113 protein-coding genes, 2 tRNA genes and 4 pseudogenes (1 of these 119 only partly in view) are annotated in these 111326 nt (G+C 72.8%); 51 read left to right on the forward strand and 68 right to left on the reverse strand.

The genetic code is table 11. The features are described 5' to 3' along the window. Positions 1-61 precede the first annotated feature (61 nt). Complete coding sequence (locus AC0GKK_RS10925) at positions 62-1282, forward strand: acetyl-CoA C-acetyltransferase (protein ID WP_208818817.1); 1221 nt, start codon at positions 62-64, stop codon at positions 1280-1282. Between the two features lie 64 nt (positions 1283-1346). On the opposite strand, the gene AC0GKK_RS10930 is transcribed toward AC0GKK_RS10925, so the two are convergent. The 3 genes from AC0GKK_RS10930 to AC0GKK_RS10940 all read right to left on the reverse strand — a co-directional run bounded on the left by AC0GKK_RS10930 (position 1347) and on the right by AC0GKK_RS10940 (position 3205). Beyond that, positions 1347-1790: a hypothetical protein gene (locus AC0GKK_RS10930; RefSeq protein ID WP_226367218.1), complete on the reverse strand. Its 444-nt coding sequence runs from the start codon at positions 1788-1790 to the stop codon at positions 1347-1349. A gap of 146 nt (positions 1791-1936) precedes the next feature. Next, entirely contained in the window at positions 1937-2758 is an 822-nt protein-coding gene (locus tag AC0GKK_RS10935) for a Bax inhibitor-1/YccA family protein (protein ID WP_489883733.1), read from the reverse strand. Between the two features lie 156 nt (positions 2759-2914). Then, entirely contained in the window at positions 2915-3205 is a 291-nt protein-coding gene (locus AC0GKK_RS10940) for a hypothetical protein (RefSeq protein ID WP_489883734.1), read from the reverse strand. A gap of 191 nt (positions 3206-3396) precedes the next feature. Between AC0GKK_RS10940 and AC0GKK_RS10945 the strand changes: the two genes are divergently transcribed. After that, complete coding sequence (locus AC0GKK_RS10945) at positions 3397-3621, forward strand: hypothetical protein (RefSeq protein WP_062400338.1); 225 nt, start codon at positions 3397-3399, stop codon at positions 3619-3621. Positions 3622-3647: 26 nt separating this feature from the next. Here the strand turns inward: AC0GKK_RS10945 and AC0GKK_RS10950 are convergent, their stop codons facing one another. After that, a complete protein-coding gene (locus AC0GKK_RS10950; RefSeq protein WP_489883735.1) occupies positions 3648-3863 on the reverse strand; it encodes a hypothetical protein in 216 nt (71 codons plus the stop codon). Positions 3864-4192: 329 nt separating this feature from the next. Between AC0GKK_RS10950 and AC0GKK_RS10955 the strand changes: the two genes are divergently transcribed. Beyond that, the gene (locus tag AC0GKK_RS10955) at positions 4193-4351 is read left to right on the forward strand and encodes a DUF397 domain-containing protein (RefSeq protein ID WP_489883736.1); all 159 of its coding nucleotides are present in this window, start codon (positions 4193-4195) and stop codon (positions 4349-4351) included. A 7-nt stretch (positions 4352-4358) separates the two neighbouring features. Here AC0GKK_RS10955 and AC0GKK_RS10960 read toward each other — a convergent pair whose 3' ends face one another. Then, the gene (locus AC0GKK_RS10960; RefSeq protein WP_482636586.1) at positions 4359-5408 is read right to left on the reverse strand and encodes an NAD(P)H-dependent flavin oxidoreductase; all 1050 of its coding nucleotides are present in this window, start codon (positions 5406-5408) and stop codon (positions 4359-4361) included. A 102-nt stretch (positions 5409-5510) separates the two neighbouring features. On the opposite strand from AC0GKK_RS10960, the gene prcB reads away from it, so the two are divergent. Continuing rightward, on the forward strand, positions 5511-6302 hold the full coding sequence (prcB, locus tag AC0GKK_RS10965; protein ID WP_489883737.1) for a proteasome subunit beta: 792 nt from the start codon (positions 5511-5513) through the stop codon (positions 6300-6302). A 9-nt stretch (positions 6303-6311) separates the two neighbouring features. On the opposite strand, the gene AC0GKK_RS10970 is transcribed toward prcB, so the two are convergent. Then, entirely contained in the window at positions 6312-6869 is a 558-nt protein-coding gene (locus AC0GKK_RS10970) for a GrpB family protein (protein ID WP_489883738.1), read from the reverse strand. Positions 6870-6898: 29 nt separating this feature from the next. Between AC0GKK_RS10970 and AC0GKK_RS10975 the strand changes: the two genes are divergently transcribed. Further along, positions 6899-7252: a bleomycin resistance protein gene (locus tag AC0GKK_RS10975; RefSeq protein WP_224403517.1), complete on the forward strand. Its 354-nt coding sequence runs from the start codon at positions 6899-6901 to the stop codon at positions 7250-7252. 5 nt (positions 7253-7257) lie between these two features. On the opposite strand, the gene AC0GKK_RS10980 is transcribed toward AC0GKK_RS10975, so the two are convergent. Further along, complete coding sequence (locus tag AC0GKK_RS10980; RefSeq protein ID WP_208818810.1) at positions 7258-7464, reverse strand: hypothetical protein; 207 nt, start codon at positions 7462-7464, stop codon at positions 7258-7260. An 85-nt stretch (positions 7465-7549) separates the two neighbouring features. Here AC0GKK_RS10980 and AC0GKK_RS10985 point away from each other — a divergent pair, with 85 nt between their 5' ends. The 4 genes from AC0GKK_RS10985 to AC0GKK_RS11000 all read left to right on the forward strand — a co-directional run bounded on the left by AC0GKK_RS10985 (position 7550) and on the right by AC0GKK_RS11000 (position 9682). Further along, positions 7550-8149 carry a TetR/AcrR family transcriptional regulator gene (locus AC0GKK_RS10985; protein WP_405419316.1) on the forward strand — a complete coding sequence of 200 codons (600 nt, stop codon included), beginning with the start codon at positions 7550-7552 and terminating at the stop codon, positions 8147-8149. 8 nt (positions 8150-8157) lie between these two features. Continuing rightward, positions 8158-8652 carry a hypothetical protein gene (locus tag AC0GKK_RS10990; protein WP_489883739.1) on the forward strand — a complete coding sequence of 165 codons (495 nt, stop codon included), beginning with the start codon at positions 8158-8160 and terminating at the stop codon, positions 8650-8652. 183 nt (positions 8653-8835) lie between these two features. Further along, on the forward strand, positions 8836-9333 hold the full coding sequence (locus AC0GKK_RS10995) for a putative immunity protein (RefSeq protein ID WP_489883740.1): 498 nt from the start codon (positions 8836-8838) through the stop codon (positions 9331-9333). 64 nt (positions 9334-9397) lie between these two features. Next, positions 9398-9682, forward strand: coding sequence for a putative quinol monooxygenase (locus tag AC0GKK_RS11000; protein ID WP_208818807.1), 285 nt, complete (start codon positions 9398-9400; stop codon positions 9680-9682). Positions 9683-9845: 163 nt separating this feature from the next. On the opposite strand, the gene AC0GKK_RS11005 is transcribed toward AC0GKK_RS11000, so the two are convergent. Next, complete coding sequence (locus tag AC0GKK_RS11005; protein ID WP_208818806.1) at positions 9846-10400, reverse strand: dihydrofolate reductase family protein; 555 nt, start codon at positions 10398-10400, stop codon at positions 9846-9848. A gap of 5 nt (positions 10401-10405) precedes the next feature. Continuing rightward, entirely contained in the window at positions 10406-11044 is a 639-nt protein-coding gene (locus AC0GKK_RS11010) for a dihydrofolate reductase family protein (RefSeq protein WP_489883741.1), read from the reverse strand. Between the two features lie 170 nt (positions 11045-11214). On the opposite strand from AC0GKK_RS11010, the gene AC0GKK_RS11015 reads away from it, so the two are divergent. Next, positions 11215-12780, forward strand: coding sequence for a PP2C family protein-serine/threonine phosphatase (locus tag AC0GKK_RS11015; protein WP_489883742.1), 1566 nt, complete (start codon positions 11215-11217; stop codon positions 12778-12780). A 234-nt stretch (positions 12781-13014) separates the two neighbouring features. On the opposite strand, the gene AC0GKK_RS11020 is transcribed toward AC0GKK_RS11015, so the two are convergent. The 3 genes from AC0GKK_RS11020 to AC0GKK_RS11030 form a co-directional block, all read right to left on the reverse strand. Next, positions 13015-13314, reverse strand: a complete 300-nt coding sequence (locus tag AC0GKK_RS11020) for a DUF1905 domain-containing protein (protein WP_346108009.1) — start codon at positions 13312-13314, stop codon at positions 13015-13017. 215 nt (positions 13315-13529) lie between these two features. Further along, on the reverse strand, positions 13530-14054 hold the full coding sequence (locus AC0GKK_RS11025) for a hypothetical protein (RefSeq protein ID WP_482636579.1): 525 nt from the start codon (positions 14052-14054) through the stop codon (positions 13530-13532). Between the two features lie 605 nt (positions 14055-14659). Then, a tRNA-Leu gene (locus AC0GKK_RS11030) sits at positions 14660-14733 on the reverse strand. A gap of 33 nt (positions 14734-14766) precedes the next feature. On the opposite strand from AC0GKK_RS11030, the gene AC0GKK_RS11035 reads away from it, so the two are divergent. After that, the gene (locus AC0GKK_RS11035; protein ID WP_489883743.1) at positions 14767-15585 is read left to right on the forward strand and encodes a class I SAM-dependent methyltransferase; all 819 of its coding nucleotides are present in this window, start codon (positions 14767-14769) and stop codon (positions 15583-15585) included. 104 nt (positions 15586-15689) lie between these two features. Here AC0GKK_RS11035 and AC0GKK_RS11040 read toward each other — a convergent pair whose 3' ends face one another. Both AC0GKK_RS11040 and AC0GKK_RS11045 read right to left on the reverse strand, forming a co-directional pair. Further along, on the reverse strand, positions 15690-16406 hold the full coding sequence (locus tag AC0GKK_RS11040; protein ID WP_489883744.1) for a uracil-DNA glycosylase: 717 nt from the start codon (positions 16404-16406) through the stop codon (positions 15690-15692). Beyond that, on the reverse strand, positions 16403-17356 hold the full coding sequence (locus AC0GKK_RS11045; protein ID WP_100880838.1) for a Ppx/GppA phosphatase family protein: 954 nt from the start codon (positions 17354-17356) through the stop codon (positions 16403-16405). The genes AC0GKK_RS11040 and AC0GKK_RS11045 overlap by 4 nt, the downstream gene beginning before the upstream one ends. Positions 17357-17442: 86 nt before the next feature. Between AC0GKK_RS11045 and AC0GKK_RS11050 the strand changes: the two genes are divergently transcribed. Beyond that, positions 17443-19086 carry an acyl-CoA dehydrogenase family protein gene (locus AC0GKK_RS11050; protein WP_489883745.1) on the forward strand — a complete coding sequence of 548 codons (1644 nt, stop codon included), beginning with the start codon at positions 17443-17445 and terminating at the stop codon, positions 19084-19086. Here the strand turns inward: AC0GKK_RS11050 and AC0GKK_RS11055 are convergent. The 3 genes from AC0GKK_RS11055 to eno all read right to left on the reverse strand — a co-directional run bounded on the left by AC0GKK_RS11055 (position 19083) and on the right by eno (position 21677). Then, a complete protein-coding gene (locus AC0GKK_RS11055) occupies positions 19083-19607 on the reverse strand; it encodes a DUF501 domain-containing protein (protein ID WP_073577653.1) in 525 nt (174 codons plus the stop codon). The two genes, AC0GKK_RS11050 and AC0GKK_RS11055, sit on opposite strands and share 4 nt — an antisense overlap. A gap of 4 nt (positions 19608-19611) precedes the next feature. Further along, a complete protein-coding gene (locus AC0GKK_RS11060) occupies positions 19612-20211 on the reverse strand; it encodes an FtsB family cell division protein (RefSeq protein ID WP_489883746.1) in 600 nt (199 codons plus the stop codon). Between the two features lie 170 nt (positions 20212-20381). After that, a complete protein-coding gene (gene eno, locus AC0GKK_RS11065) occupies positions 20382-21677 on the reverse strand; it encodes a phosphopyruvate hydratase (protein ID WP_489883747.1) in 1296 nt (431 codons plus the stop codon). Between the two features lie 153 nt (positions 21678-21830). On the opposite strand from eno, the gene AC0GKK_RS11070 reads away from it, so the two are divergent. The 4 genes from AC0GKK_RS11070 (at position 21831) to efeB (ending at position 25618) form a co-directional block, all read left to right on the forward strand. Next, the gene (locus AC0GKK_RS11070; protein WP_043279643.1) at positions 21831-22241 is read left to right on the forward strand and encodes a tetratricopeptide repeat protein; all 411 of its coding nucleotides are present in this window, start codon (positions 21831-21833) and stop codon (positions 22239-22241) included. Between the two features lie 133 nt (positions 22242-22374). Then, the gene (gene efeU, locus AC0GKK_RS11075; RefSeq protein WP_489883748.1) at positions 22375-23199 is read left to right on the forward strand and encodes an iron uptake transporter permease EfeU; all 825 of its coding nucleotides are present in this window, start codon (positions 22375-22377) and stop codon (positions 23197-23199) included. Positions 23200-23243: 44 nt separating this feature from the next. After that, positions 23244-24392: an iron uptake system protein EfeO gene (efeO, locus tag AC0GKK_RS11080; RefSeq protein WP_405419338.1), complete on the forward strand. Its 1149-nt coding sequence runs from the start codon at positions 23244-23246 to the stop codon at positions 24390-24392. After that, positions 24389-25618, forward strand: a complete 1230-nt coding sequence (gene efeB, locus AC0GKK_RS11085; RefSeq protein ID WP_489883749.1) for an iron uptake transporter deferrochelatase/peroxidase subunit — start codon at positions 24389-24391, stop codon at positions 25616-25618. Before efeO ends, efeB begins: the two co-directional genes overlap by 4 nt. 67 nt (positions 25619-25685) lie before the next feature. Here the strand turns inward: efeB and AC0GKK_RS11090 are convergent, their stop codons facing one another. The 9 genes from AC0GKK_RS11090 to AC0GKK_RS11130 all read right to left on the reverse strand — a co-directional run bounded on the left by AC0GKK_RS11090 (position 25686) and on the right by AC0GKK_RS11130 (position 38010). Then, positions 25686-26252, reverse strand: a complete 567-nt coding sequence (locus tag AC0GKK_RS11090) for a lytic transglycosylase domain-containing protein (RefSeq protein ID WP_489883750.1) — start codon at positions 26250-26252, stop codon at positions 25686-25688. Then, positions 26147-26422: a hypothetical protein gene (locus AC0GKK_RS11095; protein ID WP_489883751.1), complete on the reverse strand. Its 276-nt coding sequence runs from the start codon at positions 26420-26422 to the stop codon at positions 26147-26149. The genes AC0GKK_RS11090 and AC0GKK_RS11095 overlap by 106 nt, the downstream gene beginning before the upstream one ends. Positions 26423-26464: 42 nt before the next feature. Beyond that, entirely contained in the window at positions 26465-27391 is a 927-nt protein-coding gene (locus tag AC0GKK_RS11100; RefSeq protein WP_062400292.1) for a nucleoside triphosphate pyrophosphohydrolase, read from the reverse strand. Continuing rightward, positions 27391-28314 carry a SurA N-terminal domain-containing protein gene (locus AC0GKK_RS11105; RefSeq protein WP_476653845.1) on the reverse strand — a complete coding sequence of 308 codons (924 nt, stop codon included), beginning with the start codon at positions 28312-28314 and terminating at the stop codon, positions 27391-27393. The genes AC0GKK_RS11100 and AC0GKK_RS11105 overlap by 1 nt, the downstream gene beginning before the upstream one ends. A gap of 13 nt (positions 28315-28327) precedes the next feature. Continuing rightward, on the reverse strand, positions 28328-29575 hold the full coding sequence (locus AC0GKK_RS11110; RefSeq protein ID WP_489884009.1) for a S41 family peptidase: 1248 nt from the start codon (positions 29573-29575) through the stop codon (positions 28328-28330). 167 nt (positions 29576-29742) lie between these two features. Beyond that, positions 29743-31896 (reverse strand): S41 family peptidase, encoded by a 2154-nt coding sequence (locus tag AC0GKK_RS11115; RefSeq protein WP_489883752.1) that lies wholly within the window; start codon positions 31894-31896, stop codon positions 29743-29745. Then, positions 31893-33080: a type III PLP-dependent enzyme gene (locus tag AC0GKK_RS11120; protein ID WP_489883753.1), complete on the reverse strand. Its 1188-nt coding sequence runs from the start codon at positions 33078-33080 to the stop codon at positions 31893-31895. Before AC0GKK_RS11120 ends, AC0GKK_RS11115 begins: the two co-directional genes overlap by 4 nt. 284 nt (positions 33081-33364) lie before the next feature. Further along, positions 33365-36988 carry a transcription-repair coupling factor gene (mfd, locus tag AC0GKK_RS11125; RefSeq protein ID WP_489884010.1) on the reverse strand — a complete coding sequence of 1208 codons (3624 nt, stop codon included), beginning with the start codon at positions 36986-36988 and terminating at the stop codon, positions 33365-33367. A 197-nt stretch (positions 36989-37185) separates the two neighbouring features. Continuing rightward, the gene (locus AC0GKK_RS11130) at positions 37186-38010 is read right to left on the reverse strand and encodes a siderophore-interacting protein (protein ID WP_405419357.1); all 825 of its coding nucleotides are present in this window, start codon (positions 38008-38010) and stop codon (positions 37186-37188) included. Between the two features lie 190 nt (positions 38011-38200). Between AC0GKK_RS11130 and AC0GKK_RS11135 the strand changes: the two genes are divergently transcribed. The 4 genes from AC0GKK_RS11135 (at position 38201) to AC0GKK_RS11150 (ending at position 40701) form a co-directional block, all read left to right on the forward strand. Further along, positions 38201-39082 (forward strand): phytanoyl-CoA dioxygenase family protein, encoded by an 882-nt coding sequence (locus AC0GKK_RS11135; RefSeq protein WP_062400283.1) that lies wholly within the window; start codon positions 38201-38203, stop codon positions 39080-39082. An 89-nt stretch (positions 39083-39171) separates the two neighbouring features. Continuing rightward, complete coding sequence (nthA, locus tag AC0GKK_RS11140) at positions 39172-39753, forward strand: nitrile hydratase subunit alpha (RefSeq protein WP_476653841.1); 582 nt, start codon at positions 39172-39174, stop codon at positions 39751-39753. Beyond that, entirely contained in the window at positions 39750-40409 is a 660-nt protein-coding gene (nthB, locus tag AC0GKK_RS11145; RefSeq protein ID WP_476653840.1) for a nitrile hydratase subunit beta, read from the forward strand. Before nthA ends, nthB begins: the two co-directional genes overlap by 4 nt. Continuing rightward, entirely contained in the window at positions 40396-40701 is a 306-nt protein-coding gene (locus AC0GKK_RS11150; protein ID WP_476653839.1) for a nitrile hydratase accessory protein, read from the forward strand. Before nthB ends, AC0GKK_RS11150 begins: the two co-directional genes overlap by 14 nt. On the opposite strand, the gene AC0GKK_RS11155 is transcribed toward AC0GKK_RS11150, so the two are convergent. Beyond that, positions 40698-41587 (reverse strand): IS5 family transposase gene (locus AC0GKK_RS11155; protein WP_489884011.1). Its coding sequence is split into 2 segments (ribosomal slippage): positions 40698-41215 and positions 41215-41587, totalling 891 coding nucleotides; the frame shifts between segments, so codons are not numbered across the junction. The two genes, AC0GKK_RS11150 and AC0GKK_RS11155, sit on opposite strands and share 4 nt — an antisense overlap. 178 nt (positions 41588-41765) lie before the next feature. Between AC0GKK_RS11155 and AC0GKK_RS11160 the strand changes: the two genes are divergently transcribed. From AC0GKK_RS11160 to AC0GKK_RS11190, 7 genes are all read left to right on the forward strand, one after another. Next, positions 41766-42677 (forward strand): LysR family transcriptional regulator, encoded by a 912-nt coding sequence (locus tag AC0GKK_RS11160; RefSeq protein ID WP_346105171.1) that lies wholly within the window; start codon positions 41766-41768, stop codon positions 42675-42677. Between the two features lie 224 nt (positions 42678-42901). After that, positions 42902-43684, forward strand: a complete 783-nt coding sequence (locus AC0GKK_RS11165; protein WP_482638675.1) for an SDR family NAD(P)-dependent oxidoreductase — start codon at positions 42902-42904, stop codon at positions 43682-43684. Between the two features lie 53 nt (positions 43685-43737). Continuing rightward, the gene (locus AC0GKK_RS11170; RefSeq protein WP_489883754.1) at positions 43738-44829 is read left to right on the forward strand and encodes a thiamine pyrophosphate-dependent enzyme; all 1092 of its coding nucleotides are present in this window, start codon (positions 43738-43740) and stop codon (positions 44827-44829) included. Continuing rightward, complete coding sequence (locus AC0GKK_RS11175) at positions 44826-45806, forward strand: alpha-ketoacid dehydrogenase subunit beta (RefSeq protein WP_482636566.1); 981 nt, start codon at positions 44826-44828, stop codon at positions 45804-45806. The genes AC0GKK_RS11170 and AC0GKK_RS11175 overlap by 4 nt, the downstream gene beginning before the upstream one ends. Continuing rightward, positions 45803-47089: a dihydrolipoamide acetyltransferase family protein gene (locus AC0GKK_RS11180; protein WP_489883755.1), complete on the forward strand. Its 1287-nt coding sequence runs from the start codon at positions 45803-45805 to the stop codon at positions 47087-47089. Before AC0GKK_RS11175 ends, AC0GKK_RS11180 begins: the two co-directional genes overlap by 4 nt. Then, on the forward strand, positions 47089-48534 hold the full coding sequence (lpdA, locus tag AC0GKK_RS11185; RefSeq protein WP_489883756.1) for a dihydrolipoyl dehydrogenase: 1446 nt from the start codon (positions 47089-47091) through the stop codon (positions 48532-48534). The genes AC0GKK_RS11180 and lpdA overlap by 1 nt, the downstream gene beginning before the upstream one ends. Before the next feature lie 2 nt (positions 48535-48536). After that, positions 48537-49883 carry a metal-dependent hydrolase family protein gene (locus tag AC0GKK_RS11190; RefSeq protein WP_489883757.1) on the forward strand — a complete coding sequence of 449 codons (1347 nt, stop codon included), beginning with the start codon at positions 48537-48539 and terminating at the stop codon, positions 49881-49883. Positions 49884-50166: 283 nt separating this feature from the next. Here the strand turns inward: AC0GKK_RS11190 and AC0GKK_RS11195 are convergent, their stop codons facing one another. Then, entirely contained in the window at positions 50167-50358 is a 192-nt protein-coding gene (locus tag AC0GKK_RS11195) for a hypothetical protein (RefSeq protein WP_346105159.1), read from the reverse strand. 43 nt (positions 50359-50401) lie between these two features. On the opposite strand from AC0GKK_RS11195, the pseudogene AC0GKK_RS11200 reads away from it, so the two are divergent. Then, a pseudogene (locus tag AC0GKK_RS11200) lies at positions 50402-50755 on the forward strand (LLM class flavin-dependent oxidoreductase); the annotation flags it as partial. Positions 50756-50819: 64 nt separating this feature from the next. Then, positions 50820-51113 carry a hypothetical protein gene (locus tag AC0GKK_RS11205; RefSeq protein ID WP_346105153.1) on the forward strand — a complete coding sequence of 98 codons (294 nt, stop codon included), beginning with the start codon at positions 50820-50822 and terminating at the stop codon, positions 51111-51113. 144 nt (positions 51114-51257) lie between these two features. Here the strand turns inward: AC0GKK_RS11205 and AC0GKK_RS11210 are convergent, their stop codons facing one another. Next, positions 51258-51467, reverse strand: coding sequence for a hypothetical protein (locus AC0GKK_RS11210; protein WP_489883758.1), 210 nt, complete (start codon positions 51465-51467; stop codon positions 51258-51260). Between the two features lie 86 nt (positions 51468-51553). Then, positions 51554-52216, reverse strand: coding sequence for a FadR/GntR family transcriptional regulator (locus tag AC0GKK_RS11215; RefSeq protein ID WP_346105150.1), 663 nt, complete (start codon positions 52214-52216; stop codon positions 51554-51556). Between the two features lie 149 nt (positions 52217-52365). On the opposite strand from AC0GKK_RS11215, the gene AC0GKK_RS11220 reads away from it, so the two are divergent. Further along, on the forward strand, positions 52366-53250 hold the full coding sequence (locus AC0GKK_RS11220) for a fumarylacetoacetate hydrolase family protein (RefSeq protein WP_482636558.1): 885 nt from the start codon (positions 52366-52368) through the stop codon (positions 53248-53250). Positions 53251-53262: 12 nt separating this feature from the next. Then, positions 53263-54024: an alpha/beta fold hydrolase gene (locus AC0GKK_RS11225; protein WP_185721773.1), complete on the forward strand. Its 762-nt coding sequence runs from the start codon at positions 53263-53265 to the stop codon at positions 54022-54024. Here AC0GKK_RS11225 and AC0GKK_RS11230 read toward each other — a convergent pair. From AC0GKK_RS11230 to AC0GKK_RS11245, 4 genes and pseudogenes are all read right to left on the reverse strand, one after another. Further along, positions 54021-54913: pseudogene (locus AC0GKK_RS11230) on the reverse strand (IS5 family transposase). The gene AC0GKK_RS11225 and the pseudogene AC0GKK_RS11230 sit on opposite strands and share 4 nt — an antisense overlap. 47 nt (positions 54914-54960) lie before the next feature. Further along, positions 54961-56472 (reverse strand): GntP family permease, encoded by a 1512-nt coding sequence (locus AC0GKK_RS11235; protein WP_405419367.1) that lies wholly within the window; start codon positions 56470-56472, stop codon positions 54961-54963. Continuing rightward, positions 56469-58100, reverse strand: a complete 1632-nt coding sequence (locus tag AC0GKK_RS11240) for an N-acyl-D-amino-acid deacylase family protein (RefSeq protein WP_489883759.1) — start codon at positions 58098-58100, stop codon at positions 56469-56471. The genes AC0GKK_RS11235 and AC0GKK_RS11240 overlap by 4 nt, the downstream gene beginning before the upstream one ends. Next, the gene (locus AC0GKK_RS11245; protein WP_489883760.1) at positions 58100-59347 is read right to left on the reverse strand and encodes an alanine racemase; all 1248 of its coding nucleotides are present in this window, start codon (positions 59345-59347) and stop codon (positions 58100-58102) included. The genes AC0GKK_RS11240 and AC0GKK_RS11245 overlap by 1 nt, the downstream gene beginning before the upstream one ends. A 120-nt stretch (positions 59348-59467) precedes the next feature. On the opposite strand from AC0GKK_RS11245, the gene AC0GKK_RS11250 reads away from it, so the two are divergent. The 4 genes from AC0GKK_RS11250 (at position 59468) to AC0GKK_RS11265 (ending at position 62350) form a co-directional block, all read left to right on the forward strand. Next, positions 59468-60442 carry a sugar kinase gene (locus AC0GKK_RS11250; RefSeq protein WP_346101660.1) on the forward strand — a complete coding sequence of 325 codons (975 nt, stop codon included), beginning with the start codon at positions 59468-59470 and terminating at the stop codon, positions 60440-60442. Then, positions 60439-61203, forward strand: coding sequence for an IclR family transcriptional regulator (locus AC0GKK_RS11255; protein WP_337826601.1), 765 nt, complete (start codon positions 60439-60441; stop codon positions 61201-61203). Before AC0GKK_RS11250 ends, AC0GKK_RS11255 begins: the two co-directional genes overlap by 4 nt. After that, on the forward strand, positions 61200-61616 hold the full coding sequence (locus AC0GKK_RS11260; RefSeq protein ID WP_489883761.1) for a RidA family protein: 417 nt from the start codon (positions 61200-61202) through the stop codon (positions 61614-61616). The genes AC0GKK_RS11255 and AC0GKK_RS11260 overlap by 4 nt, the downstream gene beginning before the upstream one ends. 212 nt (positions 61617-61828) lie before the next feature. Then, entirely contained in the window at positions 61829-62350 is a 522-nt protein-coding gene (locus AC0GKK_RS11265) for a DUF6578 domain-containing protein (RefSeq protein WP_489883762.1), read from the forward strand. Here AC0GKK_RS11265 and AC0GKK_RS11270 read toward each other — a convergent pair. The 5 genes from AC0GKK_RS11270 to AC0GKK_RS11290 form a co-directional block, all read right to left on the reverse strand. Then, positions 62338-62607: a DUF2277 domain-containing protein gene (locus tag AC0GKK_RS11270; protein ID WP_226355181.1), complete on the reverse strand. Its 270-nt coding sequence runs from the start codon at positions 62605-62607 to the stop codon at positions 62338-62340. The genes AC0GKK_RS11265 and AC0GKK_RS11270 overlap by 13 nt on opposite strands. A gap of 72 nt (positions 62608-62679) precedes the next feature. Beyond that, the gene (locus AC0GKK_RS11275; RefSeq protein WP_489883763.1) at positions 62680-63705 is read right to left on the reverse strand and encodes an NAD-dependent epimerase/dehydratase family protein; all 1026 of its coding nucleotides are present in this window, start codon (positions 63703-63705) and stop codon (positions 62680-62682) included. A 31-nt stretch (positions 63706-63736) separates the two neighbouring features. Beyond that, complete coding sequence (locus tag AC0GKK_RS11280; protein ID WP_062400266.1) at positions 63737-64411, reverse strand: PIG-L deacetylase family protein; 675 nt, start codon at positions 64409-64411, stop codon at positions 63737-63739. Between the two features lie 29 nt (positions 64412-64440). Further along, positions 64441-65280: a sugar phosphate nucleotidyltransferase gene (locus tag AC0GKK_RS11285; protein WP_251785885.1), complete on the reverse strand. Its 840-nt coding sequence runs from the start codon at positions 65278-65280 to the stop codon at positions 64441-64443. 1 nt (position 65281) lies between these two features. Beyond that, a complete protein-coding gene (locus AC0GKK_RS11290) occupies positions 65282-66556 on the reverse strand; it encodes a methyltransferase domain-containing protein (protein WP_489883764.1) in 1275 nt (424 codons plus the stop codon). A gap of 152 nt (positions 66557-66708) precedes the next feature. Here AC0GKK_RS11290 and AC0GKK_RS11295 point away from each other — a divergent pair. Further along, positions 66709-66779, forward strand: a tRNA-Gln gene (locus AC0GKK_RS11295). Positions 66780-66859: 80 nt separating this feature from the next. Here AC0GKK_RS11295 and AC0GKK_RS11300 read toward each other — a convergent pair. The 10 genes from AC0GKK_RS11300 to AC0GKK_RS11345 all read right to left on the reverse strand — a co-directional run bounded on the left by AC0GKK_RS11300 (position 66860) and on the right by AC0GKK_RS11345 (position 73529). Further along, positions 66860-68023, reverse strand: coding sequence for a tyrosine-type recombinase/integrase (locus tag AC0GKK_RS11300; protein ID WP_489883765.1), 1164 nt, complete (start codon positions 68021-68023; stop codon positions 66860-66862). Then, the gene (locus AC0GKK_RS11305; RefSeq protein WP_062404163.1) at positions 68023-68211 is read right to left on the reverse strand and encodes an excisionase family DNA-binding protein; all 189 of its coding nucleotides are present in this window, start codon (positions 68209-68211) and stop codon (positions 68023-68025) included. Before AC0GKK_RS11305 ends, AC0GKK_RS11300 begins: the two co-directional genes overlap by 1 nt. Next, on the reverse strand, positions 68211-69581 hold the full coding sequence (locus AC0GKK_RS11310) for a replication initiator (RefSeq protein ID WP_489883766.1): 1371 nt from the start codon (positions 69579-69581) through the stop codon (positions 68211-68213). The genes AC0GKK_RS11305 and AC0GKK_RS11310 overlap by 1 nt, the downstream gene beginning before the upstream one ends. 100 nt (positions 69582-69681) lie before the next feature. Beyond that, positions 69682-70338, reverse strand: coding sequence for a hypothetical protein (locus AC0GKK_RS11315; RefSeq protein WP_489883767.1), 657 nt, complete (start codon positions 70336-70338; stop codon positions 69682-69684). Next, a complete protein-coding gene (locus tag AC0GKK_RS11320; RefSeq protein WP_489883768.1) occupies positions 70335-70550 on the reverse strand; it encodes a hypothetical protein in 216 nt (71 codons plus the stop codon). Before AC0GKK_RS11320 ends, AC0GKK_RS11315 begins: the two co-directional genes overlap by 4 nt. Beyond that, positions 70550-71884 (reverse strand): FtsK/SpoIIIE domain-containing protein, encoded by a 1335-nt coding sequence (locus AC0GKK_RS11325; protein ID WP_489883769.1) that lies wholly within the window; start codon positions 71882-71884, stop codon positions 70550-70552. Before AC0GKK_RS11325 ends, AC0GKK_RS11320 begins: the two co-directional genes overlap by 1 nt. Positions 71885-72083: 199 nt before the next feature. Beyond that, positions 72084-72272 (reverse strand): hypothetical protein, encoded by a 189-nt coding sequence (locus AC0GKK_RS11330; protein ID WP_405419233.1) that lies wholly within the window; start codon positions 72270-72272, stop codon positions 72084-72086. Next, complete coding sequence (locus AC0GKK_RS11335) at positions 72272-72610, reverse strand: hypothetical protein (protein ID WP_489883770.1); 339 nt, start codon at positions 72608-72610, stop codon at positions 72272-72274. Before AC0GKK_RS11335 ends, AC0GKK_RS11330 begins: the two co-directional genes overlap by 1 nt. A gap of 3 nt (positions 72611-72613) precedes the next feature. After that, positions 72614-72802, reverse strand: a complete 189-nt coding sequence (locus AC0GKK_RS11340) for a hypothetical protein (RefSeq protein WP_251785908.1) — start codon at positions 72800-72802, stop codon at positions 72614-72616. A gap of 325 nt (positions 72803-73127) precedes the next feature. Further along, a complete protein-coding gene (locus AC0GKK_RS11345) occupies positions 73128-73529 on the reverse strand; it encodes a hypothetical protein (RefSeq protein WP_489883771.1) in 402 nt (133 codons plus the stop codon). Positions 73530-73657: 128 nt separating this feature from the next. On the opposite strand from AC0GKK_RS11345, the gene AC0GKK_RS11350 reads away from it, so the two are divergent. From AC0GKK_RS11350 to AC0GKK_RS11360, 3 genes are read left to right on the forward strand one after another with little or no spacing between them, the layout of a single operon-like run. Beyond that, positions 73658-74527 (forward strand): winged helix-turn-helix domain-containing protein, encoded by an 870-nt coding sequence (locus tag AC0GKK_RS11350; RefSeq protein ID WP_489883772.1) that lies wholly within the window; start codon positions 73658-73660, stop codon positions 74525-74527. After that, positions 74524-75216 (forward strand): HAD family hydrolase, encoded by a 693-nt coding sequence (locus AC0GKK_RS11355; protein WP_489883773.1) that lies wholly within the window; start codon positions 74524-74526, stop codon positions 75214-75216. The genes AC0GKK_RS11350 and AC0GKK_RS11355 overlap by 4 nt, the downstream gene beginning before the upstream one ends. Then, positions 75213-76034, forward strand: coding sequence for a phosphotransferase (locus AC0GKK_RS11360; protein ID WP_489883774.1), 822 nt, complete (start codon positions 75213-75215; stop codon positions 76032-76034). The genes AC0GKK_RS11355 and AC0GKK_RS11360 overlap by 4 nt, the downstream gene beginning before the upstream one ends. Positions 76035-76247: 213 nt before the next feature. On the opposite strand, the gene AC0GKK_RS11365 is transcribed toward AC0GKK_RS11360, so the two are convergent. Continuing rightward, positions 76248-78953, reverse strand: a complete 2706-nt coding sequence (locus AC0GKK_RS11365; RefSeq protein ID WP_489883775.1) for a DNA methyltransferase — start codon at positions 78951-78953, stop codon at positions 76248-76250. A 766-nt stretch (positions 78954-79719) separates the two neighbouring features. Between AC0GKK_RS11365 and AC0GKK_RS11370 the strand changes: the two are divergent. Next, positions 79720-80584 (forward strand): annotated as a pseudogene (locus tag AC0GKK_RS11370) (IS5 family transposase); the annotation flags it as partial. A gap of 86 nt (positions 80585-80670) precedes the next feature. On the opposite strand, the pseudogene AC0GKK_RS11375 reads toward AC0GKK_RS11370, so the two are convergent. The 4 genes and pseudogenes from AC0GKK_RS11375 to AC0GKK_RS11390 form a co-directional block, all read right to left on the reverse strand. Continuing rightward, positions 80671-81165: pseudogene (locus AC0GKK_RS11375) on the reverse strand (DUF3644 domain-containing protein); the annotation flags it as partial. Between the two features lie 494 nt (positions 81166-81659). After that, on the reverse strand, positions 81660-81905 hold the full coding sequence (locus tag AC0GKK_RS11380; RefSeq protein WP_489883776.1) for a DUF2188 domain-containing protein: 246 nt from the start codon (positions 81903-81905) through the stop codon (positions 81660-81662). A 737-nt stretch (positions 81906-82642) separates the two neighbouring features. Further along, positions 82643-82882, reverse strand: coding sequence for a hypothetical protein (locus tag AC0GKK_RS11385; RefSeq protein ID WP_489883777.1), 240 nt, complete (start codon positions 82880-82882; stop codon positions 82643-82645). Further along, complete coding sequence (locus AC0GKK_RS11390) at positions 82879-83280, reverse strand: alpha/beta hydrolase (RefSeq protein WP_489883778.1); 402 nt, start codon at positions 83278-83280, stop codon at positions 82879-82881. Before AC0GKK_RS11390 ends, AC0GKK_RS11385 begins: the two co-directional genes overlap by 4 nt. Before the next feature lie 274 nt (positions 83281-83554). On the opposite strand from AC0GKK_RS11390, the gene AC0GKK_RS11395 reads away from it, so the two are divergent. Next, positions 83555-84292, forward strand: coding sequence for a Dyp-type peroxidase (locus tag AC0GKK_RS11395; RefSeq protein ID WP_489883779.1), 738 nt, complete (start codon positions 83555-83557; stop codon positions 84290-84292). 62 nt (positions 84293-84354) lie between these two features. Here AC0GKK_RS11395 and AC0GKK_RS11400 read toward each other — a convergent pair whose 3' ends face one another. Beyond that, positions 84355-84798, reverse strand: a complete 444-nt coding sequence (locus AC0GKK_RS11400; protein WP_208818778.1) for an OsmC family peroxiredoxin — start codon at positions 84796-84798, stop codon at positions 84355-84357. 102 nt (positions 84799-84900) lie between these two features. After that, positions 84901-85422 carry a L,D-transpeptidase gene (locus AC0GKK_RS11405; RefSeq protein WP_178374495.1) on the reverse strand — a complete coding sequence of 174 codons (522 nt, stop codon included), beginning with the start codon at positions 85420-85422 and terminating at the stop codon, positions 84901-84903. Positions 85423-85763: 341 nt separating this feature from the next. On the opposite strand from AC0GKK_RS11405, the gene glmU reads away from it, so the two are divergent. Both glmU and AC0GKK_RS11415 read left to right on the forward strand, forming a co-directional pair. Next, positions 85764-87248, forward strand: coding sequence for a bifunctional UDP-N-acetylglucosamine diphosphorylase/glucosamine-1-phosphate N-acetyltransferase GlmU (gene glmU / locus AC0GKK_RS11410; protein ID WP_489884012.1), 1485 nt, complete (start codon positions 85764-85766; stop codon positions 87246-87248). Further along, a complete protein-coding gene (locus tag AC0GKK_RS11415; protein WP_062400231.1) occupies positions 87245-88225 on the forward strand; it encodes a ribose-phosphate diphosphokinase in 981 nt (326 codons plus the stop codon). Before glmU ends, AC0GKK_RS11415 begins: the two co-directional genes overlap by 4 nt. 62 nt (positions 88226-88287) lie before the next feature. On the opposite strand, the gene AC0GKK_RS11420 is transcribed toward AC0GKK_RS11415, so the two are convergent. Continuing rightward, a complete protein-coding gene (locus tag AC0GKK_RS11420; RefSeq protein ID WP_489883780.1) occupies positions 88288-88773 on the reverse strand; it encodes a MarR family transcriptional regulator in 486 nt (161 codons plus the stop codon). A gap of 72 nt (positions 88774-88845) precedes the next feature. Here AC0GKK_RS11420 and AC0GKK_RS11425 point away from each other — a divergent pair, with 72 nt between their 5' ends. From AC0GKK_RS11425 to pth, 5 genes are all read left to right on the forward strand, one after another. Further along, positions 88846-89943 carry a substrate-binding domain-containing protein gene (locus AC0GKK_RS11425; RefSeq protein ID WP_489883781.1) on the forward strand — a complete coding sequence of 366 codons (1098 nt, stop codon included), beginning with the start codon at positions 88846-88848 and terminating at the stop codon, positions 89941-89943. A 97-nt stretch (positions 89944-90040) separates the two neighbouring features. Further along, positions 90041-90325 (forward strand): FmdB family zinc ribbon protein, encoded by a 285-nt coding sequence (locus tag AC0GKK_RS11430; RefSeq protein WP_062400225.1) that lies wholly within the window; start codon positions 90041-90043, stop codon positions 90323-90325. A gap of 77 nt (positions 90326-90402) precedes the next feature. Continuing rightward, positions 90403-91656: a formamidase gene (gene fmdA / locus AC0GKK_RS11435; protein WP_476653831.1), complete on the forward strand. Its 1254-nt coding sequence runs from the start codon at positions 90403-90405 to the stop codon at positions 91654-91656. Between the two features lie 185 nt (positions 91657-91841). After that, a complete protein-coding gene (locus AC0GKK_RS11440) occupies positions 91842-92540 on the forward strand; it encodes a 50S ribosomal protein L25/general stress protein Ctc (RefSeq protein WP_489883782.1) in 699 nt (232 codons plus the stop codon). After that, positions 92537-93130, forward strand: a complete 594-nt coding sequence (gene pth / locus AC0GKK_RS11445; RefSeq protein WP_073577622.1) for an aminoacyl-tRNA hydrolase — start codon at positions 92537-92539, stop codon at positions 93128-93130. Before AC0GKK_RS11440 ends, pth begins: the two co-directional genes overlap by 4 nt. Positions 93131-93191: 61 nt before the next feature. Here the strand turns inward: pth and AC0GKK_RS11450 are convergent, their stop codons facing one another. Next, positions 93192-94874, reverse strand: coding sequence for a fatty acyl-AMP ligase (locus AC0GKK_RS11450; RefSeq protein ID WP_489883783.1), 1683 nt, complete (start codon positions 94872-94874; stop codon positions 93192-93194). A 90-nt stretch (positions 94875-94964) separates the two neighbouring features. Between AC0GKK_RS11450 and AC0GKK_RS11455 the strand changes: the two genes are divergently transcribed. Both AC0GKK_RS11455 and AC0GKK_RS11460 read left to right on the forward strand, forming a co-directional pair. Then, positions 94965-96332: a dipeptidase gene (locus AC0GKK_RS11455; RefSeq protein ID WP_489883784.1), complete on the forward strand. Its 1368-nt coding sequence runs from the start codon at positions 94965-94967 to the stop codon at positions 96330-96332. 29 nt (positions 96333-96361) lie between these two features. Next, positions 96362-97186 carry an LLM class F420-dependent oxidoreductase gene (locus AC0GKK_RS11460; protein ID WP_405419409.1) on the forward strand — a complete coding sequence of 275 codons (825 nt, stop codon included), beginning with the start codon at positions 96362-96364 and terminating at the stop codon, positions 97184-97186. On the opposite strand, the gene AC0GKK_RS11465 is transcribed toward AC0GKK_RS11460, so the two are convergent. The 8 genes from AC0GKK_RS11465 to metG form a co-directional block, all read right to left on the reverse strand. Continuing rightward, positions 97170-97985, reverse strand: coding sequence for an alpha/beta fold hydrolase (locus AC0GKK_RS11465; RefSeq protein WP_253066870.1), 816 nt, complete (start codon positions 97983-97985; stop codon positions 97170-97172). The genes AC0GKK_RS11460 and AC0GKK_RS11465 overlap by 17 nt on opposite strands. A 480-nt stretch (positions 97986-98465) precedes the next feature. After that, positions 98466-100268: an ABC-F family ATP-binding cassette domain-containing protein gene (locus AC0GKK_RS11470; RefSeq protein WP_208818758.1), complete on the reverse strand. Its 1803-nt coding sequence runs from the start codon at positions 100266-100268 to the stop codon at positions 98466-98468. Positions 100269-100291: 23 nt separating this feature from the next. Further along, positions 100292-101281, reverse strand: coding sequence for a 4-(cytidine 5'-diphospho)-2-C-methyl-D-erythritol kinase (locus tag AC0GKK_RS11475; RefSeq protein WP_062400202.1), 990 nt, complete (start codon positions 101279-101281; stop codon positions 100292-100294). A gap of 766 nt (positions 101282-102047) precedes the next feature. Beyond that, the gene (locus tag AC0GKK_RS11480) at positions 102048-103568 is read right to left on the reverse strand and encodes a DHA2 family efflux MFS transporter permease subunit (protein ID WP_489883785.1); all 1521 of its coding nucleotides are present in this window, start codon (positions 103566-103568) and stop codon (positions 102048-102050) included. Between the two features lie 7 nt (positions 103569-103575). Then, positions 103576-104475: a 16S rRNA (adenine(1518)-N(6)/adenine(1519)-N(6))-dimethyltransferase RsmA gene (rsmA, locus tag AC0GKK_RS11485; protein ID WP_489884013.1), complete on the reverse strand. Its 900-nt coding sequence runs from the start codon at positions 104473-104475 to the stop codon at positions 103576-103578. A 127-nt stretch (positions 104476-104602) separates the two neighbouring features. Further along, a complete protein-coding gene (locus AC0GKK_RS11490) occupies positions 104603-105514 on the reverse strand; it encodes a resuscitation-promoting factor (RefSeq protein ID WP_489883786.1) in 912 nt (303 codons plus the stop codon). A 264-nt stretch (positions 105515-105778) separates the two neighbouring features. Then, positions 105779-106612: a TatD family hydrolase gene (locus AC0GKK_RS11495; protein WP_062400196.1), complete on the reverse strand. Its 834-nt coding sequence runs from the start codon at positions 106610-106612 to the stop codon at positions 105779-105781. Next, entirely contained in the window at positions 106609-108399 is a 1791-nt protein-coding gene (gene metG / locus AC0GKK_RS11500; RefSeq protein WP_346101701.1) for a methionine--tRNA ligase, read from the reverse strand. The genes AC0GKK_RS11495 and metG overlap by 4 nt, the downstream gene beginning before the upstream one ends. A 113-nt stretch (positions 108400-108512) precedes the next feature. Here metG and AC0GKK_RS11505 point away from each other — a divergent pair, with 113 nt between their 5' ends. After that, positions 108513-109076 carry a TetR/AcrR family transcriptional regulator gene (locus tag AC0GKK_RS11505; protein WP_251787060.1) on the forward strand — a complete coding sequence of 188 codons (564 nt, stop codon included), beginning with the start codon at positions 108513-108515 and terminating at the stop codon, positions 109074-109076. Between the two features lie 6 nt (positions 109077-109082). Here the strand turns inward: AC0GKK_RS11505 and AC0GKK_RS11510 are convergent, their stop codons facing one another. Together AC0GKK_RS11510 and zwf are read right to left on the reverse strand one after the other, a co-directional pair. Further along, positions 109083-110912 carry a glycoside hydrolase family 15 protein gene (locus AC0GKK_RS11510; RefSeq protein WP_489883787.1) on the reverse strand — a complete coding sequence of 610 codons (1830 nt, stop codon included), beginning with the start codon at positions 110910-110912 and terminating at the stop codon, positions 109083-109085. Then, positions 110909-111326 carry the 3' end of a glucose-6-phosphate dehydrogenase gene (gene zwf, locus AC0GKK_RS11515; protein ID WP_489883788.1) on the reverse strand. It continues 992 nt past the right edge of the window, so the window shows 418 of its 1410 coding nt (coding positions 993-1410); the start codon falls outside the window, past its right edge; the stop codon is at positions 110909-110911. The genes AC0GKK_RS11510 and zwf overlap by 4 nt, the downstream gene beginning before the upstream one ends.

Below are 111326 nucleotides of genomic sequence, written 5' to 3' on the forward strand. Positions count from 1 at the left end.
TCATCGGTTACCGACGAGTAGGGTCTGATCGAGAGGTACCTGCGATGGAGGAGGACGTCCCATGCCCGAAGCCGTGATCGTCGCCGCGGCCCGGTCCCCGATCGGCCGCGCCAACAAGGGCTCCCTGGCCGGGATGCGCCCGGACGACCTGACCGTGCAGATGGTCCGCGCCGCCCTGGGCCAGGTCCCGCAGCTGGACCCGGCCGAGATCGACGACCTGATGCTCGGCTGCGGCCTGCCCGGTGGGGAGCAGGGCAACAACCTGGCCCGGATCGTCGCGATCCAGCTCGGCCACGACTCGCTGCCCGGCACCACTATCACCCGGTACTGCTCGTCGTCGCTGCAGACCACCCGGATGGCGCTGCACGCGATCAAGGCCGGCGAGGGCGACGTGTTCGTCTCCGCCGGTGTCGAGACCGTCTCCCGCTTCTCCCGCGGCACGTCGGACTCCTGGCCGGACACGCACAACCCGCTGTTCGCCGACGCCGAGGCCCGCACCGCCGAGACCGCGGAGAAGGGCGCCGAGAGCTGGACCGACCCGCGCGACCAGAGTCTCCTGCCGGACGCCTACATCTCCATGGGGCAGACCGCGGAGAACCTGGCGCGGTACAAGGACGTGTCCCGCGAGGACATGGACCGCTTCGCGGTGCAGTCGCAGAACCGTGCGGAGAAGGCCATCGCCGACGGCTTCTTCGCGCGTGAGATCACCCCGGTGACGCTGCCCGACGGCACGGTCGTCGACACCGACGACGGTCCCCGCCCCGGCACCACCTACGACAAGATCTCGCAGCTCAAGCCGGTCTTCCGCCCGGACGGCCGGATCACCGCCGGCAACGCGTGCCCGCTCAACGACGGCGCCGCCGCCCTGGTGATCATGTCCGACACGAAGGCCGAGCAGCTCGGCGTCACGCCGCTGGCCCGGGTCGTCTCGACCGGTGTCACCGGGCTGTCGCCGGAGATCATGGGCTACGGCCCGGTCGAGGCCTCCCAGCAGGCGCTGCGCCGCGCCGGGCTCACCATCGACGACATCGACCTGGTCGAGATCAACGAGGCCTTCGCCGCGCAGGTGCTGCCCAGCGCCCGCGACCTGGGCATCGACGAGGCCAAGCTGAACGTGCACGGCGGCGCGATCGCGCTGGGCCACCCGTTCGGCATGACCGGCGCCCGCATCACGACGACCCTGATGAACGGCCTGCGCAGCACCGGCGGCCGCTACGGGCTCGAGACGATGTGCGTCGGCGGCGGCCAGGGCATGGCGCTGGTGATCGAGAACCTCGCCTGACCCCACGGCGTCCCACGAACGGGCCGGTCCGCCTCGCGCGGGCCGGCCCGTCGGCGTCACGGGGTCAGGCGGCGTGGCCGGGCGGGTCGATGCGCACGCCGGTGGCCTCGATCTCGGCCTCGGTCCGCAGCCGGGCGAACTCCCGGTCCGCGTCGAGCGCGCCCTGGGTCCCGCCCGCCTCGACGTGGGCGCGCAGCGGCGGGTCCTCGACGCCGACGGCCCGACAGACGTCGAGCAGGACGTCGTCGTAGGCGGCCAGCAGCGCCAGGCGCCGGACGCGGGTGGCCGGCTGCGGCCCGCGGCGCAGCCGGTCGAGGCGGCGCAGGTCGGCGACGAGCCGTTCCAGCGGCGGCCCGATCGGGCGCGGCGGAGCCGGGCGGCGGTGTCGCGCGGCGACCCAGCGCACCAGGCGGGGCAGGCGCACCAGCAGCCCCACCAGCACCGCGGGCCCGAACGCGATCCCCAGGAGGATGGCGATCCCGGTGACGACCGGGTCGTTCCCGGGCACGTCACCGACGCTACGACTCCCGGCTCCGCCGGGCCACCCCCGGACACGACGACGCCGCGGACACCTGAGGTGTCCGCGGCGCGCGCGACCGGAGGGGGCGATTCCGGCCGCACCCGGCCCTCACGGGCCGGGTCGTGGGTGACCGGTCAGTCCTGGCGCAGGTAGCTCAGCAGGCGCAGGATCTCGATGTAGAGCCAGACGATGGTGGTCATGAGCCCGAACGCGAGGTACCAGGAGTACTTCGCCGGAACACCGGCCTTGACCGCGTTGTCCGCGGCGTCGAAGTCGAGCAGCAGGCTGAACGCCGCCACGCCGATCACGACGATGCTGAACAGGATGGCCAGCGGGCCGCCGTCACGGAGGCCGAAGCCACCCTCGGTGAAGAAGCTCGCGACCAGGTTCGCCAGCATCAGGACGACGACGCCGATCAGGGCGCCCATCATCCACTTGGTGAACCGCGGGGTGACCCGGACGGCACCGGTCTTGTAGACGACCAGCATCCCGAAGAACACACCGGCGGTGCCGATCACGGCCTGGACGCCGATGCCCCGGAGGTTCGGGTCCATCTGCATGAACCCGGTGATGCCGCCGAGCGCGACACCCATCGAGCCGGAGTAGAGCAGCGTCAGGACGGCGCTGGGCTTCTGCCTGAAGATGACGATCAGGGACACGACGAGCCCGACGATGAACGCGGGCAGCGCCAGGATGTAGAGACCCGACAGCACGGTCAGGGTGCCCGCGACCAGAGCCAGGGCAGCGCTGATGGCGGTCTTCTGGACGACGTCGTCGACCGTGATCGGCCGGCCCGTGTCCTGCGTGGCCTGGGTCGGGTCGACGTAGGACGACTGGGAGCCGGCCATCGCGGCGCCCCCGCCCATCATGCCGCCACCCGAGCGGTCGAACGTGGCGTAGCCGCCCTGCTGCTGTGTGGGCAGGTTGCGGAACGCCGGGTTGCTCGTGGAGCGCACCTGGATCCTCCTCGACGGACGTGTGCGGGGCCCACCTCTGGCAGGCCCTCACACGTGTGCAACGCCGAGGGAGCGCCGGGGGTTCCCGCTGGTAAAAGAAAATTTACCGCGTCCGGGGCCTCCGGCGTCAGCCCCGTCTCCCACGACGGGCGATGATCACCGCCCCGGGTGTCTCACCTGCGGGAACGTCGACGTCGGCGGCAGCGGTTCGGCACGCACCGCCGGCATCTCGGGCGTGGTGTCGAAGCGACGGTCGTCGGCGGTGTCGGCACGCGCGTCGGACAGCGGCGCGTCACCGCGCATCTCCGCGCGGATCAGCGCGGGCCAGCGTCCGACCGAGCCGAGCGCGGCCACCGCGGCACGGCGGCCCGCGGGACTGACCAGGGCGGCGACGACGACGAGCAGCGCGACGGCGACGACCACGCTGCCGGAACCCGGAACGAACACGGGCGTACCTCCTCGCAGAAGCGGGCGCCCGGCCGGGGGCAGCCGGACCCACCCTCGCGTCGTACAAAGATCCCGTGGCGGGTCGGTCACGGGCCGTCACCTCGCAGCGGGCGCACCCGGGCGGGCCGCACTACTGTCGGCGCCTCCGGCGACGACACCTCCGCCGCCCCCAGTGAAAGGACGGTCCGGACATGTGGGCCCTGCTCTCCCGGCACCTGCGCGTATGGCTGCTCCTGGCGGTCGGTGCACCGCTGCTGGCCTGGCTCCTGGGCAAGATCGGCGACGCCGTCGAGCGCCGCCGCGGCCCCAACACCCTCAGCAAGCTGACCCGCTCGGGCCGCCGCTACCTGGAGCGGCGCACCCGGGGACCGCTGCGCCGCCACGAGCAGACCGACCCGGAGCGGCTCGCCCGCTGACGGGTCCCGCTCCGGTACCGGACGACTCAGGCCGACAGTACCCGGCGCAGGCCCCAGCCGCGCCGGCGGGCGGGGCGCCGCGACGTCACCTCCGCCGGTGGCGTCGGGTCGAGCTCCACGCAGCGGCCGCACGGGGTCCCGGCGACGTCGATCAGCGGGGCCGGGGACACCAGGTGGCCACACAGGGCCGCGTACCGGCCGGTCCGCATCGAGTGCGGTGCGCAGAGTTCCGAGTCGGTCACCTTGTGTGCACGACCGTCGAGAACGGACGTCACCGTCAGGACATCGGGTCCGCCGGCCTCGTTCATCCGTCCGGCGGTCACGACGACAGCCACCCGGCGGCAGATCCGTGCGTCGACCGGCGCATTCACGGGCCCCCTCAGCGTGTCGGTGATTCCATCGTCACGGATGACACGTGCGGATGCAAGATCGCTTGCACAGTCTTTCGACACTCTCCGCAGTCAAACGGACGCAGCGGACACACCCGGAGGTCCCCATGCCCCACCCGAACGGCACGCGCGCAGCAGATCTCGGCCCCGTGACGTGGCGCCGCCCCGCCGGCGGGCGGAACGTGGAATTCGCCGTACTGGACGACGGCCAGGTCGCGGTCCGCAACGCCCGCGACCCCGACGGCCCGGTGCTCGTCTACACCCCGGCCGAGATCTCCGCATTCGTCGACGGTGCCAAGAAGGGCGAGTTCGACGACATGGTCGACCCCTTCCGCGACTGAGCCGGGCTCACGGCAGCAGCGGGTCCGCCTCGCGCCACAGCCGGGCGACGACCTCGGACGCCGGGTCGGTCGTCGCACGTCCGGCGGCCTGCCCGGCCCAGTGGTTGACCCGGTCGACCGCGCCGGGCTCGCCCGCGCGGTAGCGGGCCACCAGGCGTCGCTGATGGGGGTAGGGCGCCGGGGCCGGGGCGCCCGGCACGGTCCAGGCGCGGACGTAGTCGGTGGCGATGCCGCGGGCCAGCCGGCCGGTGTAGGCACGGGTCGTCGTCGTGCCGGTGGGGTCGAGGCCGTCGAGCCGCGCGGACCAGCCGTCGTCGATCCCGGCCTCGGGGCAGCGCAGCAGCGCCGTCCCCACCTGCACCGCGCTCGCGCCGAGGGTGAGCGCGGCGGCCAGGGCCCGGCCGTCGCCGATCGCGCCGGCGGCGACCACCGGGACACCGACGGCGTCGGCCACCCACGGGACGAGCGCGAGCAGCCCGACCGAGACGGCCTCGGCGTCGGCGGGGTCGGTGGTCCCGCGGTGCCCGCCGGCCTCCATGCCCTGCACGACGACGGCGTCCGCCCCCGCCCGCTCCGCCGCGAGGGCCTCGGCGCGGGTCGTGACCGTCGCGAACCAGGCGCAGCCCGCACCGTGCACCGCGGCGACCTGCTCGGCCGTGAACAGGCCCATGATCGTCGAGACGACCGCGGGCCGGGCGGCCAGGACGGCGGCGAGCTGGTCGGAGAACGACGGTCCGGGGCCGCCGGCCGGTGCGGGTGTGCCGCCCAGGGTGTCGAGGTAGGCGGTCTGCAGGCCCACGTCGTCGTCGGCGGGCGGGTCGGGGATCCACAGGTTGAGCTGGAACGGCGCGGTCCCGGCGAGCGCGCGGAAGCGGGCGGCCCAGTCGGCGATCGCCTCCGGGGTGTCGTTCACGACGCCCGCGGCACCCATGCCGCCCGCCGCGGCCACCGCGGCCGCCAGCTCCGGTGGGCAGGCCCCGGCCATCGGGGCCTCCAGGACGGGCACCCGCAGCCCGTGGCGTGTGCAGAAGGACTCGGCCCGGCTCCGTGCGCTCACCGCACTGAGTGTGCCATTCCACCGCGGGTGGACCGGGGCGCCGCGGCCGGGAAGGATCGGCCCCGTCCCCGCCCCGCAGTGCGAAGGAGCCCGCTCCCCCTCATGACCGGCCCCTCGTTCCTCGAGCAGCTGCGTGCCCACGCCCCGGAGCTGCTGCCCTCGCACCTCCCGCGCGACCCCGCCCAGCGGGTCCCCGCCGACCTGGACGTCCCGCACGGCACCACGATCATCGCCCTGACCTGGGCCGACGGTGTCCTGCTCGCCGGAGACCGGCGCGCCACCTCCGGCAACCTCATCGCCCAGAAGGACCTGGTGAAGGTCGTCGGCATCGACGACACCTCCGCCGCCGGGTTCGCCGGGTCGGTCGGGCACGCGCTGCAGATGCTGAAGATGTTCGCGGCCGAGGTGGAGCAGTACGAGAAGGTCGAGGGCGCGCCGATCAGCCAGGACGGCAAGGTCCGCAGGCTGTCGAGCATCGTGCGGGAGAACCTGGGCGCGGCGATGCAGGGCTTCGTCGCGCTCCCGCTGTTCGTCGGCTACGACCCGGCAGACCCCGACCCGGTCCGCATCGTCACCTACGACCCGACCGGCAGCATCAAGCGCGCCCGGTCCGGCTACGTCGGCATCGGGTCCGGCTCGCAGTTCGCCGAGGCGTCGCTGAAGAAGCGGCACGATCCGGGCGTCGACCGGGCCGGCGCGATCGCGCTCGCGGTCAACGCGCTGTGGGACGCCGCCGACGACGACACCGCCACCGCGGGCCCCGACCTCACCCGGGCGATCTTCCCGAACCTGATCACGGTGACCGCCGACGGCGTCGAGGAGATCGGCGTCGACGAGGTCCGGGCGGCGACCGAGCGGATGCTCACCGAGCGGGCGGAGCGTCCCGGCGGCTGATCCGGCGGGTCAGGGCCGGGGCGGGCCGCCGGCCCGGCCGATGATCTCCTCGACGACCGGCCCCTTGGCGTCGGCGTAGAGGTTCATGTCGGCCCACTCCCGTCCGGCGAGGCCGCGCTTGTGCGCCTCGTAGCGCGCCCGGTCCTCGTCGTGGGCGCGGAGCCGGTCGCGGAACACCAGGTAGCGGGTGATCTCCGGGCTGCCCTGTGCGTAGCAGTGCAGGTTCACCGGCAGGTCCCCGACGGCGCCGCGCAGGCAGCGGTGCCCGGGCTCGCGGACCCGCAGGTCGTAGCCGTCGGCGAGCAGGTCGGACAGGTAGGCCGCCTCGTCGTCGGGATCGTCGAGCTCCACGACGACGTCGATCACCGGCTTCGCCGCGAGCCCCGGCACCGCGGTGGATCCGATGTGCTCGATCCGGTGGGCCCGCTCCCCCAGCGCCGCACGCAGCCGGGCCGCCGCCGCGTCGAAGGCGGCGGGCCAGGCCGGGTCGGGCTCGGCGAGCTCGACGACGACCGGACGCATCCCGTGCACGAGTGCCCGGTTCAGCTCGTCGTGGCGTCTGGTCACGGCGGCGAGCATGCGGGCAGACTGCCTCGGTGTCCACGCTGCGCTCGGTCGCCCCGGTCTTCGCCACCACCGATCTCGACCGGTGGCTGGACCACTACCGGGCGCTCGGGTTCACCGTCGAGCGCTACGACGACGGTTACGGCTTCGCCGTCCTCGGCGGCGTCGAGCTGCACGTCTCGGTGCTGCCCGACCACGACCCGGCCCGCACCGCGGGTTGCGCCTACCTGCACGTCGACGACGCGGACGCGCTCCACACCCGCTGGTCCGCCGTGCCCGGCGGGCGCGAGGTGGCGCCGGTCGACACCTCCTACGGGCTGCGCGAGGGCGCGCACCACGACCCGGACAACAACCTGCTGCGCTACGGCTCGCCGCGGCAGGACTGACCGGGTCAGCCCGCCTTCTCCCGCCGGTCGGCCACCACGACCACGACCGCGGTGACCACGAGCAGGACCGCGGGGTAGGCCCACGGCAGCGGCGGCGCGTCGCCGACCACGAAGGACCACAGGCCGATCCGGCCGGTGACCAGGTACTGCAGCAGCGGGATCACGCCGAGGACCACCCCGAGGAACCCGGCGACGTTCTGTGCCGTCTTCACATGCCCTCCCCAGATTGCAATGCACTCGCATTGCAACAGAGCGCGGCGCGAGTTGTCAATGCGACCGCATTGCTACGGTGGCGTCGTGCCCCGCTCCGTCGACCACGACACCCGACGCTCCGAGATCGCCGACGCCGTGCTCGCGCTCGTCGCACGGTCGGGCACCGAGGCGGTCTCGCTGCGCTCGGTCGCAGCCGAGGCCGGCATCTCGATGGGCCGCGTCCAGCACTACTTCGCCAGCAAGGACGCACTGCTGCTGCACGCCCTGGACCGGTCGCACCGGCGAATGGAGGAGCGGATCGAGGCCAGGGCCCGGGCAGTGGGCGGCGGCGACCGGACCGTCCTCGCGACGATCCTCGACGAGCTGCTCGGCGAGCACCCGCGGACCCGCGACGCGCTGCGCATCCATGCCGCCTTCGCCACCCGCGAGGTCGACGAGCGCGCGCGGGCGATCCTCACCGACGGCGACGACGAGATCCGCGCGCTCGCCGTCCGGGTCGTCGCCGACGCCGGATCGGCCGACCCCGACACCGACGCGCACGCCCTGCTCGCCCTGACCGGGGGGCTCAGCGCGGAGGTCGCGCTGCACGGCGCCCCCGTCGACCGCGCCCGGCGGACCCTGACCGCGATGCTCGACCGGCTCGCCCCCGCCACGGCGCGCGGACCGGCCGGCGACCCGGAATGATCCGGGCGGTGCGCCCCTGGTTCCCGCTCCTCGCCGGTTCGGTGTTCTACGCGTTCGCCCTGGTGTGGGCGGCCGGTGAGCTCCCCGAGCACGGGGTGCCGCTGCACTTCGACCCCACGGGCGCGCCGACCGCGTTCGGCAGCCGCGCCTGGTTCCTGACGCTCGGCACGCTGTTCGGGCTGCTCGTCGCCGGGATCGGCGCCGGGCTCTACCGCCTCGTCGCGACCGGCTCGCTGGCGCGGGTGTCGGTGCCGCACCGCGACTACTGGATGCGGCCCCAGCGGGTCGGGCGGCTGCGCCGCATGCTCGCCGAGGACATGGGCCGGACCTTCGGCGCGACCCTGTTCCTGCTCACCGTGGTCCCGGTGACGGCGGTGTACGCCACCCGCACCGATCCGCCACGGCTGCCGGTCGGACCGCTCTGGGTGGTGCTGGCGCTGCTGGTCGCCGGGATCGTCGGGTACTGCCTCTACCTGGCGCGCTACCGGTACCGCCCGGCCTGAGCGCCCGTGATCACCGCGTCGGTGACGGGCCGGCGCAGGACGTTGCGCAGCTTCTCCGGGGCCGTCCGGCGGGGACGCCGAGGTGGATCTCGTGGTGGCGGCCGGTCATGCGCAGCCCGGTTCCACCGTCGTCGGCCCGAGCCCGTCCTGGCGGAGGTGCGCGCGGTACGGGAAGGTGCTGCGATGGCACGGATCGGACCGGGGGACGTCACCCTCACCATGGCCGACCTGCGCGTCGTGACCCGGTTCGCCGCGGAGTGCGCCGCCGAGGCCCTCCCCCTGTTCGACGCGCCCGGCGACGGCCGCCCCCGCGCGGCGCTCGCCGCGGCGTGGGCCTTCGCCGACGGCGCCGAGCGGTCGCGGCTGCAGCGGGTGACCGCCGTCGACGCGGCGCGGGCGGCGAAGGACGCCCACACCCCGGCCGGCAGGCACGCCGCGCTGGCCGCCGCCGACGCCGCCGCGTCCGCCTACCTGCACCCACTGGCGAAGGCACCCAGGTCGGGCACATCCTGCGCGCGGCCGCCCACGCCGCGCACGCCGTCGAGCTGGCCGACGGTGACGCCCCCCGCAGCGGCGACGCGCAGCTCGACCGTGCCCGGCGGCGCGCGACACCGGAGCTGGTCGACGTCCTGTGCCGCTACCCGCGCGCGGCGGCCGGGCGCAGCCGCGTCGCCGCGCTGACCACCGCGCTGGACGACGCGCTGCGCGACCGATGAGTCCGGGGCCGCGCTGCGGTCTCTCCTGCATGCTGATCGTCGCGGGCCACCTGCTCACCGACCCTGCCGACCGGGACGCCCTCGTCGCCGAGGGGACGCGGGCGGTCGCGCTCGCGCGCTCGGCGCCGGGCTGTCTGGACTTCGCCCTGACCGCGGACACCCTGGACCCGGCGCGGGTGAACGTCTTCGAGCGCTGGGCGTCGGAGGAGGAGCTGCTCGCGTTCCGCGGCTCCGGGCCGGACGGGGACACCGCGGCCCGGATCCTGGGCGCGGACGTGCGGCGCTATGCCATCTCCTCGGTCGGCGACGCCTGACGCCCAGGCGCCGCGGGCGCCCCGGCGGGTGCGTCCTTCGGCGAACGCCTCCGGCCGCCCGACGGGCACGAGGTGCCCGGCGCCGTCGACGGTCCCGATGTGCGGTCCGGGGCGACGGCGGCGGCGCGGCGGCGCAGGTCGGCGTACCACGCGATGCTCCGGGTCAGCGGACGCGCTGGTAGCGCAGGTGCACGGTCCCGCCGTCGAACACGCGCTGCTCCACCAGCCGCAGCCGCAGGTCCGCGCCGAGCGGCAGGTACCGCTTCCCGCCGCCGAGGACGACCGGCACCACCCGCGGGCGGAACTCGTCGATCAGATCCAGCAGCGACGCGGCCAGCCCGGGCCCGCCCACGGCCAGCTCTCCGTCGGTCTCCTCCTTCAGCCGGGCCACCTCCTCCAGGGCGTCGGCGCGGCGGACGAGACGGCACCCGGGCGCGACGGAGGTCAGCGAGTCGGAGAACACCACCCGCGGGATCGCGGTGTAGAGCTGCGCGAACTCCGCCTCCACCGGGTGGCCGTCGGCCCGCTCGGGGGCGGTCCAGAAGTCCTCCATGACGTCGTAGAGGTTGCGGCCGAACAGGAACACCGACGTCGCCCGGGTCTGGTCGTTGGACAGGCGGTGCACCTCCTCGTCGGGGTCGCCGAAGGCGATGCTGCCGGCGGGGTCCTCGACAAAGCCGTCGAGGGACATGCTCATGGAGTAGCTGAGGAAACCCACGGGCGTCAGACCTTCCGGTTCCAGAACTGGTGGATGCGCCCACTCGGCGAGGCGACCGACTCGACCGTGAACCGGTCCTCGACGCCGGTCAGTCCCTCCCACGGGGACACCCCACGCCCCAGCACGATCGGCAGGATCACCACGTGCATGACGTCGACGAGGTCGGCGTCGAGGAACTGCCGGATCGTCGAGGGTCCCCCACCGAGTCGCACGTCGAGGTCGCCCGCGGCCTCCTGCGCGACCGTCAGCACCTCCTGCGCCGACCCGTCGACGAAGTGGAAGCTCGTCCCGTTCGCGAACTCGATCGGCGGCCGCGGGTGGTGGGTCATGACGAACACCGGGGTGTGGAACGGGGGCTCGTCGTCCCACCAGCCCCGCCAGCCGTCGTCGGTCCAGGGTCCGGTCTGCGGGCCGAACTTGCGCCGCCCCAGGATCTCGGCGCCGACGCCCTGGGCCCACGTGCTGGTCAGGGCGCGGTCCAGGGTGACGGGGGCGTCCACCCCGCCGATCCCGTGGATGAACCGCCCGTCGAACCCGGCGAAGAGCCGTCCGGCGTCGCCGATCGGGGCGTCGAGGGCCACGTGGTCGCCGGCGGCGTAGCCGTCGAGCGAGATGAACAGGTTGTGCACCCGGGTGCGGGGCATGGGGCCTCCTCGGTGAACACGCGGACCGCGTCACGACGGTGGACCGCAGGGGGCGGCGGAACTCATCGGTCGACGCGGGGTACGGCTGCCGGCCGGCGTCGTCCGGGGCCGGTTCGTCGTCGAGGCGGGGCGCGGTCCGGCACGGGCCGACGCCCGGAAGGGAGCGCATCGTGGACACCGTCGTGGCCGGACCGGCCGAGCAGCACCGCGTCCTCGACGAGCTGCTCACCCCGTCGACGCCGGACCGGTCGTCGCGGCTGGAGCGGGAGACCGTGCGCGTGACGGACCCGGCCGTCCTACGCTGTGCCATCGGAGGGCCCCGCACCGATCTCGCGGGCGGGGGTCGGTCCGCCGGGTCGTGGACCGGCCGACCACGTGGCCAGGAGGCGGTTGTGGGCGAGGCGGTCGTCGGCGGGCTGACCCAGGCGGGCGGGTACCCGGACGCCGAGCGGGCCGTGTGCGACCGGGCGCGGCTGCTGGCACTGGCCAGGACCGGGCTCGGTCCGGCGGCCGACCCCGAGATGGACCGCATCGCGGAATGGGTGCGCCGCGCGCTCGGTGTGCCGACGGCGCTGGTGTCGCTGGTCCAGGTCGACCGACAGGTCTTCCCGGGGATGGTCGGCCTGCCGGAGCCAGCTGCCGCCGAGCGGGCGACGCCGCTGACGCATTCGTTCTGCCAGCACGTCGTCGCGTCGGCGCAGCCGTTGGTGATCCGCGACGCCCGCGCGCATCCGCTCGTGTGGGACAACCTCGCGATCCCGGATCTCGGCGTCGTCGCCTATGCGGGTGTCCCCCTGACCGACGAGCGGGGCAGGGTCCTCGGCTCGCTGTGCGCGATCGACGGGCGACCGCGCGACTGGTCCGACGACGACCTCGCCACGCTGCACGACATCGCCCGCTCCTGTTCGGCCGAGCTCCGGCTGCGGCTGGCCCGGTACGACGCCGGTATCGAGGCCGGGCGCCGCGACCTGGTCGAGCAGTGGCAGCAACAGGTCGTCCGCGAGCTGCAGGCGGCCATGCTGACCGTCCTGCCCACCATCGACGGGTTGTCGATGGCCGCCCGCTACCGGCCCGCGGACTCGCGCCTGAACGTGGGGGGCGACTGGTACGACGCGATCGCGCTTCGCGGTGCCCGCGACCGGGACGGTCAGGCGGTGGCCGTCTCGGTCGGTGATGTGATCGGGCACGACCTCCCGGCGGTCACGCTCATGGGGCAGGTCCGGTGGATGCTGCGCCAAGCGGCGTGGGACCACTCGGCGGGGCCTCCGACGGCGGTCTTCGGCACCTTCGAAGCCGCCAACCGGGGGATCGGCCCGGGCGCCGCGGGCACCGCGGTGGTGGCCCACATGCACCGCCCGCCGGGCGCCCCGTGGGTGGTGCGCTGGACCAACGCGGGGCACCCCGCTCCCCTCCTGCTGCGGCCCGACGGCCGGACCGAGCTCCTGGCCGACCACGACGCCCTGTTCGGTTTCGCGATCACCGACGGGCTCGCGCGCACCGACCACGAGCTGGTCGTGGAACCGGGATCGACGCTGTTCCTCTACAGCGACGGACTGGTGGAGCGCCCCGGTTCCGACATCGACGAGACGACCCGGGCTCTGGTCGCGCTCCTCGACGGTGTCCGCGACGACGGACCGGAGGCCGTCGTCACCGCGGCGATGGAGTCGCTGCCCGAGAACACCCACGACGACGTCGTCGCCTTCGCCGTGCACTTCCACGCGGATCCGCCCGGATGAGGGTGGAGCCCGTGACCCTGCCGGGCGCTCGGAAGCCGATCGCGACGAACACGCCGGGAACGACGGCGAGAACGAGGTCGCGGACCAGCTCCACGACCACGGTCGCGCCCGCCGAGCGGCAGGGCCCGGCGCCGGCCGGGAGGAGGCCCGCCGGCCGGGACCTGGGTACGGCGTGGGGGACGCTGCCGAGCACGAACGCCGCGACCACCGCACCGAGCGTGGCGAGGACGGAGCTCAGTGACGGCCCAGGCGCTCGTCGAGATGGACGGTGACGGTGTCCCCGGTCTGCTTGCCGATCGTCGTCCGCACCGCAGCGGTCACGGGCAGCTTGTGCGTCCCGTCGCCGAGCGCCATGAAGGAACTCCGGAACGGGTGGCCGTCGATCGTGCCCCGGACCTTGACCGGTCCGCGGGTGCCGAAGAACTCGGCCGACCAGTCGGTGCGCAGGTAGACCCACCCGCCCGGTGCGTCGCTCTTCTCGAGCGTGGCGGTGAACGTGTGGTCGAGGGCCTGGGAGGCGACGGGATCGCTCATCGGGTTCTCCTTGTCGGACGGATGTCCACGGGTCGGCCGACCTGGACAACGAGGGAGACCGGCACGGGGCCGGGGAATCATCGACGGCGAAGCCGTGGCGACACCGCAGGCACCACCCCTGCGGCCGGCGCCACGGACAGTCGGTCCGCCGGGGCCGACCGGCTCGCCGTCCCGCCTCGAGGGTCACGAGCGGGCATGCACCACCCCTCCGGGAATCACTGACACGCCACGGTGACGGACTGATTCGTCCCGGTGTTCAGATTGACGTCCGGAACGTATCCGGTCTCCGTGCGGTACCAGAGCGTGCTTCCGACGTTCTGTGAGTTCACGACGTACTCACCCTGCACGCTGCAGAAGAGGTTGATCGATACACCGGAGTTGACCTGCCCCACGGTCGGCGCGGTCGACAACGGATCCGAATAGATGAGAGCACCGTGTCCGGCCGGAACGAGAACGCTCGCGACGAACGGAGCGGGCGCGGCCGACACGCTCGGCTCCGGAGGAGGCCCGGGATAGCTCGACCGAGGTTCTGCTTGGGGAATCTTCGAACCGATGTCGGCCAGACCGAGGACGAGCGCCAGCAGGAGAAGAACCGAGCCGACGGCGAAACAGGCCACTCGCGGACCGCGCCCCACCGTCGGCATGACGGAACCCGAGAACGTGAAACCACCACCTATCAGCCCGACCAGCAGGAGAACGACACCCGCTCCCCCCATCACGACCGACAGCGTCCCGGTCATCGGTTCTCCCTGTTCAGATCCGCCACCGGATTCCCGGCGCCGCCAGGTCGGCCTGAAGCAGATTCCGCGCTCTCCGTCGTGCCGAGTTGTCGTCCAGGTCGGTGACACGTCCGACCGGGGGTCGGGAAGGCGCCGGCCTGCGTTACAGGGCGAGCGGTGGAGCGACACCTCCGACCTCCCGGACACACTCCCGCCCCGCCCCTGGTCCTGGCGGCGGTGTTCGCCGGAGTAGTGCGGACCGGGCACGCACGAGCCGCGACGAGGTGGACCCACCGCTGACTCGGCGTCCGTACGGTCCCCGGCGCACCGCCGTGCCGACACGGCTCGACGCGGTCGGCCCCGTCGACGCCGGTCGCCGAGCGGGCCGGGCACGGCGTCGTCGTCCAGCTGCAGATCCACGCCACGTGCATCTCCGGCCAGGAGGACGCGGCCCGCCAGCGGATCGCCGATGCTTCGGGGAGCCCGGCCGTGGCAGATACTTCGACACGTATTCGACACAGCCACCCGGTGGGCACCGGTTCCCGCCGGTCACAGCCAGACGGCCGCCTCACGGCCTCGACGGGCGAACACGCTGGTCAGGGGCGTAACGTCGCGGTCGGAACGGGTGCCCCCGGTGGGAGTCGAACCCACACCGGTGACCCTTTTAAGGGGCCTGCCTCTGCCGTTGGGCTACGGGGGCGCCGCGACAGCGTAGCCAGGGCGGGAAGGACTCATGCCGAGCACCGAGAAGGTCGACCTCCGGGGCGCCGCGGCGACCCTGCTGATGACCCTCTACATGCGACGCCTGGACGCCCGGTCCCGCCGCCCGATCCTGGGCGACCCGTGGGCGGAGCCCGTCTGGGACCGCATCGACCACGACGTCCACGGCCTCTGGCAGTTCACCGGAGACGTCTCGACCATCGTGTGCCGCGCCGCGATCCTCGACGGCTGGACACGGGAGTTCCTCTCCACCGAGCCCGCCGGGCAGGTCCTGCACCTGGGCTGCGGGCTGGACAGCAGGCCGTTGCGGGTCGGGGTGCCCTCGACGTGCCGCTGGGTCGACGTCGACCAGCCCGAGGTGATGGAGGTCCGACGCCGGCTCTACGACCTCCCCGACAGCATCGAGCAGGTCTCCGGCTCCGTCACCGACGACGACTGGTGGCCCGCCGTCGACCCGACGCTGCCGACGCTCGTCGTCGCCGAGGGACTGTTCATGTACGTCCCGGCCGAGGCCGTGCACGCCACCGTCGACCGGGTCGTGGCCGGACCCCCCGCGGCGACGCTGGCGTTCGACGCCGTCGCCCCGTGGACGGTGCGTGCCTCGCGGTGGACGCCGACGTTCCGCGCCGTCGGTACCGAGTTCCGGTGGTCGTGGAATCCCGCGGAGTTCGCGCACCGGCACCCGTCGCTGACCGAGCGCGACGACATCTCGATCTACGACGAGGTGTCCCTGCGTGAGCCGCGGGTGTGGCTGCGCCCGCTGTTGTCGGCGGCCGGACACCTCCCCGCCATGCAGGACGCGATGCGCCTGCACCGCTTCACCACCGGCTGAGCCCCGGGACCGGGACGCCCGCCGAGATGCAGCTCAGCGGGCGGCGCCCCGTACCGGAACCCCGCTGAGCTGCATCTCGGCGACGGCAGCGGCGGCGACGATGTTCATCGTCGGATCGGCGACAATCCCGCGGCCCGCGCGGTGTCCGCCAGGACCTGCTCGACCATGGCCGGGGTCAGCCGGCCGGTGAAGGTGTTCTGCTGGCTCACGTGGTAGCAGCCGAACAGCTCCAGCGGCTCCCGGTCGGGCCGGGCCGGGGCCAGCGTCACCGACGCCCCGTGCCCGAACTTCGGGGCCGGCCGCGGGACCGTCCACCCCGCCCCGGCGAGCACCGGCAGCAGCGCCTGCCACCCGAAGCCGCCGAGCACCATGACCCCGCGGACCGTCGGCGCGAGCAGGTCGAGCTCCTGCTCCAACCAGTTCCGGCAGGCGTCGCGCTCCGCCGGGGTCGGCTTGTTCGCCGGCGGCGCGCAGTGCACGGGCGCGGTGATCCGGACCCCGTGGAGCTCCAGGCCGTCGCCGATGTGGGAGGCGGTCGGCTGCGAGGCCAGTCCGACGGCGTACAGCGCGGCGTAGAGCACGTCGCCGCTGCGGTCGCCGGTGAACATGCGCCCGGTCCGGTTGGCGCCGTGCGCGGCGGGAGCCAGCCCGACGATCAGCATCCTCGCGTCGGGTGGACCGAAGCCGGGCACCGGGCGTCCCCAGTAGGTCTCGTCGCGGAACGCGGCCCGCTTGTCCCGGGCCACCTGCTCGCGCCACTCGACCAGCCGCGGACAGGCCCGGCACTCGGAGATCCGCTGGTCCAGGACCGCCAGGTTCATGCGATCGATCGCGCGATCCCGTCGAGGATGTCGTGCTCGGAGACGACGACCCGGTCGATCCCGGCGCGCGCATGCAGCTCGTCGGCCAGGGCCTGCACGACCAGCGCCCCGGCACCGATGACGTCGACGCGGCCCGGGTGCAGCGAACCGTGCTTCTCCCGCTCCGACCGCGACGACCGGATCAGCAGGTCCGCGACCCGGTGCAGGTCCTCGCGGGTCAGCGTCGAGCCGTGCACCTGCTCGCGGTCGTAGGCGGGCAGCTCCTGGGCGATCCCGGACAGCGAGGTGATCGTCCCGGCCACCCCGACCCAGGTCGTCGCGGTCTCGACCGGCACCGATGCGAACGCCTCGGCCAGCACCTCGGCGGCGACCGCACGCGCGGAGTCGATCTCGGCGTCCGACGGCGGGTCCGAGGGCAGGCAGCGCTCGGTCAGCCGCACCGACCCCATGTCGACCGACTTCGCCGCGGTCACCACGGCGGCCCCGTCGCGCAGCTCCCCCACGACGACCTCGGTGGACCCGCCGCCGACGTCGGTCACCACGAACGGGCCGTCGTCGGGGTCGAGGTCGCCGACGGCGCCGACGAACGACAGCCGCGCCTCTTCGTCGCCGGAGATGATCTCCGCCTCGACGCCCAGGGTGTCGCGGACCATCGCGAAGAAGTCCTCGCGGTTCGACGCGTCCCGGGTCGCCGACGTCGCGACCATCCGGATCCGCTCGGCTCCCTTACGGCGGGCGGCGACGGCGTAGTCGACCAGCGCCACCCGGGTCCGCTCCAGCGCCTCCGGGTCGAGCCGGCCGGTCGCGTCGACGCCCTTGCCCAGCCGCACGATCCGCATCTCGCGGTGCAGGTCACGCAGCTCCTTCTGCCCGTCGAACGCCTCGGTGACGTCGGCGACCAGCAGCCGGATCGAATTAGTTCCGCAGTCGATGGCGGCGACCCGCGACATCGGCACTCCCTGCTCTCGGCGACCGTCGGGCCTCACCGTAGTCGGGATCGGCCGGTGGAGCCGCCCGTCCGGGTTACCCTCCGGTAATGGCGACGACGCACACCCCGGCCCCGGTGTCCGACCTCGGCACCCACGAGGTCCTCAACCAGGTCCCGCCGCGCTCGGACGGCGACCTGCTCTCCGCGGACCCGGCCGTCGTCGAGGCGCTCGCGCGGGAGGGCGGGGACGCGGCGGCGCTGGAGTCGGTGGCCGCGGCCGTCGGGACCGCGGAGCACCGCGAGCACGCCCGCTCCGCGAACGCCTCCGAGCCGGAGCTGCGCACGCACGACCGCACAGGGCACCGCGTCGACGAGGTCACGTTCCACCCGTCCTGGCACGAGCTGATGCGCACCAGCGTCGGACACGGCCTCGCCGCCGCTCCGTGGGCGGAGGAGCCCGGAACCGGCGCGCACGTCACCCGCGCGGCGGGCTTCTACCTCACCTCGCAGGTCGAGCAGGGTCACCTGTGCCCGATCTCGATGACCTACGCGTCGGTACCCGCACTGCGGCACGCGCCCGAGCTCGCCGCCGCCTACGAGCCCGGCCTGACCGCCCGCCGCTACGTGCCCGGCCTCGCCGTCCCGGCCGGCAAGGACGGCCTCCTCGCGGGCATGTCGATGACCGAGAAGCAGGGCGGCTCCGACGTCCGCGCCGGCACCACCGTCGCCACCCCTCAGCCCGACGGCAGCTACCGCCTCACCGGCCACAAGTGGTTCACCAGCGCCCCGATGAACGACCTGTTCCTCACCCTCGCCCAGGCCCCCGGCGGGCTGACCTGCCTGGTCCTGCCCCGGGTGCTGCCCGACGGCACGCGCAACGCGATCCGGCTGCAGCGGCTCAAGGACAAGCTCGGCAACCGGTCCAACGCGTCGTCGGAGATCGAGTACGCGGGCGCGGTCGGCTGGCGGGTCGGCGACGAGGGCCGCGGCGTCCGGACGATCATCGAGATGGTCTCGATGACCCGGCTCGACTGTGTGCTGGGCTCCGCGGCGACTGCGCGGGCCGCGGTCACCGAGGCGGCGCACCACGTCGCCCATCGGTCGGCGTTCGGGGCGCGCCTGGCCGACCAGCCACTGATGCGCGAGGTCCTCGCCGAGCTCGCCGTCGAGACCGAGGCCGCGACCGTCCTGGCGCTGCGGCTGGCCGGTGCGGTCGACCGGGGTGAGACGGCGCTGCTGCGCCTGGCCCTGCCGGTGTCGAAGTACCTGGTGTGCAAGCGGACCTCGACCGTCGTCGCCGAGGCGCTGGAGTGCCTGGGCGGCAACGGCTACGTCGAGGAGTCCGACCTGCCCCGGCTCTACCGGGAGGCGCCGCTGAACTCGATCTGGGAGGGCTCGGGCAACGTCACCGCGCTCGACGCGCTGCGCGCCATCGCCCGCGAGCCGCACGCCGTCGAGGCACTTCTCGGCGAGATCGACCTCGCGGCGGGAGCCGACCCGCGGCTGGACGCGACGGTCACCGCGCTGCGCGCCGAGCTGGCCGCACCGGAGGAGCGCCGGGCCCGCCGTCTCGCGGAGCTGGCCGCGCTGGCACTGCAGGGGTCGCTGGTGGTCCGCCACGCCCCGACGGCCGTCGCGGACGTCTTCCTCGCGACCCGGCTCGACGCCGACGGGCCGCTGCGCACGGCCGGGACGCGGCCGGGCAAGGACAGCGTCGGGGTGCTGCTGGAGCGGGCGACGCCGGGGATCTAGAGGCAGGGCGGCCCGGACCGCCACCACTCCCCGATCTCGTCGAGGGCCTCGTCGCCGAACGGGTTCACCCCGGACCCGGCGGCGAGGGCGTGCGCGACGTGCACGTGCAGGCACTTGACCCGGTCCGGCATCCCCCCGGCCGTGACGTCGGGGTGCGTGGCGAGCGGCTCGATGGCGTCGCGCTCGGCGAGATAGGTCTCGTGGGCGCGGCGGTAGGCGCCGGCCAGCTCGTCGTCGACGGCCAGCCGCTCCTCCATCTCCCGCATCCGGCCCTCGGCCTCGAGGGTCCCGATCCGCGACGCCAGCCGGGCGCAGGTCAGGTAGTACAGCGTCGGGAACGGGGTGCCGTCGGGCAGCCGCGGCGCGGTCTGCACGACCGCCGGGTGCCCGGACGGGCAACGGTAGGCGACCGCGAGGACCCCGCGCGGGGCGCGACCGAGCTGGTCGGCGACGGCGTCGAGGTCGGCCTGAGCGACCGGGCCCGGCTCCAGACCGGGCGGACGGGAACGAGTGCTGCTCACACCGTCATCGTCGCGGGTCGCCCGTGACGTCGTTCCACAGGGTGTGGAACCAGGGCACGCCGGGCTCGGCCTGGCCGTGCTCGACGACCGGCGCCGGCGGGGCCGGGAACTGCACGACGTAGGGGGTCTCCCCCGGCTGGACCATCCCGAGCCGGGACCGGGCCTGCGCCTCGACCTCGGCCGGATCCGAGAGCCGGGCGCGGTCGGAGGACAGCCGCGCGACGTCGGCCTCCAGCGCCTGCTGCCGGTCGGAGACGTCGGCCAGCTCCTGGCGCTGGGCGACGAAGTTGTGCAGCGGCACCGCGACGGTCAGTGCGAGCGCGCAGACCACGATGGCCAGGATCGCGGCCCGCTTCGTCGACGACAGGCCCAGCAGCCCGGTGGTGCGGGCGACGACCTCGCCGGCGCGGGACCGGGCGCGGGTCAGACGGGGCCGGGCGCCCTGCGGTCCGGCCGGCCGCGACCGCGCACCGGAGCCGCCCGTCGACGCGGGGGCGCGCGCCGAGCGTGCGGTCGTGGTCCGCGGCTTGGCCGCGGCACGACCACGCCCGGTGCCGGTCGTGCGCGCACGAGCGTCCCGTCCACGTCCCCGACGGTCCGCCATGCACCCTCCCGTCCGTCCCGGGTTCCCTCACCCGTCAGTGCCGCCCGTACCGCTCCGTGGCGACCCGTCCAGCATGCCGCCCGATCGGGCGCCGGTGGGGGCGCCGCGCCGGACCGTCCGCAGACGATCCGGGCGGCACCGGTGTCACCGACGGGTGAACGACCGGAGCGTCAGCCCTGGCCGGGTACCTGATACCGCGGGAACGCCAGCTCGCCGTTGTAGCGGGCGGCGTCACCGAGCAGCTCCTCGATGCGCAGCAGCTGGTTGTACTTCGCCACCCGCTCGGACCGCGCCGGGGCGCCGGTCTTGATCTGGCCGCAGCCGGTCGCGACGGCGAGGTCCGCGATGGTGACGTCCTCCGTCTCCCCGGAACGGTGGCTCATCATGCAGCGGTACCCCGCGTTGTGCGCCATCGTCACCGCGTCGAGGGTCTCGGACAGGGTGCCGATCTGGTTGACCTTCACCAGCAGCGCGTTCGCGGCGCCCCGGGCGATGCCGTCCTCGAGCCGCTCCGGGTTGGTGACGAACAGGTCGTCGCCGACGAGCTGCACCTTGTCGCCGATGGCCTCGGTGAGGCCGGCCCAGCCGTCCCAGTCGTTCTCGTCCAGCGGGTCCTCGATGGACACCAGCGGGTAGGAGTCGACCAGCTCGGCCCACACCTCGGACAGCTTGTCCGCGGTGATCTTCTTGCCCTCGAAGGAGTACTTGCCTGCCTCGTGGAACTCGGTCGCCGCGACGTCGAGCGCCAGCACGACGTCGGTGCCCAGGGTGTAGCCGGCCCGCTGCACGGCGGCGGCGATCAGGTCGAGCGCCCCGCGGGTGCCGCCCTTGACGTCGGGGGCGAAACCGCCCTCGTCGCCGAGGCCGGTCGACAGGCCCTTGTCCTTCAGCTCCGACTTCAGCGCGTGGTAGACCTCCGCGCCCCAGCGCAGCGCCTCGCGGAAGGTCTCCGCACCGATCGGGGCGACCATGAACTCCTGCACGTCGACGGAGGTGTCGGCGTGCGCACCACCGTTGAGGATGTTCATCATCGGGACCGGCAGGACGTGCGCGTTGGAGCCGCCGACGTAGCGGAACAGCTCCAGGCCCGAGGACTCCGCCCCGGCCTTCGCGACGGCCAGCGACACGCCCAGCAGGGCGTTCGCGCCGAACTTCGACTTGTCCGGGGTGCCGTCCAGGTCGACGAGGCGCTGGTCGACCAGTCGCTGGTCCACCGCCTCGACGCCGACGAGCTCCGGCCCGATCTCGTCGAGGACGGCCGCGACGGCCTTCTCGACGCCCTTGCCGCCGTAGCGGTTCTTGTCGCCGTCCCGCAGCTCGACGGCCTCGTGTTCGCCGGTCGAGGCGCCCGACGGGACCGCGGCACGCGCCAGCGTGCCGTCGTCCAGCGCGACCTCGACCTCCACCGTGGGGTTGCCCCGGGAATCGAGGATCTCGCGTGCCCCGACCTGCTCGATGACCGCCACCGTGACTCCTGTTCTGATCGCGGGTGTCGTCCGGTGCGTCAGCGTAGTCACCGGTCGGCCCCCGGCGGGGGACGCTTGCGTCACCCTGCTCCGCACCGGCGGTCTGTCAAGACCTCGCATCCCGCCCGGATCGCACCTAACGTAAGGGTGACCATGAGCAGTCCCCGTGCGAACCACCAGGACCCGGTCGCGGCGTTCCGCCGTGCCGACCGGCTGCTCTCGCGGCACCGCCCGCTCGAGGCGCTCGACGCGCTCCGCCCGGTCCTCGACGCCCACGGTCCGGACGAACCCGGCGACGCCTCGGTGCACCTGCTCGCCGGCCGCGCCTACCTCGACTCGGCACAGCTGCGGAAGGCCGAGGCGGCGTTCGTCCGGGTCGTCGAGATGGACCCGGCCGACCACTACGCGCGCTTCGCACTCGGCAAGACGCTGCAGCGCCAGGGCAGGCTCGGCGAGGCCGAGACGCAGCTGAAGATCGCCTCGGCGATGGATCCGCGCCCGGAGTACCAGGAGGCACTGGGCGAGGTGCGGGCCCGCATCGCGCTCGCACCCGACCGTCCCTGACGCGCGAAAACGGATCTTCCGGGGCGAATGCCGCGCGACACTTCCCCGCTCGATCGGGTGAGGTTAGCCTTCCCGCCTGGCAGCACACCCTCACCTGGTGACTGCTCGTCGTGGTCACGCTGCAGGAGGTCGCATGCTGGGGAACGCGCTCATCGGGCTGCGCGAAGGGCTCGAGGCCGCACTGGTCGTGGCGATCCTGGTCGCGTTCCTGGTCCGCACCGGGCGTCGCTCCGAGCTGCCCAGGGTGTGGGCGGGCGTCGCGCTCGCCGTCGCCGTCAGCGTCGGCGTCACGCTCGGGCTGACCCTGACCCAGCAGGCACTGACCTTTGAGGCCCAGGAGGCGCTCGGCGGCTCGCTCTCGATCATCGCGGTCGGCTTCGTCACCTGGATGATCTTCTGGATGCGCTCGCACGGCCGGACCCTGTCCCGGGAGCTGGAGGGCGCCCTGGACCGGGCCGTGTCGATGGGGCCGTGGGCCGTCGTCGTGATGGCGGCACTCGCCGTCGGCCGCGAGGGCCTGGAGACCGCGATCTTCTTCTTCGCCGCCGCGCAGGCCGCGGGCGAGACGGCCGGGCCGCTGGTCGGGTTCCTGATCGGCATCGCGATCGCCGTCGCGCTGGCGTACGCGATCTACCGTGGCGCGCTGAAGATCGACCTGGGCCGGTTCTTCACCGTCACCGGCTTCCTGCTGATCTTCGTCGCCGCCGGGATCCTCGCCTACGGCGTGCACGACCTGCAGGAGGCCGGGATCCTGCCGGGGCTGACCACGTTGGCCTTCGACGTCAGCGACGTGATCCCCGCCGACTCCTGGTACGGCACGCTCCTCAAGGGGATCTTCAACTTCTCACCGCGGACGACCGTGCTCGAGGCCGTCGTCTGGTCGCTCTACGTCGTGGTGGTCCTGGCGCTGTTCCTGCGCCCCGCCCGCCGGCGCGCCCCCGCCACCACCGACGCCTGAACCCCGCACCGTCCACGGTGTCGACCCCTCTAGGAGAACGCACGATGTCCCCCGTCACGCGCACGGCCGCCGGCCTGGCGTCGCTCACCGTCGCCGGCGCGCTGCTGGCCGGCTGCACCTCGACCGCCCCCACGGCGCAGGGAGCGGGCGACGGCGGCCCGATCACCGTGAACGCCACCGACACCGCCTGCGAGATCTCGACCGCGCAGGCCCCGGCCGGCACCGTCACCTTCCGGATCACCAACGCCGGCAGCAAGGTCACCGAGTTCTACCTCTACGCCACCGGTGACCGGATCATGGGCGAGGTCGAGAACATCGGCCCGGGGCTGTCCCGCGACCTGATCGTCGAGGTCCCCGACGGCGGCACCTACACCACCGCCTGCAAGCCCGGCATGTCCGGCGACGGCATCCGCGCCCCGTTCACCGTGACCGGCTCGGCGCAGCGTGCCACCGACGCGAACGCCCAGCTGGCCGCGGCCACCGCCGGCTACAAGCGCTACGTCGACTCCCAGGTCGGCGCGCTCGTCCCGAAGACCCAGGAGTTCGCCGACGCGGTCAAGGCCGGCGAGGTCGAGAAGGCCAAGGCGCTGTTCCCGGTCGCGCGCACCTACTGGGAGCGCATCGAGCCCGTCGCCGAGTCCTTCGGCGACATCGACCCGAGGATCGACGGCCGGGAGGACGACGAGCGTGACCCGGGCGTCGGGTTCACCGGGTACCACCGGCTGGAGAAGGACCTGTGGGTCACCGGCCTGCAGCCCGACTCGGCCGCGATCGCCGACCGGCTCACCGCCGACATCACCGACCTGGCCGCGCGCACCCGGACCGTCGAGCTGACCCCGGTCCAGCTCGCGAACGGCGCGAAGGAGCTCCTCGACGAGGTCGCCACCGGCAAGATCACCGGCGAGGAGGACCGCTACTCCCACACCGACCTGTGGGACTTCGCCGCGAACGTCGAGGGCTCCCGCGCCGCGGTCGCCGCACTCCGCCCGACGATCGACGCCAACGACCCCGCGCTCGGCCCGGTGCTCGACCAGCGGTTCGAGGCCGTCGAGACGCTGCTGCAGGGCTACCGGGTCGGCGACGGCTATCGGCTCTACACCCAGCTGACCCCGGAGGACACCCGCGCGATGACCGCGGCCGTCGACGCGCTGTCCGAGCCGGTCAGCAAGGTCGCGGGCACCGTGACGGCATGAGCCCGTGGCACCTGTCGCGGCGACGGTTGTTCGGCCTGGCCGGCGCCGGAGCGGCGCTGGCCGGGGCGGGCGCGGCCGCGGGCTACGGGCTGTCCGGCGCACCCGCCGCCGACGGCGTCGTCGCCTTCCGCGGCGAGCACCAGGCCGGGATCGTCACCCCGGCCCAGGACCGGCTGCACTTCGTCGCGCTCGACCTCACCTCGACCGACCGCGCCGCCGTCGCCGACCTGCTGCGCCGCTGGACCGCCGCGGCCGAGCGCATGACGAGCGGCCGGGAGACCGCCGAGGGCGGCGCGATCCCGGCCAACCGCTACGCCGCCCCGGCCGACACCGGCGAGGCGCTCGGGCTCCCGGCCGCGTCGCTGACGCTGACCTTCGGCGTGGGCCCGGGGTTCTTCGACAAGCTCGGGATCCCCGACCGCCGCCCGCCCCAGCTCGCCGGGCTCCCCCGGTTCCAGGGCGACCGGCTCGACCCGGCCCGCTCCGGCGGGGACCTGTGCATCCAGGCCTGCGCCGACGATCCGCAGGTGGCCGTGCACGCGGTCCGCAACCTGGTCCGCGACGGCTTCGGCGTCACCGAGGTGCGCTGGTCGCAGCTGGGCTTCGGGCGGACGTCGTCGACCTCGACCGGGCAGGCGACCCCGCGCAACCTGTTCGGGTTCAAGGACGGCACGAACAACCTCAAGGCCGAGGAGCCCGATCTGCTCGCGCAGCACGTGTGGGTCGGCGACGAGGGACCGGACTGGCTGCGCGGCGGGTCCTACCTGGTTGCCCGCCGGATCCGGATGCACATCGAGACCTGGGACCGCTCCGGGCTCGACGAGCAGGAGCAGATCATCGGCCGGGACAAGGGTGAGGGCGCCCCGTTGACCGGCACGGCCGAGTTCGACCTCGCCGACCTGGCCGCCTCCGGTCCGTCGGGGCCGGTCATCCCGGACGACAGCCACATCCGGCTCGCCTCCGCCGAGGCGAACGGTGGCGCGCGGCTGCTGCGGCGCGGCTACAACTTCGTCGACGGCACCGACGGCCGCGGCCACCTCGACGCCGGGCTGTTCTTCGTCGCGTTCGTGCGCGACCCGCTCACGCAGTACGTGCCGATGCAGCGCAGGCTGGCCCGGTCCGATGCGCTCAGCGAGTACCTGGAGCACAACGGCTCGGCGGTGTTCGCGGTCCCGCCCGGCCTCGCCGAGGGCGACGACCACTGGGGACGCGCGCTCCTCGCCTGACCCGCACGCCGCGTCCCGGCACGGCCGCGCCCGCCGGGGTGCGGGCCGGGCCAGGGGGCGGGCCGGGTCAGGGGGCCGGCGGCGCGGGGGCGGTGGTGCGCTGCGCGTAGTCCGCGGCGGCGGCCCACACGTCGCGGGCGTAGTCGCCCGAGGCGTTGTAGGCGAGCACCCCTCGCCACCAGTCGTCGGCGTCGGCGACGTCGCGCCCGTTCGCGCACAGGTACCCGGCCGCGGCGAGCGCGGCGTCGTCGACCTGCTGCGGGTCGGCGACGCCGTCACCGTTGCCGTCCGCGCCGTAGCGCGCCCAGGTCCCGGGCAGGAACTGCATCGGCCCGACCGCGCGGTCCAGCACCGGGTCGCCGTCGAGGCGGCCGCCGTCGGTGTCGGCCACCCGGCGGGTGCCGCCGGTGCCGTCGAGCGGGATGCCGATGATCGGCGGGTCGACGCGGCCGTGCGGGCCGGGCTCGGCGCCGCGGAAGGTCGCGTGCCGGGACTCGATCCGCCCGACCCCGGCCAGCGTCGCCCAGCTCAGCCGGCAGTCCGGGGTGCGCTCGCGCTGGCGCAGCTCGGCGTTCGCGTAGGCCTGCAGGGTCCGCTCGGGATCTCGGCCTCGGCCGCGGTCGCCCGGGCCCACGCGACGACGTCGGTGCCCGCCGGCAGCGGCGCGGACGCAGGCGGGGCGGACTGCCTGTCGACCGGGGTCCGGGGCAGCGACGGCCCGAAGTCCGGGCCGGTCGCCAGCGAGACGAGCACGATCAGGGCCAGGATGCCGCCGATGGCCGCGAGCAGCGACTGGGTGCGCACGCTCACACGTTACCGGCGGGTATCACCCGATCGGGGTGGGGGTCAGGGACCGTCCCAGTAGCGGCGCCAGTCCTCGGCGGTCAGCGCGTGCGGGTCGAGCCCGTCGGCGGCGGCGGCCTTCTCCGCCGACCGCACCCGCGCCTCGAACTCCCGGGCGGCCGTGCGGAGCGCGGCCTCCGGGTCGGCACCGCCGAGCTGTGCGGCCGCGGCCAGCCGGAACAGCGCCGCACCGGCACCGTCGTCGGCGGGCAGCAGGTCCGCGGGCAGCCCCGCCTTCGCCGTGCGGGAGGTCAGCTTCGCGGCGAGCGCGACGGCCGGCTGAACCGTCGCGATGCCGTCGACACTGGACTCGCGCTGCTTCTCGGCGCGCTTGAGCTCGTCCCAGCGGCGGTCCTGGTCGGCGGCCGTGGCGACCTGCTCCCCCGCGGCGAACACGTGCGGGTGGCGGCCGACGAGCTTGTCGACCAGCCCGGTCGCGACCTCGTCGATCCCGAACGGGGCGCCGTCGTGCTCGGTGGCGACGCGGGCGTGGAACAGCACCTGCAGCAGGACGTCGCCGAGCTCCTCGCGCAGCTCGGTGCGGTCACCGTCCTCGATGGACTGGTAGAGCTCGTAGCACTCCTCGACGAGGTAGCGCAGCAGCGAGGTGTGGGTCTGCTCGGCGTCCCACGGGCAGCCGCCGGGCGAGCGCAGCCGATCCATCACCGCGACGGCGTCGAGCACCGCGTGCCCGGTGGGCGGCGGCACCGCACCGGGGTGCGCGGCGGCGGGGTGGCCCGCCGGGACCAGCAGCACCGTGCCGTCGGCGAGCCCGGCGGGGTCGGTGCCGGTCCAGTCGGCGGCACCGGCGGCGGCGCCGGCGTCGAGACCGGGCACGGCGAGCACGTCGGTCGCGGAGCGCAGCAGCGGCAGCGCCGCGGCCGGGAGCGCGGCCCCGCGCCGGGGGCAGACGACGACCGTGGCGGCCATCAGGGAGCGGGCGGGGTCGGGTTGCCCGCGGCGACCGGGAACACCACGGAGGCGTCCTCGGCGGTCGGTACGGCGAGCATCTGGATCGGGTCCCACTCGCCGTAGCGGGGGTTGAGCTGCACCCCGGTGCGCAGCGCGGTGGGGGTGAGCATGCGGATGCCGGCCTCGGACAGCGACCGCTGGTCCAGCTGGCCGACCGCGTCGCCCGGGGCGGGGGCGCCGAGGTCGCGCTCGGTCACCCGCACCACGACCCAGCCCTGGCCGCTACCCAGCGGGAACGCCGCGACCCAGCCGGCCGGGATCCCGATCAGCGGGGTGAGCGCGGCCTGCGGGGTCTCGGCCGGGCGGATCGCGAGCCCGCGCTGGGTGGTGCCGGCACCGGCCAGCGCCGTCTCGGCCCGCTGCCCGCCGGCGGCGACCTCACGGGCCAGCGTGGTGGCCTGTGCCCGGTCCTGGGCGACCGCGACGTCCGCGGTCACCGACAGCCGCGGCAGCTCGCGGCGGGCGAGCTCGGACAGGGTCAGCTCGTCCCGGGTGGCGGCCTGCGCACCGCCGACCGCCAGCGACGACTCCTGCACCGCCTGCTCGCCGCCCTGCCGGGCGATCGCCGCGGCGACCTGCTGGTCGGACACGGTGACGCCCTGCTCCGGGGCGGCCAGGCCGATCAGGTCGCGGATCACCAGCTGGGACACCACGGCCCGCCCGATGTCGGCCTCGGACCCGCCCTGGGCCTTGAGACCGTCGACCAGCCCGGGCCGGGTGAGCACCGAGGTGATCGCGGGCTGCACGGTGGCGAGCGGGATCGACGTCTCGCCGACGATCGCGGCTGAGTCGACCCGGCTCGGTCCGGTGCCGCAGCCGGCCCCGGTGACAGCGACGGCCCCGACGATCAGCAGGGCGGCGGTGATCCTGCGAGTGCGCACGGCGGTCAGCCTCTCACGCGATGTGGTGCCGATCTCCCCCGCCCGGCCGACCCGGTAGCGCGGGCCGGGCCGCCGACGGCCGCCCCGCGAGGTCCGGCGGCCGCGCGGGCGGGTGCTCGTCGAGCCGGGCCAGGGCGATCGCGATCGCCCGGTCCAGCTGCGGGTCCCGTCCCGCCGCCCGGTCCTGCGGGGTCACCACCACCTCCACGTCGGGGTCGACGCCGTGGTTCTCCATCGTCCAGCCGACGTCGTCGAACCAGGTGGCGTAGCGGGGCTGGGTCACCAGGGTGCCGTCGACGAGCCGGTAGCGGCTGTCGATGCCGATCACCCCGCCCCAGGTGCGGGTCCCGACGACCGGGCCGACCCCGAGCCGCTTGATGGCGGCGGTGACGATGTCGCCGTCGGAGCCCGAGCGCTCGTCGGCCAGGGTCACCACCGGCCCGCGCGGCGCCTGCTCGGGGTAGGTGGCGGGTGCGCCGTGCCGGGGCAGGTCCCACCCGATGACGCGGCGGGCGAGCTTCTCCACCACCAGCTGCGAGGTGTGGCCGCCGCGGTTGCCGCGCACGTCGAGCAGCAGGCCGTCCTTCGCGGTCTCGCGGGCGAGGTCGCGGTGCAGCTGGGCCCAGCCGTAGCCCATCATGTCCGGCACGTGCAGGTAGCCCAGCCGCCCGCCGGAACGCCCGGCGACCTCGGCGCGCAGCCGGGCCACCCGGTCCTGGTAGCGCAGCTCGTCCTCGGAGTGCAGCGGGCGCACCGCGACGCGGCGGACGGTGCCCGCGTCGGGCCGGTCGGGACCGGAGCGCACGGTGAGCTCCACGGTGCTCCCGGCCGTCGCGACGAGCAGTGGCGCGACCCCCCAGTGCGGGTCCAGCGGGCGCCCGTTCACCTCCAGCAGCACGTCCCCGGCCCGCACGTCGACGCCCGGCCCGGACAGCGGGCTGCGCGCGGCGGGCGCGGAGGTCTCCGGCGGCAGGACGCGCCGGACCCGCCACCCCGGTCCGCCTGCCGGGTCGGGTTCCAGGTCGGCCCCGAGCAGGCCGGGGCGCCCGGTCGGGTCGCCGCCGGCGCCGCCGCCCAGGACGTAGGCGTGCGAGGTACCCAGCTCGCCGTGCAGCTCCCACAGCACGTCGAGCAGGTCGTCGTGGCTCCCGGCCCGGTCGACCAGCGGCCGGTACCGGGCGGTCTCGGCGGCCCAGTCGACCCCGGCCATGTCCTCGACCCAGAAGTGGTCGCGCATGAGGCGGGCGGTCTCGTCGAACATCTGCCGCCACTGGGCGACCGGGTCGACGGTGACCACGAGCCGGCGGGTGTCGATCGTGAACTCGTCGCCGCCCGCGTCGTCCTCGGGTGCCGCGGAGCCGCCCCGGTCGGCGCGCAGCAGCCGCACCGTGCCCCGGTCGCGGACGACGAGCCGGGTGCCGTCGCCGCTCACCGTGAACGACGACGCCGGATCGGCGACCACGGTGACCGTGCGCCGGGCCAGGTCGAACCGCTCCAGCACGGCGCGGTCGGGCTCGGCGTCGTCGTCGGGGAGGCTGTCGCCGAGCACACCGGTGCCGCCGGGCAGCCGCAGCCACACCAGGCCGCCCCGGACCGCGGAGAGCCGGGTGTAGCGGGCGGCCTCGACCGGCACGCCGACGACCCGGTCGGCCAGCCCCTCGACGTCGACGACGACCTCCGGTGGTACCTCGTCGGCGTCGCGTCCGGACCGGCGACGGCCGCCGCGCGCCCCGCTCCGGGCCTGCGTCCCGGCCCCGGTCGCCGCGGCCACCGCGCGGCCCGCACCGTCGGCGGCTCCGTCACCGGACGGCTCGGGCTCGTCGCCGGGCTCCGGCGGGGCCGGGGCGTCGGCGGGGTCGCGGGCGGGTCGTCCGGGCCTTCGTCGGCCGGGTCCACCGGGCGGCCGTCCGGCCCCGCCCCGAACGGCGACGGCGTCCGCGCGGCCAGCGGCACCAGGAACGGCTTCCAGCCGGTGCCGAAGGTCAGGTCGAAGGAGTGCTCGTCGTAGCTGGGGTCGAACACCCGCCGGGACAGGAACGCCAGGTGCCTGCCGTCAGCGGTGAAGACCGGGTCGCTGTCGTGGAAGCGGGCCGGGGTCACCTCGGCGTGCTCGCCGTCGGCGACCCGGGTGAGCACGATCCGCGACAGCCCCTCGGGGGCCGGGTCGCACCAGGCCAGCCAGGCCGAGTCCGGTGACCAGGACACGTCGGAGGGCTCGCCCGCGGTGCCGCGGTGCAGCTCGCGCAGCTCCCCCACCGCCCGGGCCGGGACGGCCTCGTCGACCACGCCGTCGTCGTGCCGGTCGTCGGGGCCGGGCGCCGGGTCCGGTGCGGGATCGGCGCCGGTGTGCAGCACCAGCAGCCTGCCGTCGTGCGTGGTGAGCGCGACGGCGGACCCGTCGGGTGCCGGGGCCAGCTCCAGGACCCGTCCGATGCCGCCCGCGGCGTACCGCGCCCGCTCCGGGGCGTCCGGGAGGTGCGGGTCGAGCGGGGCCACGACCACGGCGTCCTCACCGGTCGCGTCGTCCACCCACACGGCGCGGTGCGTACCGAGCGGGTGCGCGAGCCGGGCCCGCACACCGGGCTCGGCGAGCAGCGCGCGGGCGGGACCGTCGCGGTGGGTGAGCCGGTGCACGGTCCCGCGCACCGACACGATGCTCGTGCGGCCGGTGCGGTCGGGCCGGACCGGGCCGAGGTCGGCGGGCAGCGACGCGCGGAACGGCTCGCGGGCGCGCCGCGGCCCGCCGGGCCGGACGTCGATCCGGCGCGGCTGCGAGGCGGCGGACAGGTCGTCCAGCAGGAAGATCTCCCCGGCCGACTCGTAGACCACCCGGCGCCCGTCGGTGCTGGCGTGCCGGGCGTAGAAGTCGGTGCCGCCGCCGGAGCCGTGGTCGGTGTGCCGGCGCAGGTCGGTGCCGGGGTCGGCGAGCGGGACGGAGTAGACATTCCCCCAGCCCTCGTGGTCGGAGACGAACGCCAGCCGCGGGCCCGACCCGTCGTCGACGATCATGGGGCACTCCAGCTGCCCGGCCAGAGCGGCGAGGACCCGGGTGAACTCGCCCGTCCCGGCGGTGTCGAGCCACAGCCGGCCGGCGCGCCCACCGCGGTAGCGCTTCCAGTGGGCCGCGTCGCGCCCGCCCTCGACCTGGGTGAGCACGGCGGGTCCGCCGGGCTGGTGGGCGAGCGCGGTGAGCGTGCCGTACGGCAGCAGCCGCGGTGCCCCGCCGGTCGCCGGGACCGCGTACGCCCACAGCCGGGAGGTCGCGTCGCCGTGCGCGGACAGCGCGACCACCGCGCCGTCGGGGGTCCAGCCCGCGGCGCGGGTCGGCGCCTCGCCCCACCAGGTCAGCCGGGTGGGCGTGCCCCCCTCGGCGTCGACCCGGTACACCTCGGGTGCGCCGTCGCGCCGGGACGCGAACGCGACGGACCCGCCGTCGGGCGAGAAGCGCGGTGCGGTGACGGGCACCCCGTCCGCGGTCAGGCGGTGGGCCCGCCCGCCCTCGACCGGAGCCGTCCACAGGTCGTCCTCCGCGACCAGGACGACCGTGTCACCCGACAGATGGGGATGGCGCAGGAAGCTCACACGGCGACGTTAGCCGCACGCACCGACGATCCGGGCCCGCCCGCGGCGGGGTCGCCGGTGCAGACGCAGCGCAGCGGGGCGAAGCCGTTGAAGCCCACCGAGGAGTAGCTGGCGGTGTAGGCGCCGGTGTGCAGCAGCCGGACCACGTCACCGGCGCACAGGTCGTCGGGGAGCAGGTAGGGGTGCCTGCGGTAGAGCAAGTCGGCGCTGTCGCAGGTCGGCCCGGCCAGGACGACCGGGGAGCGGGGGCCGTCGTCGTGCGCGGTGCGGATCGGGTAGCGGACCAGCTCGCTCTCGGTCTCGGCGAGCCCGCCGAAGCGGCCGACGTCGAGGTAGACCCAGCGCGGACCGGCGTCACCGTCCCGGTCGGACACGAGCACGACCTCGCTGTGGAGCGTCCCCGCGTCGGCGACGAGGCCCCGGCCCGGTTCGATCATCAACTCCGGCCGGTCGTCGCCGAACTCCGCGGCGACCGCCTCGTGGATCGCGTCGCCGTAGTCCGACAGCGGGCGGACCTGCGTGTCGTAGTGCGCGGGGAAGCCGCCGCCGAGGTCGAGCAGGTCGGGTCGCAGCCCGCGGGCGCGGACCCGGCGGAACACCTCCGCGGCGTCGGCGATCCCGGCCCGCCACGTCCCCGGGTCGAGCTGCTGGGAGCCGACGTGGAACGACACGCCCGCGGCGCGCAGACCGGCCGCGTCGGCGTCGAGGAGCAACGACGCGGCCGCGGCCGTCGAGCACCCGAACTTGCGGTCCAGCGGGAAACAGGAGCCCGCGCCGGTGCAGGTGACCCGGACGAACACCTCCGCCCCCGGCGCGCAGCGCGCGATCTTGGCCAGCTCGGCGGCCGAGTCGACGGCGAACCGGCGGACCCCGCTGCGGTGCGCGAACGCGATGTCGCGTTCCTTCTTCACGGTGCTGCCGTAGGAGATGTCCGCGGGCCGCGCGCCGGCCGCGAGGCACAGTTCCAGCTCCGGCCGGCTGGCGACGTCGAATCGCGCGCCGAGACCGACCAGGAATGCGACGAGCCGCGGGGCCGGATTCGCCTTGACCGCATAGAACAGTTCCGCTCCGGGAAGTGCACGTCCGAATTCGGCATACCGTTCCCGGACGGCGTCCAGGTCCAGCACCAGGTACGGAGTGCAGAGTTCGACGGATTCGGTGGAGACGGGCCGGCGATCGGACATCGGACACACCTCTTTCCCGGAAACGGGGGTTCACGACGGAAACGGCGTTCTGATCCACCGTTGATCCGATCGTAAAACAGTGTGGATCACGCGCGTGGGGTGCCGTGGATCACCGGAGGAAACGGGAACCCACGTCGCGCGATTGATCCCGACAACTCCGGCGAGCAGTTCGCCGGCGTCCGTCCCGTTCCGTCCCGGAAACGGCACGGACGCCGACACCCGATGTTCTCCGGTGCAGCACCCGGTGTTCATCAACGCGGCGTCAACGCCGCATCGGGGCCGCGTCAGGACGAGGCTGAGCTGTGCACCGGGGTGGAGGTCGGCACGATCTGCAGCAGCAGCTCCGCGCACCAGCCGAGCAGCTCGACGTCGCGCATGGCGGCGCCGCCGATCCGGTTGCCCTGCACCGGCTTGGGCACCGTGACGACCTGCGCGGCCGCCTTGTACTGCGCCTTGGGGTAGAGCCGGCGCAGCCGCAGCTGGGCGGAGTCGGGCAGCTGCATCGGACCGATCCGCAGCTGGGTGCCCGCCGAGGCGACCTCGCGGATGCCGAGGCGGCGGCAGAGCTGGCGGAACCGGGCGACCTCCAGCAGGTTGCGCACCGGGGTCGGCGGCTCGCCGTAGCGGTCGGTCAGCTCCTCGACGATCGCGGTGAGCGCGGCGTCGTCCGGCGCCTCGGCGATCTTGCGGTAGACCTCCAGGCGCAGCCGCTCGCCGTCGACGTACTCGTGCGGGACGTGCGCGTCGACCGGGAGGTCGACCCGGACCTCCTGCAGCTCCTCCGGCTCGGCCCCGATCTCCCCGCCCGCCTGCCTGCGGAACGCCGCGACGGCCTCCCCGACCAGGCGGATGTAGAGGTCGAACCCGACGCCGGCGATGTGGCCGGACTGCTCGGCACCGAGGATGTTGCCCGCGCCGCGGATCTCCAGGTCCTTCATCGCGACGGCCGCGCCGGAGCCGAGCTCGGAGTGCTGGGCGATGGTGGCGAGCCGGTCGTGCGCGGTCTCGGTGAGCGGGTGCTCCGCCGGGAACAGGAAGTAGGCGTAGCCGCGGTCGCGGCCACGCCCGACCCGGCCGCGCAGCTGGTGGAGCTGGGACAGGCCCAGCGTGTCGGAGCGCTCGACGATCAGGGTGTTGGCGTTGGAGATGTCCAGGCCGTTCTCGACGATCGTGGTGCAGATCAGGACGTCGAACTCGCGGTGCCAGAACGCGCTGACGGTCCGCTCCAGCAGATCCTCGTTCATCTGCCCGTGCGCGACGGCGACCCGCGCCTCGGGGACGAGGTCCTGGATCTTCTTGGCCGCCCGGTCGATCGAGCTGACCCGGTTGTGCACGTAGAACACCTGGCCGTCGCGCAGCAGCTCGCGGCGCAGGGCGGCGGCGACCTGCTTGTCGTCGTAGGCGCCGACGTAGGTCAGGGTCGGGTGCCGCTCCTCGGGCGGGGTCGTGATCGCCGACATCTCGCGGATGCCGGCGAGGCTCATCTCCAGCGTCCGCGGGATCGGCGTCGCCGACAGGGTGAGGACGTCGACGTGTGCCCGGAGCGCGGTGATGTGCTCCTTGTGCTCGACGCCGAAGCGCTGCTCCTCGTCGACGATCACCAGGCCGAGGTCCTTGTAGCGGATGCCGGTCTGGAGCAGCCGGTGCGTCCCGACGACGACGTCGACCTGCCCGTCGGCGAGCTTCTCGATCGTCTCGCGCGCCTCGGCCGGGTCGGTGAACCGCGACAGCCCGCGCACGGTCACCGGGAACTGGCGCATCCGCTCGGAGAACGTCGACAGGTGCTGGGTGGCGAGCAGCGTCGTCGGGACGAGGACCGCGACCTGCTTGCCGTCCTGCACCGCCTTGAACGCCGCCCGCACCGCGATCTCGGTCTTGCCGAACCCGACGTCGCCGGAGATGACACGGTCCATCGGGACCGGACGCTCCATGTCCCGCTTGACCTCGTCGATCGCGGAGAGCTGGTCGGGGGTCTCGGTGTAGGGGAAGGCGTCCTCGAGCTCGCGCTGCCACGGGGTGTCCGCGCCGAACGCGTGCCCCGGCGAGGCCTGGCGCGCCGCGTAGAGCTGCACCAGACCGGCCGCGATGTCCTTGACCGCCTTGCGGGCGCGGCTCTTGGTCTTGGCCCAGTCCCCGCCGCCGAGCTTGTTGACGGCGGGCTGCTCGCCGCCCACGTAGCGGCTGATCTCGTCGAGGGCGTCGGTCGGCACGAACAGCCGGTCGGCGGGCTGGCCGCGCTTGGAGCTGGCGTACTCCAGCACCAGGTACTCGCGGGTGGCGCCCTGGACGGTGCGCTCCTTCATCTCGATGAAGCGTCCGATGCCGTGCTGGTTGTGGACGACGAAGTCGCCGGGCTGCAGCACGGCCAGGTCGACGGCGTTGCGCTTGCGGGGGGTGGTCTTGCGCGGCGCGGTGTCGAGCCCGGCGCGGCTGCCGGTCAGGTCGGCCTCGGAGACGACGACCAGCCCGACCTCCGGCGCGGTGAACCCGTTCAGCACGCGCCCGCAGGTGACGGTGACGATCCCCTTCTCCGGGGCGTCGGCGAGCACCGGGACGGCGGAGGCGGGGACCTCGGCCTCGCGCAGCTGCTCCAGCGAGCGGTCGGCGGTGCCCTGCCCGGCCAGCACGAGCACCGCGGCGCCGCCGGTGGCGACGTGCGCGCGCAGGTCGGTCAGCGCGCGGTCGGTGTCGCCCCGGTAGGGCTCGATCTCGTGCACGCCCGCCACGACGACGTCGTCGGAGCCCGACAGCAGCGGCGACAGCGAGACCACGGGGCGGCCGGTCGCCGTCGCGTGGTCCAGCGTGACGCGCAGGTCGCGGTAGGCCGACCCGGAGACGTCGATCGGGGCCTCGCCGCCGGAGCCGGACGCCAGCCAGGACGCCTCCAGGAACTCCTGCCCGGTGCGCACGAGGTCCGCGCAGCGGGTGCGGATGCGCTCGGGGTCGGCGAGCAGCACCCGCGTCCCGTCCGGGAGCAGGTCGGTGAGCGTCTGCATCTCCCCGCCGACCAGCGCCGGGATCAGCGACTCCATGCCCTCACCGGGAATGCCCTCGGACAGCTTCTCCAGCAGCTCGCGCAGCGGGTTGCGGTTGAGGCCCGCGGTCTCGGGCTGCTCCAGGGCCAGCTCGCCGGCCCGCTCGCGCACCGGCGTGGTGAGCAGCAGCTCGCGGCACGGCGGCACGTCGATCCGCGTGACCTCGCCGACCGAGCGCTGGTCCGCGACGGAGAACGACCGCACCTCGGAGACCTCGTCGCCCCAGAACTCGACACGCACCGGGTGCTCGGCGGTCGGCGGGAAGATGTCGAGGATGCCGCCGCGCACGGCGAACTCGCCGCGGGTGGTGACCATCTCGGCGCGGCTGTAGGCCAGCTCGACCAGCCGCACCAGCAGCTGCTCGAAGTCGTACTCCTCGCCGACGGCCAGCGTCACCGGGGCGAGCGTGCCCAGCCCGGGCGCGACCGGCTGGATCAGGCTGCGCGCCGCGGTCACGACCACCCGAGGGGCGGTCTCCGCCGAGGAGAGCCGGTGGAAGATCGTCAGCCGGCGGGCGACGGTGTCCGGGCGCGGGGACAGCTTCTCGTGCGGCAGCGTCTCCCAGCTCGGCAGTACGACGACCGGCGCGCCCGCGCAGTCGTGCACCGTGTCGGCGGCGGCGCCCGGCGCCTCGCCGTGGCCGAGCAGGTCCGACACCGCGGCCGCGAGGTCCTCGGCCTCCCGGTCGGTGGCGGTCACGGCGAGCACCGTGGAGGTCTCGGCGAGCCCGGCGGCGAGCAGCGGGCGCACCGCGGAGGGGCCCTCGACCTGCACGGCAGGGGTCTCACCGGCGCGGGTGTCCGCGGCACGGGCGGCGTCGACGGCGGCGCGCAGACCGGCGTCGGACAGGGCGGAGGTGAGCAGACCGGACAGGATGGCCACGACGGCGCTGGCTCCTCGGTGGAGGTGGGCTGGCGGTGCGCGCGGCGACGGGGACCGGCCGCGGGCAGGACAGACCCCTGCCCGGGTCGCGGTAGGGCTCCCGACCCGGTCGGGGTGCCGACCTCCGAGTTTACGCCTGGCCCACGCGGGCGCCGACCGAGGCGTCCGTGTCCCGCGGCACGCCTCGCTCAGAGCAGCCCGTCGCGCTCCAGGGTCGCCTCGTAGATGTCGAGCATCCGCTCGTCGTCGCCCCCGGCGGCGACGGCCGCGTCGGCGTAGGCCTTCTCGAAGCGCTCCTGATTGGCCTGCCAGGTGCGACGGAAGGTGTCGGCGTCACGACGCCAGTAGCCGAGCACGCCGTAGGCGCCGGGCGGCAGGCCGCGCTCGTGGCGCAGGTGCTTGCGGGCGGCACGGGTCGCGGACGCCTCACCGCCGACGTAGACGTAGCCGGGCCCGTCCGGCAGCGCCAGCCCGGCGACGATCTCCGCCAGCCGGCTGCCGGTCTCGCTCGCGGGCTCGCGCCGGACCCGCGCCCGCGTGGGGAAGTCGGCCGGGACCTCGTCGATCTCCAGGACGACCTCGGTGTCGATGCCCTCGGGGGTCTCGGTGACGATCCGGGCGAGCGCCGGGAGCGCGGCCGCGTCGCCGACGAGGATCTGCCAGCCGACGCCGGCCGGGCGCTTGAACCAGCTGTTCGAGTGCGAGACCTCGATCTCGTCACCGACGCAGGCCCGCCGGGCCCAGCCCGCGCCGACCCCGCCGGGGTGGCAGACCAGGTCGATGGACGCCCGGGTGCGGCAGGGGCTGACCTCGCGCAGGGTGTACCAGCGACCGTGGTCGTCGCGGCCCCCGTCGGGCAGCGGGAAGTGGAAGACGCAGGCCTCGTCGGGGACGCCCGGCAGGCCGAGACCGGCGAGCCCCTCCCCCTCGATCTCGGCCCGGACGAAGACGTCCGAGAGCCGCTGCAGACCCACCACGCGGACCGCCGCCCGGTCCTCGGTCACGACCGACATCGCCGCCTCCTCCATAGGTGAGGCTCAGCTAACCACGACGGAGCGGGCCACACCAAACGGATCTTCCGGACACGGTGTCGCACAGCACGACTACTACGACGCATCGTAGATGCTCACCCGATCGTGTGCGCTAGCGTCGACAGGCGTCAGGCGGGTTTCCGACCCCCGAGCCAGCACGGAGGAGCAAGCGGTGATCACGGTCTACCTCAACCGCCGGATCGACGACGACGCGCGCCGCGAGTCCCTGTTCCGGGGCGACTTCCACCTCTACAGCGGGATCGGCGGCGCGAACGCCCTCGCCGACCACGCCAAGGACCTGATCGGTCAGGCCTTCGAGGGGCTGGACCCGGAGCGGGCCCAGTACGAGATGGACGTCGACGAGTTCGTCCGCCGCGTCGAGCCGCTCAAGCGCGAGTTCACCAACGGCGACCGGACCAAGGCGCTCTGCCAGCAGTTCGCCGTCGACTTCGGCGTCGACCCCGAGCGCACCTACTTCGACATCCCGCGGCTGCGCGTGATCCCGGCCGACCAGTTCCTCACCGCCGGTGTGTCCTACAACTACAAGGCGCACCGCGACATGTGGTACGGCCACCCGCAGCAGCTCGTGAACTACTGGACCCCGGTGTTCGACGTCGTCGGCGACAACGTCATGAGCATGTACACCGACTACTTCGACCGCCCGGTGAAGAACGGCTCGAACCAGTACGACTACGACGAGTGGGTCGCCAAGCACCGCACCGCGGCCGCCGGCGAGAAGACCACCGACACCCGTCCGCACCCGCTCCCGCTGGAGGACTTCGAGTCCCGCGGCGAGATCCGGATCGCCGGGCAGTCGGGTGACGTGTTCATGTTCTCGTCGAACCACCTGCACGCTTCGGCGCCGAACACCTCCGACGTCACCCGGTTCTCCTACGACCTGCGCACGATCAACCTCGACGACGTCCGGGCCGGCCGCGGCCCGCGCAACGTCGACTCGGGCGCGACCGGCACCACGCTGGGCGACTTCCTGCGGGTCTCCGACCTCGCCCCGCTGAAGGCCGAGGAGTTCGAGGACGCACTCACGCACGCCTGAGCCCACCGCCCTCCCGACGGCCCGGTACCGCGAGGTGCCGGGCCGTCGTGCTCTCGACGCCCCGGCCCCGCCTGGCTAGCGTCCTCCCGATGAGCGGTGAGCTGCGACCGGTGGACGCCCGCGTGCGGGCACTCGAGTCGATCCTGGTCGAGAAGGGCTACGTCGACCCGGCCGCACTCGACGAGATCATCGAGACCTACCAGCACCGGGTCGGCCCGCGGAACGGCGCGCACGTCGTCGCCCGGTCCTGGACCGACCCGGACTTCGCGGCCCGGCTCGCCGACGACGCGACCGCGGCGGTCGCCGAGCTCGGCTACGCCGGTCGCGGCGGCGAGCACCTCGCCGCGGTGTTCAACTCACCGCGCGAGCACCACCTCGTCGTCTGCACCCTGTGCTCCTGCTACCCGTGGCCGGTGCTGGGCCTGCCCCCGGTCTGGTACAAGTCGCCGGCCTACCGGTCGCGCGCGGTGCTGGACCCACGCGGCGTGCTCGCCGACTTCGGGACCGTGCTCGACGACGACGTCGCCATCCGGGTGCACGACTCCACCTCCGAGCTGCGCTACCTGGTCGTCCCGCAGCGCCCGGCCGGTACCGACGGCTGGTCCGCCGACGAGCTCGCCGCGATCGTCTCCCGCGACGCCATGATCGGTACCCGGCTGGTGTCGGCGTGAACGGCGCGCACGACCTCGGCGGCGCGATGGGCTTCGGACCGGTGGAGCCCGAGCCGGAGGACGTCCGGTTCCACGCGGGCTGGGAGCCGCTGGTGCTGGCGCTGACCCTCGCCGCGGCCCGCCCGGGCGGCTGGTCGATCGACGAGTCCCGGCACGCCCGCGAGTCGCTCCCGCCGCCGGTCTACCTGACCCTGACCTACTACGAGATCTGGCTCGCGGCGACCGAGGAGCTGCTGGTCACCCACGGTCTGGTCGGCGCCGACGAGCTCGACGCCGGGCGTTCCCTGCGCCCGCGCGCCGACGCCCCTGCCGCGCTGGACGCCGACGCCGCCGCCCGGGTGCTGGCCACCGGCGCCCCCACCGAGCGCGACGGCACCGGCCCGCCCCGGTTCGCCCCCGGCGACCGCGTGCGGGCCCGGGTGATGCACCCGCGCGGGCACACCCGGCTCCCCCGCTACGTCCGCGGCCGGTGCGGGACCGTCGAGACCCACCGCGGGACCCACGTGCTGCCCGACGCCCGCGCGCACGGCCACGGTGAGTGCCCGGAGCCGCTCTACACCGTCGTGTTCACCGGCCCCGAGCTGTGGGGCCCGGACGCCGACCCGACCACGACCGTCTCCGTCGACGCCTGGGAGTCCTACCTTGAGCCCGCCTGACGGCCCGGTCTTCGACGAGCCGTGGCAGGCGAGCGCGTTCGCGCTGGCCGTGGCCCTGCAGGACACCGGGACGCTGGACCGGCAGGAGTTCGCCGAGACCCTGGGCGGCGAGCTGGACACCGGCCTGGACTACTGGGACGCCTGGCTCGCCGCGCTGGAGCACCTGCTCGACGGGCTCGGCGTCGCCGACCGCGGCTCGGTCGAGGAGCGGACCGGCGCCTGGCTGCGTGCCGCCGTCGCGACCCCGCACGGCGCGCCGGTCACGCTCGACGCCGGCCCGCTGCGCTCCTAGGGCGTGTCCTGTAAGTCGGTGCGCAGCCACAACACGGTCGCGGCGATGATGATCTCCGATCGGTAGTAGGCCACGCGCTTCGCGTAGCGGGTGGCGAGGGCGCGGAACTGTTTGAGCCGGTTGAAGCAGCGTTCGACCACGTTGCGACTGGCGTAGAGGGCCGGGTCGAACGCCGGTGAGCGACCGCCGCGGGAGCCCTTCGCGCGTCGGCGCTGGATCTGGTCGCTGCGTTCGGGGCTGGTGAACGCGATGCGGCGCCGGCGTAGCGCCGCGCGGGTCGAGGGGTGGGAGTAGGCCTTGTCGGCCAGCACCCGGACGGGCCGGGTGCGTGGTCGGCCGGGTCCGTCTCGGCCGACCACGATCTGATCGAGCAGCGGGAGCAGTTGTGGGTTGTCCCCGGCCTGGCCCGGGGTGAGGATCACCGACATCGGCAGTCCGCGCCCATCGACCGCGAGATGAATCTTGCTGGTCAGCCCGCCACGGGACCGTCCGAGGGCTTCTCCGTCGACGGCGAGGGCTTCGACCCACCCAGTGGTGCAGCCCCCTTTATCCGGGCACCGGCGGAGTGCTGGTGAGCCCGGACGCTGCTGGAATCGATGCTGAAGGTCCACTCCACGTTCCCGACGGCGTCATCCTTGACGATCACGTCGTCGAGGATGCGTTCCCAGGTGCCGTCCGCGGTCCAGATCCGCAGGCGATCATGCGCGGTCTTCCAGGGTCCGTAGCGCTCGGGCAGGTCGCGCCACGGGGCGCCGGTGCGCAGCTTCCACAGGATCGCGTTGATCACCTGACGGTGATCGCGCCACCGCCGGCCTCGCCCTGCGACCGGGGGCAGCAACGGCTCGATTCGCGCCCAGGCCTTGTCCGTCAGCTCACCCCGACCCACCACCCGAGCATGATCACCGACAGCAGGTCAGAACCCTTACAAGACACGTCCTAGCCGGTCACCTCTGCCTCCGACGATCGGTGTGCACAGCTGTCCGGAGGATGACTCGTCCGACGCGCGCCGAATGTGACGGGGGTTCCGCTGCTCGAGGACCCTGCTGGGGCGAGGATCGGCAACCGTGCAGATCGAGTGGATTCACGCGTTCCTCGCAGTGGTCGACCGCGGCGGGTTCACCGCGGCCGCCGTGCACCTCTACCGGTCCCAGGGGCGGATCTCCAGCCACATCGCGTCCCTGGAACGTGAGCTCGGCGCGCAGCTGTTCGACCGCGACCAGCGGCCGGCCCGGCTCACCGCCGCGGGGGAGGCCCTCGTGACCCACGCACGGGCCATGGTCGAGGAACTCGACGCCGGGCGGGCCGCGATGGCCTCCGTGCAGGGCCTGATCCGGGGCGACGTCACGCTCGCGACCTATCCGAGCGCCGGCGCCGCGTTCGTGCCCGAGGTGCTCCGCCGCTTCTCCGAGGACTTCCCCGGCATCCGCGTCGAGCTGGTCGAACAGGCGGTGCGCGGCATCGACCGGGCCCTGGACCAGGGGCCCGCCCTGCTCGCGGTCCGGCCGACCCTGCCGCCGCCACGCAGCACCCACTCGTTGAGCCACAGGCTGCTGTGGCGGGAGCCGATGTGCCTCGTCGTCCCGTCGGGGCACCGCCTGGCGGACCAGGAGACAGCGGCGCTGGCGGATCTGCGCGGAGAGCAGCTCGTCGTCTCCGGGCACGACCTGCGCTACGACACCGAGGCCTTCCGGCTGCTCACCCGGGAGAGCATCGAACCCCGGATCCGGTTCCTGTCCGACCAGCCGCAGATCCTCGTCGGCCTGGTCCGCAGCGGGCTCGCGCTCGGCTTCACCAACCGGCTCGCGATCGACAGCGTCCGGACCGACGGCGTGGCGGTCGTCGGGGTCTCCCCGCGGGTGTACCGCGAGGTCGGCGTGTACTGGGCACCGGCCCTGGCCGGCTCCCCGGCGGCGTCGGCGCTGCTCGAGACCCTGCTCGGGACGCCCGTGCCGGACACGACCACCGATCTCCGGTAGCGCCGCGGGGCCATCCGGGTTCCGGATGTTCAGGACCGAGGAGTCGCCATTGACGGAGCGGGGCGTCCGGCCGAAGCTTGACACACGTTCCTGGACGGTGACGTGGACCACAGCGAGTGGCGTGGGGAGACCGCGCGTCCGGGCAGAAGAGCAACCCCCACCGGGGAGGCGCCGCCTCCTCGCGCGATGACCCCTGCGGTCAGAAGGGCCCCCCCTTGACGACAGTGCAGTCGAAACCCCCCGAAGCCTCGGTCGCCGGCCTGGTCGCGATCGTGACCGGCTCCAGCTCGGGCATCGGCAGGGCCATCGCCGGCCGGTTGGCCGCCGGAGGCGCCCGGGTCGTGGTCAACTCCCGCGACGACGGACGCGCGAAGGAGGCCGCCGACGAGATCGTGGCGGCCGGGTACGAGGCGGTCGGCGTCGCCGCGGACGTGAGCCTGCCCGAGGGCGGGCAGATCCTGGTCGACGCCGCCGTCGCGGCCTACGGCCGTCTCGACGTGTTGGTCAACAACGCCGGCATCCCGCTCGTCCGGGCCGCCGAGGAGATCACCCCCGAGGAGTGGGCGACCGTCCTCGCCACCAATCTCACCGGGCCGTTCCACTGCGCCCAGGCCGCGGCGCGGGTCATGCTGCCGGCCCGCAGCGGGACGATCATCAACGTCTCGTCGGTGCTGGGGGCGACCGCGATCCCCGGCCGCACCGGCTACTCCACCGCCAAGCACGGCCTGGACGGGCTGACGAAGTCGCTCGCCGTCGAGTGGGCCGACCGCGGAGTCCGCGTCCTGTCGGTCAACCCCGGCTACGTGGCCACCCCGTTCGTCGAGCAGACCATGAGCAGCGGGCGTTTCTCGGCCGATGACATCGAGCGCCGCACCCCGCTGGGCCGCCTCGCGGCCCCGGCCGAGGTCGCCGAGGTCGTCGCGTTCCTCGCGTCGCCCGCAGCCTCCTACATGACCGGGGCCCAGATCCCGGTCGACGGCGGCTGGCTCGCCTACGGCGGCTGGTGACCGCAGTGTCTCCCGAGAACCCGGCTGCAGCGCAGCCATCACGAGAGGTGTCGATGTCCGGATTCACCCCACAGTTCCGCCCCGAGCACGGGCAGGCGACCCCGTGGACCGTGCTGCGCCCCGACGGCGAGCTGGAACCCGGCCGCGAGGCCGCCCTCTCCGACGAGCAGCTCCGCGACGCCTGCGAGCTCATGCTCTTCTCCCGCGCCTTCGACGAGAAGGGCTTCAGCCTGCAGCGCCAGGGGCGTTTCGGCACGTTCTCACCGGTCCGCGGGCAGGAGGCGTCCGTGGTGGGCGCGGCGTTCGCGCTCGACCCGGCCCGCGACTGGGTCGTCCCGCAGTACCGCGAGCTGCCCGCGCTGCTTCGCCAGGGCCTGCCGCTCGAGCAGTTCATGCTGACCTTCCTCGGTGACCCGCGCGGCGGCGCCGCACCCGAGGGCGTGAACGTGCTGCCCATCCAGATCGGACTGGCCGCCCAGCTCCCGCAGGCCGTCGGGCTCGCGTGGGGCCACGCGCTGCAGGGCCGCGACAGCGTCGTCGCGGTCTTCTGCGGGGACGGCGCCTCGTCGGAGGGCGACTTCCACGAGGCCTGCAACCTCGCCGGCACCTTGCGCGCGCCGGTCGTCTTCGTCGTGCAGAACAACGGCTGGGCGATCTCCACCCCGCGCGCCCGGCAGTCCGCCGCGGCGACGCTCGCGGGCCGCGCGCCGGGCTACGGGATCCCCGGTGCCCTGGTCGACGGCAACGACCTGCTCGCCGTTCACCAGGTCGTGGCCGACGCCGTGGCCCGCGCCCGGGCCGGTGAGGGCCCGACGCTGGTCGAGACGCTGACCTACCGGCTCGGCGACCACAACACCGCGGACGACGCCAGCCGCTACCAGCCCGCCGAGGAGCTGGAGGCGTGGGCGCCGCGGGACCCGATCAGTCGCGTCCTGGCCCACCTGCGGACGCGCGAGCTGTGGGACGACGCCCACGACACCGCGGTGCGCGAGCGGATCGCCACCCGGATCGACGAGGCGGTGCGGACCGTCGAGGCGATGGAACCGCCCGGTGTCGAGCACCTCTTCGAGCACGTGACCGAGACGCTGTCGCCCCGGCTGCAGGGCCAGCGCGCCGAACTCCAGGCCCAGGTGAGAACCCGATGACCCGGCTCAACATGCTGCAGGCGATCAACACGACCCTGCGTGGCGAGCTCGCCCGCGACGAGCGGACCCTCGTCCTCGGGCAGGACGTCGGCCGGCTCGGCGGCGTCTTCCGCGCCACCGACGGCCTGCTCGACGAGTTCGGCCCGGACCGCGTCGTCGACATGCCTCTCGCCGAGGCCTCGATCGTCGGCGCGGCGATCGGCCTCGCGGCCGCCGGGCAGGTGCCCATCGCCGAGATGCAGTTCCTCGGCTTCAGCCACCAGGCCTTCCACCAGATCGGCGCCCAGCTGGCCCGGATGCGCTACCGCTCGCAGGGCCGCTTCCCGATGCCGGTGGTGATCCGCGCTCCGTTCGGCGGCGGGGTCCGGACCCCGGAGCTGCACTCCGAGGCACTCGAGGCGCAGTTCGTGCAGAGCCCCGGGCTTTCCGTGGTCATGCCGGCCACCCCGGCCGACGCCAAGGGGCTCCTGCAGACCGCGGTCCGGTCCTCGGACCCGGTGCTGTTCTGCGAACCACTACGCGGCTACCGCCTGGTCACCGGGGAGGTCGCGGACGGCGACGCTCCGGTGCCGTTCGGGAAGCTGCGAGTCGCCCGCGACGGCACCGACGTCACCCTCGTCGCGTGGAGCGCGGCGGTCCAGGTCGCCGAGAAGGCAGCCGAGGCGCTGGCCGAGGAGGGCATCTCCGCCGCCGTCGTGGACCTGCGCACCCTGGTGCCGCTCGACGAGGCCGGTCTGGCCGACGCCGTCGCGGCGACCGGCCGCTGCGTGGTTGTGCACGAGGCCCCGCTCAGCGCCGGCTTCGGCGCCGAGGTCGTGGCCACGATCAACGACGCGGCGTTCTACTCGCTCGAGGCCCCGGTCGCGCGGGTCGCCGCGCCGGACACCCCCTACCCACCCGGCCGGATCGAGGACCACTTCGTGCCCGGCGTGGACCGGGTCGTCGCGGCGGCGAGGGCGACGGTGAAGGCGGCATGAGCACGACCGTGTTCCGGCTCCCCGACATCGGGGAGGGCCTCGCCGAGGCCGAGATCGTCGAGTGGCTGGTGGCGGCGGGGGCCGAGGTCCGCGCCGACCAGCCCGTCGTGACGGTCGAGACGGCGAAGGCACAGGTCGAGCTGCCCGCGCCGGCCGACGGCGTGATCACCGAGCTCGCGCACGGGCCGGGGGACGTCGTGCCGGTCGGATCGGCCCTGTTCACGTTCGAGGCGACGGGTTCGGGAGCCGACGCCGTGGAGCCGGAGCCCGCGGGCGAACCCGCGCTCGCCACCGCTCCGGCCGTCGACGGTCGGCCCGTGCCCGCGTCCGCGGCCCCCGCCGGCGCCGGCCGCCGCCGGGTGCTGGCCGCCCCGAGCACCCGCCGGCTGGCGGTCGAGCACGGCATCGAGCTGGCCGAGCTCACCGGCAGCGGACCGAACGGCCGGATCGTCCTCGACGACGTCCGCGCCGCGATCGCCGGCGGCGCCCGGTCCGTCAACGGTGCCGCACCGCGGAGCCCGGAGCCGGTCACCGCACAGGCAGCCGTCACCCCCGCCGCCACCCCGGCCGAGCCCGGCACGGGGGAGACCCGGGTCCGGCCGCTGCGCGGCCTGCGCCGTCAGGTCGCCCGGGCCATGACCGCGGCCTGGTCGGTCCCGCACATCACCGAGTTCCGCGAGGTCGACGCGACCGAGCTCGAACGCGCCCACCGCACCCTGCGGGCGGACGCCGAGGAGCAGGGGCTGCGGCTGACGCTGTTGCCGCTGCTCGTCCGTGCGGTGACGACGGCCCTGCGCCGGCACCCGGACTTCAACGCGACTCTCGACATGGAGCGCGAGGAGGTCACGTTGCACCGGCGTCTCGACGTCGGGATCGCGGCCGCCACCCCGGACGGCCTCATCGTGCCGGTGCTGCGCGACGCCGGCCGGCGCAGCGTGCCCGGCCTGGCCAGGGAGATCGCCCGGCTCGGCGCGGGCGCCCGTGAACGCTCGCTCCCGCTGCAGGACACGACCGGCGGCACGTTCACGATCAGCAACTTCGGCAGCTACGGCACCTGGCTCGGCACCCCGCTGATCAACGCCCCGCAGGTCGCGATCGCCGGGTTCGGCCGGGTCCACGACGCGGTGGTCCCGGTGGACGGCGTCCCGGCGGTGCGCCGGGTGCTGCCGCTCGCGGTCGCGGCGGACCACCGCCTGATCGACGGCGAGCACCTCGGCGCCTTCGTGAACACCCTCGAGCGCCTGATCCGCACCCCGCTGCTGCTGCTGGGCGAGGAGGACTGATGGTCGTCGGAGAGATCGCCGAGGCCGCCGACCTGCTCGTCGTCGGCGGCGGCCCCGCGGGATACGCGGCCGCGCTGCGCGGCGCCCAGCGCGGCCGCGACGTCCTGCTGATCGACCGGGACGGCGAGGACGGCGTCGGCGGGGTGTGCCTGCGTGCGGGCTGCATCCCGTCCAAGGCCCTGATCGAGATGGCCGACGTGGCGGAACGGGCCGCCGGCTACGCGTCGGCGGGCCTGTCGGTCGGCGAGCGTTCGGTGGACCTGGGCGCCTTTCAGGCGGACAAGGCCCGCATCATCGGCGAGCTGACCGGGGGAGTCCGGTCGTTGCTGGCCGGCGCCGGGGTCCGGGTCCTCGCCGGCGACCTCCGGTTCACCCGCCCGGACCAGGCCGTGGTCCGCACACCCGCCGGCCGCGCGGCGTTCGTCGAGTTCCGCGACGTCGTCATCGCCACCGGCTCGCGCCCGGCCGTGCTGCCCCACCTGGTACCCGACGGCGTGCACGTCCTGGACAGCACGGGAGCGCTCGACCTCCCCGAGCTGCCTGCCACGGTGGCGGTCGTCGGCGCCGGCTACATCGGGGTCGAGCTCGGCACGGCATTGGCAAAGCTCGGTTCGTCCGTGACCCTGGTGGAGATGGCCGAACGGATCCTACCCGAGATCGACGTCGCGTTGACCCGTCCGGTCGCCCGGCGGCTCGACGAGCTGGGCGTCACCGTGCTCACGGCCGCCCGCGCCGGCGAGCACCGGGGCACGATCCTGCACGTGCGTTGCGGCGACCGGGACGTCGAGGTGAAGGCCGACGTCGTCATCGTCGCGGTCGGCCGCCGCCCGAACACCGACGAGCTGGGCCTCGACCGGCTCGGCGTGACGCCGGGCGACGACGGCCTCCTGCACGTCGCCCCCGACCGGACGCTGCGCCCGCATGTGGCCGCGATCGGCGACGTCACGCCGGGACCGGCGCTGGCGCACAAGGGCTACGCCGAGGCACCGGTCGCGGTGGACGCGTTGTGCGGGGACCGGGTGGCCTTCCAGCCGGCCGCGATCCCCGCGGTGGTGTTCGCCGACCCCGAGATCGCGACGGTGGGCCTGTCCGCCGCCGCGGCCCGCGCCGAGGGACTGGACCCGGTCGTCACCACGGTCCCGATGGCCGGCAACGGCCGGGCACTCACGCTGCGCGCCCCGCGCGGGACGGTGCAGCTGGTGTCGGAGACCGGTACCGGCCTCGTCCTCGGGCTGCACGTGGTCGGCCCGCACGCCTCCGAGCTGGTCGCCGAGGGCACGGTGGCCATCGAGATGGGCGCGACGGTGGAGGACCTCGCCGACACCGTGCACGTCCACCCCACCGTCGGGGAGCAGGTCCAGGAGGCGGCCCGCGCGGCCGCCGGCCGGGGCCTGCACTCCGCGAGCCCGGCACGACGCCCGCACCACCACCTCAACAAGGAGTGACCATGCTCAACGCCGAGTCCATGCTCCTCGTCCACGGCCGCATCTTCGACGGCATCGACGAGGAGGTGATCCCCGACGGTGCCATCTGGGTCGAGGGCGAGGACATCCGCCGCGTCGGCTCGATGGACCAGTTCGACGACGTCGACGAGAGCGTCCCCCGCATCGACCTGGGCGGGCGTTTCGTGATGCCGGGTATGACGGAGGCGCACAGCCACCTGTCCTACTTCAACGCGTCCAGCCTGCAGGACCTGGACATGAACTGCACCGCCGAGGCCACCACGATCTACGCGGTGGAGAACGCGCGGACGATGCTGCGCTGCGGCTACACCTCGGCGAACAGCTTCGGCTCCCTGCACGCGGTCGACGTGGCCGTCCGCAACGCGATCAACTCCGGGGTCGCCCCCGGCCCGCGCTACGTGGCCTGCGGCCGGGACGTCCTCGGCACCGGCGGGATGGTCGACTGGAACCCGGACCACCTGCAGCTCGGCATGGACGGGCTGGCCCTGCTGGCGGACAACCCGTGGGAGGTCCGCAAGGTCATCCGCTCGGTCCGCAAGTCCGGGGCCGACACCGTCAAGGTCTACCTCGACGGCGAGGGCATGATCGAGTCCGACCTGCCCGGCGAGCTCTCCTACACCCAGGAGGAGGCCGACGCCGCGGTCGACGAGGGACACCGCCGCAGCCTGCGGATGCTCTGCCACGCCCGGTCGGCGGACGCGGTGATCCAGGCCATGAAGGCCGGGTTCGACGTGATCGGGCACGCCAACTACCTCAACGACGAGGCGCTCGAGCGCATGCGCGAGCAGCGGCACCGCATCTTCGTCAGCCCGGCCATCCACTGGCAGGTCGGGCTCTACGAGAACGGCGCCCAGTTCGGCTTCAGCCACGACGTGCTCGACTCCATGGGCTACAAGGAGGAGATGGTCGAGACCATCGCCAGCGTCGGCAAGATGAAGGCGGCGGGCATCCGGGTGCTGCCCGGCGGCGACTTCGGCCTGGCCTGGACCCCGCACGGCACCTACGCCCGGGACCTGCAGAACTTCGTCGAGATGTTCGGCTACACCCCGCGCGAGACGCTCGTGGCGGCCACCCGCGACGCGGGCGCCCTGGTCGACTTCGGGGGCAAGGTGGGCACCCTCGAGGCCGGCAAGTTCGCCGACATCGTGGTGGTCGACGGCGACCCGCTCGCCGACATCACGGTGATGCAGGACCTCGACAAGATCACCACGGTCATCAAGGGCGGCAAGATCTTCCACAACACGCTGCCGTCCGGTCCGCGGTTCGACCTCGGGGCGAAGCCCGGGATGAGTGCCGGCGAGAAGGAGAACGTGCTGGCGTCGGCGCAGTGACCGGGCTCGACGTCGCCGCGCTGCGAAGGGCGGCGGCGGCGAAGCAGGACACGATCGGCCCGTGCAACCGGCGGTGCCGGGAACGGGGCGAGTGCGCATTCGGCCGTTCCGACCCGCCGGGGAGCTACTGCCGGGAGCGGCGGCCGCCGCGACGCGGCGAGGCGGAGGCCGGGGCGGCGGAAGCCACGGGGTAGCTCTCGTCGACCCCGGGACGGTCGAACAGATCCGGCCCCGGCCCGCGTCGCGCGCGGGCCGGGGCCGGGCCCGTGGTCGGCACCGCCGATCAGGCCGGGTGCTCCGTCCGGTTCCTCCCGAGCAGCAGCGTGACGCCCAGGAGCGGGAGCAGGACGAGGACGGCGACCGCGGTGCCGATGCCGAGCGGCGCGGCGAGGCCGCCGACGACCGCGGCGCCGACCCCGGCGCCGGTGAGGAACGCGGGGTGGCGACGCCGAGCACTCCTCCCCGGCGCTCGCACCGCTCACGGCGGCGGTCATCGAGGGCCGGCCGATCCCGAAGGCGACTTCGACCCCATCTACGCCTGGCCGAAACCAGTGCAGAAGCCCCATCCGCCCATCTACCTCGGCGGGGAGAGCAAGGCGGCGCTGCGCCGGCTGGCGACCTACGGCGACGCGTGGCTGCCCCGCGCGCACACCCCTCCCGAGGAGATCCGCCGCGTCCGGGAATGGCTTGCCGAGCAGGGCCGGCACGACGTGCCGTTCACGGTGTACGCCGCAGATCCGGATCCGGAGAGGGTGGACGGCTACGCCGCTGCCGGGGTCGACGAGGTCACGCTGAACCTCGAGACCCTCCCCGAGTCCGAAGCCCTCCGAGCCCTCGACGAGCTCGCCGGATTTGCGGCCGCGCGCCGCTGACGCGCCTGGGCCGGGACGCTAGCGTCGGCCGATGACCGCGAGAAGGCGCACGTCCGCTGGTACGATGCCCGGCCCGGGGTGGGTGAAGCCGTGGCTCCTGGTCGCGGAGATCGCCTGGTCGGCGCCGGTGGTGATCGCCCATCGGACGTTCCGGATGGCGTCGGGCGGTTGGCCGCCGAGCGCCCGGGACCGCCGGGAGTACACCCGCATGGTGCAGGAGAAGGTCGAGGCGTTGTTCCAGGCCGCGACGGCCGCGGTGACGACTCCGCCGAAGGACACCGCCAAGGCCGTCGGCAACGTGCTCGGCCCGGTCCACCGGCGGGTCGTGGCCAACCGCCGTCGACTCTCGAGAGGCTGACGCCTGGGGCGGGACCTGTCCGTCGTGTGCCGCGAGTCCCGCCAGGCGGGCGGTGGAGACGACATGCCCGCCTGGGTCGCCGAGAAGCTCGCCTACGTCAAGGGCTGAACCCGTCTCACGCCCTCCCGGGTCGGGGCGGGCGGGTCAGGCGCCGAGGGTGTCGACGGTGGTCTCGAGGGCGACGGCGAGCTCCTCGAGCGCCTGTCCGGACGGCGCCGAGCCGCCGTGTCGTTCGAGCAGTTCGCTGCGGGACGCGACGACGAGGCCCTGGTCCTCGTCCGCTGTTCCGGGCACCACGCGGGCCTGCCCCTCGACGACGGCGAGCTGCGGGTCCGGCAGGTCGGAGTCGAACAACTCCCGGAGCCGGTCGGCTGTGATGATCCCGGGTGCGGATACCCGCCGCGGGCGGGACCCACTCCTCTCGACCCCGGGCGGGCGGGTCAGTGCCGGCCGAGGAGGTTGTCCGACACGTTCTCCAGGTGGATCCGCATGGCCTCGCCGGATCCGGCGGAGTCGCGGTCGCGCAGCGCGTCGACGATCGCGGTGTGCTCGCCGTGGTAGCAGCGGCGCAGTTCCGGGGTGGACGTCCGACGCTTCAACGTGCCCCAGACGGGAAGGGCCCGGGCGGTGTTGAGGACGTCGAACATGTTCATGAGCAGCCCGTTGTGGACGGCCTGCGCGATGGCCCGGTGCAGCCGCGCGTCCCAGGACTCGAAGCCTTCGAAGTCCTCGCTGCTGCCCCCGGCGTCGAGACACTCGGTGATGCGGTCGAGATCGGCCTGCGTCGCGACCCGGGCTGCGAGGGTGGCGACCTGCGGCTCGAGGAGCAGCCGCACCTGCATGATCTCCGCCGGGCTCGTGTTCGCGGGTGCACCCTCGACGGGCTGCAGTACCGCCTCGGTGAGGAACGTGCCTCGGCCGACGTGGCGGATGACCAGTCCGTCGCGTTCGAGCACCTCCAGCGCGCGCCGGATCGCGCTGCGGGGCGCGGAGAGCTGCTCGACCAGGGCCCGTTCGGTGGGCAGCTTCGAGCCGGGGCCGAAGGTCCCGGCCTGGGCGCCTTCGGTGAGGAGGCTGCGCAGCGACTGTTCCACCGCCATCATGCGCCTACAGTAGCCGCAGCAGTGTGACCAATCCAGACCAATGTAAAATCGGCCGAAGTCGATGCTCACCCTCCCCTCGACAGGTCGAGATGAGGGGCGTACGTTCACGCCTGGCCACATTGGTTCTATTGGTTCAGATTGGTGCAGCGATGAAGCTGGTGACCTTCTCCACCGGGTCGGCGCAGCACGTCGGCGTGGTGGACCCCGACGCGGGCGTCGTCCACGACGTCAGTGCGCTCCTTCCGGCCGGCGCCAGCGTCCTCGACGTCATCGAGGGCTGGGCCGAGCTCGGTCCGGCCCTGGAGCGCGACGCCGCCGCGCAGCCGCGGCACGCCCTCGACTCCGTCCGCCTGCACGCGCCGATCCCGGTGCCGCGGCGCGACATCTTCTGCGTCGGCAAGAACTACCGCGACCACGTCGTGGAGTTCGGCCGCAGCGGCTACGACCAGCCCGACCGCTCGGAGGCCCTGCCGGAGTACCCGGTCGTGTTCTCCAAGGCCACGACCTCGGTCAACGGCCCCTTCGACGACATCGAGCCGCACACCGACGTCACCTCGGAGCTGGACTACGAGGCCGAGCTCGGCGTGATCATCGGGCGTGGGGGGCGCGGGATCAGCCGCGCGGACGCCTACGACCACGTGTGGGGCTACACGATCATCAACGACTTCACCGCCCGGGACCTGCAGCGCAAGCACAAGCAGTGGCTGATCGGGAAGTCCCTCGACACCCACGCGCCGATGGGTCCCTACGCGGTGTCGGCCGACGAGATCGACGACGTGACGTCGCTGCAGGTGCAGAGCGTCGTCAACGGCGAGCCGCGCCAGTCCGCCCCGGTGAAGGACCTGATCTTCGACATCCCCGAGCTGATCGCGACGCTGTCGGCCGGGATCACCCTGCGGCCCGGAGACCTGATCGCCACCGGCACCCCGGCGGGCGTCGGGATCGGGTTCGACCCGCCGCGGTTCATGGTCAGCGGCGACGTCGTCGAGGTCTCGATCACCGGCCTCGGCGCGCAGCGCAACCGCATCGCCTGAGAAAGGACGCACATGTACGTCAACGGTAAGGAACTCGCCGTCGAGATCGACGGCCAGGGTCCGGCGGTCGTGCTCGTGCACGGCCTCGGCGGCACGTCGAACTTCTACCAGGTCCAGGCCGACGCCCTCGCCGGTGGTCACACGGTGATCCGGGTCGACTCCGCCGGCGCCGGCCGCTCGGCGAACGCCGAGGGGATCAGCATCGAGTCCCACGCCGACGACCTGGCCGCGGTTCTCGACGAGCTGGGGATCGCCTCGGCCGGTGTGGTGGGCCACTCCATGGGCACCCTCGTCGTGCGCAGGTTCGCCGCGAAGTACCCGGACCGGGTGAGCGCGCTCGCCCTCCTCGGCGCGGTCCGCGAGCCCGCCGAGGCCGGCCGGCAGGCCCAGCGCGACCGGGCTGCGACGTTGCGGGACAAGGGAACCGCCGCCGTCGCGCCCGGCGTGGTCGCGAACGCGCTGTCCGAGAGCACCCGGCGGGACAAGCCGGAGGTGGCCGCGTTCGTCCGCGAGCTGGTCATGCGCCAGGACGCCGAGGGCTACGCCCGCAACTGCGAGGCGCTCGCCGCCGCCGGAGACCCGGGCCCGGTGACCCCGAGCCTGCCGCTGCTGCTGATCACCGGCGACGAGGACAAGGTGGGCCCGCCCGACGCCAGCACCGAGCTCGCCGAGGCCCACGGCTCCGCGACGGTCGAGATCGTCCCCGGGATCGGACACTGGACGGCCGTCGAGGCCGCCGGCCCGGTCACCGACCACCTGCTCAAGTTCTTCTAGGGCGTGTCCTGTAAGTCGGTGCGCAGCCACAACACGGTCGCGGCGATGATGATCTCCGATCGGTAGTAGGCCACGCGCTTCGCGTAGCGGGTGACGAGGGCGCGGAACTGTTTGAGCCGGTTGAAGCAGCGTTCGACCACGTTGCGACTGGCGTAGAGGGCCGGGTCGAACGCCGGTGAGCGACCGCCGCGGGAGCCCTTCGCGCGTCGGCGCTGGATCTGGTCGCTGCGTTCGGGGCTGGTGAACGCGATGCGGCGCCGGCGTAGCGCCGCGCGGGTCGAGGGGTGGGAGTAGGCCTTGTCGGCCAGCACCCGGACGGGCCGGGTGCGTGGTCGGCCGGGTCCGTCTCGGCCGACCACGATCTGATCGAGCAGCGGGAGCAGTTGTGGGTTGTCCCCGGCCTGGCCCGGGGTGAGGATCACCGACATCGGCAGTCCGCGCCCATCGACCGCGAGATGAATCTTGCTGGTCAGCCCGCCACGGGACCGTCCGAGGGCTTCTCCGTCGACGGCGAGGGCTTCGACCCACCCAGTGGTGCAGCCCCCTTTATCCGGGCACCGGCGGAGTGCTGGTGAGCCCGGACGCTGCTGGAATCGATGCTGAAGGTCCACTCCACGTTCCCGACGGCGTCATCCTTGACGATCACGTCGTCGAGGATGCGTTCCCAGGTGCCGTCCGCGGTCCAGATCCGCAGGCGATCATGCGCGGTCTTCCAGGGTCCGTAGCGCTCGGGCAGGTCGCGCCACCGGGCGCCGGTGCGCAGCTTCCACAGGATCGCGTTGATCACCTGACGGTGATCGCGCCACCGCCGGCCTCGCCCTGCGACCGGGGGCAGCAACGGCTCGATTCGCGCCCAGGCCTTGTCCGTCAGCTCACCCCGACCCACCACCCGAGCATGATCACCGACAGCAGGTCAGAACCCTTACAAGACACGCCCTAGACGACGGCCCACACCAGCGCGGCCGCGGCGAACCCGACGACCGACAGGATCGTCTCCAGCACCGTCCAGGTCATCAGGGTCTGCTTCACCGTCATGTTGAAGTACTTGGCGACGATCCAGAACCCGCCGTCGTTGACGTGGCTGGCGATGATCGACCCGGCCGACACGGCGACGACGATCAGCGCGAGCTGCGGCTGGCTGTAGCCGCCCGCGGCGACGGTCGGGCCGATGATGCCCGCCGTCGTCACGATGGCGACGGTCGCCGAGCCCTGGGCGATCCGCAGCGCCGCGCTGATTAGGTACGCCGAGGCGATCACCGGCAGCCCGATCGCGGTCATCGAGCCGGCCAGTGCGTCGCCGACGCCGGTGGTCTGCAGGACCTTGCCGAAGAACGCCCCCGCCCCGACGACGAGCAGGATCATCCCGACCGGGCGCAGCGACTCGCCGGAGATCCGGCCGAGCTCGGCCATCGACGTCCCGCGCCGGATGCCGAGCAGGTACAGCGCGAGCAGCACCGACAGCGTCAGCGCGATGGCCGGGGTGCCGAGCAGCACGAGGACGTCGCGGAGCACCGTGCCCTCCGGGAGCGTCACCCCCGCGACGGTCGCGGCGAGGATGAGCACCAGCGGGACCGCGATGATCGAGGAGATGAGCGCGACCGACGGGGGCGCGGCCACCGCGACCGCGGTCTGCGGGCCGGCCGTCTCCGCGGTGCGGACACCGGCCGTCCCGCCGCCCGGGTCGCCGTCGCCGTCGCCGTTGCTGTCGCCGGTGTCGCGCGCGGAACCGGCCGGGCCGGGGGCCGGGGCGGCCCCGCCGGGCAGGTCCTCGGGCACGCCGACCTGGATCCGTCGCCCGATGAACGAGCCCCACCAGACGCCGCTGACCAGCCAGGCGGGGATGCCGCAGAGCAGGCCCATCGCGATCACCCAGCCCATGCCGACGCCGAGCAGCCCGCCCGCGGTGACCGGTCCGGGGTGCGGCGGCAGGAACGCGTGGGTCATCGACAGCCCGGCGAGCATCGGCATCGCGTAGAGCACCAGCGAGCGGCCGCCGCGGCGCGCGGCCACGTAGACCAGCGGCGCGAGCACGAAGATGCCGATGTCGAAGAACACCGGGATGCCGAGCACCAGCCCGGTGACCCCCATCGCGAGCGGTGCGCCCTTCGGCCCGAACAGCCGGAGCAGCCGTTCGGTCAGGGCGTCCGCGCCACCGGAGCGCTCCATGATCGCGCCGAGCACGGTGCCCAGCCCGATGATCGGGGCGATGTGGCCGAGGATCCCGGCGAACCCGGTCTCGAACAGCGAGTCCGACGCCTTGATCGGGGTGCCGACGAGGTCGGTGACCGACACGCCCGCGACCAGCGCGACCAGCACGCCGGTGACGATCAGCGCGATGAACGGCTCCAGGCGCAGCCGCATGATCATGATCAGCAGCAGTGCGACGCTGACGGCGGCGAGGGTGAGCAGGCCGGCCGTGTCGTTCTGCAGCCAGTCGAGGAAGGTCATCGTCGTCCTCCGGTGGGGTGGGTGCCCGGTGCGGTCCGGCCGTCGGCCCGGCGGCGCAGTGCGCGGCCGGCGAGCGCGTCGGTGCGCTCCCCGCCGTCGACCGCGAAGGCCCCGTTGACCAGGACGTACGGGATGCCGGCCGCCTGCTGGGCGGGCTCGGCGAAGGTGGCGGTGTCGGTGACGGTGTCCGGGTCGAACACGACCAGGTCGGCGGCCAGGCCCGGCCGGACGCGACCGCGGTCGGCCAGGCGGAGCCGGTCGGCGGCGCGCCCGGTGAGGTGGTGGACGCACTCCTCCAGGCAGAACAGCCCGAGCTCGCGGCAGTAGTGACCGAGGTAGCGGGGGAAGGTCCCCCAGGCCCGCGGGTGCGGCTTCGCGCCGACGAGCAGGCCGTCGCTGCCGCCGGTGTGCCGCGGGTGGCGCATGATCGCGCGGACGTTCTCCTCGTGCCCGACGTGCTGCAGGATGCCGGTCCCGAAGTCGTCGCGGAGCAGGATGTCCACGCAGGTGTCGAACGGATCCGCTCCGGTCGCGCCCGCGATGTCGGCGACCGTCCGCCCGACCGTCCCGGCGAGCTCGGGGTTCGTGACCCCGCTGATCTCGATCGTCTCCCACTCGGCGACGACGCCGTGGCAGCCGTCGGAGCCGTGGACCTCGAGGTCCTCGCGGATCCGGGCGAGTGCGGCCGGGTCGCGCAGCCGCTCGCGGGCCGCGTCGAGGCCGCCGGACTGGCACCAGCTGGGCAGGATCGCCGACAGCGTCGTCGCACCCGGCAGGTACGGGTAGGTGTCGAGGGTGATGTCGACCCCGCGGGCGACGGCCGTGTCGAGCAGCGTGATCAGCTCCCCGGCCCGGCCCTTGTTGGGGCCGAAGTTGAGCGTGGCGTGCGCCAGGTGCAACGCGCACCCGGACCGCTCGGCGACGTCGACCATCTCGGCGTAGGCCTCCAGCGCGCCCGCGCCGTAGCTGCGGTGGTGCGGGGCGAAGAAGCCGCCCCGCTCCCCCACCGCGGCACACAGCGCGGCGAGCTCGGCGCCGTCGGCGTACATGCCGGGGGTGTAGGTGAGCCCGGCCGAGAGACCGACCGCGCCCTGGTCCATGCCGGTGCGGACGACGTCGGCCATCCGGGCGATCTCCGCCCGCGTGGCGGGGCGGTCGTCCCAGCCGCAGACCAGCGCGCGGACGGTGCCGTGCGGGACGAGGTAGGCGGCGTTGCCGGCGATGCCCTCGTCGAGCCGGTCCAGGTACTCCGCGACGGTGCGCCAGGTGAAGAAGTCCGCGCCGGGGTCGCCGTTCCAGCCGGCGATCGCGCGGCGCAGCACGGGCAGGACGGCGTCGTCGACGGGGGCGTAGGACAGCCCGTCCTGGCCGAGGACCTCGGTCGTCACGCCCTGGGAGACCTTCGCGAGGTGCGCGGGCTCGGTGAGCAGGCGCAGGTCGGAGTGGGCGTGCATGTCGACGAACCCGGGGGCGACGACCATCCCGTCCACGTCGACGACCCGCCCGGCCCGTCCGGCCGCGTCCGGCCCGACCGCGGCGATCCGGTCGCCCTCGACGAGCACGTCCGCGGTGTACCGGGGCCCGCCGGTCCCGTCGACGACGGTGCCGCCGCGCAGCAGCGTGCCCATCAGAAGAACGTCCGGACGAGCTCGACGACCTGCGGGTCGGGGTCCGTGCCGTCCAGCACCGGGATCCAGCGCCACTTGTCGAACGCGGTGCACGGGTGCGAGAGTCCGAGCCGGACGACCTGCCCGATCCGGACCTGCTCCTCGGTGCGCAGGAACGCGTGCTGGTCGTTGACGGCGGTGACGGTGCCGGTCAGCGGCCGCGAGGGCGACCCGAGGTCGTCGGCGATCCGCTGCGGCTCGGGCAGCCCCTCGTCGAACGGGACGTCGCGCTTTCCCGCGTCGAGCAGCGCGAGGCCGGGCTCGGGGGTCGACACCACCCGGGCGGTCACGTGCATGGCCGAGCGGAACGGGCGCTGCTCGTCGTCGCGGGCCAGCGGGGAGATGCCGCGGTAGAAGCCGTCGTCGTGGACGAGGTAGGCGCCCGAGCGCAGCACGACGCGGGTGCGCGCGTCGGCGAGCCCGGCCAGCGCGGCGACGACCTGGTCGAAGTAGGCGCTGCCGCCCGCGGTGACCACGACCTCGTCGGTCCCGTAGGACGGGGCGAGCCGGCGGTGCAGCTCGGCGAGGTCGTCGAGGTAGGCGCGGACGGTCGCCAGCGACGCCTCCGACGGGTCGTGCGCGAGCGCCCCCTCATAGCCGCCGACCCCGGCCAGCGCCAGCGCCGGGCTGGCCACGACGGCCGAGGCCACCCGCTCGGCCTCGGCCAGGGTGCGCGCGCCGGTCCGGCCGCCGGGCGCCCCCAGCTCGACGACGACGGCGAGCGGCCGCGCCGGGGACCCCGCGGCGGCGGTCATCGCGGCGACGGCGTCGACCGAGTCGACCCAGCTCAGCACCTCCAGGTCCGGGTCGGCGTCACGCGCGGCGGCGACGGCCCGCACACCCGCCGGGTCGACGAGCGCGTTCGCCAGCAGCACCCGTCGCACGCCGGCGTCGATCGCGATCCGCGCCTGCCACGGCGTCGCGACGGTGATCCCCCAGGCGCCGTGGCGCAGCTGCAGGTCCCACAGCGCGGGGGCCATCGTCGTCTTGCCGTGCGGGGCGAGGTCGACGCCGCGCGCGGCACACCAGCCGGCCATCCGCTCGGCGTTGGCGTGCAGGGCCGCCCGGTCGAGGGTGAGGACGGGGGTGGCCAGGTCCGACAGCCGCGGCCCGCCGGCGAGCCACTCGTCGACCGTACCGGGCAGCGGCGGGACCGACTTGGCGTACGGGCCGGGCCGTTCGGCGCCGAGCGACGCGTACCGGAGCATCCCGTTCTCCCCTCTGAGCAGGTACGTTGCGTATTCTGCAGCGATGGTTGCGTATTTCGGTACGGCTGTTCTAGCATCGCCGCGACAGATCGGTCAACGACGGCGGAGGAGAACCCAGCAGTGGAAACCCCGGGCCGCAGCGCCGTGGTGTGCTTCGGCGAGGCCCTCGCCCTGGTCCCCGACGCGGCCGCCGTCGACGACCCGCGGGCCCCCGCGCACGCCGCGGGCGCCGAGGTGAACGTCGCGCTCGACCTGGCCGCGGCCGGCGTCGCGGTGGCGTGGGTCGGGCGTCTCGGCGACGACCGGCACGGCGCCCTCGTGCAGCACACGCTCGCCGCCGCCGGGGTCGACACCGGTGGGATCGGCGTCGACCCGGACCTCCCGACCGGCCGTTACGCCAAGTCCCCGGCGCCCGACGGCGGCACCGTCATGACCTACCGGCGGTCCGGGTCGGCGGCCTCGGCGGCCGGGCCCGAACTGCTGGAGGTGCCCGCGGTACGCGACCGGATCGCCGTCGCGGACTGGGTGCACGTCGGCGGGATCACCGCGGCCGTGTCGGCGTCCTGCGCGGCCGCACTGGCCGCGCTGCTGGCCCGCCCCCGCCGGTACCGGGTCGTGTTCGACGTGAACTGGCGCGAGCAGATGTGGCCCGACGGCGACCCGGCCCCGGTGGCCGCGCTGGCCGATCGGGCCGACGTCGTACTCGTCGGGGCGGACGAGGCGCGGCGGGTGTTCGGCACCGACGACCCGGCCCGGCTGCGCACGCTGCTGCCCGGCCCGGAGCTGGTCGTGGTCAAGGACGGCGCCCGGCGCGCACTGGCCGTGCACCGCGACGGTGCGGTCACCGAGCGCGCGGCGCTGGTCGTCGACGTCGTCGAGCCGGTCGGGGCGGGCGACGCGTTCGCCGCCGGGCTGCTCACCGGCCTGGTCCGCGGCGAGGACGTGGGCCGCTGCCTGCGCCGGGGCCACCTCGGTGCCGCCGCGGTGCTCGTCGTTCCCGGCGACTCCGCCGCACCGCTGCCCGAGCACCTGCTCGACCTCGACGACGACGCCTGGGCGACCCTGCGCGTGAGCGCCGACCGGGAGGCCGTGTGAGCACCAGCCTGACCAAGGCGCTGCGGATCCTGGTGGTCCTCGGGGAGGGCCCGGCGTCGCTCGACGAGCTCGCCACGGCGCTCGAGGTGCACAAAACGACCGTCCTGCGGCTGCTGCGCACCCTGGCCGACGAGCACTTCGTGCACCGCGACGACCACCACCGCTACCGGCTCGGCTCGCGGCTGTTCGAGCTGTCCTCGCGCGGGCTGGACCAGCGCGAGGTGCGCACGGTCGCCGCACCGCACCTGCACGCGTTCAACCGGGCCCACGGCCACACCGTGCACCTGTCCGAGCGCGACGACGGCGAGATCGTCTACATCGACAAGCTGGAGTCGCTCGACACCGTGCGCATGGCGTCGCGGGTCGGGCTGCGCGGACCCGTGCACTCCACCGCCGCCGGGAAGGTGCTGCTCGCCGACCTGCCCGCGGCGGAGCGGAACCGGGTGCTCGACGACGTCGACTTCCCCGCCCGCACCCCGCACACGATCACCGACCGCGACGCCTACCTGGCCGAGCTCGCCCGGGTGCGTGAGCAGGGCTGGGCCCAGGACCGCGAGGAGAACGAGGCCTCGATCAACTGCATCGGGGCGCCGGTCCGCGGACCGGCCGGAACCGCCGTCGCGGCGGTGTCGGTGTCCGTGCCGACCATCGTCGCCGGCTACGACCAGCTGATGGAGCTGGTCCCGTCACTGCTGGCCGTCACCGGGACGATCTCCCGCGACCTCGGCTGGCGCCCGACCCGAGAGGATCCCCCCGCATGACCACCGCCGCCAACGGCACCGTGACCACCACCGACGCACCCGCCCCCGCGCACACCTTCAGCCAGGGCGTGCGCAAGGGCGGCCTGCTGCAGGTCTCCGGGCAGGGCCCGATGGACCCGGCGACGAAGCAGTACATCGCGCCGGGCGACGTGCACGCCCAGACGCTGCGGACCCTGGAGAACGTCCGCGCGATCCTGGAGGCGGGCGGCGCCTCGGTCGGCGACGTCCTGATGTTCCGCGTCTACCTCACCGAGCGGGAGCACTTCTCCGCGATGAACGACGCCTACGGCGAGTTCGTGTCCCGGCACGTCCCCGACGGTGCCGCGCTCCCCGCCCGCACCACGGTGTTCGTGGGGCTCCCCCACGCCGAGATGCTGGTCGAGATCGACGCCCTGGCCGCCCCCGCGTCCTGACCCGCACCGAGATGCACGTTCCCGCCCCCACCGGGGCGACAACGTGCGTCTCGACCGGGCGACGTCCATCGAGCGTTGCGGAACCGTGCTCCCGGCCACGGGAACGCGACGCTCGAAAGACGTCGTCCGCGGCGGTCCGGATCGGGTACGGTCGCGCTCCCCGCGCCCGGGGCCGTCGTGCCCCGGTCCGCCGAGTGCGCGGGTGCACGCCGATGAACGAACGCGTCGTCGAGGTCCGGGTCTCCGAGTGGGAGTACGGCTGCTGCCTGCCCCCGCCGGTGATCGGGGAAAAGTCGAGCTGGCACCTGACCTTCGTCCCGGACCTGGAACCGGCCTCCGAACATCTGTGGACGGTCGTCCACGACGGCCCCCGCACGAGCCCCCTCGTCCGGCTCGACGGAGGCTCCGGGCTGCTCGCCCGCTGGTACTCCGAGTCCGCGACCCCGCCGGCGCCGGGCATCCACACCCTGCGCGGCGGGCTGTACGCGACCGCGCACGCCGGAGCCGGTCCCGAGGACCCGTACGAGGTCACGGGCCGCATCCGCCGGATCCGCGTCGTGTCCGAGGAGATGCGCCGCGAGCGCGGACGGCACGGTGACTGTCTGGCGCCCGTACCGGGTTCGATGGAGCTGACCGACGTCGGCGAGGGTCCGGAACTGTTCGCCTCCACGACCGGCCCGGGCCGGGCCGAGACCGGGCTGCTGCTCGACCTGCAGCTCCCTCAGCGGGCGTAGCGCAGCTCCGCCCGCGCCCGCGCCTTCGCCGCCTCCACCTCACGGTCCTTCGGCGGGGCGGTCGTGGTCAGCCCGTCGAGCAGCTCCCGGGTCGCCTCGGCGACGGCGGCGACGGCCTTCTCGAACACCTCGGCGTTGGCCTGCGACGGCTTCGCCGCCCCGGCGATCTTGCGGACGTACTGCAGCGCCGCGGCGTCCACCTCGTCGGTCGTGGCCGGCGGCTCGAAGTTGTGCAGCGTCCGGATGTTGCGGCACATGGGCACCCCCTGGATACGACGACGGCCCGCTCCGCGACCGTAGCGCGGGACGGGCCGTCGACCGAGTGCGAACTACCTGACGACGTGCATGGACCCGTCGAGCTCGCCCGCCGCCTGCCTGCGGTTCAGCACGGCGAGGCGGGTGAAGGAGTTGTCGAACGCGTCCTGGGTGAGGCCGCGGTCCCGGTACTCGGTGGCGAGCTGCTCGGCACCGGCCGGGATCGTCCAGGACGCCTCGAAGCCGAGCTCCTTGCGGGCCCGGGCGAAGTCGACCCGGTAGGAGCGCGGGTCGTTGCCGGCCTCACCGGTGATGTTCAGCGTCGAGCCGGGGACGGCGTCGATCACGGCCTGCGCGATCTCGGCGACGGTCCGGTTGTTCGTCTCGGTGCCCACGTTGTAGGCCCGCGCCCGGACGACGTCCGCCGGGGCGCCCAGCGCCGCGACGACCGCACCGGCGATGTCCTCGGCGTGCGCGAGCGGGCGCCACGGGGTGCCGTCGGACAGCACGGTGACCTCGCCCGTGAGGATCGCCCGGCCGACCAGGTTGTTCAGCACGATGTCGGCGCGCAGCCGCGGCGAGAACCCGAACGCGGTCGCGTTGCGCATCGAGACCGGCACGAAGTCGGCGTCGGCGAGCTCGGCGAGGTCGTCCTCGACGCGGACCTTCGAGATCGCGTACGGGGTGACCGGCTTGAGCGGGGCGTCCTCGTCGACGAGGTCGTCCCCGGACTGGGCGCCGTACACCGAGCAGGTGGAGGCGTAGACGAAGCGGCCGACACCGGCCTCCTTCGACAGCCGCGCCAGCCGGGACGACGCGTGGTGGTTGATGTCGTAGGTGATCTCCGGGGCGAGCGAGCCCAGCGGGTCGTTCGACAGCGCCGCCATGTGGACGACGGCGTCGAACCCGGCGAGCTGCTCCACGGTCACGTCGCGGAGGTCGGTGTCGAAGCCCTCGACGTCGGGGGTGTCCAGCGAACCCAGCACGCAGTCCGCGAACAGCCCGGAGTCCAGGCCGGTCACCTCGTGACCCGCGGCCGCCAGCAACGGCGCCATCACGGTCCCGAGGTAGCCCTGGTGCCCGGTGAGCAGTACGCGCATGAATATCCCTTTCTCGGCGGTGTGTGCGGGGTCAGAAACCGTTCGGCTCGGAACCGACCATCGGCGCTGCGGACAGCGTCAGCTTCTGGACGTGGAAGCCCTCGGCGTAGCGGGCGTGGCACTGCACCCCGCGCACGCGGGCCAGGCCGCGGAAGGTCTCGTCGTCGAACCAGGTCCGGTCGCGCTGGCTGCCGTAGTGCTCGTTGAGCTTGGCGATCTTCTCGGTGAGCACCGGCTCGGACAGCGGCAGGAAGACCGTCGGCTGGGCGAGGTCGCCCTCCCACTTGAGGATCTCGTAGCCGAGCGTCAGGTGGTCGCGGAACGCGGTCGGGATCATCTGCGACAGCGTCCGGTGGTCCTGGTGGGCGTCGTGCGGCGACGGGCCGATCACCAGGTCCGGCTCGCTGCGGCTGCGCAGGTCCTCCAGCGCCATCTTCGCCCGCTCCCAGTGCTGCGGGACGCGGCCGTCGGGCAGGTCCATGACGACGACGTCGAGGTGCGCGCCCGGGGTGAACGCGGCCAGTGCGGCCCGCTCCTCCTCCTCGCGCAGCGACCCCGCCCCGGTCAGGACCAGCGCGGTGACCTGCACCCCCGGATAGGCGCGGCACAGCTCCAGGAGCATCCCGCCGGCCCCGATCGGGATGTCGTCACAGTGGGCGCCGAGCAGCAGGATGCGGTCCAGCCGCTCGGGCAACAGGTTCAGCACGGTCTCTCGTTCCCCCCCGGAATCGCGGCCTAGTCGCGCTGGTGGCTGCTGCGGTGCATCTCCGCGATCGCGGCCTGCAGCGGGTCCTGGTCGGTCTCGTGGGACTCCCAGAGCATCCACGGTCGCGCGCCGCTCTGGTAGGCCGCCTCCAGCGCGTTGCGCTCCTTGACGGTGTCCGCAGGCTGCCAGAAACCGCGGTGCCGGTAGGCCGACATGCGGCCCTTGCGCGCCAGCGGGGCGGCGGCGTCGGCGATCAGGTCGCAGTCCTTCTCGAGGAAGTCGAAGATCTCCGGCCGGAACATGAGGTAGCCGCCGTTCTCCCAGATCGGCATCTCCTGCAGCGTGGTGATCGACTCGAGCCTGCCGTTGTCGTCGACGTCGACGCAGTGGAACGCCGACTGCGGCGGCACCGCCATCAGCTGCCCGACGGCGTCGGTGCCGGCGAACTGCTCGACCATCCTGTCCAGCGGGGCGTCGGTGAGGACGTCGGCGTAGTTCGCGTGGAACATCTCCTCGTCCTTGACCAGCGCCTTCACCCGGCGCAGACGCTCACCGATCGGCGAGTCCAGACCGGTGTGGACGAACGTGATGTTCCAGTCCTTGATGTCGCTGCCCATGAGCTCGACCTCGCCCTGGTGCAGCACGAAGTCGTTGGACTCGGTCTCGTCGTAGTTCAGGAAGTAGTTCTTGATGTGGTGCGCGCCGTAGCCCAGGCACAGGACGAAGTCCTTGTGGCCGAAGTGGGCGTAGTAGCGCATCACGTGCCAGATCAACGGGCGCGGCCCCACCGGGTGCATCGGCTTCGGGAGGTCGGACGCGCCATCGCGCATCCGCATGCCGTAACCACCGCAGAACAGGACGACCTTCACGTCAGACCACCTCGAGCGACGGGATCGGGAAGACCAGCGTGCCGCCCCACTCGCGGACGTAGGACAGCTGCTCGGTCAGCTCGGTGCGCAGGTTCCAGGGCAGGATCAACACGTGGTCGGGGCGGTCCTGCGCGATCCGCTCCGGAGCGAAGATCGGGATTCGGGTGCCCGGCGTTAGCCGCCCGTGCTTGTACGGGTTCCGGTCCACCGTGTACTCGAGCAGGTCGGGCCGGATGCCGCAGTAGTTGAGCAGGGTGTTCCCCTTGCCCGGGGCGCCGTAGCCGACCACGCGCTTCCCCCGCCGGCGGGCGTCGATGAGGAACGCCACCAGGTCGTCGCGGATGGTGGAGACGGCCTCGGCGAACCCGTCGTGCCCCTCCGGCGTGTGCAGCCCGGCGGCCGCCTCGGCGGCCAGGACCTCGCGGACCGTCGCGCTCGGCTCACCGGCGACCTCGGCCGGGCGCGCCCACATGCGGATGGAGCCGCCGTGGGTGTCGAGCAGCTCGACGTCGACCAGGGTCAGCCCGCCCGCGGCGAGCGCCCGCTGCCCGGTGAGCAGCGTGTAGTACTGGAAGTGCTCGTGGTAGATCGTGTCGAATTGCTTGCGCTCGACGAGCGTGAGCAGGTGCTGGACCTCGATGGAGACCCAGCCGTCGTCGGCGACCATGGCGCGCAGTCCCTGCGCGAAGCCGACGACGTCGGGGATGTGGGCGAACACGTTGTTGCCGCAGACCAGGTCGGCCGGGCCGTGCTCGGCGCGCACCCGGGCGCCGGTCTCCGGGGTGAGGAACGCGGTCAGCGTCGGGACGCCCTTCTCGCGGGCGGCCTCGCCGACGTTCACGCTCGGCTCGACGCCGAGGCAGCGGATGCCCTTCGCGACGACGTGCTGGAGCAGGTAGCCGTCGTTCGAGGCGACCTCGACGACGAACGAGCCCGTGTCCAGCCCGGCGCGCTCGGCCGCCGAGTCGACGAATCGGCGCGCGTGGTCCACCCAGGACGAGCTGAACGAGGAGAAGTAGGCGTACTCCTCGAACGTCTCCTCCGGGCTGATCTCCGGGGGAAGCTGGGCGAGAAGACACGAGTTGCACACCCGCACGTGCAACGGGAAGGTCTGCTCGGCCTGCTGCGCCGTCTGCTCGGTGAGGAACAGCTCGCAGGGCGGTGTGGCGCCCAGGTCGCAGAAGCTGCGCAGGTCGGTCGTGCCACAGAGACGGCACGTCAACGCGGTTCCGGACCCGATCGACGACGTCGTCCCGGAAGCATCCGTGTTCAGCACGCACGGGAGTGTGTCAACCCGACGCGGATTCGCCGCGCCCGGGGTGCGGATCACCCTTTCGTGGGCGATCCCGGTCACCCCCGGCCGACGCGCAGGGCGGGTGCGCTGCGAGGACGGCGTCGCCGACGTGTCACGATGACGAGGCCCCACGATCCGCCGTGGTGTAACGGCAGCACCTCGGATTTTGGTTCCGATGGTCCAGGTTCGAATCCTGGCGGCGGAGCAAGCCGCTGACATGCGAAACGGCCCGGCAGGGTCTCCCCCGTCCGGGCCGTGGTCCGCTCCTGACATCCGGTTCTGACATCAACCGCCCTCGCCGAACAGGCCGTCCATGCGCGAGGCCATCCGACGCTTCGAGTCGTCGAGGACGTGGGCGTAGGTGTTCATCGTGATGCCGATCGAGCTGTGTCCCAGCAGCTCCATGACCTCCCGGTCCGACGCACCCTCGGCCAGCAACAGGGTCGCGCAGGTATGCCGGAGGTCGTGCACGCGCGAGTGCGGCACTTCCGCCTTGGTCAGCAGCCGGTCGAACGCCCGGTTCACCGAGCGGGGGTCGACGGGCTGGCCGGACGTCGACACGAATACCAGATCCGAAGGCTGACCGGCCACCCGGCGCTGCTCACCGGCAGCCCTCCCCCGGTTGATCTCCGGCTGCCGACGCAGGGCCGCCACGCACACGGCGGGCAACGTGAGAACCCGCCTCGACCGAGCGCTCTTGGGCTCACCGAAGACGAACGCACCGTCGAGCTTCTGCACCGTGCGCCGGACCCGCAGCGTTCCCGCGTCCAGGTCGACATCCGACCAGGTCAGCCCCAGCACCTCACCGCGCCGCAGACCGGTCGTCAGCAGGATCAGCCAGAGCGCCGCGAGCCAGTGGGTGTTCGCGACCCGCAGGAACTTCCGCGCGACCTCCGGCGAGAGCGGCGTGATCTCCGGCGGGGTCGCCCGCGGGGGGCTGACCAGCTTGGCGACGTTGCGGCCGATCAGCTCGTCCCGGACGGCGTGCTGCAACGCGCTTCGCAGCACGGCGTGAATGAACTGGACCGTCCGAGGCGAGAGCACGCGCCCGCTCGTGCCCTTGGTCCGCGCGAGCGTGGCCATCAGCCCGCGGACGTCGGACGGGCTGAGCCGGTTGAGCTTCTTCCGGCCGAGGTGCGGGGTGATGTAGTCCCTGACCAGAGCCCGGTAGCGGGCGAAGGTCGACGGGCGCAGCTCGTGCACCGCGATGTGGTCCAGCCAGTACGTCAGGTACTCGTCCAGCCGCATCGCCGAGGACTCCGACGGCACGCCCTTGCGGTTGTTGTCCAGCAGCTCCAGCCGCTTGTCGTTGGCCTCATCCCAGGTGCGGCCGTAGACGAACTTCCGGCGACGGTGTCCCGTCGGGGTGAGGACGTAGACCGCGGCCTGGTAGCGCCCGTCCGAGCGCTTGACCACGGTGCCCATGCCGTTGCGCTCGCGGCCGGCCATCAGGATGCCTCCCGGCTCTCCTGGACCAGCCGGAGGGCGTACTCGTGGACGGCGCTCACCGGGATGCGACGCAGCTTCCCGATCTTCACCGAGTCGATCTCACCGGCGATGATCAGGTCGAAGACCTTCGAGCGCCCGACGTGCAGCGCCTCCGCGACCTCCTGGACGGTCAGCAGCACGCGTTCCATCACGCCCCCTCCCCTGCTCGTGTCGCCCGGCTCTTCCTCTGCTCGCGTCGCCGTTCGGCGATGCCGAGGGCGATCTCCCGTTCGGCGTCGTTGCGGTGCCCGATGTGGACGACGGCCCAGTCGTTGACCACCAGCACCGCCCCGGGCTCAGCCGGAGTGTCGAGGGCGGCGAGGGTCTCGCCGAGCCGGTAGATGCGCCGGTCCCCGCGGATCGCCCCGAAGGTTGTCGAGTAGGCGCGGGACTTGGTGAGGAAGTGGCCGCGGAACCCGAGCATGTGCGCCCACCTGCGCAGGTTTAGCCCCTCGTACTCCTCGCGCCCGCCGAGCTCCCACGCGGTCTCGATCAGGCGCCGGTGGTGCGGGGTGATGTCGAGGTGGTCGAGATGGGCGATGTCCCGGATCGGCCGGTCGGTCGCTTCGCTCTTGCCGGTGCCCTTGGTGGCGTACTTGGCCACGTAGGCAGCCAGCGCGGAGTCCGTGATTTCGCCGTCGTCGTTCTCCAGCGCCGCCGCGGTCGTGCTGGTGATGGGGCGAATGTCGACCTGGGTGCCCCACGCGAGCACTTGCGGTGTGCCGTCGGGCCGGTCCACCGCGAGCGACACGTCGTAGGCGGCGTCCCGGATGGCCGCGTGCAGTGCGTCGGCGGTGATCCCGGGCGGTGGCGTGGTCCACGGGCCGTCGGGGCCGTCGAGGCGGACGACAGCGTGGAAGTGGACCAGCCCGCGGCGCTGGTACTCCGCGACCTTGGCGTAGGACAGGCGGGCGTGATCCCGAAAGTCGCGAACCTTGACCCCGAGCACCTGGGCGAGCAGCCGCCGGAGGCGGATGGCGAACCGGTTCCACAGGACCCCGGAATGGGCCTGCCAGAGAACTGCACCCACGTAGTCGTGCGACTCAGGATCGAGGGCGCAACCGACGCGGGGGTCGTCGCGGTGGTGCTTCTCCCCGCAGCGGCAGGGGACGACAAGCCCGCGGGCGGTGACCCGCCGGGTGTGCACCGGCCCGAACGACGGGGCGGTCAGGGTGACGAACAGCCGCGGGTGGGTCGCCGCGGTGTCGGGCACGCCCTTGCCACCTGCCATCCCGGAGCGCAGGAGGTGGTAGGCGTCGGAGGCGTAGCGGTCCGAGCAGGCGGGGCAGACGCTGACGCGCCTGTTCCCGCACGGGGCCAGGATCTCGCCCTCGCGTTCGGCAAGAACGGCCCCGGTGGCGCGGTCGTAGATCCGCGAGGACCCGGTCAGATGGATCGGTGCGGCGCAGCCACCGATGGCGGTGACCTCACGGCGCCAGGTCTGGAAGTTCTTCGAGCGCAGCAGGTAGGACAGGTCGTGGTCGTTCTGGTCGTGCGGGGTGGTCGTGGCAGCCGTCATCACGGCATCCCTCCGAGGGACGAGTGAATGGGAGGTGGGGTGGCTCCGGCCCCGCCGGGAGCTGGACTCGTCTGCGGCGGGGCCGGGCCGGATCACCGGGTCAGCGGCGGTAGAGGCGGTGCTCGTGCTCGATCTCGACCGGCCCCGGGGTGAAGCCGTGGTAGCGAGCCAGGAGCCGCGCAGCAGCCCGGTAGCTGGACGCGTGCCCGACGAGTGCGCCGTGGTCGTTCTCAACCCGGTAGCGGCCGCCATCGCGCAGCACGGTCCCGCCCTGCCCGGTGGTGCCGAGGCAGACCAGCGCCTTGCCGGGCTCGACGACGTCGACGCCGATCACGCCGGTGGAGCGATGCGGTTCCTTCGTGGGCTCCGGTGCCCGGGCCGGTTCCGGGATGGGCCGCAGGTGGTCCCAGCGCGACACCATGTCCCGGGTCGCCTTCGGCACGAGCACCGAGCGGGCGGGACCCTCAGCGCCGTTGTGTTGGACGTGGTGGGTGCCCCCGAGCCGCAGGTGTCCGGTGTCGAGAAGCTGGCCGACGGTGTCCCCGTCGTGCCGGGCGACCGCGTCGGCGCAGCCAGGCCGGGCCGGGTCGGCGCGCAGGACCAGCCCGCTGCGCTCGATAACGAACAGCCCCGGGTCCTGAGCCAGAGCGACGACCCGGGCGACCTCACGCAGATCCTGCGTCGCGGCCGGGCCGAGGTCGGAGGTCTCGACGGTGACCGGGTCCCCGAACAACGCACCCTGAACCGTGCCGGTCATGCCGACCACCACCAAGTAGCGCGGGCCTCCCACGACCACTCCCGGGCGAGCTGCCGAACCACGTACCACTCCGCCACGACCGCACCAGCGATCACGACCCAGAACCAACCCGACGCTGATCCCAGGTACAGCCAGGTCCCGCCGACGATCAGCGCGAACAGCAGGGTGAACCTGGCCCAGGTGCGCAGGACCCATGCGGTGGTGGTGCCCATCAGGCGGCCCCCCGCTCGGTGTCGAGGTCGATCACGTCCGCATCCGGCGGCGGAGTGCATCGCTGGACCAGCTCGGTGATGTCGTCGTCGGAGACGAACGCCGCGCGGAACCGGACCGGCAGGCGTGAGCCCTTGTCGATCACGAAGCCGATCCCGGCATGACGCGCGTCGCCGGGGATCTCATCGGCCAGCGCCCCCCGCTCGCGGGCGCCTTCGCCGAGGACCATGTCGACGTGGGAGGCCGCGGTGACGCCGAGGCAGATCCGCTGGGTGAACAGCTCCCGGACGTCCACGACGTCCTTGGACGGCTCCTGCAGGTAGCCGTGGACTGCGAACAGCGACGCCCGCCCCTGGGTCATCACTTCCGCCAGCAGCCGCAGCGCATCCCGCACACTCGACCGGTCGCCGTAGGCGGTGAGCATGGCCATCTCGTCGATGACCAGCAGCTCCACCGGCGTCGCTGGGCTGGGGGTGCAGGCGCGGATGTTCTGGTCGCGCATGTCGTCCTGCCGGTCGCGCATCGCATCGCGGAACTCGTTCAGCAGCTCCAGGGCCTGGGGCATGGTGGTGGCGTAGCGGTGGAACAGCGGGGCGCCCTGCTCGGTCTCCACCCCACCCTTGAGGTCCACCATCCACACCCGGACGATGCCGTCGCGGATGCACGGCCCGACCCCGCGCAGAGTCGACCACAGGACCGAGCCCTTGCCCGCTCCGGAGGCGCCGGCCACGAGGCGGTGTCCGCCGATGACCGGTGCGGTGAAGGGCTCGCCGCGCTCGTTATCGCCGATCTCCACCGCGCCCAGATCCACGTCCTCGGCGGTCTCGGGAATGTCAGGTGCGGGGATGGTGCGGGTGAACGGCAGCTCCCACTCGATGACGATCGCCACGACGCCGGGTCGGTGGCGGGTGATCGCCACCCGGTGCGCGATCAGGGCCTCCCACAGGATCGAGGAGCGTTCCTGCCAGTAGGCGACGTCCTGGCCGCGGACCATCCGGACGTAGACGGTGTCGATCGACGCCGACGACGACCGCACCCGCAGAACGCGGGGGACGAGCAGGTCCCCGGTGTGCCGGTGCTCCTTCGTCAGACCGCAGTCGGACATCAGCTGCGCCCACCGACGGCCGCGATAGACCGTCCAACGGCGCCACGTGGCGCGCAGGGCTGGTGCGGCGAACCGGTCGAAGGTGGCCGGGTGGGCACGGCCCCAGACCGCTACGGAGCCCACCAGCGCGCCGAGGAGGATCGCCGTCAGGATCGGCCCGAGGACGAGCGCCAACCCGAGGACGACCAGGGGGACGGCGACGAACCCGGGATGCCGAGCGGTCCAGGCCAACGCCTGGAACTCCCGACCCGGCGGCCGAGAAGCACGACCCGCATGGGTGCGTGCCGGGCCGTTCATACGTGTTGCCGAGCTACTACGCTTGTTCACTGCTACCAGTCCTCACGAGAGTTTGTGTCGGGTAGCAGGGGCGCCCGCTGTGTGTTTCCGCCAAGAATCAGTGCAGCGGGCGACCCCACCACCCAGAGATGGGTCACTTCTGTTCGCGCAGGGCGCCCCGGGCCGAGTCCAGGTGGACGGTCAGGTGGGCGACGTCGCGGGCGAGGTTGTCGTGGGTGTTCTTGAACCCACCCGTCCGATACGGAATCCCGTGCAGGCTGCGCTTGAGTTCGCGCATCGCGGCGTCCAGGTCTTCGACCGTGCGGTCGACAGCCTTCGACATCACTTCCTCCATTCGCGGGAGACCAACTCGGCCTCCCACTTCTTCGCCGTCGACGCCATGACCCGCAGCGAGGCGTGCGCGGTCTTCGCCGAGGCCCGGATCTCCTCCGGCGACGCAGTCGACCAGTGCTCCCCGCTCACGCCGCTCTTGGCCGACACGCCCTTCCCAGACCGCTTGGTCTTCGAGTCGGTGGCCTTCGCGGCGACCTTGTCCGCTTCGGCGAGGGCATCTCCGACCAGCTGTAATGCCCGCCAGAACTCCCCGTACTTGCGCAGCGCCCGCCGGTTGACCTTTGGCAGCGTCTTGACCCGATCGCGGGCCCCGAGACTGATGGCCACCGTTCAGACCCCCTTGCGGATGGCGAGCTGGGCCAGGCGCAGGCCCTCGGCGACTCCGGCCCGCCACGCCTGCTCGGTCGCGATGACGGGGTGCTCGGTGCGGGCCCAGCGGCGCCGCTCGATCTCCAGCCGTCGGACGAGGCGGCCGACTCCGGTCGTCACCCGCGGACGGGTACTCGTGTTGGTGTTCATGCCGTCATCTCCATCCCGACCGACGGCACCGGGCCGTGGGTCTCGCCGTCTCCGAAGCAGCCCGGGCAGACCCCGGAACCACCACACGCCCCACACTCGATGCTGTTGATCGAGTCGCCGTAGCCGTCGCACACATCGCACGCCCCGCTACCGCTGCATTCGCCACACACCACCGCAGATCACCCCTGGTCGAGGACATAGGTGTCCCCGTCTCGGAATTACTGGGAATTGCCGGAACACCATTCCGGCGACAGAAATTGGGCCGCTACATCAGGCGGCCGGCCCGCTTACGCTCGCGGGCACGCTCGACGCGTCGAGGCGTCGGTCAGGAGTGGTTGTCGTCGTCCTTGCCCCGCCGCATCGGCGCAGGGGCGGGGTGGGCGTGCTTGAGGCCCATCGCCTTGAACGCGATCCCCGACACCGTCCGACCGTCCGCGGACTCGATCGAGTAGGGGTTGATCTTCGGGTCGATGAGCTGGACCCGGGCGTCCTCCCCGAACCCCTCACCGGGGTCGGTCGTGAGGGTCACCTTGATCTCCTCGCCCTTCGGTGCCCGCTGACCCGCCTGCACCTGGAGCTTCGCGAACAGCGACACCACGAAGTGCGTCACCCCGTCGCGGTCGGTCACCGGCACCTCCGCGCCGTTGGCGTCCTGCCGGGTCTTGGGTGCGGGCGGCTCCACCACCGTGAGCTTGTAGCTGTCGAGCACCACCGGAAGATCCCTCATTGCTCTCTCCTTCGTTCACCTGACCAGCTTGGCTAGCCATCTCAGAATGACCGGCTTGGCTAGCCATGTCAAGCACCAATGAGGAAGATGGCTAGCCGGGCTAGCCAGCCGATCGATACCGTGGAGTCATGAGCACGCCAGCCGAGTTCCTCGCGCACCTGGACCCGGAGGACCCGCGCACCCCGTCGCAGCAGATCTCCAACCAGATCCGCGCCGCGATCAAGCTCGGCAAGCTCAAGGCCGGGGAGAAGCTGCCGTCCCAGCCCGACCTGGCCGAGCGCTACGGCGTCGCCCGCGAGACGGTCAAGGCCGCCCTACGCCCCCTGTATGCCGAGCGACTGCTCATCAGCCGCCAGGGAAGCGGGGTGTTCGTCCGCGCGCAGACCGAGTTACCGGTGGGCCTACGCCCGCACATCGAAGCCGCGTTCGAGCGCCCACACGTGCGCATCGACTTCGCCGGGTTCTCCGGCGAGACCCTGGCCAACACCCTGTCCGAGGTCCTGGACAAGGTCCGCGCCGGACGACTGACCCCGGAGTCCATCGCCGTGCGGATCATGCTGTCCGACCCCGGCGTCCCCCTCGCGCTCCCCTGCCGAGCCGACACCGCCGCCGACGACCCCGCCGTCCGCAAGCGCGCTGATCGCATCACCCGCCGCGCGGTGGACAGCATCACCGACGGAGTGCAGGAACTCGCCGACCTCGGGCTGGTGAAGTCAGCGACCGCCGAAGTGCGAGCCCACAGCGCGTCGCCGCTGTTCAAGCTCTACCTGATCAACGACGAGGAAGCGTTTTTCGGCTTCTACCCGGTCTTGGAGCACACCGTCACCATCGACAAGGCTCCAGTGCCGATCTTCGACCCGATGGGCAAGGACGCCACCCTGTTCCACTTCTCCACCGGCGACGACGCCGACACCAGCAACGGCCCCCAGTACGTCACCCAGGCCCGCACCTGGTTCGACTCCGTGTGGACCACCATCACTCGGGAGTACCCGCAGTGACCCTCCCGACCGGAACCCACACCCAGCTCGCCGACCTGCTCCACTGCGCCCGGGTCCTGCTCCTGGACTTCGACGGTCCCGTCGCGCACCTGTTCGCCGGCCACCCAGCACCCGAGGTCGCCGCCGCCGTCCGCCAGTTCGCCACCGTGCGCGGCATCGACCTCACCGAGGTCCGCACCGATGACCCGCTGGTCCTGCTCCGAGCCGCCTACCGGCATTCGCCCGAGTCCGGTCGCGACGTCGAGGCCCACGTCATCGAGCACGAGACCCGCGCCGCGACCGTCGCCGAACCATCCCCTGGCGCCCACGAGCTCATCCGCACCGCCGTCGCCACCCGCCACACCGTCCTGATCGTCAGCAACAACTCCGAGCGAGCCATCCGCACCTACCTGGCCCGCCACGACCTCACCGAGCACGTCGCCCAGATCCTCGGCCGCCCCTTCGGGCACCCCGAGCAGATGAAACCGGACCCCCACCTGCTGCACGCGGCGCTGGACATCGCCCGAGCGGCACCGAGTGACGCGGTGTTCATCGGAGACTCGATCACCGACGCCCTCGCCGGGACTGCGGCGGGAGTGCCGTGCATCGGCTACGCCAGGCAGCCCGAGCGCGCCGAGGGTCTGGCCGACGCGGACGCCCTGGTCGTCGTCGACGACATGCACACCCTCTCCACCGCACTACGCCCGTGACACCGCTGCACCCCGACATCGCCCGAGCCGCACACGCGCGATGGCCCGACCGCGCACCCGCCTGGATTCAGGCGCTACCCGTCGAGCTGGCCGAAGTCTGCGCCGCACTCTCGGTTATACCGACTGGCCGGACGTTCTCCGCCAGGTCGGCCCACGTCGTCGAAGCCACGACCCGTACCGGCAGACGATTGATCCTGCGGTCGAGCCCCGACCCTGACGCCGTCCACCAGGCCGCTGTACTGGACCAGCTCGCGCGTGCTGGCCTAGCGCCTGTGGTCCATCTCCTGCGGAACACGCCCACGAGCACGTGGACGGCAATGGACGCGGTCGAACCCGGCGCATCGTTCGCCGAGCAGGAACCGCAGCCACGGGATCTCGCGGGCGCAGCGGCAATGCTCCGCATCCTTGCCGATGAGGGCGGCGCACCCTCAGTCCCGAGCATCGTCCCGTGGCTCCGGACACGGCTCACCGATCCGCCGGCCGATGACCAGCCACCACACCGCGGCCCCGAGCCCCCCGAAGCCCGCGAGTCCGCCAGCCTCGTCCTTGACCAGCTCGCCACCGACATGGCGGTCGGGCTGTGCCACGCCGACCTGACGCCGCCTAATGTCCTGCACGGCAAGTCCAGGCTGTGGTTCATCGACCCCCGCGGGATGAACGGCGAGGGCGCCTATGACGTCGCCGTGCTCGCGCTCAAGCTCAGCGACGACCACCTCGGCACCGCCAGAGCCCTGGCCCGCAGCATCGCCCTATCCAGCGGAGTCAGCCCCGACCGAGCTGACGCATGGGTCACGGTCGCCGACGCCGCCACCGTCTGACCGCGGCGCCACTCCGAACGTCAAGCATCAGGTGAGACCGGAACGTCAAGCATCAGCCGGGACACGACACAAGCCTCAGCACTCCCCGTGTCTAGACCTTCCATTCGGTATTCAAGGCGGCGGCTACGCCGCCGCGCCGCTCCCGCCGGCCGGGGCGTGCGGCCTCCGGCCGGTCCCCGGCCGGCGAGCGGCAAAATGCCGTGAGCGCGCAGCTTACTTGCCAGCGATCTTGACATACTCATCGAACAGCAAAGCTTGACGGTCCGCGTCGCTCGCAATTCTTCTGCGAGAGAAGAGACGATCGACAGCATCATCGAGTAAGCGATGCGCCTTCACGAGAGCGGGAGGCGTCAGTCGAGGATCATACAGCTCTGCAAGGGTAGAATCCTCGAACTGTGTTCGAGCGGCGACGACCTCATGAGCCGCTTCACGAACTCGATCGGCCGCAGCGCCATCGCGTTTCCCGGGCCAGGGAAATGTGTTGTAGACCGTTCCCGGGGAAAGACGGAGACGCATCTCTAGTCGCCCGGCGACGCTCTCGGCCCAAGTCGCAAACATCCGCGAACTCATAATGCCGAATAGGAGCATGTCGGCGTCGGGCACGCGCCAATGAGGAGCAGCGCAGATGTCGTCAGCGGATTTTACGACCAACGGCAGATATTTGCGGCGCTCTGAGGAAACAAATGGAACAAAGATGTAGTCGGAATCTTGGGGGCGTAGCTCTACGAAGAGCGATGGCGTGTCCGCCGCTCGACGGGTCGCTTCACGGCTTCGTCCCTCTCGATACGTCCGTACTGCCTCCACGCGATCGCGCAGTAGCGCAGACGCCGATATGTCGCGAGGTGGTGCATCAACAAGCCATAGACACCACCTGGTCTTCCCGTTAAGTACCTCCTCGCCTCCCACGTATTCACGAACGTACTTGCTGGCGACAGGGTCGGATTGAAACGCGTCGATATCCTCTGCGTCAATGATGAGGTGCCCGCCGTCATTCGCCATGCTTCCGTACTGCGACTCCGGCACGCCAGCGATCAAAGGTCGACGGGAGCCGAGAACAACGACGTCAGGAGCGTCTGCGAGGTAGGGATTAATATTCTCAACCTCGCGAACAACTAGCGTTGAGTCAAATGCTGAGTCGCCGACCTCCTCGTAGAGTCGACGTTTTCCAGTCGTTGGCCCAACCCCAAAGCCAACAATGACGACGTGGACACCTGCGACTCCGCGCCCCTCGTTCGCCCACCTGAAGGTTCGAATCGCGAACCGGATCTCGATGCCTTCGTTAAGCAGGCGCGGCCAGAGGTTTGCTGCACCTTCGCCCTGAACAATCGAATTTGTAGAGACAAAAGCGGACACGATAGCTTTATTCTTCTGCATGTACCTGGCGGCGATGGCGTACCAGGCCGTCACGTAATCCAGGACGCCGTGGCCACGTGCCTCGGCGTGTGCGATCCTCATGTCATCCTGCTGGGCACCCGATCGGTATTGCCTACCGATAAAGGGAGGATTGCCTAGCACAAAAGAGCATTCTTTAGCAGGGAGAAAATCGTTCCAGTCGCAACGACAGGCGTTGTCGATAAGAACGTTCGTCTTCGAGGTTAGCGGAATGCGCGCGTAGTATTGCCCAAATCGCTTTGATAGCCGCATGTTTGCGAGATGGTCCACAAGGTAGATGGCCGTCTCGGCGATTCGTGCAGGGAACTCTTCGATCTCTATCGCATAGAACTGGTCGACGTCGACTTTCGAGAGGTTTGATATCTGGTCGATGTCAAGGTGGCCCTGCCCTTGGCCGGTGAGGTCGTCTAATGCTGCCAGAATGTCATACTCAAGATCGCGCAGCTCGCGATATGCGATTACAAGAAAATTTCCACAGCCAGCCGCAGGATCAAGGAATTTTAAGGTAGCAAGCTTGTCCTGCAGCGCGCGCAAGCGAGACGCGTTCGACCTGAATCGATCGAACTCCGAGCGAAGTGAGTCCAAGAATAACGGCTGGATCACCTTCAGGATGTTCTGCTCGCTAGTGTAATGCGCCCCGATTGCCCTACGGGCGCCGGAGTCCATCACTGACTGAAAGAGTGAACCGAAAATTGCTGGTGAAACTGCGGACCAGTCAAACTCCGAACACTCGATGACAGCAGTTCGAAGACTTGAGTTGAAGTCGGGGAGCTCAAGGCGCTCAGCGAAAAGTCCGCCGTTGATGTAGGGGAACTGAGCGAGCGTTGAGTCGAGGGCGGTTGATCGCTTACTCTCGATCGTGTCTAACACACTGAAAAGGCGCTGGATGAGGGGGCCAAGGTCCGTACCGTCATCGGAGGTTCGGTTCTTCACAAAATCTGTGAATAGCCCGCGTTCCCAGACCCCGGTGTCGTCTGCGAAGAAGACAAACATCAGTCGAACAAGGAATACCTTGAGCTCGTGCCCTTGAAAGCCGGTGTCTGCGATCTTCTCGTACAAGGCGCCCATTTTCTCGGCGGCCTCGATGGAAACTTTGTCCTCGGGCTTGACTGAACGGCTTTGGTAGCCAGCAATGAAGCCGAATCGCTCGATATGATCTGGGAGATCGTCAATTGGGAAGGTGACCGGTGGTTCATTGCTACGGAGGTCCCAGACTCGAAAGGTCGCAAAATCGCTAGTGATGACCATCTGTGGGAACGTGACGTTATCGAGTGAGTTGAGGTAGTCGAGCGCCTGCTCTTCGGCGTCCGCAAGAGAGCGGCCTGCGGATTTGTGCTCGACGGCAAGCATGCCTGGCCAAAAGGCATCGATTCGGCCGCGACCGCTTGTAGAGGTGCGGGTAGCCTGCTTCTCGAATGTGATCACCCGGTGTCGCTTGATTCCAAAGATTGCGAACCAGTCGTTCCAGAATGACTGTGCTTCAGCTTGCTCCCGAGTCTCGTCGCGCCACTCTGCCGCGAACGCCACCGCTCGACTGCGCAGCTCGTTCCAAGAGATTGGTTTCGCGGTCATAAGGTGCCTCTTCGTTGTTTAAAGGTTTAAGCATAGGAGTGAGGAAATATTGCGACTGCTGCTCCAGGCTAGGTGCCTCGAAGACCCGATCGGGTGCAGCTCTCTATCAACTGGCTGGCGGCATGAGCGTCGGTCGACGAACGTTGCGACGGTACCGGTTTTGGACTCGCTGAACTAGCGTTCTCGCTCGGGACTGGCTCCGACCCCAGTAGCTCCATGTAGCCTTCGGCGGTCGAACACTTGCGAATGAGGAGACGCACATACGCCGACGTGTACGAGTAGTCGCGGTGGCGTGAGTCGTACACGCAATAGCGTTCGTCAGTTCGCTGGGGTGTGGCTGATCGATCCGAAGGTCGGACGTTTAGTTTCTGCCACGCTCGGACAAATTGTGCCATCGTGAAGCGATAAGGAATCGCACACGAGACCTCGGCGACAACTGTTTTAGGTGCCAATAGTTCGTGATTCGCTACAGGGCGGCTCTGCTCTCGTACAACAACGAGTCCCTTTCGGCCCAGCTGGTCGACAACCGCCCGCTGATCTGGAGTCATATCGTCGTACCTGGTGTATTGAATTGCAAGGGCGTCTGGGTCCTTAGGGGCAAGTTCGTTCATGACACGCAAACGAAACTCAAACCGACGATCAACCTCGGTTTCTGGGGTGAGCCCTGAATAATACTCCGAGATGAATGTTCTCAGACCGTGTTTGAGAAGGGTCGGCGTGTCTGCGCCGCGCGGGCCGCGCTCTGGTCCATCGTGGACGGGTGGCTCGGCGTCAGCGGCGGTATCCCTCGGACACCAGCGATGAGCAGTGGGCGTTGATCGAACCGCTGTTGCCCGAGGCCGGGGCGGGTGGGCGTCCGGAGAAGCACCCGCGCCGGGACGTGGTCGACGCGATCCTCTACGTCGTGCGGGCGGGGTGCGCTTGGCGGGCTCTACCAGCGGACTTCCCGCCCTGGCAGACCGTCTACTGGTATTTCAACCGGTGGGAACAGCAGAAGGTCACCGAGAAGATCCTCCCGGTCGTGCGCCGTCAGCTACGTGCCGACGAGGGGCGGGACCCGGAACCGAGCGCGGGGATCATCGACTCGCAGTCGGTGAAGGGTGCCGACACCGTCGGGCAGGACTCGCGCGGCTTCGACGCAGGGAAGAAGATCAACGGCCGGAAGCGGTTCATCGTGACCGACACCCTGGGCCTGCTGTTGACCACTGTGGTGTGCTCGGCGTCGGTGCAGGACCGCGACGGGGCGAAGTCGATCCTGCTCGACCTGTACCTGCGCACCAGGGTGCGGTTCGTCTACGCCGACGCCGGGTTCGCCGGACGCCTGCTGGAGTGGGCGAACACGATCCTGCGCACCAGCGTCGAGGTCGTGCGCAAACCGCCTGAGCAGCGCGGGTTCGCCGTCCTCCCGCGCCGCTGGGTGGTCGAGCGGACACTGGCCTGGCTGACCGCACACCGCCGTCTGGCCCGCGACTACGAACGCCACCCCGCCGTATCCGAGGCCATGATCCGCTGGGCCGCGATCAACACCATCACCCGCCGCATCGCCCGCGGCAAGCCGGCCGCCCGCCAACAGAAGTACGTCTTCACACCCGCGACTTGATCTTCTCAAACACGCTCTCAAAGATGCCGGAAGTGAACGCCGAAGACGCTGCAGGGTGGATAGTCCTTCATCGGTGAATGAACCGATGAACACAGGAAAACGAAGCTGCGTGGCTAACGACTGGTCGACGCCAAACTTCTCGATCAGATGTTCTTCAAAGTTTAGTAGAAGCGCTTGTGCGTGTCCGCCGAGGGCTACGTTGAGAGCCTGCTGCTGTCGCGCATATCTGTGCTCGATCCGATTCCGCAACCCGATAAAGAATTCTAGGTTTACTCGAACGGGATCGTTATCGGGAAATAGCTCCTTGACGCACCTTGCGAGTTCCCAACGCTTCGGCTCTCCGTCGACTCGCTCAAGAAGGCGCGGGTTGTCCTTGCGTCGGTAGCGGAAGTCGACTCCGTCCTGCGTCAGTTCGGCGTGGAGCAGGTACAGCCAAGCGAGGTGCATATGCACGACGAAGCCCTCGAAGGACCTCACTTCTGCTGGGTCGTTGAAGAGCCGTACAGCAAGCATGGCTTCGTCCCGGGACGCCGAAACCATCGGCCAGTGCTTCTTCGGTCTCGCCATCTTCCGTACTCCCGCGCTCCACTCGTGCTGATGCGGAGAGTAGCGATATGGGTCCCTGCGGGATGGTCGCGCTGTCGCGAATTGGTGTGCTGTGAGCCGAGCGTGCACGCATCGTCGTGGAGCGGTGTAGTTGATCAGTCTTGTGGTCTCCACGGCGCGACGAACGAAACGCCCTCGCCGGGCGGGCAGATCAACAGGATGGCGGCCCGTGCCATCCCGACGACCTCCCCGAGGGCTACCACCCGGCCACCCGGCGGTCGGGCTGCGCCTAGGTCGACGGGATGGCACTCAGAAGGTCCGGAGGACGGCTTCAAGATCGTTCCTGTGCCGTCTCCGGGCCGTCTGGGCCGTTGTTGGGCCGTCTCAGACCGCCCAACAACGAGAAACGACGCTGACCGACGGGAGAAGGTTCCCGCTGGTCAACGCCGTTTCCCGGCCTGTGATCAGGCAACCTGCTTGGTCTCCCAGAAGATCTTGTCGATCTACTGGATCAGTCAGCCCTTCGAAGACTTGGGGTCGTTGCCGGGCTTGACGGTGTCCTGCTGGCGGATCGTGCCCTTCAGCCCGCGGACCTGCAGCTCACCTCCGCCGTCGTTGCTGAGGATGTCGCGCGCACGGTCGATCCCCTCGGCCTGGTTGCTGACGATGGCGCTGGCGCGAGAGGCGCCGGGCTTGCGGACCTCGGTTTTGCCGTCTTCGCGCCGCTGCACGATGCGTCGGTTCGGGGTGTTGTCGGCCATTGCAGCCCTCCTGGGCTCGGTGGTTCCGTCGGGGGTGCGGAACCTCAGCTCAGGGATAGCACCTGGCACCGACAGTTTCGGCAGACTCTCGGGGGAGCAGCGTCGGTGCCCGCCGGTCGCGGGTACAAATCCGGTACAAACCAGCCCGGCCCGCGACACCCAACGACGACCGGTCACCACCATTGAATTCACAGGTCAGCGACCAGATCGGCGCCGTTTCGGGTGGTCGGCATTTCCCCAGCGGCAGTACATCTCCTACTGCGATGCCCTCGCCGGGCGGGCAGATCTCCGGGATGGGTGGTTGCCATCCCGCCGACCTCCCTCCGGGCTACCACACGGACGACCGTGGGCGGAGCTTGACGGCGTCGGCCGGCGGTTGTGTCGAGGGCCGCCCACGGCCGCCCGCGCGGTCGGCTTGCAGCAGGTCGACGGGATGGCACTGGCAAGCGAGGCAGGCGCAGCCTGACATCACCAACCGACATCAGTCGCCGAGTCCTGAGCCGATCCACCGCGGACTGTCCCGGACGAACCCCACCCCTTGACCTGCCGCGACGTGGGTCGACGCCGACCACGGTCAGGATTTTGGTTCCGATGGTCCAGGTTCGAATCCTGGCGGCGGAGCAGGCTGCTGACTTGGGAACGGCCCGGCAGGCTCTCCCCGTCCGGGCCGCACACCGCTCCCCCCGACATCCGGTTCCGACGTCGACCCCCGCGGCCGGCGGACCGCCCGGCCCGGGTCACGGGGTTGCGAGGAACCCGGCGACGGCGGCGGCCAGCCGGTCCAGGAACGCCCGGTGGTCGAGCCCGGCCGCCGGGCGCTCCCCCGGCGGCAGCTCGGTCATGGCGACGTCGAAGTGCCCGACGCCCTCGTGCACGGTGACCGTCACCGGACCGGGCGCGGCGCGCAGCAGCTCCGTCGACGACGGCGGCGTCACCACGTCCGCCGCTCCGACGTGCACCGCGACCGGCACCGTCACGGCCGCGAGCGCGCCGGGCGCGGCGAACCAGCCCACCGGCGGCGCGATCGCGACACCCGGGGCTCGGCGGGCACCGCGAGCTCCGCGCCGTCGCGGGTGCACGGGCGGGCACCGGCGAGGCAGAGCGCCGCCCACCCGCCGATCGAGTGCCCCACCGCGACGACGGGCAGGGCGTCGCGGTCCGGGTGCACGGCGAGCGCGTCGTGCAACAGCGCGACCCGCGCCCGCAGCTGCCCGGGCGTCACGGTCGCGGGGGCGAACCGCTCCGCGGGCGGGGCGAGGACGTCCCACCCGGCGGCACGCAGCGCACCGGTCAGCGTGGCGTAGCGGCCGGGGTCGCCGCCCGCGCCGGGGCCGAACAGGACGATGCCGCGGTGCCGGGAGGGCGGGGTCGTCACGGCCCCACCGTAGCCACGGGGTCGCTACGCTCCGGCGGTGTGACCCAGGCGACCGAACGCGCAGTCCCACCACCGGAGCCCCAGGACGTCACCGCCCCGCTCACCGCCGCGGCTGCCTTCCTCGTCCTGCGGGTGGGCGAAGGGCCGGACTCCGACGCCAGGGTCCGGTCGACACTCGCCGCGACCTCCGACCTCGTCAGGAACGTCCGCATCGGCGCCGACGGGGCGGCGTTCCACTGCACCGTCGGGATCGGGCACCGGGTGTGGGAACTGGGTGTGGGAACGGGTCGTCGGCGGGCCGCCGCCGCGCGAGCTCGCACCGTTCCGCGAGATCACCGGCGCGAGCCACACCGCCGTCGCCACCGAGGGGGATCTGCTCTACCACCTGCGGGCGGACACCACGGACCTGATCGTGCGGTTCGAGATGATGCTGCTGGAGGCCTTCGGCGACACCGTCACCACCGTCGACGAGACCGCCGGCTTCCGCTACCGGCACGGCCGGGACCTGCTCGACTTCGCCGACGGGACGGCCAACCCGGACGGGGCGGGCCTCCCGGCCGCGACCCTGGTCGGCGAGGAGGACCCGGCACACGCCCGCGGCAGCTACGTCGTCGTGCAGAGGTACCTGCACGACATGACCGCCTGGCGCGGGCAGAGCGTGGCCACCCAGGAGGAGATCGTCGGGCGGACCAAGTTCGACGGGGTGGAGCTGCCGGACGCCGAGGAGGGCCAGAAGTCGCACAAGACGCTGTGCACGATCACCGACGACGACGGCGTCGAGCACGACATCCTGCGGGACAACATGCCGTTCGCCGCGCCGGGACGGGGCGAGTACGGCACCTACTTCATCGGCTACAGCCGGCACCTGTGGGTGGTCGAGACGATGCTGCGGCGGATGTTCGTCGGCGACCCGCCGCCGTTGCACGACCGCATCCTCGACTACTCGACCCCGACGACGGGCTGCACGTTCTTCGTGCCGTCGCGGACGGTGCTGGACGGGCTCGACGACTGACCCCGGGACACGACGACGCCCCCGACCGGGATCCGGTCGAGGGCGTCGCGACGTGCCGGGTCTCAGCTCTCCAGCGCGGCGTCCAGCGTGATCTCGACGCCGGTCAGCGCCTTCGACACGGGGCAGCCGGCCTTGGCGGCCTCCGCGGCCTTGGCGAAGCCGTCGGCGTCGAGTCCGGTGACCTCACCGCGCACCGTCAGCGTGATGCCGGTCAGCTTGAAGCCGCCGTTGTCCTTGTCCGGGCCGAGGGACACGTCGGCCGAGACGTCGAGGGACTCGGGGGTCCCACCCGCCTCGGCGATGTTCGCCGAGAGCTGCATCGCGTAGCAGGCGGAGTGCGCCGCGGCGATGAGCTCCTCCGGGCTGGTGGTGCCACCGGCCTCGTCCGCGGCGCGCTTGGGGAAGCTGACCTCGTAGGTACCGACCTTGGAGCTGGACAGCTCGACCTGGCCGGATCCCTGCTCCAGAGAGCCGTTCCATGCGGTGCGGGCGCTGCGCGTGGGCATCGTTACCTCCGTGTCGTGGGGACCGATTTTGCACAACCGATCACTCGGCAGTCTTCTCCGCCCCAGCCGTTCCCGCCACCCCGGACCGCGAAACGCCTCCGGTCACTGCGGGATGTTGGTGACCTCGACCCGGTCGCCGACCTGCAGCGAGTTGAACCAGCGCTCGGCGTTCGCGCGGGACAGCCGGACGCAGCCCGCGGACTCGGTCTCGGTGTTCCCCTCGTGGAAGGCGATGCCGCCGGGGGCGAAGAAGACCGCGAACGGCATCGGTGCGTTGTTGAACTCCGCGCTGCGGTGGTCCTTGTTCTTCCACTGGACCTGGAAGACGCCGGCCGGGGTGCGCTGGCCCTTCTTCCCGAACGACGCCGGGACCGGCCCGGCCTCGATCCTCCCGTCGCGGATCAGCCACGCCGTGCTGTTCGCGAGGTCGACGCAGGCGCGCGCGGCCGCCGAGCAGGGCGTCCCCTCGGCGCGGCCCGGGCCGCCCCGGTCGGACTCCGTCGGCGCCGCGGACGCGGTCCCGATCATCCCGGCGGTCAGCCCGGCCAGCACCAGGGCCGCCACCGTGGCCAGGACCGTCATCACCCGGGGCCGCCGACGGCGTCCCTCGACCTCGCGCGTCATCGCACTCCGCTCATCATCGCGGACGGTGACCGGCCGGTCACCGTCGTCTGAACGGTGGAACGAGACCGGTACCCGACCGGTTACCACCCGAAGGGTTGATCTTGGGTTTACGGCGGCGTCACCGCGGGCGCGACGGGCCCGCCGGGTCACCCGGGGCCGTCCCCGTACGATGCCGTACCGGCACGGCGCGTCCCGCGTCCTCCGCCCGGCACGGGCGGCGAGTCCGGCAGGAGGAACCGAACATGCCCGAACCCGACCGGGCCGGCACCGGTGACCGACCGGCACCCGGAACCGCGACGGTCGCAGCCGGCATCGTCCTCGCGGCGGGCGCGGGTTCGCGGATGCGGTCGTCGACGCCGAAGGTGCTCCACGAGCTGGGCGGGCGCAGCATGCTCGGCCACGCGGTGCACGCACTGGCCGGTACCGCCCCCGAGCACCTCGTGGTCGTCGTCGGGCACGAGCGCGAGCGGGTGGAGCAGGCCGTCGACGGCATCTCCGCCGCCCTCGGACGCACCGTCACCACCGCCGTCCAGGAGCAGCGCCTCGGCACCGGCGACGCGGTCCGCAGCGGCCTCACCCCGCTCCCCGCGGACCTGACCGGCACCGTCCTGGTCACCTACGGCGACGTCCCGCTGCTCGACACCGCGACCCTGTCCGCGCTGGTCACCGAGCACGCCGACCACGGCGCCGCGGTCACCCTGCTGACCTGCGAGGTCGCCGACCCCACCGGCTACGGCCGGATCGTGCGCACCGCCGACGGAGCCGTCACCGGGATCGTCGAGCAGACCGACGCGACACTGGAGCAGCGTGCCATCGCGGAGGTCAACTCCGGCGTCTACGCCTTCGACGCCGCGTTCCTGCGCGCGGGCATCGCGGGCCTGACCGCGCACAACGCCCAGCAGGAGCTCTACCTCACCGACCTGGTCGCCGCCGCCGTCGCCGCGGACCGGACGGTGCACGCCGTCCGCTGCGACGACGAGTGGCGCGTGCGCGGTGTGAACGACCGCGTCCAGCTCGCCGAGCTCGGCGCGGAGCTGAACCGCCGCGTGCTGCGGGAGTGGATGCTGGCCGGGGTCACCGTGGTCGACCCCGCCACCACCCGGGTCGACGTCGGCGTGCGGCTCGCGCGCGACGTCGTCCTGCACCCGGGCACCCAGCTGCACGGCGCGTGCGAGGTCGACGAGGCCGCGGTGATCGGGCCCGACACCACGCTGACCGACACCGTCGTCGGGGCCGGCGCGAGCGTCGTCCGCACCCACGGGTCGGAGTCCCGGATCGGGCCCGGCGCCTCGGTCGGGCCGTTCGCCTACCTGCGCCCGGGCGCCGTACTCGGCGAGCGCGGCAAGATCGGCACGTTCGTCGAGGTCAAGAACTCCGACATCGGCGCGGGCACCAAGGTCCCGCACCTGACCTACGTCGGGGACGCGACGATCGGCGAGATGAGCAACATCGGCGCCTCGTCGGTGTTCGTCAACTACGACGGCGTCCGCAAGCAGCGGACCGTCGTCGGATCCCACGTGAGGACCGGGTCGGACACCATGTTCATCGCCCCGGTCACGGTCGGGGACGGCGCCTACACCGGCGCCGGGACCGTGCTCCGCGACGACGTCCCGCCGGGGGCGCTCGCGGTGTCGGGTGGAGCACAGCGCACCATCGAGGGGTGGGTGCCGCGCAAGCGGCCCGGCACCCCCGCCGCCGAGGCGGCACAGCGGGCGGGCAGCGACCCGTCCACGAACGGCACGACCAGCAACGACGGCGCAGGTCACACCACCTCCGCCGGTACGACGGACCCGAGAGACCTCAGCCGAGGAGGCACCGCACGGTGAGCGCGATCGCAGGCACTCCCAAGAAGAACATGATGCTGTTCTCGGGGAGGGCGCACCCGGAGCTCGCCGAGCACGTGGCGAAGGAGCTCGACGTCACGGTCACCCCGCAGTCCGCCTACTCCTTCGCGAACGGTGAGATCTTCTGCCGCTTCGAGGAGTCGGTCCGCGGGAGCGACGCGTTCGTGATCCAGGCGCACTCCGCCCCGATCAACGACGCGATCATGGAGCAGCTGATCATGGTCGACGCGCTCAAGCGCGGGTCGGCCAAGCGGATCACCGCGGTCATGCCGTTCTGGGGCTACGCCCGTCAGGACAAGAAGCACCGCGGCCGCGAGCCCATCTCGGCCCGCCTCGTCGCGGACATGTTCAAGACCGCCGGTGCCGACCGGATCCTGACCGTGGACCTGCACACGTCGCAGATCCAGGGCTTCTTCGACGGCCCCGTCGACCACCTGTTCGCGCTGCCGGTGCTCGCCCAGCACATCAAGAGCACCCGGCCGACCGACAACTTCGCGGTCGTCTCCCCCGACTCCGGCCGGGTGCGCCTGGCCGAGCGCTGGGCCGAGACCCTCGGCGGGACCCCGCTGGCGTTCATCCACAAGACCCGCGACCCGCGCAAGCCGAACGAGGCCGTCGCGAACCGGGTCGTCGGTGAGATCGAGGGCCGCTGCTGCGTCGTCATCGACGACATGATCGACACCGGTGGCACCGTCGCGAAGGCGGTCGAGGTGCTCCTCAAGGAGGGCGCCTCGGACGTGATCGTGGCCGCCACCCACGGCGTGCTGTCCGGCCCGGCCACCGAGCGCCTCGCGAACTGCGGCGCGTCGGAGGTCATCTTCACCGACTCGCTGCCGATCCCGGCCGAGAAGCGGTTCGACAGCATGACCGTGCTGCCGATCGCCCCGCTGCTGGCCGAGGCGATCCACCAGGTGTTCGAGGACGGCTCGGTCACGAGCCTGTTCGACGGCAACGCCTGAGCACTCCGCACGTCCGCCGACGGCGTCCCACCCGCGGGTGGGGCGCCGTCGGTCGTTCCGCCTCAGCCCTCGGTCGTGGCGAGCCGCGCCAGGCCCGGCGCCCCGGCCCGCCCGGTGGCGTCCTGCAGCCGCCGCAGCACGTCGTCGAACAGGGCGGCGTCGGAACCCAGCAGGTCCCGGTAGCGGTCCAGCACCCCGGCCGCCGCGGCGTCCCACTCCGCGAGTGCCGCGCGGCCCCGCCCGGTGGCGACGACGAGCACCCGGCGCCGGTCGACCACGTCGGGCCTGCGGTGCACGAGGTTCGCCGCGGTCATCCGGTCCACGAGCTTGGTCGCCCGCGGCGCCAGCAGCAGCGCGTGCTCGGCGACCGCGCTCATCGTGCAGCCGCCGCGCGCGGCGAGCAGGCCGAGCACCCGCCACTGGTCGACGTCGGACCCGCAGCCGCGCAGGGCGTCGTCGAGCTCCTGGTCCAGCGTCCGGCCCACCGCGCAGAGCAGGCGCAGCGACTCGTCCCCGGACGGCCGCACGTGCTCTGCGGGCTCCGACATGAGCGCATCGTAACCGGACGTTTTCGCCCGAGGGGCTGGGTGGGCGACGCCACGATGGATAGCGTCACCTGCATGACCCCGTTCCCGGACCCCGGGCGCGCGACGGCGGTGCCGGCGCGCGGGAGCGAGGTGCTCAACGTGGCGCTGGTCGTCCCGCTGCAGGGCCCGGCGGGCATCTTCGGCCCGTCCTGCGAGAGCTGCGCGACGCTGGCCGCCGAGGAGGTCAACGCCGCGGGCGGGGTGCTCGGCCGGGAGCTGAACCTGGTGCCGGTCGACGGCGGCGCGCCACCCGCCGTCGTCGCCGCGGAGCTCGACGCGCTGGTCAGTGCCGGCGCCGTGGACGCGGTCACCGGCTGGCACATCTCGGCGGTCCGCGAGGCCGTCGCGCCCCGGATCCGCGGGCGGGTGCCCTACGCCTACACCGCCCTGTACGAGGGCGGCGAGCAGCGACCGGGGCTGTTCCTGACCGGGGAGACCCCGGACCTGCAGCTGGGCCCGTCGCTGAGCTGGTTCGCCGAGGCCGCCGGGGTGCGCCGCTGGACGATCGTCGGCGACGACTACGTGTGGCCGCGCCGGTCCGCGCAGGTCGCGGCCGAGCACCTGCGCCGGATCGGCGGGACGGTCTGCGACGAGATGTACGTCCCGCTGGGCACCGAGGACTTCTCGCGCGCGCTGCGCCGGGTCGAGGCGAGCGGCTGCGACGCCGTCCTGATGCTGCTGATCGGCAACGACGCCGTCGAGTTCAACCGGGCGTTCTGCGCCCTCGGGCTGGACCGGGAGATCCTGCGGTTCAGCTCGCTGATCGAGGAGAACGTGCTGCTCGCCTCGGGGCCGGAGAACACCCGCGGCCTGCTCACCTCGGCCGGCTACTTCGAGGACCTGGCGACGGCGTCGGGGCTGGACTTCGCGGCCGCGCACGCCCACCGCTTCGGCCCGGACGCGCCGGTGCTCAACAGCCTCGGCGAGTCCTGCTACGAGGGCGTCCGGCTGCTGACCGAGCTCATGCGCCGGGCCGGGTCGCCGGAGGTCCCGGCGATGACCGCGGTGGCCGAGGGGCTGGCCTACGAGAGCCCGCGCGGGACCGTCGAGGTGCACGGGCGGCACCTGCGCCAGCAGGTGTTCCTCGCCGTCGCCGACGGGGTGGCCTGGGACGTCGTCCAGCAACTCTGACGGGTGCGTTGACACCCCGGCCCGTCGGTCGTACTTTCCCAGGAAAATATTTCCTCGGATGCATGTCGGGTCGCCCGGCGTGCCGGGAGGTACGACCGTGGCGCTCTACGTCTACCGGTGCGGGGCCGACGGCCCCGTCGAGGAACGGCACCCGATCGGCAGCGCCCCCGCGACGGCGCGCTGCCCCACCTGCGGGGAGCAGTCCCCGCGCGTCATCACCGCACCGATGCTCGGCCTCGCCGACCGCGGCCGGATGGCCCTGATCGACCGCACCACGGCCACCGCCCACGAACCGCAGGTCGTCTCCGCCCCACCGCCGCGCCCGCTGCGCCCCGGCGGGCCGCCGCTGCACCCCGCCACCCGCGGTCTGCCGCGGCCCTGACCGCGTCGCACCGCCCCGCGCCGACCGCTGCACCCCGTCCGCCCCGCCCGCGTCCGCACCGACCCCGGGAGTGTCCGATGCCCAGGAACGTCTTCCCCCTCGACAGCACCAAGACCTTCACCGACCAGCAGCTGACCGGCCACAACCGGTGGCACCCCGACATCCCGGCGCAGGTGCACGTCAAGCCCGGGGACACGTTCCGGGTCGACTGCCGCGAGTGGTTCGACGGCGCCATCCACAACGACGACTCCGCCGACGACATCCTGAACGCACCGCTCGCCGGGGTGCACGTGCTGTCCGGGCCGATCGCCGTCGAAGGGGCGCAGCCGGGTGACCTGCTGATCGTCGACATCCTCGACGTCGGGCCGATCCCGCAGGAGGACTCCGGGCCGCTGGCCGGGCAGGGCTGGGGCTACACCGGGGTGTTCGCCACCCGCAACGGCGGCGGCTTCCTCACCGAACAGTTCCCCGACGCCTACAAGGTCATCTGGGACTTCCGGGGCGGGACGGCCACCTCCCGGCACGTCCCGGGGGTGTCGTTCACCGGGATCGTCCACCCCGGGCTGATGGGGACGGCGCCGTCGCCCGAGCTGCTCGGCCGCTGGAACGCCCGCGAGCAGGCGCTGATCGACACCGACCCGGAGCGGGTGCCGCCGCTGGCCCTGCCGCCGAACCCGGACTCGGCGATCCTCGGCTCGCTGACCGGCGCCGACTTCGACCGGGCCGCCGCGGAGGCCGCGCGCACCGCACCGCCCCGGGAGAACGGCGGCAACCAGGACATCAAGAACCTCACCAAGGGCAGCCGGGTCTTCTATCCGGTGTTCGTCGACGGCGCGAACCTGTCGATGGGCGACCTGCACTTCTCCCAGGGCGACGGCGAGATCACCTTCTGCGGCGCGATCGAGATGGGCGGCTTCATCGACCTGCACGTCGACGTCATCAAGGGCGGCATGGCGACCTACGGCGTCTCCGAGAACGCGATCTTCGTGCCGGGCAACACCGACCCGCAGTACAGCGAGTGGATCGCGTTCTCCGGCACCTCGGTCACCCTCGACGGCGAGCAGCGCTACCTCGACTCGCACCTGTCGTACCAGCGGGCCTGCCTGCACGCGATCGACTACCTGACGAACTTCGGCTACTCCCCGATCCAGGCCTACATGATCCTCGGGGCGGCGCCGATCGAGGGCAGGCTGTCCGGTGTGGTCGACATCCCGAACTCGTGCTCGACGGTCTACCTGCCGACCGGGATCTTCGACTTCGACGTCAAGCCGGGCAAGAACGGCCCGCACCGCATCGACCCGGGCCAGGGCGTCCCGCACTCGGCGGCCTGACCAGCGGGGTCCGTGGCCGTCCCGGGGGCTGGCCCCGGGACGGCCACGGGCCTGGCGTACTCTTCTCGGCATCTCCGCGGCGAGGGCGGGTGCACTCTTGACCCGCCGTGATCGACGTGGGCCGATCCCGGTCGGCTCCTCGCCGCGCGCGCCTTCCACCGCAGACAGTTCGAGGAGCAGTTCCCGTGGCCCAGACCCGCATTCCCGCCGAGACCCGGACCGAGTTCGGCAAGGGCGCCGCCCGCCGCACCCGTCGCGCCGGCAAGATCCCCGCCGTCCTCTACGGCCACGGGACCGACCCCGTCCACCTGTCGCTGCCGTCGCTGCAGTTCGCCGCGGTCGTCCGCGAGCAGGGCCGCAACGCCGTGCTGGAGCTCGACGTCGACGGCAGCAGCCCGCAGCTCGCGCTGACCAAGACCGTGGTCGTGCACCCGCTGCGCCCCTACATCGAGCACGTCGACCTGCTCGTCATCAAGCGTGGCGAGAAGGTCGAGGTCGAGCTCGACGTCGTCGTCACCGGCGAGGCCGTCCCCGGCTCGCTGGTCACCCAGGACCTCAACACCGTCCTGGTCGAGGCCGACGTGCTGAACATCCCGGAGAACATCGAGATCTCCGTGGAGGACGCCGAGATCGGCACCCAGTACTTCGCCAAGGACCTGAAGCTCCCCGGTGGCGTCGAGCTGCGCACCGACGAGGAGTACCTCGTCGTGCAGGTCGTCCCGGCCCCGACCGAGGAGGACCTCGAGGCCGAGGTCGACGCCGAGGGCGCCGGTGTGGTCGAGGAGCCGTCCGACGAGGAGCAGGCCACCGACGCCGAGGCCGAGGGCGACTCCGCCGAGGGTTCCGCGGACTCCGAGGGCGACTCCGAGTCCTCCGACAAGTGAGCCCCGTGCCGGGGCCGGCCCTCGTCGTCGGACTCGGGAACCCGGGGCCGGACTACGAGGGCACCCGGCACAACGTCGGTACCCGCGTCGCCGCACTGCTGGCGACGCGGGCCGGCGCCGGCCGGTTCTCCGCGCACAAGCGGTCGAACTCCGACATCGCGCAGGGCCGGCTCGCCGGTCGCCCGGTGACCCTGGCCGTCCCCCGGACGTACATGAACCTCTCGGGCGGCCCGGTCGCCGGGCTCGTGCAGTACTTCTCGATCCCGCCGACCGAGGTGATCGTCGTCCACGACGAGCTGGACCTCGACTTCGGCGTGGTCCGCCTCAAGCGCGGTGGTGGCGAGGGCGGGCACAACGGCCTGCGCTCGATCAGCAAGGCGCTCGGCACGAAGGACTACCTGCGCGTGCGGTTCGGCATCGGCCGGCCGCCGGGTCGCCAGGATCCGGCGGACTACGTGCTCAAGCGGTTCTCCGGCGTGGAGAACAAGGAGCTGGACCTCGGTCTGGACCTCGCCGCGGACGCCGCCGAGGCCCTGTTGTCCGAGGGCCTGGAGCCGGCGCAGAACCGGTTCCACCCGCTGTCGGGCTGAGCCCCGTCCTCCACGGGAGCCCCGGTCCCTCCGCAGGGACCGGGGCTCCCGTGCGTCCGGGTCAGCGACGGGCGGTGAGCAGGTCCGCCGTCGCGGCGCGGCGCAGCTTCCCCGACGGCGTCTTCGGCAGGCTCCCCGGGGCCAGCACCGCGACCTCGGCCGGCCGCACCCCCACCGCGGAGACGACGCGGCGGATCACGTCGTCGCGGAGGGCACGCACCGCCTCGGGGCCGTCGGCCCCCTTCGCCTCGACGGCGACGGCGAACGACTCCCGGCGCCGCCCGTCACCTGCCGGGATCCGGACCGCGACGACGTTGCCCGCGCGCACGCCCTCGGCCGCACCGGCGGCCCGCTCGATGTCGGTCGGGTAGATGTTGCGCCCGCCCATGATGATCACGTCCTTGGTGCGGCCGCACACCACGACGGCGCCGTCGGGGGTCAGGTAGCCCTCGTCGCCGGTGTCGAACCAGCCGTCGCGGTCCTGGGTGGACACCGGGCCGTCGACGGTGAGGTAGCCGGGCGTCACGGCGTCGCCGCGCAGGTGCAGCACCCCGACCTCCCGGGGGCCCAGTACGCGACCGCCGCTGCCGACGACCTTCACCTCGATCCCGGGCAGCGGCGGTCCGAGCTCGGGGAACTCCCGCACCGGACCGGTGCCCGCGGGCTCGGCGCGCCGGTGCGTCTCCAGGGACTCGGCGTCGACCCGGTCCACCGTCAGCCCGGTGTGGACGGGCGCGAAGGACACCCCGAGCGCGGTCTCCGCCATCCCGTAGGCACACAGGACCGACTCCGGTCGCAGCCCGAAGCGGGCACCGGCCTCGGTGAACGCCGCGACGGCCGCCGGGTCCACCGGCTCGGCGCCGTTGAGCGCCAGCCGCAGCGAGGAGAGGTCGAGCGCGCCGTCGTCGACCCGGGCGAGCTGGCGGGCCAGCACGGCGTAGGCGAAGTTCGGGGCCGCGGTGACGGTGCCGCCGTAGGACGAGATCAGCTCGGCCCACAGCCGCGGGCGGCCCAGGAAGTCCGCGGGGGTGACGGTGACCAGGTCCAGCCCGACCGTCATCGGGACGGTCAGGAACCCGACCATCCCCATGTCGTGGAACAGCGGCAGCCACGACACCATCCGGTCGGTCGCGAGGTCCAGAGCGGACGCGGTCACCATCGCCCCGATGTTGGCGTGCAGGTTCGCGTGGGTGATCCGGACCGCCTTCGGGGCGGCGGTCGAACCGCTCGTGAGCTGCAGCAGCGCGGTGTCGCCCTCGTCGGCGACGGCGGCGTCCGCGACGAACGCGGCGGGGTCGCCGGTCAGCGAGTCGAGCATCCGGAACGGGACGCCCCGCTCGGTCAGCACCGGCGCGAGCGCGTCGAAGGGCGGGCCGAGCAGCACCATCGCGGCGTCGACCATGCCCAGGGTGGTCACGGTGTCGGCGACCCACTCGGCGAGGTCGGTGCGCGGGGTCGGCTGGTGCAGCATCGTCACGCTGCCGCCGCACAGCCACACCGCCTGCGCGGCGGGGGCGATCGCCGCGGGCTCGCCGGCCAGCACCCCGACGGCACCGCCGAAGGGCAGGGCCGGGCCGCCGTCCTCGCCGGGGCGTCGCAGGGCGTCCGCGATCCCGCGGGCCGTCTCGTGCACCTCCGCCCAGGAACGCCGAACGGGATCGTGCGGCTCCCCCGTCGTCATCCCACGGGCGAGCCCGCCGGGAACGGTCGCGGACTCCAGCAACGTCGCCAGGAATCGGGACATGGGCCCGAATGTAGCGACGAACCGCCCGTGCGGGGCGGCACGATCGACGACCGGCCGTACGCGACGCGCCGCGGCGTAGCATCCGGGCGCATGGCCGAGCCGCACACCGCCCCCGCTCCCGCCGACCTCTCCGCCGCCGTCGACGCCGTCCTCCCGGGCGCGCGCACGGACCTCGAGGCGCTGGTCCGCATCCCGAGCATCTGGGCCGACCCGGCACACGCCGAGGACACCCGCCGCTCCGCGGACGCCGTCGCGACGCTGGCCCGCGACGCGGGCGCCGCCTCGGTCGAGATCATCTCCGCCGACGGCGGGGCCCCGGCCGTCGTCGCGCACTGGCCCGCACCCGAGGGCATGCCGACGGTCATGCTCTACGCCCACCACGACGTCCAGCCCACCGGCGGCGACGACGAGTGGACCAGCCCGCCGTTCACCCCGACCGAGCGCGACGGGCGGCTCTACGGCCGTGGCGCCGCCGACGACAAGGCCGGCGTCATGACCCATCTCGCCGTGCTCCGCGCCTACGAGGGACGGCCGCCGGTCGGGGTCGTGCTGTTCATCGAGGGCGAGGAGGAGTCCGGTTCCCCCACGCTGACCGCGCTCCTGGCCGAGCACCGCGACAAGCTCTCCGCCGACGTCATCGTGATCGCCGACGCCGCCAACCCTGCCGTCGACGTGCCGGCGCTGACCACCAGCCTGCGCGGCCTGGTCGACGTCGTCGTCGAGGTGTCGATGCTGGAGCGTCCGGTGCACTCCGGGGTCTACGGCGGCCCGGTCGGGGACGCGCTGACCGCGCTGTGCCGCACCCTGGCCACCCTGCACGACGACAAGGGCGAGGTCGCCGTCCCCGGCCTGGTGCGCGGCAGCTCCGACGCGCCCGACCCGGACGAGGCGACCTACCGCTCCGACGCGGGCCTGCTCGACGGCGTCGAGCTGCTCGGCACCGGCTCGATCCCGGACCGGGTCAACCACGCCCCCGCCGTCGCGGTGCTGGGGATCGACGCGCCGAAGGTCGCCGAGGCCTCGAACGTGCTGCTCCCCCGCGCCCGCGCGATGGTCAGCATGCGGCTGGCCCCCGGGCAGGACGCCCGTGAGGCCCAGCGCGCGCTGACCGAGCACCTGGAGGGCAACGTCCCGTGGGGCGCGCACGTGTCGGTGACGCGCGGCCACGGCGTCGCCGAGCCGTTCAGCCTGTCCTCGACCGGCGAGGTCTACGACCACGCCCGCGCCGCGTTCTCCGCCGCCTACGGCAACGACGCCGTCGAGACCGGCATCGGCGGTTCCATCCCGTTCATCGCGGAGTTCGCGCGGACCTTCCCGGGCGCGGCGGTGCTGGTCACCGGGGTCGGGGACCCGGCCAGCCGCTGGCACGGCATCGACGAGAGCCTGCACCTGGGCATGTTCGGGCGCGGGGTGCTGGCGGAGGCCCTGCTGCTGGACCGGCTGGCCGGGGGGGCGTGACCGTCCGGCCAGCCGGGTACCCGGGGGTCATGAAGTTCGGTATCGCAACGTTCGTGACCGACGAGGGCATCCGTCCCGGGCCGCTGGGCCGGGCGCTGGAGGAACGCGGTTTCGACTCGGTGTTCCTCGCCGAGCACTCGCACATCCCCACCAGCAGGGAGTCGCCCTACCCCGGCGGGGGCGACCTGCCGCGGGTGTACTACCGCACCCTCGACCCGTTCGTCGCGCTCACCGCGATGGCGGGGACGACCACCGGCCTGCTCCTGGGCACCGGGATCGCGCTCCTGCCACAGCGCGACATCATCCACACCGCCAAGCAGACCGCCAGCCTCGACCTGGTGTCCGGCGGACGGCTGCTGTTCGGCGTCGGCGCGGGGTGGAACCGCGAGGAGATGCGCAACCACGGCGTCGATCCGAGGACCCGCGGACCACTGATGACCGAGCAGCTGCACGCGCTGCGGGCGCTGTGGACCGAGGACGAGGCCGAGTTCCACGGCGACCACCTCGACGTCGAGCGGTCCTTCTCCTGGCCCAAGCCGGTGCGCACCCCGCCGATCTACCTGGGCGGGGAGAGCGAGGCCGCGCTGAACCGGCTCGCCGAGGTCGGCGACGGCTGGCTCCCGCGCGGGCACACCTCCTTCGACGAGATCCGCCGCGTCCGTGACGTCCTCGCCGAGCGGGGCAAGCCGGACGTGCCGACCACGGTGTTCGGCGGGGAGCCGGACCCGGATGTCGTCGCGGGGTACGCCGAGGCGGGCGTCGAGCGGGTCACCTTCCTGCTCCCGACACTGCCCGAGTCCGAGACCCTCGCGAAGCTCGACGAGCTGGCGAAGGTGGTCACGGCGTCCGGCTGAGTGCCCCCAGCACCAGCGCGGTGAGCGCCTCCGGGGCGTCGAGCTGGATCAGGTGCCCTGCCCCGGGCACCAGGTGCAGCTCGGCCCCCGGTACCGCTGCGGTCAACCGGTGCGCGCGGTCGACCGGTATCCAGGTGTCCTCGGTGCCCCACACCACCCGCACCGGCAGGTCCAGCTCGCCGTAGCGCGGCTCGACCTCGTCGGTGAAGCGCTGGTCGGCCTGCGCGATCTGGCGGTAGAACGCGGCCGCACCCTGCTCGCCCAACCACGGCCCGACCAGCGCGTCCTCGTCGGCGGGCCGCAGGGGCCGGTGCGCGGCACCCCGCACGTAGGCCCGGACGAGTGCCTCGTGCAGCGGCCCCGGCAGCGCCGCGAACACCTCGGCGTTCTCCCGCACCAGCCGGAAGAACGGCGAACCCCACGGGGCGAGCGCGACGACGTCGACCAGCGTCAGCGACCGGTAGGCCGCGCCGTGCAGAAGGTGCGCACGCAGGGCGACGGCGCCGCCGTAGTCGTGGGCGACGACGTGCGGTGGCTCGGGCAGGTCCCACCGCTCGAGCAGCCCGGCCAGCACCCGGCCCTGTACGCCGAGCGAGACGTCCGCGCTGTGCCCGGACGCCCCGTAGCCCGGCATGTCCCACAGCAGGACCCGGTGCGACCCGGCCACCGCCGCGGCGATCGGCGCCCACAGCCACGACGACCAGGGGGTGCCGTGGCAGAACACCACCGGCGGTCCCGAGCCCCGTGCGGTCCAGCGCACCCGGTGACCGTCCACGACGAACTCGTCATCCAGTTCCACGGTCCCACCGTGCCACGACACCCCGACATCGTTCCGGGGCACAATGACCATGATGTCGATCCGGATGCTCGGCCTCGTCTCCGTCACCGACGGAGACGGCGACGGGTGCGAGCTGCTGCCCGCGGGCCCGCGGGTCCGGGGGCTGCTCGCCCGCCTGGCCCTCGACGCCGGGCGGCACCGCGCGGCTGGTCACCGTGGTCGGGCCGGGCGGCGCGGCAGGACCCGGCTCTCCCAGGAGGCCGTGCGCGCCGGCATCGCGGTGACAGCCGCGGGCGGCGGACTCACCGCCACGAGCCCGGTTCCGTCGCCACCCCCCGACTGTGGCGACGGAACCGGCCCGTCTCTCCCCCCGCGCCCCGGCGAGGCTCCCCAGCCCGCCGTGACGCGAGTACGACGGTATCCGCGCACCCGGGGGCCGCGGATCGGTCGAACTACTGATCTCTTACCCGGGGTCTCTCCTACCTGGGTAGGAGAGACCCCTCATCCCTCGGCGCGCTCGGCGGCCTCGAGCCACTCCAGCTCGACGCTCTCGCGCTCGGCGACGACGGCCTTCAGCTCCCGGTCCAGCTCCATCAGCTTTCCGGGCTCGGTGGCGGCCTCGGCGAGCCGGGCGTGGAGCTTCTCCTCCTGCGCGGTGAGCTGCCCCATCCGTCGTTCCAGGCGCTGGGCGTCCTTGCGGGCGGCCCGCTGCTCCGCGGCGCTCGCCTTCGGCCCGGCCGCCTGTGCGACGGGCGCACCGGCCGGTACCGGCGCGGTCGGTGCGGCCCCGGCGGGGCCGTGGCCGGTGGCGGCACGGCGGGTCAGGTACTCGCCGATCCCGCCGGGCAGGTGGGTGAGGTGGCCGTCGCCGAACAGGGCGACGACCTGGTCGCACACCCGCTCGGTGAGGTACCGGTCGTGGCTGACGACCACCAGGGTGCCCGGCCAGCCGTCGAGGAGGTCCTCCAGCCCGGCGAGGGTGTCGACGTCCAGGTCGTTGGTGGGCTCGTCGAGCAGCAGGACGTTCGGCTCGTCCATCAGCAGCCGGGTCAGCTGCAGCCGCCGGCGCTCGCCACCGGACAGGCGCCCGACCGGGGTCCACTGGCGGGCCGCGGGGAACCCGAGCCGCTCGAGCACCTGCGACGCGGTCATCTCCTGCTTGCCGAACCGCACGTACTTGGCGACGGCCTCGGTGGCCTCCAGCACGCGCATCTCGGCGGGCAGGTCGACGAGCTCCTGCGACAGCTGCGCCATCTTCACGGTGCTGCCCTGGACGCGCCGGCCCGAGTCGAGCGCACGTTCCCCGGACAGGGCACGCAGCAGCGTCGTCTTGCCGGAGCCGTTGACCCCGACGATGCCGACCCGGTCGCCCGGGCCGAGCCGCCAGGTCACGTCGTCGAGCAGGGTGCGCCCGGCGACGGAGACGGTCGCGTCCTCCAGCTCCAGCACGGTGCGCCCGAGCCGGTTGGTCGCGAACGCCATCAGCTCGACGGTGTCGCGCGGCGCGGGCACGTCGGCGATCAGGGCCTCCGCGGCCTCGATCCGGTAGCGGGGCTTCGAGGTCCGGGCGGGCGGGCCGCGGCGCAGCCAGGCCAGCTCCTTGCGGGCCAGGTTGCGGCGGCGCTGCTCGGCGGCGTCGGCCTGCCTGCCGCGCTCGGCGCGGGCGTAGACCCAGTCGGCGTAGCCGCCGGTGTAGGACTCGACGCGCCCGTTCGCGACCTCCCAGGTCCGGGTGCAGACGGTGTCGAGGAACCAGCGGTCGTGGGTGACGACGACGAGTGCGATCCGCCGCGACGTCAGGTGCGTCGCGAGCCAGCCGATGCCCTCGACGTCGAGGTGGTTGGTGGGCTCGTCGAGGACGACGAGGTCGAGCTCCCCGATCAGCGCCGCGGCGAGCGCGACCCGGCGCTTCTCGCCGCCGGACAGGCCGTCGGTGGGGCGCTCGATGTCGGAGATGGCGAGCCCGTCGAGGACGTCGCGGACCCGGGCGTCGGCGGCCCACTCGTGGTCGGCGCCGTACTCGGCGAGGACGATGTCGCGCACCGTCGACCCGGCCGGGAAGCGGTCGTGCTGCACCAGGTGCGCCATCCGCAGGCCCCCGAGGCGGCTGACCCGGCCGCCCTCGACGGGCCGGTCGCCGGTGATCACGTCGAGCAGGGTCGACTTCCCGCCGCCGTTGAGGCCGACGACGCCGATCCGGTCGCCGCGCTCGACGCCGAGCGAGACACCGTCGAGCAGGACGCGGCTGGCGTCACCGGGCACGTGCGCGGTGACGTTCTCCAGGTTGAGCAGGTTCTCGGGCAACTACGTCTCCACCGTCGGGAAGGTCAGGCACGGACCGGGGGCCACGAGCCGGAGCTCGAGGGACCGCCGCGGTCGGGGGGGTGGTCGCCGCCGGTCTCGGAGGTGTCGACGATGCGGGCGCCGCCGGCCGGGCCGTGGGCGACCCGCACCGTCCGGCACACCCCCATCCCGGCGAGCTCGGTCGCGACCTCGACGGCGGAGTCGGCGTCGGCGCACAGGAACGCGCAGGTCGGCCCGGACCCGGACACCAGCCCGGCGAGCGCGCCGGAGTTGACCCCGGCGCGCAGGGTGCGGCGCAGGTCCGGGGCCATCGAGACGGCGGCCACCTGCAGGTCGTTGCCCAGGTTGAGCGCGAGCCGGCGCGGGTCCCCCGAGGACAGTGCCTCCAGGACGGGCTCGACCGGCCGCTCGGCGATCGGGCCGTCGCCGCGCAGCCGGTCCAGCTCGGAGAACACCGCCGGCGTGGACAGCCCGCCGCGGGCCAGCGCGATCACCCAGTGCAGCCGGTGCCGGGCGAGCACGGGGATGATCTTCTCGCCGCGGCCGGTGCCGAGCGCGGTACCGCCGTGCAGGCCGAACGTGACGTCCGATCCGAGCTCGGCGGCCAGCTCGGACAGCTCGTCGCGGCCCAGCTCCAGCCGCCACAGCGAGGACAGCGCGACGAGCGTGCCCGCCGCGTCCGCGGAGCCGCCCGCCATGCCGCCCGCGACCGGGATGCCCTTGCGCAGGGTCACCCGCACGTCCGGGGCACGCCCGGCCTTCTCCGCGAGCAGCTCGACCGCCCGCCAGGCCAGGTTGGTGGCGTCCAGCGGCACCTCGGCGACGCCGTCGCCGTGCACCTCCAGCGCGGGCTCCTGGGCCTGCTCGACGGAGATCTCGTCGAACAGGCTGACGGCGTGGAACACCGTGACGAGGTCGTGGAAGCCGTCCGGCCGCACCCCGCCCACGGCGAGGTGCAGGTTGATCTTCGCGGGAACCCGGACGGTGACCGGTCGCGGCACGGCGGACAGCACCGCTCAACCCTACGGGCAGCACGGGACGGGCCGCCGCCGCCCGGCATCCGGGGTGGCCGGGCTCACCGGGCCGGCCGGGCTGCCGGTCCGCCGCGCTGCCTGATCCGGCCGCACTGCCCGGTCAGGCCGCACTGCCCGGTCAGGCCGCACTGCCCGGTCAGGCCGCACTGCCCGGTCAGGCCGGCCGGCCGGACCCCGGCGGCCCGACCTCGGCCGATCCGACCCAGCCGATCCGACCCCGGCCGATCCGACCCCGGCCGATCCGACCCCGGCGGCGCGGCACCGGGTGACGCGGCAGGCCGATCAGCCCCGGTCACGGGCACCCGTCCCCCAACGAATCCGCTTACCCGGTAAGCGAGTTCGGAGAACCGGCACCCACGCGGGCCGATGGGTAGGACAGCGCTGCCGGTGGGACGGCCACCGCCCGCCCCGCCCGAGACCGCCCCCCACCCGACACCGCCCGATCTACCACCGTCGGCACCGGGATCGTCCCCACCGACACCGTCTCTCCGGCGAACTCGCTTACCGGGTGAGCGAATTCGCACAACAGGCATCCGCGACCGCCCGGCGCGGACCGCCCGAGGCGGATCGCCCGGCGCGGATCCCACTCGGTGCAGACCTCACGGGTGCAGACCTCACGGGTGCAGACCTCACGACCAGACGGTCTGGGCGGCACGGCGGAGCGCCGAGGACCGCCGCCCGACCGATCACCCGGCCCACCGCCGACGCCCGCTCCCGGAGGAGACGCCCGCTCCCGGAGGAGGAGCTACCGGGTGAGTGACTCCGCGGAGCCGGTGCGCTCCGTGGCGGCGCGGCGCTCGACCAGGTGGCGCGGCGTCGCGAAGCAGGCGACGGCCACGAACCCGATCACCAGTACGGCCGCGGGCAGCAGCATCGACTGGGCCATCGCCGTCGCGAAGGGCTCGCGGAGCACCTCGGGCAGCGGGCCGCCGGTCGCGGCGGCCTCCGGGGAGCCGCCGGTCGCCGACGCGCCCGGGACGAGCGCGGCGATCCGCGACTCCATGAGCACCGCGATGCCCGCGCTGCCGAGCACCGCGCCGACCTGACGGGTCGTGTTGTAGACACCCGAACCGGATCCGGCCTGGTCCATCGGCAGGTTGCGGGTGGCGCTGGTGGAGATCGGCGCCCAGACGCAGGAGTTGGAGATGCCGAGCAGGGTGAGGGGCAGCAGCAGCTGCCAGACCGGGGTGTCCGGGCCCATCACCCACGCCAGCCAGGCCAGCGCGATGACGAACGTCGACATCCCGAAGCCGCCGATCAGCCGCGGGTGGACGCGGTCGGTCAGCCGCCCGGTGTACGGCGCGAGCGCGCCGGAGAAGATCGCCAGTGGCGCGAGCAGCAGCGCGGCCTGGGTCGGGGTGAAGCCGCGCACGCTCTGCGCGTAGATCATCAGCGGGAAGCCCTGCGCGGTGATCGCGAAGCCGACGGTGCAGATCGCGATGTTGGCCAGCGAGAAGTTGCGGTCCCGGAACAGGCGCAGCGTGACCAGCGGCTCGCTGGTGGTGACCCGCTGCCACCACACGAACGCGACCAGCACGACGACGCCGCTGCCGATCAGCGCCCAGATCCCGGCACTCCAGCCGAACTTCTGGCCCTCCTGGATGCCGAAGACCAGCAGGAACATGCCCGCTGCGGACAGCACCACGCCGACGACGTCGAACCGGCGGCGCGAGGTCTCGAGCGAGGGCACCAGCCGCCAGGCGGCGACGAAGGCGATCACCCCGACCGGGACGTTCACGAAGAAGATCCACTCCCAGCCGAGGCCGCCGACGAGGAGCCCGCCGACGATCGGCCCGGTGAGTGTCGCGACGCCGGCGACGGCGCCCCACAGGCTCATCGCGCGCCCGCGCTGGGCCGCCGGGAAGGTCCGGGTGATGACGGCCATGGTCTGCGGCGTCATCATCGCGGCGCCGAGGCCCTGGGCGACCCGCGCGACGATCAGGGCGCCGACGGTCGTCGTGAGCCCGCACCACAGCGAGGCCAGGGTGAACACCGCGAGCCCGCACAGGTAGACCCGCTTGGGCCCGAACCGGTCCCCCAGCCGCCCGGTGACCAGCAGCGGGACGACGTAGGCGAGCAGGTAGGCGCTGGTCACCCAGACGACGGAGTTGACGTCGGCGTCCAGCGAGGTCAGGAGCGCGGGCGTCGCGACGGTGACGATGGTGGCGTCGACCAGGATCATGAAGAACCCGATCACCAGCGCCCACAGCGCGGGCCACGGGTTCGTCCCGTCGGCGCTGACCACCTGTTCCCTCGACCGCGTCACCACGCCATCATGCGCCGCCCCCGGCACGGTCCGGTCGGGTGGGAGGGTGCCCAGCCGGGCGGTTCCGGGCGATCCGGGCGAAGTCGGACACCGCCAGGGTCTCGGCGCGGGCGGTGGGGTCGACCCCCGCGGCGCGCAGGGCCTGTTCGGCCGCCGCGGCCGAGCCGGCCCAGCCCGACAGTGCTCCCCGCAGCACCTTGCGGCGCTGCGCGAAGGCCGCGTCGACGACCGCGAAGGTCGCCGCCCGGTCGGCGTCGGCGGGCGGGTCGTGCCGGGTGAAGGCCAGCAGCCCGGAGTCGACGCCGGGGACCGGCCAGAACACCGCGCGCGGCACCGGCCCGGCCCGACGGGCGGCCGCGTACCAGGCGAGCTTGGCGCTGGGGGCGCCGTACTCGCGCGAGCCGGGTCCGGCGGCGAGCCGGTCGGCGACCTCCGCCTGCACCATGACCAGCCCGGTCCGCAGCGACCGCAGCTCGGCGAGCAGATGCAGGATCACCGGCACCGCGACGTTGTAGGGCAGGTTCGCGACGATCGCGGTGGGCGGCGCCGCACCGGGCCCGGCGTCGGCCGCGAGCCGGTCCGCGCCGACCCGCATGGCGTCGGCCCCGGTCACGGTGAGACGACCGGCCAGCTCGGGGGCGCGCTCGGCGACGGTGGCGGGGAGCAGCCCGGCCAGCACCGGGTCGATCTCGACGACGTGCACCCGGGCCGCGACCGGCAGCAGCGCCAGGGTGAGCGAGCCGAGACCGGGGCCGACCTCGAGGACGACGTCGTCGCCGTCGACACCGGCGGCCTTCACGATCCGGCGTACGGTGTTGGCGTCGTGGACGAAGTTCTGGCCGAGCTTCTTGGTGGGGCGCAGACCGAGCCGCTCGGCCAGCGCCCGGACGTCGGCCGGGCCCAGCAGGCGGGCGGTGGCGGTGGTCCGGCTCCGGCCGCCGTCGGCGTCGATGCTCCGGCTCCGGCCGCCGTCGGTCCCGTGGTCGCTCACGGCACCATTCTCGCCGGGCACCCCGGGCGGGGTGCGTGCGGGATCAGCTCAGGCCGAGCTTGGAGGAGCAGGACGGCCAGGCGCTGTAGCCGCCGCGGTCGTCCTTGACCTTCTCCGCGACCGCGATCTGCTCCTCGCGGGAGGCCTGGTCCGCGGTCGGGGCGTACTGCCCGCCGCCGTAGGCCTGCCAGGTCTGCTTGTTGAACTGCAGCCCGCCCTGGTAGCCGTTGCCGGTGTTGATCGCCCAGTTGCCGCCGGACTCGCACTTGGCCAACTTGTCCCAGGTCGCGCCGTTCGAGACCGCGGGCGCCGAGGACTTCGCCTTCGCGGCGGCCTTCTCGACGGTCTCCTCGACCTTCTTCTTGGTGCCGACCTTGACGACGCGCGGCATGGCCGGAGTGTCCTGACCGGCGCCGACGCGCTCGCGGGCGATCTCGCGGCCCTGGTCGTAGGTGACCCGCCAGATGATGCTGCGGGCGCCCTCGCGGCCCGGGTCGACGACGGTGCGGGTGCCCTCGTCGAGCGACGGGTCCTGCACCTCCTGCTCCGGCGCCGGGAGCTTCTGCGACTCGACGATCTGGGCGTTCACGATGTCCGAGCCGGTGGTCGGGGCGGCGACCGGGGCGAACGACGCGGGCGAGGAGGGCCGGTCGAGGTTCATCGACGCCGTGCCGAGGTCGGTGGCGTTCGCGGCGAGCCCGGCCTGGAGCTCCTGGGCGGGCTGCTCGGCCGGGGCGGTGAGCACCGCGGCGGCGAGGCCGCCGGTGGGGACCGAGAACAGCGCGGCCGCAGCGGCCGTCCGGACCCCGGCCCGGGAGCGGGCACCGGCGGTGCGGTGACGGCCCTCGTAGGTGACGTACCCGGCCTCGTCGCCGGCGAGACCGGCGGGCGCGATGACGGGGAGCGGTCGCGTGAGCTCGTCGTCGGCGAGCGGTGCGGCGTGACGCGAAGACATGACTTCCCGGGGGCTCGGCTGTCCGGGAAGGGCCATGACCTGCGGGAACGACGACCGGCGCGGTGCCGGGGAGCGGAACCGTCGCTGGGGAGCGGACCGGTCGTCGTCCCGCGGGTCGGGGGAGCGACCCCGTCCCGGCGGGTACGACGACGGACGTTAGCGGACCGTGACCCGGCGCAGCGTTTCCGACGCGCGCGTGGCGACGAGCGGACGGTGGTCGACGGTGAGTGACGACAACCCCGCCACTCGTCACGGCGGACGGCGTCAATCGGTTGTGCGCAGCCGGAAGATCCGTTCGGCGTTGCGGCGGGCCGTCTCGGCGACGAGGGCCTCGGACTCCCCGCGGGTCGCGGCGATCCCCCGCACGGTCCACGGCAGCACGTAGGGCTCGTTGGCGCGGCCGCGGTGCGGGTGCGGGGTGAGGAACGGCGCGTCGGTCTCCACGAGGTACTGCCCGGCGGGCACCAGCGCCGCGGCGGCGCGCAGCTCGTGGTTGTTCTTGAAGGTGACGGGCCCGGCGAAGGACAGGACGTACCCGGCGTCGGCGCACTCCCGGGCCATCGCGGCGTCGCCGGAGAAGCAGTGGAAGACGACGGTGTCCGGGGCGCCCTCCTCGCGGAGGATGCGCAGGACGTCGTCGTGGGCGTCCCGGTCGTGGATCATCAGCGGCTTGCCGGTGCGCTTGGCCAGCCCGATGTGCCAGCGGAACGCGTCCTGCTGCGCGGCGGGCGGGCTGTGGTCCCAGTAGTAGTCCAGGCCGGTCTCGCCGATCGACACGACACGGTCGTCGGCGGCCAGCCGCTCGATCTCGGCGAGGTCGGCGGCCGGTACCCGTGCCGTCCGGGTGGGGTGCAGCGCGACGGCCGCCCACACCCGGTCGTCGGCGTGCGCGGCGCGGACGGCGAACCGCGCGCCGTCGAGGTCGTCGGCGATGGTGACCGCGCCGACGACGCCGACCGCCGCCGCCCGGTCCATCGCGGCGACGACGTCGGCGTCGGTCTCGCAGCCGCACGCGTCGAGGTGGGTGTGGCTGTCGATCGTCGGCGCGGCGAGCGGCTCCGGCGGCTCGGGACGCGGCCGGCGGCCGTGTCCGCTCACTTCCGGACCGGGGCCCACTCCGGCCCGGTCTCCCCCAGCTCGGGCGCGAGCTTGGCGATGATCGGCGACGGCTTGGCCAGCGGGCGTCCCACCTCGATCGGCGTCGACCCCCAGTGGGCCTGCTCGGCGGCGTAGTCGCCGGTGAGGACCGGGTAGGCGGGGCCGTCGCCGAGGTCGTCGACGGTCGTCTTCTCCGGCTGCGCGGCCCACACCCCGGTGCCGCCGAGCGCCTCGTGCACCTTCTGCGCCGCGTGCGGCAGGAACGGGGTCAGCAGGGTGTTGGCGTCCTGCACGACCTGGAGCGCGGTGTGCAGGATCGTGTCCCGGCGCTCCGGGTCGTCCTTGCGCTTCCACGGCTCCTGGTCGGACAGGTACCGGTTCGCGGCGGTGACCACGCGCATCGCCTCACCCGCGGCCTGCTTGAACCGGTTCCGCGCGAGCAGCCCGCCGACGGTGTCGAACCCGGCCCGCGAGTACGCGAGCAGCTCGGCGTCGGCCTGCTGCGGCGCCGTCGGCGTGGGGACCGCGCCCACGTTCTTGTGGGCCATCGAGATGGACCGGTTGACCAGGTTGCCCCACTCGTTGGCCAGCTCGAAGTTCACCCGGCGGACGAACTCGTCCCAGGTGAAGTCGACGTCCTGGTTCTCCGGCCCGGCGACGGCGATGTGGTAGCGCAGCGCGTCCGGCCCGAACTCGCGCAGGAAGTCGCCGACGTAGATGACGGTGCCGCGGCTGGTCGAGAACTTCGACCCGCTCATCGTCAGGTACTCCGAGGACACGACCTCGCTGGGCAGGTCGAGCGTCCCGTACGGCCCCGGCTCGCCGCCGCGGTCGCCCGCACCGTTCTGCCCGAGCAGGATCGCCGGCCACATCACCGAGTGGAAGGTGATGTTGTCCTTGCCCATGAAGTAGAAGGCTTCGGCGGCCGGGTCGGTCCACCACTGCTTCCACGCGTCCGGGTCCGGGCCGCGGCGGGCCCACTCCACCGAGGCGGACAGGTAGCCGATGACGGCGTCGAACCAGACGTAGATCTTCTTGAGCGGGTTGTCCGACCAGAGGTCGAGCGGGACGGGCACGCCCCACTCCAGGTCGCGGGTGATGGCGCGCGGCTTGAGGTTCTCCACCAGGTTGGCGGAGAACTTGAGCACGTTGGGGCGCCAGTCGGTGCGGGTCGACAGCCAGCTGCCGAGCGCCTCGGAGAAGGCGGGCAGGTCGAGGAAGAAGTGCTCGGTCTCGACGAACTTCGGCGTCTCCCCGTTGATCCGCGAGCGCGGGTTCCTGAGGTCGGCCGGGTCGAGCTGGTTGCCGCAGTTGTCGCACTGGTCGCCGCGGGCGCCGTCGTAGCCGCAGATCGGGCAGGTGCCCTCGATGTAGCGGTCGGGCAGGGTGCGGCCGGTGGACGGGCTGATCGCGCCCAGCTGCGTCTTCGGGACGACGTAGCCGTTCTTGTACAGCGCGGTGAACATGTCCTGCACGACGCGGTAGTGGTTCGACGTCGTGGTCCGGGTGAACAGGTCGTAGCTGAGCCCGAGACCCTGCAGGTCGTCGGTGATCACGCCGTTGTACTTGTCGGCGAGCTGGCGCGGGGTCAGCCCCTCGGCGTCGGCCTGGACCTGGATCGGGGTGCCGTGCTCGTCGGTGCCGGACACCATCAGCACCCGGTCCCCCGCCATCCGCCGGTACCGGGCGAACACGTCGGAGGGCACACCGAAGCCGGACACGTGGCCGATGTGCCGGGGGCCGTTGGCGTAGGGCCACGCCACGGCGGTCAGCACGGCTTTACTCATGCCCTCCAGCGTATTCACCGTCGCCATCCCGTTCTGCGGCGGCACATCACCAAAGATGGGGATAGCTCGCGGAGACGGGTGTCGTTCCCCCTGCTGGTGTCATAGTGGCGCCCATGGACCGGGGTGAACGGGACCGCGAGGCACTCCTCGACGCGGCCCTGCAGCAGTGGGTGGACGGCGGGTGGCCCGCCATCGACCCCTCCTCGGCCGCGGAACGGGCCGGGCTGCCCGCCTCCGCCGCGGCGGAGTTCGCCTCGGGCGTGGAGCTCGGGTGCGCGGTGTTCGACCACGTCGTCGACGAGCGCGCCGCCGCCACGATGGCCGCGGTGCAGTCGGCGGCCCCGAACCCGGCCGCCCAGATCAGGGCCGCCCTCACCGCGTGGTTCGACGACGTCGACCGCGACCCGCGCCGGGTCGTGGCGCTGGTCGACGCGGTCGGCTGTCCTGCGCTGCTCGCGCGCCGCCGCAGCGCCAACCGCGGCTTCGCCGAGCTGATGGTCAGCGGCGCCGCCGACACCCGGATCGAGCCCGACGACCTGCGCGTCGCCGGGCACTTCTGCCTCGGCGGGATGGGCGAGATCGTGCTGGCCTGGCTGGACCCGGAGAGCCCCGTGACCCGCGAGCAGGCCCTGCGCCACGGGGTCCGGCTCTACGAGTCCTGCCTGTTCACCCGCTGAACGGCCTCACCCCAGCGCCCGGTCCAGGTTGATCGCGGAGCTGATCAGCGACAGGTGCGTGAACGCCTGCGGGAAGTTCCCCAGCTGCTCCCCGGTCAGGCCGATCTCCTCGGCGTAGAGGCCCAGGTGGTTGCCGTAGGAGAACATCTTCTCCAGCGCGATCCGGGCCTGTTCCAGGCGGCCGGCCCTGGTCATCGCCTCGACGTTCCAGAACGAGCACATCGAGAACGTGCCCTCCTCGCCGTCGAGACCGTCCGGCGAGTCCTCGACGTCGTAGCGGAACACCAGGGTGTCGACGACGAGGTCGTCGTTGATCGCGTCCAGGGTCGCCAGGAACCGCGGCTCGGTGGGCGCGCAGAACTTCACCATCGGCATCAGCAGCACCGAGGCGTCCAGCGTGGTCGCGCCGTAGCGCTGCACGAACGACCCGCGCGGCCCCACGTCGGGGTCCCAGCCGCGGTCCATGATCTGGTGGTAGATCTCGTCGCGGGTGGTGGTCCAGGCCCCGACGTCGCCGGGCAGGCCGCGCCGGCGCGCCATCCGGATCATCCGCTCGACCGCGACCCAGCACATGAGCCGGGAGAACACGTGGTCCTGGCGGCCCGCACGGGTCTCCCAGATGCCCTCGTCCGGGGAGTCCCAGTGCTCGCGCAGCCAGTCGAGGATCGTGCAGAGGTTCGTCCAGTCCTCGTGGCCGACGCCGTCGCCGTACTTGTCGTACAGGTAGACCGAGTCGATGATCTCGCCGTAGATGTCGAGCTGCAGCTGGTCCGCGGCGCCGTTGCCGGCCAGCACCGGGCGCGAGCCGCGGTAGCCGTCGAGGTGGTCGAGCTCGACCTCGTCGGGGGTCTCGTCGCCGTCGATCGTGTACATCACGCGCAGCGGACCCTGGTCCCCGTCGCGGGTGCTCCCGAACCGGCCCGACAGCCAGCCGATGAACGCGCCCGCCTCCTCGGTGAACCCGAGCCGCAGCAGCGCGTAGAGGGTGAACGCGGCGTCGCGCATCCAGACGTAGCGGTAGTCCCAGTTCCGCTCGCCGCCCAGCTGCTCGGGCAGCCCCATCGTCGGCGACGCGATCACCGCGCCGGTCGGCTCGTGGGTGAGCAGTTTGAGGGTGAGCGCGGAGCGGTGGACGCGCTCGCGCCACCGCCCGGTGTACGACGAGTGCGCCAGCCAGTCCTTCCAGAACGAGACGGTCCCGGTGAACAGGGCCTCCGCGGCGTCGTCGCAGGGGGGGGGCTCCCCGGTCGCGTCCACCTCCAGCACGAACACCTCGGTGCGGCCCTCGGCGGTGCGGAACTCCGCGCCCGCGGCGTGGTCGGTGATCTCCAGCTCCACCGACGACGTCAGGTCCAGGGTGACGCCGCTGCCGGTGAACCGGATGCCGGCGCCCGCGCTCTCGACCTTCGGGGTCTCCCGGGCGTAGTCGGGTCGCGGGACCACCTCGACGGTCATCGGCACCGACCCGCGGACCCCGGTCACCCGGCGGACGAGCCGCTGGCGGTGGTCGGGGTCGTGCGGGCGCAGCACCACCATGAGGTCCTGCACCTCGACGATGCCGTCGGCGGTGAGGAAGCGGGTGATGAGGATGTTGGAGTCGGGGTAGTAGAACTGCTGCTGGCTGGCGAGCTGGGTCTCGTCGACGCACGGCGCGAGCCTCCAGTGGCCGCCGCGGTCGGCGTCGAGCAGCGAGGCGAAGACGCTGGGCGCGTCGAACCGGCCCGGGCAGAACCAGTCGACGGTGCCGTCGGTGCCGACGAGCGCCGCGGAGCGCAGGTCGCCGATGATCCCGTGCTCGGCGATCGGGAGGTAGCGCTCGCTGCGCGAGGGGCTCACTCCGGCACCCGCCAGCCGCGCGGGCCGGGCAGGTCGAGCGCGTCCTGCGGGCCCCAGGACCCGTCGGGGTAGGTCTGCGTCCGCGGCGGGTCGGCGAGGACCGGGTCGCACAGCTCCCAGAGCCGCTCGACCTCCTCGGTGGTGGTGAACAGCGTGCGGTCCCCCTTCATGACGTCCAGGAGCAGCCGCTCGTAGGCCTCCAGCGCGTCGTCGGGGTCACCGACGCTGTCGAGGTCCAGCCGCATCCGGCCGCGGCCGACCTTCAGCTCCGGGCCGGGGACCTTCGCCCGGACGTCGAGCTCGGCCGACACCTGGTCGGCCAGCTCGATCACGAGCTCGGTGGGCGGCCCGTCCTGGGCGTCGCCCGTGAACGACCCGCCCGGGAACATGGTCAGCGCCGGCTCGTCGAAGCCG

The sequence above is a fragment of the Pseudonocardia sp. P-1 genome (genome assembly GCF_058111925.1).

Coding starts and splice junctions, on each gene's coding strand:
- AC0GKK_RS10925 (WP_208818817.1), top strand. CDS start 62: ATGCCCGAAGCCGTGATCGTCGCCGCGGCCCGGTCCCCGATCGGCCGC.
- AC0GKK_RS10945 (WP_062400338.1), top strand. CDS start 3,397: ATGTGGGCCCTGCTCTCCCGGCACCTGCGCGTATGGCTGCTCCTGGCG.
- prcB (WP_489883737.1), top strand. CDS start 5,511: ATGACCGGCCCCTCGTTCCTCGAGCAGCTGCGTGCCCACGCCCCGGAG.
- AC0GKK_RS10995 (WP_489883740.1), top strand. CDS start 8,836: ATGGCACGGATCGGACCGGGGGACGTCACCCTCACCATGGCCGACCTG.
- AC0GKK_RS11000 (WP_208818807.1), top strand. CDS start 9,398: ATGCTGATCGTCGCGGGCCACCTGCTCACCGACCCTGCCGACCGGGAC.
- AC0GKK_RS11010 (WP_489883741.1), bottom strand. CDS start 11,044: ATGCCCCGCACCCGGGTGCACAACCTGTTCATCTCGCTCGACGGCTAC.
- AC0GKK_RS11020 (WP_346108009.1), bottom strand. CDS start 13,314: ATGAGCGATCCCGTCGCCTCCCAGGCCCTCGACCACACGTTCACCGCC.
- AC0GKK_RS11025 (WP_482636579.1), bottom strand. CDS start 14,054: ATGACCGGGACGCTGTCGGTCGTGATGGGGGGAGCGGGTGTCGTTCTC.
- AC0GKK_RS11035 (WP_489883743.1), top strand. CDS start 14,767: ATGCCGAGCACCGAGAAGGTCGACCTCCGGGGCGCCGCGGCGACCCTG.
- AC0GKK_RS11040 (WP_489883744.1), bottom strand. CDS start 16,406: ATGAACCTGGCGGTCCTGGACCAGCGGATCTCCGAGTGCCGGGCCTGT.
- AC0GKK_RS11045 (WP_100880838.1), bottom strand. CDS start 17,356: ATGTCGCGGGTCGCCGCCATCGACTGCGGAACTAATTCGATCCGGCTG.
- AC0GKK_RS11050 (WP_489883745.1), top strand. CDS start 17,443: ATGGCGACGACGCACACCCCGGCCCCGGTGTCCGACCTCGGCACCCAC.
- AC0GKK_RS11060 (WP_489883746.1), bottom strand. CDS start 20,211: ATGGCGGACCGTCGGGGACGTGGACGGGACGCTCGTGCGCGCACGACC.
- AC0GKK_RS11070 (WP_043279643.1), top strand. CDS start 21,831: ATGAGCAGTCCCCGTGCGAACCACCAGGACCCGGTCGCGGCGTTCCGC.
- efeU (WP_489883748.1), top strand. CDS start 22,375: ATGCTGGGGAACGCGCTCATCGGGCTGCGCGAAGGGCTCGAGGCCGCA.
- efeO (WP_405419338.1), top strand. CDS start 23,244: ATGTCCCCCGTCACGCGCACGGCCGCCGGCCTGGCGTCGCTCACCGTC.
- efeB (WP_489883749.1), top strand. CDS start 24,389: ATGAGCCCGTGGCACCTGTCGCGGCGACGGTTGTTCGGCCTGGCCGGC.
- AC0GKK_RS11100 (WP_062400292.1), bottom strand. CDS start 27,391: ATGGCCGCCACGGTCGTCGTCTGCCCCCGGCGCGGGGCCGCGCTCCCG.
- AC0GKK_RS11110 (WP_489884009.1), bottom strand. CDS start 29,575: ATGTTCGACGAGACCGCCCGCCTCATGCGCGACCACTTCTGGGTCGAG.
- AC0GKK_RS11120 (WP_489883753.1), bottom strand. CDS start 33,080: ATGTCCGATCGCCGGCCCGTCTCCACCGAATCCGTCGAACTCTGCACT.
- AC0GKK_RS11130 (WP_405419357.1), bottom strand. CDS start 38,010: ATGTCGGTCGTGACCGAGGACCGGGCGGCGGTCCGCGTGGTGGGTCTG.
- nthA (WP_476653841.1), top strand. CDS start 39,172: ATGAGCGGTGAGCTGCGACCGGTGGACGCCCGCGTGCGGGCACTCGAG.
- AC0GKK_RS11170 (WP_489883754.1), top strand. CDS start 43,738: ATGTCCGGATTCACCCCACAGTTCCGCCCCGAGCACGGGCAGGCGACC.
- AC0GKK_RS11175 (WP_482636566.1), top strand. CDS start 44,826: ATGACCCGGCTCAACATGCTGCAGGCGATCAACACGACCCTGCGTGGC.
- AC0GKK_RS11180 (WP_489883755.1), top strand. CDS start 45,803: ATGAGCACGACCGTGTTCCGGCTCCCCGACATCGGGGAGGGCCTCGCC.
- lpdA (WP_489883756.1), top strand. CDS start 47,089: ATGGTCGTCGGAGAGATCGCCGAGGCCGCCGACCTGCTCGTCGTCGGC.
- AC0GKK_RS11190 (WP_489883757.1), top strand. CDS start 48,537: ATGCTCAACGCCGAGTCCATGCTCCTCGTCCACGGCCGCATCTTCGAC.
- AC0GKK_RS11205 (WP_346105153.1), top strand. CDS start 50,820: ATGCCCGGCCCGGGGTGGGTGAAGCCGTGGCTCCTGGTCGCGGAGATC.
- AC0GKK_RS11215 (WP_346105150.1), bottom strand. CDS start 52,216: ATGATGGCGGTGGAACAGTCGCTGCGCAGCCTCCTCACCGAAGGCGCC.
- AC0GKK_RS11220 (WP_482636558.1), top strand. CDS start 52,366: ATGAAGCTGGTGACCTTCTCCACCGGGTCGGCGCAGCACGTCGGCGTG.
- AC0GKK_RS11225 (WP_185721773.1), top strand. CDS start 53,263: ATGTACGTCAACGGTAAGGAACTCGCCGTCGAGATCGACGGCCAGGGT.
- AC0GKK_RS11235 (WP_405419367.1), bottom strand. CDS start 56,472: ATGACCTTCCTCGACTGGCTGCAGAACGACACGGCCGGCCTGCTCACC.
- AC0GKK_RS11240 (WP_489883759.1), bottom strand. CDS start 58,100: ATGGGCACGCTGCTGCGCGGCGGCACCGTCGTCGACGGGACCGGCGGG.
- AC0GKK_RS11245 (WP_489883760.1), bottom strand. CDS start 59,347: ATGCTCCGGTACGCGTCGCTCGGCGCCGAACGGCCCGGCCCGTACGCC.
- AC0GKK_RS11260 (WP_489883761.1), top strand. CDS start 61,200: ATGACCACCGCCGCCAACGGCACCGTGACCACCACCGACGCACCCGCC.
- AC0GKK_RS11265 (WP_489883762.1), top strand. CDS start 61,829: ATGAACGAACGCGTCGTCGAGGTCCGGGTCTCCGAGTGGGAGTACGGC.
- AC0GKK_RS11270 (WP_226355181.1), bottom strand. CDS start 62,607: ATGTGCCGCAACATCCGGACGCTGCACAACTTCGAGCCGCCGGCCACG.
- AC0GKK_RS11275 (WP_489883763.1), bottom strand. CDS start 63,705: ATGCGCGTACTGCTCACCGGGCACCAGGGCTACCTCGGGACCGTGATG.
- AC0GKK_RS11300 (WP_489883765.1), bottom strand. CDS start 68,023: ATGGCCGGCCGCGAGCGCAACGGCATGGGCACCGTGGTCAAGCGCTCG.
- AC0GKK_RS11305 (WP_062404163.1), bottom strand. CDS start 68,211: ATGGAACGCGTGCTGCTGACCGTCCAGGAGGTCGCGGAGGCGCTGCAC.
- AC0GKK_RS11310 (WP_489883766.1), bottom strand. CDS start 69,581: ATGACGGCTGCCACGACCACCCCGCACGACCAGAACGACCACGACCTG.
- AC0GKK_RS11315 (WP_489883767.1), bottom strand. CDS start 70,338: ATGACCGGCACGGTTCAGGGTGCGTTGTTCGGGGACCCGGTCACCGTC.
- AC0GKK_RS11320 (WP_489883768.1), bottom strand. CDS start 70,550: ATGGGCACCACCACCGCATGGGTCCTGCGCACCTGGGCCAGGTTCACC.
- AC0GKK_RS11330 (WP_405419233.1), bottom strand. CDS start 72,272: ATGTCGAAGGCTGTCGACCGCACGGTCGAAGACCTGGACGCCGCGATG.
- AC0GKK_RS11340 (WP_251785908.1), bottom strand. CDS start 72,802: ATGAACACCAACACGAGTACCCGTCCGCGGGTGACGACCGGAGTCGGC.
- AC0GKK_RS11345 (WP_489883771.1), bottom strand. CDS start 73,529: ATGAGGGATCTTCCGGTGGTGCTCGACAGCTACAAGCTCACGGTGGTG.
- AC0GKK_RS11350 (WP_489883772.1), top strand. CDS start 73,658: ATGAGCACGCCAGCCGAGTTCCTCGCGCACCTGGACCCGGAGGACCCG.
- AC0GKK_RS11380 (WP_489883776.1), bottom strand. CDS start 81,905: ATGGCCGACAACACCCCGAACCGACGCATCGTGCAGCGGCGCGAAGAC.
- AC0GKK_RS11400 (WP_208818778.1), bottom strand. CDS start 84,798: ATGCCCACGCGCAGCGCCCGCACCGCATGGAACGGCTCTCTGGAGCAG.
- AC0GKK_RS11405 (WP_178374495.1), bottom strand. CDS start 85,422: ATGACGCGCGAGGTCGAGGGACGCCGTCGGCGGCCCCGGGTGATGACG.
- glmU (WP_489884012.1), top strand. CDS start 85,764: ATGCGGTCGTCGACGCCGAAGGTGCTCCACGAGCTGGGCGGGCGCAGC.
- AC0GKK_RS11420 (WP_489883780.1), bottom strand. CDS start 88,773: ATGTCGGAGCCCGCAGAGCACGTGCGGCCGTCCGGGGACGAGTCGCTG.
- AC0GKK_RS11425 (WP_489883781.1), top strand. CDS start 88,846: ATGACCCCGTTCCCGGACCCCGGGCGCGCGACGGCGGTGCCGGCGCGC.
- fmdA (WP_476653831.1), top strand. CDS start 90,403: ATGCCCAGGAACGTCTTCCCCCTCGACAGCACCAAGACCTTCACCGAC.
- AC0GKK_RS11450 (WP_489883783.1), bottom strand. CDS start 94,874: ATGTCCCGATTCCTGGCGACGTTGCTGGAGTCCGCGACCGTTCCCGGC.
- AC0GKK_RS11455 (WP_489883784.1), top strand. CDS start 94,965: ATGGCCGAGCCGCACACCGCCCCCGCTCCCGCCGACCTCTCCGCCGCC.
- AC0GKK_RS11460 (WP_405419409.1), top strand. CDS start 96,362: ATGAAGTTCGGTATCGCAACGTTCGTGACCGACGAGGGCATCCGTCCC.
- AC0GKK_RS11490 (WP_489883786.1), bottom strand. CDS start 105,514: ATGTCTTCGCGTCACGCCGCACCGCTCGCCGACGACGAGCTCACGCGA.
- metG (WP_346101701.1), bottom strand. CDS start 108,399: ATGAGTAAAGCCGTGCTGACCGCCGTGGCGTGGCCCTACGCCAACGGC.
- AC0GKK_RS11505 (WP_251787060.1), top strand. CDS start 108,513: ATGGACCGGGGTGAACGGGACCGCGAGGCACTCCTCGACGCGGCCCTG.